The following is a 110728-nucleotide window of genomic DNA, read 5'->3' as shown; positions in this document are numbered from 1 at the left end:
ATCGAGTACCACTTCCTGCCGGACCTCATCGGGAACCTGCGGGCTTTCTCCAGACAGGAGGTGCGCTGTCTGGACTGCGGGGAGTCGTACCGGCGGATGCCCCTGACCGGCGACTGCCGGGAGTGTGGCGGCCGGGTGAACCTCACCGTCCACGAGGGGTCGGTCAACAAGTACATCGACACGGCCATCCGCGTCGCCGACGAGTTCGGGGCCAGAGACTACACGAAACAGCGCCTGAAGATTCTCGAGCGCTCCATCGAATCGGTCTTCGAGAACGACCACAACAAACAGTCGGGTATCGCCGACTTCATGTGACGCCGTCGGCGGTCTTGCACCACCGCAAGACGGACGTGTGACGGCCGTCCGATGGGTGTTTTTGCTGTGTGGGACCAACTAGCATCCATGCCGCCAAGCCACATGCAAGTGGTAACAAGCGACCCCGAGCGGAGCGGCGTCCCCGCCCGCATGGAACGGTTCGAAGTGACACTTTTGGAGTACCAAATCGCCGCGTTAGAGCAGGAACTGGACCGCGAACGACAGCGACGACAGGCGGTCGTTGACCGCTACGAGCAACTGTTGGCCGAACAGTAGCTATCGGACGGCCGCGCCGGTGACCTCGAAGCGCGCGCCGCCGTCCTCGCTCTCGCCCGCGGCGACCTCCCACCCGTGGGCCTGGGCGATAGTCTGGACGATGTACAGGCCGTAGCCCGTCCCGTCCGCGCTGTCGGTGTATCCCATGTCGAACACGTTCTCGCGCTCGGACTCGGGGATGCCCGGACCGTCGTCGGCGACGTAGAAGCCGTCGGCGAGGCGGCCGACGGTGACGGTCACGTGGTCGTCCTCTCCCGCCCCGTGCTCAACGGCGTTCCGGAACAGGTTCTCCAGCAGTTCGACCAGTCGGGAGTGGTCGGCCTCGATGGTCCCCACCGCCTCCGTCTCGACGGTGAGGCGGTCGTCGCTGATGGACCGCCGGGCGTCGGCGACAGCGTCCGCGACGTCCACGGCGGTCGTCTCGCCGACGGTCTGACCTCGTTTTGCGAGCGTGAGCAGTTCGTCAGTCAACTGCTCCATCCGTTCGAGCGCGTCGCCGATTTTCTCCAGATAGGCGTCTTGGGGGTCGTCGCGGGCGAGTTCGACGTAGGCGTCGGCGACGCTCAGCGGGTTGCGCAGGTCGTGGCTGACGATGCTGGCGAACTCCTCTAAGCGCTCGTTCTGGTGTTCGAGTTCGCGCTCGCGTTCCGCGCGGTCCAAGGCCGCCTCGACGTTGGCCGCGAGGATGTTCGCGAGGTCAACCGTGAACTCGTCGACCGTCTCGTCGCCGGTGGTGATGCCGAACACACCGTGGTCGCCGACGGGGAGGAGCGCCGCGACCGGATTGCTCGCCACGTCCCACTCGGCGACGGCCGCCGCGCCGTCCTCGACGACGAACAGCGACTCGCCGCGCTCGTAGGCCCGGGCGTACCACGCCGCGTAGCGGTCGTAGACGGACCCCCCCTCGGTGTCGACCGGGGCGAGGTCGCCGGTCGACTCGTCGACGAGAGCGACCTGCACGCGCGGCAGGGCCGGGATGTCCTTGGCGATGGCGACGGTCACCTCGCCGATTTCCGTGCGGTCGCCCGCCCGAACGAGGTCGCGACTGGCCTCGTGGACCGCCCGGACCATGTGCTCTTGGCGCTTCTCCTCGGTCACGTCGCGGGTCCCGCCGACGGTGCCGATGGGCGTCCCCGACCGGTCGTATCGGGGCGCTTTCGTCGTGTTGACCCAGCGACTCCGCCCCTCGGCGTCGACGTAGTGTTCGACCTTGTTGAGCATCGGGTCGCCCGAGGCCATAATCCGCTGTTCCTCCTCGTACAGGTCGTCGGCGAGGCCGTGGGGCATCAGTTCGTAGTCGGTCAGCCCGACCATCTCCGCGCGCTCGAACTCGTACTCGCTGGCGGTGACCCTGCTCGTGTCGACGAACCGCCCCACGTCGTCCTTGATGAATATCTGATGGGGGTACGACTCCAACAGCGAGTGCAGGAGCGTCGCGTCGGATTCGGCGTGGCGCTCGCTCCCCGCCGCCTGCCGGACCCGGCGGACGATGAGTTCCGTGCGCTTCGGGTCCATCGTCATCGCCGTCTCGCCGCCGTGGGCCAAGACGCGGTGTGTGAACAGTCGCGTCGTCGTGCTCATCGAGCCGATATCGTGGCCGTAGACGGCGACTCGACACGCCGGGAGGCGGTCCAACAGCGCGTCGAGTTGCTCGAAGCCATCGACGGCCGGGCGCGTCTCGGTCTTCGGGGCGTGCAGCAGGATACAGCAGTCCACGCCCGCCCCGACGGTCGCCGCTTCCTCGTGGACGCGCACGTCGATGGACTCGGCTCCTCGAAGGGCGGTGATGACGGGGTCCAGACGGCCGTCCGGGTCGACGCAGGCGACCGTCAGCGAATCGCCCTCGCCGTCGGCGCCGTCGCTCATCGGACCTCCAGCCCGGTTATCTCGAACCGGATGTGTTCGCCGTCCTCGTCGGCGGTCGAAACCTCCCAGCCGTACGCCTCGGCGATGGTCGAGACGATGTACTGTCCGTAGTGGGTCCAGTCGGCCGTATCCAGCGGTCGTGTCACCGGGGCCTCGTCGACCGTCGCGACCCCGTTCACTTGTTCGATAGTGATACCCGCGTCGATGTGGCCGACCCGGATGGTCGGCGCGTCGGCCGTCTGCTTGAGCAACACCGAGAAGAGGTTTTCGAGGAGTTCGCGGAGGCGGTCCTCGTCGGCGACGACCGTCCGCGGGTCGTCGAGTTCGAGGGTCGCCTCGCCGGTGTCGACCGCGCCCCAGGCCGCCCCCGCGAGCGCCGCGACGTCGACAGCGACGCGGTCGCCGGTAATCTCCCCCTGTCGGGCCAGCGTCAGCAGTTCGTCGACGAGGCGGTCCATCTGCCCCAGCGACGTGTAGATTCGCTCGACGTGTTCGGAGTGCTCCTCGAGCATGTCCGTCGCGCCAACCGCCACCTGCAACGGGTTGCGCAGGTCGTGGCTGACCATCGTCGTGAACGCTTCGAGGCGCTGGTTCTGCGTCTCAAGTTCGCGCTCGCGCTCCCGGAGTTGCCGTTCGCGCTCGGCACGGTCCAGCGAGGCTTCGACCGTCGCCGCCAACACGTTCGCCAAATCCAGCGTGAATTCGTCGAGGGAGTCCGCGGGACGCATCCCGAGCACCCCGTGGTCGCCGAGCGGTAACACGACGGCCTCGATGTCGTCGGCGTCACCGGCCTCGGTCCGGATTCTCCGCCCGTTCGGCCCGGTCGCGACGTACTGCGGATCGCCCGTCTCGACGGCCCGCCGGAACCAGTTGTCGTACGCCTCGAACACGTCCGGCATCTCGCGGGAGATGTCGGCCGGGCGGAGCGTCGTCCCGTCGTAAAGGACGAGTTCCACCGACGGGAGGATACCGATTTGCTCGACGATGTCTAAGGTCACCCGGCAGATGTCGGCCGTCGTCTCGGCCCGCATCAGGTCGCGGCTCCCCTCGTTGAGCGCGGCGACGAGTTGCTCGCGGCGGCGCAGACGGGTCACGTCGCGGGTCTCGCCGACGATACCGGTCACCTCACCCCCCTCGCCGTAGCGCGGGACCTTCGTCGAGGCCACCCAGCGGTCCTCGCCGTCCTCGATGAAGTGTTCGACGACGTTCACCTGCGGGTCGTCCGCCTCGCGGATGCGTTGCTCCTGTTCGTACAGCGCGTCCGCGAGGTCCGGGTGGAACAGTTCGTAGTCGGTCAGCCCGACTAGCTGGTCGCGAGAGTACCCCTGTGGCCGCGTCGTCTCCTGACTCCCGATAGCGATGCGCGAGAGGTCGTCCTTGACGAAGGCGTCCGCGGGGTAGTGCGCGAAGAAGTCCTCCAGCAGTTGCTCGGGGGGCCCGAAATCGTTCCCGAGGACGGCACAGCGAAAGCGCCGCGCCAACAGTTCCTCTCGCTCCGGCGGGACGTACACCGCGTCGGCCGCCCCCGCGTCGAGGGCGGCGACGGCCACGTCGGCCCCCGGAAATCCGACGGCGTAGAGGACGACCGGGACCGAGACGTGGTCGAGTGCCGTCTCGACGCCCGCGACACCGTCGACTGGCGGGTCCGTCGTCTCGTCGTGCGGAACAACGACGAAGTCGTACGCGTCTGTCGCCGTCGTCGCCAACGTCGCCGGGTCGTCGATGCGGGTTATCTCGAACCCGTGGTCAGAAAGCGGTGCGACGAGTTCACCGAGTCGGCCCCCACCGTCGGCGAACAGCGCTTCGATGTGCTGCTGTTCCTCCTGTCCCATGCCACCACTTCGTTACTCGACAGTGTGGAGCGCGAAAGATAACGATTCCCCTCGAACAATCGGGGAGAGTGCTCGACTACTCGTCGCCCAGAGCGACGTAGGTGGTCTCGATGATGCGGTCGTCGGCGTTCAGGCGGTCGAGCACCTCCGCGGTCGGTTGCTCGTCTAAGTTGTACACGGAGAGGGCCTCCCCGCCGATGGTCTCCCGACCGTTGAACATCCCCGCGATGTTGATGTCGGACTCGCCGAGGACGGTGCCGATGAAGCCGATGGTGCCGGGTTTGTCCTTGTTGCGGACGACGAGCATATGGCCGTGGGGGACCGCCTCGATGCGGTGGTCGTCGATGCGGACGATGCGGGACTCCTCGCCGCCGAACTGGGTCCCACAAACCGACACCGAGTCCTCGCCGTCGGAGACGGTGACGGTGATGAGGCTCTGGTAGTCCTCGGCGGAACTGGTCTTGGACTCGGTCACGTCGATGCCACGTTCTTTCGCGATTTGCGGGGCGTTGACGGCGTTGACCTGCAGGTCCGAGGGGGCGAAGACGCCTTCGAGGGCGCTTGCCGTGACGTACTCAACGTCCTCGTCGGCGATGTCACCGGCGTAGGTAACCTCGACGGTGGACATGTGGCCGTCGAACAGTTGGACGGCGATGCGACCGGCGGTACTCGCCAGTTCGAGGTACGGACGGACCTGCTCGAAGGTCGCGCGGTCCAGCGACGGCGCGTTCAGGGCGTTGGCGACCGGTTCGTTGTTGAACGCGGCGATAATCTGGTCGGCGGTGGAGGTGGCGACGTTCTCCTGTGCGGCCTCCGTCGACGCGCCGAGGTGGGGCGTGACGATGATGTCCTCGACACCCAGCAGCGGACTGTCGTCCGGAAGCGGTTCCTCGCCGAAGACGTCCAGCGCCGCGCCCTTGAGGACGCCGTCCTCGACGGCCTCCGCGAGGGCGGGTTCGTCGATGATGCCGCCGCGGGCGCAGTTGACGACGTAGCCGCCTTCGAGTTGGGCGAGTTCCTCCTCGCCGATCATGTTCTCCGTCTCGGGGGTCAGCGGTGTGTGGATGGTGACGAAGTCCGCTTTCTCCAGGCACTCGTCGAGTTCGTCGACCAGTTCCGCGCCGAACTGCTTGGCGCGCTCCTCGCTGATGTAGGGGTCGAACGTGACGATGTCCATCCCGAGGCTACCCAGACGCTTGGCGACCTCTTGGCCGACGCGGCCGAACCCGACCACACCGAGCGTCTTCTTGTTGACCTCGGTGCCGAGGAAGTCGCCCTTCGCCCACTCGCCCTCTTTGAGGCGGTCGTGGGCCTGCGGGATGGAGCGGGCGGTGGCGAAGGCCATCGCGACGCTGTGTTCGGCGGCGGCGCGGACGTTGCCCTCCGGGGCGTTGGCGACGATGACGCCGTGTTCGGTGGCGGCGTCGATGTCGATGTTGTCGACGCCGATACCGGCCCGGCCGACGATGACGAGTTCGGAGGCGGCGGTCAGCACCTCGTCGGTGACTTCCGTCCCCGAGCGGACGATGAGCGCGTTCGCGTCGGCGACGGCGTCCAAGAGCGCGTCGCCCTCGACGTCGTAGGCTGTCTCCACTTCGTGGCCTGCCTCGCGCAACCGGTCGAGGCCGGCGTCGGCGATGGGGTCCGTGACGAGTACCTTCATACCGGACCGAACTTACCGGGGCGGCATAACGCTTGTTTTCTTGCCGCGTACGGCCACGCGTGGGGAGTCCGCTCGCCGCCGAATTTCGATTGAAACAATTGGTGTAACTTCTCACAAAATATTAAAGGTCGCGTGCCGACCCGTCCGTATGACTGGCGGCGACACGTCACTCACCAGACGCCACCTTCTGCTCGCTGCGGCGCTGTCGGGACTCGCCGGATGTCCCGGCGGCGGGAGCGACTCCGCCTCGACCGGGACGGACCAATCGGCGGCGACTGCCACGACGACCGAGACTCAGACCGAGACGGGACCGACCGTGGCCGACGCCCCGCAGGCCGAGGTTCGCGGCGCACACGCCCCCGGGCCGCCCGTATTCACGAGCGTCGGCGAGTCCATCCGCGCCCCAGAGTTTTCGGGCGTCGAGAGCAACCTCGCCCCGCGGAACCCCGACCGCGAAGGGACCTACGCGTGGTCGGTCGCCGACGCTCCCGACGAGAGCGAGGCGGCGGTCGGCGACGGCGCGGCCGTCGAGTTCGAACCGGACGTAGCGGGCACGTACACGCTGGCACTGGACGCCCCCGACGGCACGCACGAGACGACTGTCCGGGCGTTCCCGCGGCAGACCGCGGGCGACCCCCGACCGACGCTGACGCTTTCGAGCGAGCAAGCAGACGATTCGATAGTGCTGACCGCGGATGCACGCGCGCCCGCGAGCAACGACGAGTCCGACGACGACCTCACGGTCGAGTTTCTGGTGGACGACCGGGACCGCGAGGCTATGGACGGGACGCTCGCCGTCGACGGCCACGAAGCGCGTCTCTCGGTGGAGAACCTGTCGGGGCCGGTTCGCGTCCACGCGGCGGCCGTCGGAGCGACCGGGCGGAGCGTCGCCGACACCCTCCGAATCGCGCCTGACGGGACGACCACCCACCCGACCGGCCCGCCCGCGTGGGCCGAGGACGCCGTCGTCTACGAGATATTCGTCCGGCGGTTCGGCGCGGACGTGGACTTCGACTTCCTCGAATCGACGGTCGACTACATCGACTCGATGGGGGCCGACGCAGTGTGGCTGACGCCGATTCTGGACGCTCACAGCCACCGCGACGAGACCCAACCCGGCGGGCCGCACGGCTACGACGTTATCGACTACTTCGAGACGGCCGACGCGCTGGGCAGTCGGGCACAGTTCGAGTCGTTCGTCGACGCCTGCCACGAGCGAGGCATCAAGGTCATCTTCGACCTCGTGGTGAACCACACCGCCCGCGAACACCCCTACTTCCAGTCCGCGACCGGCGGCGAGGACGCCCCGTTTCGGGACTGGTACCGCTGGGAGGGCGGCGACGCCCAGTACTACTTCGGATGGCGGGGCATCCCCATTCTGGACTTCGACAACCCCGCCGTTCGGTCGTGGGTCCTCGCCATCGCGGAGGAGTGGGCCGACGTGGTGGACGGCTTCCGCTGTGACGTGGCGTGGGGCCTGCCCCACAGTTTCTGGAAGGAGTTCCGTCAGCGAATCAAAGCCGAGCATCCCGACTTCCTCTTGCTGGCCGAGGCCGTCCCGTGGCAGGACGACTACGCCGACTTCGCCGAGAACGAATTCGGCCTCCACTACGCCGAGGGCCTCTTCGAGACGCTGGGTGCAATCGGTTCGGGGGAGGAGTCGGCGGACGCCCTCCGCGACGTGTGCGAGTGGCGGCGCGACGCGGGCTACCCCGACCACGTGAGCCTCCTGAACTACGTCGAGAACCACGACACCGACCGCTACCTCGCCGACGCGAGTCGGGCCGCCCAGATGGCCGCCGGGGCGGCGACCTTCACCCTCCCCGGCGCGCCGATGGTGTACTACGGACAGGAGACGGGGCTGACCGGGATGCGCGAGCGGATGAACTGGGAGCGGGCCGACGAGGACTTGCGCGCGTTCTACCGGAACCTCGCCGCGGTGCGTCACGACGAGCGAGCGCTCCAGTCGGACGCCGACGTGATTCCGCTCTCGGTCGCGCCCGGAAACGACCGCGTGACGGGCTACGCACGCGAAATGGAGGGGGAGCGCGTCCACGTCCTCCTGAACTTCGCCGAAGACGCCGTCGAGGTGGCTCAGCACCCCGCCGTCGAGCGAACGGACCGGGTGTCCGGAGACAGTGTGGGGACGACGGGCGGCGTCACCGTCGACTCGGTGGTCGTGCTCCGGGCCGACGGCTTGGCGGGTCGCGGGGAACGGGTGGCGACGTACGACGACCCGAGCGGAGACGCCGCCGCCCCCGACGGCGTTCCGGCGGCGGCCCTCGACCTGCGGGGCCTCGACGTGTACGAGACCGACGACGCCCACCAGTTCGTCTGGTCGTTCGCCGACCTCCCGGACGGCGGCGCGCACCAGCACCTTCAGCTATATTTGCGCGACCCCGACGCGGATGGCGGCACGACGGACACCCGCGACGGCATCGACGCCTCGCTGACCGAATCCGCTCAGTACCGGGCGATTCGGACCCCGGAGGATGCCGTCCTCGAACGGGCAGACGGCACACGACCGACCGACCTCGACACCCGAATCGTCGGCGACGAGATACGCCTGACCGTGCCGAGCGAGTATCTGCCCGCCGAATCGCGAGAACTCCGATTCACGGCCTTGGTGGCCGGGTACGATACTGACGCACCGGGCGAGGTTGCGCAGGTCGGCGGGTCGAACGTCGCGGATGTAGTCGTCGGCCCACTCACCGACGAATCTGCGGTGCGGTCCGGGTCCGGCGCGACACTCCCGTTGGTCTCGCTGTCGACCGGGGTCCGGAACCTGCGTCTGGATGCGGCCCCCGTGGCGACGTGGACGGACCCGACCGGCGACGACCACGGCCCCGGAAGCTACACCTATCCCGACTCCTCGCGATGGCCCGACGGGGCGCTGGACCTCACGCGGTTCGGCGTTTTCGCGGGAGAAGAGCGGTACCACTTCCAGTTCGGGTTCCGCGGCCCCGTCGAGACGAACCGGCGGGGGTCACGGAAACAACACGTGCAAGTGTACCTCCGGGACCCCGACGCCAGCGGGGGCGGAACCGCCGCCCGAGAGGGTATCGGGGCCGATATCGCCCCGACGTACCACTATCGAGTCGTCGCCAGCGGGACGACCACTGCGCTCGAAGCGACCGACGGTACCGTTCTCACCGAGGACGTGACCGTCGAGACTCGCGACGGCCTCGACGGCCTGTGGGTGTCCGTCCCGGCAGACGCTCTCGGTGACGTAGCGACGATGGAACTCGTTCCGCTGGTCGTGGGGAACTCCCTGACCGGTCCCGGCGGCGTGGCCGTAATCGAGGCCGAGCGGAGCGTCACCGACTTCGGCGGGCGCACCAGCGAGTTCCAGTCGAACGTCGTCGACCTGCTGACCCCAGCGGGCGTGACACAGTCCGAGGTGTTGGCCGCCGAGAGCGAGCGCCCGGCGGTTCCGCTCCTGTCCGTTGCGCGCGGTGGCGAGCGCGGAGAATAGCTCAGGGGAGCGCCGCGGCCGTCGCCGCGACGAAGCGGGCGGACGCTACGCGACGCGACTCTCGAAAATGGGTCGATTGTGGGTCGAAACGCACTGAGCCGGTTACCGCCACTCGGGAAGCGAGGCGGCCTCTACCAACGGGAGTGTCATATACGCGTCGTCCTGCGAAACATCTGCGATGATGAACGTGTCCGTCTGCCCCTCCTCTATCGAGGCCATGACTTCAACGTTCTCAGCAACCTCCGTTGGTGCAACCGTATCCGGCTCCATGCATGATAATATGTAACACCCACATATAAACGTAGCGGAATCCTCGGCTTACGCGCCGTTCGCTGTCAGCCATCTGTCTGACGAAACGGCCCCGATTATCAGAATATGGATTCGGAAGGGTCGATTCGGTTGCAACGCTGTCGCTCGGTTTCGATAGCGGTAAGCTTCTCATTCTCATCGTACGAACTTCTTTCACCGCAGATATCATACTCAATGTGAAAATTTCGATTCACGGAACTTTTGTAGGCAGTGGGTGTAACGCGGACCGTTGACTGGTGACGCGACGCTCGCCGCCGCGTCTGGGTCGACGACCCGCCCAAAGCCGCCGTCGAGAGCGGCGTCGGCCCCCGGATGTTAAGGACTTAGTATGTGCGGGGCGGAACTGTTGGCAGTATGAACGTCGCAGACGCCATGACGCCGCGCTCGGACGTTGTCACGGTCCAGATTCCGGGCACCCGTGACGACGTGCTGGAGTATCTCCAAGAGCGGGCGTTCTCGTCCGTCCCCGTCATCAAAGAGACCGACGACGGCGAGGAGTTCCGGGGGATCATCTCCCGGGAGTCCCTCATCGACCAACCTGACGAGGACCAACTCGCCTTGCTGGTCGAAGAAGTTCCGACCATAACCGCCGACGCCACCATCGAGGACGTGGCCACCCTCATGCTCTCAGAGGGTGACCGCCGCATCCCCGTCGTCGACGGCGACCTCGAAGGTATCATCACCGTCACCGACGTTGTCCGCGCCATCGCTAACGGGGCCGTCGACGGCGACGCCCTGGCCAACGACCTCGCGAGTAGCGAAGTCAACTGCATCTACGTCGAGACGCCGCTGACCGTCGCCGAACGCGAACTCTCCTACGCCGAAGTCCCCTACGGCGTCGTCTTGGACGACGACGGCGAGATGACCGGGATGCTCACCGAAGTCGACATCATCGAAGTCGCCCGCGTCGTCGAGGGCGAGGACGACACGGGCAACTCCATCGCCAACGAGGACGACGAGTGGGCCTGGGAGGGCATCAAGGCCGTCGGCGGCCGCTACATGCCCACCCGAAACGTCGAGATTCCGGTCGAACCCGTCCGCGAGTTCATGACGCCGGACCTCGTGACGGTGAACAAGCGCCGCACGGCCGAGGAAATCGCCCAGTTGATGCTCGAACACGACATCGAGCAGATTCCGCTGGTCGCGGGCGACGAACTCGTCGGCATCGTCCGTGACGTGGACTTACTCGAGGGCCTATGAGCGAGGGCGAGCGACTCACCGAACTCGCCAAGCGACGCGGCTTTTACTTCCCCGCCGCCGGTGCCTACGGCGGCGCGGCCGGGTTCTGGACCTACGGCCCGCAGGGCGCGGCGCTGAAGTCGAACGTCGAGGACGCGTGGCGCGACCGGTTCGTCCTCCGCGAGGGCCACCAGGAGATTTCGGCCCCAGACGTGATGCCCGAACCCGTCTTCGAGGCGTCGGGCCACCTCGACGGCTTCGACGACATGATTATCGAGTGCGGCGAATGCGGCGCGACCCACCGGGCCGACCACGTCGTCGAGGACAACACCGACATCGAGGAGGCCGAGTCCCTGCCCAACGAGGAGGTCATGGACCTCATCGCCGAGTACGACATCGAATGCCCCTCCTGTGGCGCGTCGCTCGCGGGCGAACCCGTCGACAACTTCAACCTGATGTTCGAGACGAACATCGGCCCGGGCAGTTCGTCGCCGGGCTATCTCCGCCCGGAGACGGCACAGGGCATCTTCGTGGAGTTCCCGCAACTCTCCGAGTACGCCCGCAACCAACTCCCGTTCGGCGTCGCCCAAATCGGGAAGGCCTACCGCAACGAGATTTCCCCGCGGAAGTCCCTCGTGCGCGTGCGCGAGTTCACACAGGCCGAACTGGAACACTTCGTCGACCCCGAGGAAGACGAACCGCCGCTCTCGGAAGTCGAAGACGTGACTCTGCCCCTCTATTCGGGCGAGAGTCAGCAGGCCGACGACGGCGGCGTCAGGGAGATGACCGTCGGCGACGCCGTCGCCGAGGAAGTCATCACGAGCGACTGGGTCGCCTACTACCTCGGCATCGCCAAGGGCTGGTACGAGCGAATCGGTATCGACATGGACCGGTTCCGCTTCCGTCAGCACCTCCCCGGCGAACTCGCCCACTACGCCTCCGATTGCTGGGACGCCGAGGCCGAAATCGACGGCGACTGGATAGAGATTACCGGATTCGCCTACCGGGGCGACTACGACCTGCAGAAACACGCCGAACACTCCGGCGAGGACTTCACCGTCTTCAAGCAGTACGACGAACCCGTGACGGTCGAGCGACCGACCGTCGACCCGGAGATGAGCTACCTCGGTCCCGAGTTCGGCGGCGACGCGCAGGCGGTGGCCGATGCACTCGAAGCACTGGCCGAACGAGACCCCAGCGCGTTCGAGAGTGAAGACGTGACCGTCAAAATCGACGGCGACGAGGTGACCGTCCCCGTAGAGCAGACGAACTTCAGTGTCGAGGAGGTCACCGAGAACGGCGAACACGTCCGTCCGCACGTCGTCGAACCCTCCTTCGGCGTCGGCCGCCTCATCTACACGGTGCTGGCCCACGCCTACACCGAGGACGAAGTCGACGGCGAGGCGCGCACGTATCTGGACCTCCCGGCCGAACAGGCCCCGACCACCGTCGGCGTCTTCCCGCTGATGGACAAGGACGGGATGGACGACTACGCCCGCGAAATCGCCGAGGCCCTGCGCTCTGCGGGTCACGCCGTCACCTACGACGACTCGGGCGCTATCGGCCGACGCTACCGTCGACAGGACGAAATCGGCACGCCGTACTGCGTCACGGTCGACTACGAGTCGCTGGAGGAAGACACCGTCACGCTCCGCGAACGGGACTCCACCGAACAGAAGCGCGTCTCCATCGACGGACTCGCAGAGACGGTCGACGCGCTCACCGACGGCGACCGAACCTTCGACGACCTGTAAGATGGCCGACGAGGTGGCGCGACGGCTCGTACACGTCTCCGGCGCGACGGTTCCCCTCGCGCACTTGCTCGCCCCCGACATCGTGAGTTGGCGTGTCGTGCAGGCGTTTCTGGCGGTCTGTCTCTTCATCGTCGTCGTACTGGAGTACATCCGCCTGTCGGTGGGCCTGGACTGGGCCATCTACGAGAGACTCACCCGCGAGTACGAACAGGACAACCCCGCGGGCTACGCCCTCTATATCGTCGGGATGGCGCTCGTGGCCGGGGCCGTCGGCCTCGACGGGGTAACCACCGCTATCGCCGTCCCCGCCATGCTGATGCTGGCTATCGGCGACCCCATCAGCGGCTTGCTCGGGTCCGCGGACGCGAGCAACGTCAAGCAGGCGTGGGTGTTGCTGGTGATGTTCGGCGTCTGCACCCTGCTCGCGGCCCCGTTCGTCCCCCCGCTGGCGGCGGTGCTCGGCGGTATCGGCGCGACGTTCGCCGACGGTGTCAAGCCGAGGCTCGCGGGCTACGTCGTCGACGACAACTTCTCGATTCCGGTCCTCGCCGCCGCCGCGATGTGGATGGGCCTCCTCCTGCCGACGCTCCTCGTCTAACGCTTTACTTTCACCGCGCTACCTGAACCCTTAACCGCCGAGGGGCACTACGCCACGCCAATGGCGACCACCGACGCCGAGGGCGGCGACCCGCTCGCCCACCCCCTGTTGGTCGACGGTTTCTTGGAGAACCGTCGGTATCAGGTCGAACTCGCCGACATCGCCGAGGGGGGCCACACGCTCGTCTGTCTCCCCACCGGTCTCGGGAAGACCACCGTCTCGCTGCTGGTGACCGCCCGCCGCCTCCACGACGCGGGCGGGAAGTCCCTCATGCTCGCGCCGACGAAACCGCTCGTCCAGCAACACGCCGAGTTCTACCGGGAGGCCCTGACCGTCCCCGACGACGAGATAGTGGTGTTCACCGGCGAGGTGCGCCCCGACGACCGGGCCGACCTCTGGAGCGACGCCCGCATCGTCATGGCGACGCCCCAAGTCGTCGAGAACGACCTCGTGGGTAACCGCATCGACCTCTCGGCGGTGACTCACTGCACCTTCGACGAGTGTCACCGCGCGACCGGCGACTACGCTTACAACTACATCGCCGACCGCTACCACGCCGACGCCGACAACCCCCTCGTAACCGGGATGAGCGCCTCGCCCGGCGACGACGAGGAGGCCATCCTCGAAGTCTGTGAGAACCTCGGACTGGGCGATGTGGCGGTGATGACCGAAGACGACGCCGACGTGGCCGAGTACACCCACGACACCAGCGTCGACTGGAAGCGCATCGACCTCCCCGAGGAAGTCGTCGAGATACGCGACGCCATCAACGAAGTCGTCTCGGACCGCCTCGGGAAACTGAAGGAACTCGGCGTCACGAACAAGACGTCGCCGGACCTCTCCGAGCGGGAGATTCAGGGGATGCAGGCCGAACTTCGGAAGTTGATGAACAACGACCAGAGCGAGGGGTACAAGGGGATGAGTTTCCTCGCCGAGATTCGAAAGCTCCGGACCGCCGTCACCTACGTCGAGACCCAGAGCGTCGAATCCGTCCGACGGTACTTCGAGCGCCTGAAGGAGGCCGCCCGCTCCTCGGGCGCGTCGAAGGCCGACCAGCGCCTCGTCAGCGAACCGAAGATTCGGCAGGCGATACGGACCGCCCGCGAATACGACGACCTGCACCCGAAGTTCCGCCGGACCCGAATGCTGCTCGCCGAGACGCTCGGCATCGAGAACGGCGAGCGAGTCATCGTCTTCACCGAGTCGCGAGACACTGCCGAGACGCTGGTCGACTTTCTCTCGAACCACTTCTCGACCCGGAAGTTCGTCGGGCAGAGCGACACCGACGGCAGCGAGGGGATGACGCAGACCGAACAACAGGACACCTTAGACCGCTTCCGCGCCGGGGAGTTCGAGGTGCTCGTCTCCACCTCCGTCGCCGAGGAGGGACTGGACGTACCGGAGGTCGACCTGGTCCTCTTCTACGAACCCGTGCCGACGGCGATTCGCGCCATCCAGCGCAAGGGCCGGACCGGCCGACAGGCCGAGGGCCGCGTCGTCGTCCTCTTGGCCGAGGACACCCGCGACGAGGCGTACTTCTGGAAGGCCCGCAACGACCAGAAGCGGATGAAACAGGAGCTACAGAACTTAAAGAGCGTCGCCGGGGACCTCGAAGCCCAGTTGAATCAGACCGGCTTGGGCGACTACGAGGACGCCGGAGGTGGGGATTCGCCCGAGGAAGGCGGCGACGGGTCCCCCGCTCCGGCGGAAACTGGGGTCGACAGGGATAACGGCGACGGCGGAACCGAGGCCGACGGACAGGCCGGACTCGACGCCTTCGCCGGGACGGACGTGGCTGCCGAGGAAGACGGGCACAGTGTCGACGAACTGGACGGCACCGTCGCGACGGCCCGCGCCGACGACGACGGCATCGAAATCGTCGCCGACCAGCGCGAACTCGACTCGACCATCGCCCGGGACCTCTCGACGCGCGAGGGCGTCGAGACGCGACTGGAGACGCTGGCCGTCGGCGACTACGTCCTCTCGGACCGCGTGGTCGTCGAGCGCAAGACCGTCGCGGACTTCCTGGACACGCTGACCGGCGGCGACCGCTCGATGTTCGAGCAGGTGGGCGACGCCACCCGCCACTACGCGCGGCCCGTCGTCGTCATCGAGGGCGAGGACCTCTACGGCGCGCGGAACGTCCACCACAAGGCCATCAACGGCGCGCTGGCCTCGCTGGCCGTCGACTTCGGCGCGAGCGTATTGCGAACGGCCGACGAGGGGGAGACGGCCGACCTCCTCGAAATGGTCGCCCAGCGCGAACAGGACGCGGGCGACCGCGAGGTGAGCGTCCACGGCGAGAAGCAGTCGAAGACGCTGGCCGAACAGCAGGAGTACGTCGTCTCCTCGGTGGCGGAGGTCGGCCCCGTGACCGCTCGGAGTCTGCTCGACCACTTCGGGACCGTCGAGGCAGTGATGACCGCCAACCACGAGGACCTACTGGAGGTGGAGGGCATCGGCGACGTGACCGCCGAGCGCATCCGCGACGTGGTCGGCGGCGACTACGAACCGTAGGCGTCAGCCACCTTCGTCCGGGCTTTAGTACACGAATAGGACGTTGAAACAGCTGTGTTGCTCAGTGGCGGTCTGGGGGAACCACGGGTGAGAACTCGTCGACCGAGAGCGACCGGTATTTCGAGTTCGAACGACACAACGTGAGCACGGGGTGTGAGACGCTTTCGGCGAGTGACATCGCCGCCGACCGCGACGTCGCCGACGAAGTCCGGGCCGATACCTGATTCAGAAGGAGACGGCGTCCAGCGCTTCTGCCGCTTCGCGTGCGGCGGCGAGGTGTTCGCGCGCCTCACGCGGGTCTTCGGCCGCCGCCGCCCGTTCCGCGAATCGCCGTGCCGTCGCCGCCAGCAACGACTCCGCTTCCCGACGGTCCGTCCGCACGTTCTCGTTCGACCCGGCGGCGGTTCGAGGTGAAACGCGGGGGTCGGAATCCGGCGACTGCTGGTCCGCATCGTGTCCCGCCGTCTCTTCACGACGCCGCGCGTCACCGTCGGCGGGTGTTCGAGCCGGTGCCGCCGCCCCACCGCGCGCCGCGCCCTGCCTTTCGTCTGGAGTCCGGTCGGGGTCCGCCGACGGGACTTCCTGTCGTGGCTGTCGGGCGGCGTCGGCCGCCGCCGGGTCGTTTCCGGCGGCGGGTTCGGCGTCCGCGGCAGTGTCAGCGGCAGGTTCAGCGGCCTCGTCGCCCGCGTTGGCGTCGACGGCCTCACCGTCGTCCACCTCGTCACCGCCGAACTGGATGCGCGCGTCGTTACTCGGATTCGCCATCTCGATGTGCTCGCCGGACTCGCCATCGCCCGCTTCCGCCCCGTCGCTCTCGGCACCCGACTCGGCGTCGTCTGCGTCGTCTTCCTCGGACTGGTCGCGAGAAATCGGCTTCTGACAGGTGGGGCAGAACTCCTGGCCGTCGTAGCGGAAGATGGGGTCGCCACAGTCCGAGCAGTGCGCGTTGGTCATGGTCGCGCCCTTCAACAGGAGTTCGCTCATCTGCTCTGTGGTCTCGCGGCGCTGTTCCTCTTTCTCGAACTTCTTCCGTAGCTTCTCGCGTTCGGCTTCCTTATCGAAATCGCTCATATCCGTATCGACGCCACGGAACTGAAAACAACTTTCGGCTGCACGAACGTCGACTCACGTCCACGAGAAGGGGGCTTTCGACACGTTTAACGTTGGCGCGGGTGGCGTTTCGAATGGTATGACAAAGGTAAGCGTAGTCGGTGCGGCCGGAACGGTCGGCGCCGCTGCTGGGTACAACATCGCGCTTCGCGACATCGCCGACGAAGTCGTCTTCGTCGACATCCCCGATAAGGAAGAAGACACCATCGGCCAGGCCGCCGACACCAACCACGGTATCGCCTACGACTCCAACACGACGGTCCGACAGGGCGGCTACGAGGACACCGCTGGCTCCGACGTGGTCGTCATCACGGCCGGTATTCCGCGCCAACCGGGCCAGACGCGTATCGACCTCGCGGGCGACAACGCGCCCATCATGGAGGACATCCAGTCCTCGCTCGACGAGCACAACGACGACTACATCTCGCTGACCACCTCGAACCCCGTCGACCTGCTCAACCGCCACCTCTACGAGGCGGGCGACCGCTCGCGCGAACAGGTCATCGGCTTCGGCGGCCGCCTCGACTCCGCGCGCTTCCGCTACGTCCTCGCAGAGCGCTTCGACTCGCCCGTTCAGAACGTCGAAGCGACCATCCTCGGCGAACACGGCGACGCGCAGGTCCCCGCCTTCTCGAAGGTCCGCGTCGACGGCACCGACCCCGAGTTCGACGCCGACGAGCGCGAAGAGATTCTCGGCGACCTGCAGGAGTCGGCGATGGACGTCATCGAGCGCAAGGGCGCGACCGAGTGGGGTCCGGCCCGCGGCGTCGCTCACATGGTCGAAGCCATCGTCCGCGACACGGGCGAAGTCCTCCCGGCCTCCGTCAAACTCGAGGGCGAGTTCGGCCACGAGGACACCGCCTTCGGCGTCCCGGTCCGCCTCGGTTCCGACGGCATCGAGGAGATCATCGAGTGGGACCTGGACGACTACGAGCAGGACTTGATGGCCGACGCGGCGGAGAAACTCTCCGACCAGTACGCCAAAATCGAATAACGGCTCGCGGTTCTCTCGATTGCGGTCTTTTCTCGCGGTCAGGCGCGCTCGGAACGTTCGTCGAACACGTCGCACTCGGCGCGGGACTCCTCGGCGATGTCGGCACCGAGCAGTGAGGCCCACTCCTCGAGGTGTGAGTTCGACGACGTGTGTTCTCGGTGGCCCATACGTGTGCGAATCATCTACACCGCGTTATATAACGATTGTGCCGGGCCGACCCGAAAAATAGCGGGCGACTACTCGCGAATCGTCTCGGGGACCTGAATGGAGTAGCGGCCGTCTTCTTGGAGTGCGACGATGTACTCCTCGCGGTCGTACAGTTCCATCAGGTTTAGTTCGTACTGCCCCGGTTCGAGCACCTTGATGGACTCGAACTGGTCGTTGAGTTCCTCGCGGAGTTCGCTCAGGTCCGGCCGGTCGGTCGTCTCGGTGTCGGACTCGATTGCGTCCGCTTTGCCTCCGACGGACTCGAAGCGGTGCTCGCCGTCGGCGTCGGCCTGCTCCTGTGGGTCCGGGAGTTCGTCAGGCGTGACCACGTCCGCACGGGCGCTGGCTTGGGCCGCGTCTTCGGTGTCGGCCGCGCGCGCGTCGACGGTACCGGCAGGGCCGGGGTCGCGTTCGTTTCGAGTGGAACCGTTCCCCTCAGCGCCGATGCCGGGGTTGTCGCGGCCGCCCCCGACGATGTCCCGTACCGTCGCCGCCGTCTTGCCGACGGTGCGCGCGACGCCGCCCTCGCCGCCCGGCGGTTCGGGCGGTTCTGGCGGTTCCGCGTCGGACTCAGGCGGGGTCGACGCGTCGACGCCGTCGGGTCGGAACTGGAACTTGTTGCCGCCACAGTCCGGGCATCCCGAGAGCATCTCCTTGGACCCGTCGTCGAACGCGCGGCCACAGTTCGTACACTGGTGGGGCATTATTTCCGGGAAACGAGCGCGCTGATGAGGGTTTCGTCCTTGTGAAGCGTCTCGATTTGGTTGGCCGGGCCGATGACCGTGAGCTTCTTCGTCGACTCCTTCCCCATGATTCGGTCGAGGATGCTCGCGTCGGCGGCCTCGGACTTGGGGTAGGTCTCAATCTCGATGCCGTTGAACTCGTCGGGGCTGATTTCGGTCATCGTCACCTCGATGAGTCGGGACTCCTCGTCTGGCGAGAGGCCCTCTTCGAGGATGACGATGTTGCCGTCGCGCACCCCGTCGAGGATGATGCGTATCTTCTCCATCGAGGCGAGGCCGTCCATCCGCTCGCCGCTGATGAGGTCTATCTGCACGCCGTCGTCGGGGTCTTTCACTTCTGCCATCTTGGTCACCCGAAGTACTCCGCGATTTTGTCGTAGACCTCGTCCATGTTGTCGCCCTCCAGCGCGGAGAGCGGGATGGTCTCGTGTTGTGGGTACGCGTTACGAATCCGCTGGACCGACGACTCCTCTAAGTCGATCTTGTTGGCGAGAATCAGCACCGGGAGGTCCTGACTCTCGATGATGCCGATGAGCATCGTGTTCACCTGCGTAAAGGGGTCCGTCGCCGAGTCGAGCACGTAGATGACGCCGTCGACGTCCTCGCGAAGCCAGTGCATCGCTTCCGCGACCCCTTCCGTGGCTTCCCGCGAGCGACGGACCGCGTCGTCTTTCTCCATGTCGTGCTCTAAGAACTCGGTGTAGTCGACTTTCGTCGTCACGCCCGGCGTGTCGACGATGTCGATGGTCACCTTCTTCCCGTCTCGCTCTATCTCGACGTCCTCCTTGCGACGCGCGCGTCGCGTCTCGTGTGGGACGTGGCTCTCCGGACCGACGGCGTCGCCGGTCCAGTCGCGTGCAATGCGATTGGCCAGCGTCGTCTTCCCCGCGTTCGGCGGCCCGTAGATGCCGATTCGCTTGGGGTCTTCCTCGGAGAACAGCGTCGATGCTGCCCGCGAAATGCTATCTTTGAGGTTTGTTAAGATTCCCATCCTATCCTCCTGCCGCCCGGACTCGGCGGTCTGGCGGCTTCTGCCCGTAGAAGATAGGCGAATTCACTTAAGGATACGTCAGACAATAGTTATTTTTTCGTCATTTCGAGACGAAGCGTTCCCGGTCCAGAGTCGGAAGTGTTAGTTCGACTCGAAGCCCTGGCGGGACGTACGGGAACCAGACAGAGGCTGGCAGGACATCAGTCAGTCGACTAATCGGAGAACGGGGATTGTCTCGGATAGGCCGCGGCGGGACGGACCGGAAACAGATGGGGTATGCCCCCCACCCCTTCGTTTCAGGTGGAACGGCCAAACGGCCTCCCCCGGATGCTGGATTTCGTGGGGAGACACGCCCATTTGGGAGGGGACGCAGCAACTACACTGGAGATTTCCGGGTAGTAGAGCCTTCTACAGCTAGTCTAGGACACTTATCTAGAACTAGAACTTTTCTTCTCTCTAGTGCGGATTTGGTTTTATACAATACGTATTAAATCTTTCCTAGACTAGACCAGACTATCCCAGACTGCTGACCCCCCTCCCACCCTCTTCAGTCGTTCCACCCGAAACGAGGGGGTGGGGGGGTCCAGTCGTGGCAGGGGTTCTTCTCCCATTCCTTCGGGTAGAATCCGTCGTATCACTCGCTAGCACCCTTCACACACCCTTCTCTCGTACTCCCTCGATTCTGACACCCGCCCCTGAGTTCGCGTGGAATCCCGACCAGAAACCAATTCCACTCGAGTATTTGCGGGAATCAGACTTTCTGTCCCGTAATTTCGAAATGACGATCCGTAGTCGCGGGGTCGGTTTCCACTCCACCGCGAACATCTAATCGTAATATTTATTATCTAATCAGCCACGGGTTCATGTGGTTCAACTGGACGCTCCAGAGAGTCGGCAATCCCTCCCACGGCGGCACGAACGGGGTTTTCAGGGGTTCTCTCTCGGTGCGTCCCTTCCTCTCCACCTGAAATTGGGGGGTTCACCTCTCGACTATGACCGACCCAAGCCACGACCCGAATTCGACGGACGACGCGTCGACCGACCGGTCGACACAGCACGAGTCGACGATGCCAGACCTCGACGACGTCGTCCTCGACAACCTCGACGCCGGGAGTGGCGACGACTCCGACGAGGCGTCGCGCGGACTGTTCGACGACTTGCTCGAAGGCGAGCCGATATTCGAGAACAAGGAGGTGCTTCGCCCCTCCTACACGCCGCACAAACTCCCCCACCGCGAGGAGCAGATAAACAACATGGCGACCATCCTCGTCACGGCGCTCCGGGGCGATACGCCGTCGAACATCCTCATCTACGGGAAGACTGGGACGGGCAAGACTGCGAGCGCGAAGTTCGTCAGCGAGGAACTGGAAACCACCTCCCAGAAGTACGAGGTCCCGTGTGAAGTCGAGTACATCAACTGCGAAGTGACGGACACCCAGTATCGGGTCCTCGCCCAACTCGCGAACAAGTTCATCAACAAGAACGTCGGGGTCATCGACGACCGAATCGACGAACTGGAGGCGCTGGAGTCTCGCGTGCGCGAGGACGCCAGCGAACTGGCCGACACGCAGTTCGACAGTCTCGCGGCCGTCGACGAGAAAATCGACTCGCTCGCCGAGGACAAGAAGGAGTTCGAGGAAGTCCCGATGACCGGATGGCCGACCGACCGGGTGTACTCCTCGTTTTTCGACGCCGTCGACTACCACGAACGCGTCGTGGTCATCATGCTCGACGAAATCGACAAACTCGTCGAGAAGTCCGGCGACGACACGCTGTACAACCTCTCGCGGATGAACTCCGAACTGGAGAACTCCCGTGTCTCCATCATGGGCATCTCCAACGACCTGAAGTTCACCGACTTTCTGGACCCCCGCGTCAAGTCCAGTCTCGGCGAGGAGGAAATCGTCTTCCCGCCGTACGACGCCAACCAGTTGCGGGACATCCTCCAGGCCCGTGCCAACGTCGCGTTCAAGGGCGACGCGCTCTCGGACGACGTCATCCCGCTGTGTGCGGCCTTCGCCGCGCAGGAACACGGGGACGCCCGCCGGGCGCTCGACCTCCTCCGGACGGCGGGGGAACTCGCCGAACGCGACCAGACCGATCAAGTCGAAGAGGACCACGTCCGGCAGGCCCAAGAGAAGATAGAACTCGACCGGGTCGTCGAAGTCGTCCGGACGCTCCCGACCCAGTCGAAAATCGTCCTGTTCGCCATCATCCTCTTAGAGAAAAACGGCGTGCGAAACATCAACACCGGCGAGGTGTTCAACATCTACAAGAACCTCTGTGAGGAGATAGACGCCGACGTCCTGACCCAGCGCCGAGTGACGGACCTCATCTCCGAGTTGGACATGCTCGGTATCGTCAACGCCGTCGTCGTCTCGAAGGGCCGGTACGGCCGGACCAAGGAGATTTCGCTGTCTGTTCCGACCGACGAGACGGAGGCGGTGTTGCTCTCTGACTCTCGACTCGGCGACATCGACGACGTGCAACCGTTCGTGCAGGCGCGCTTCGACAACTGATTAGCGCGCCGCGGCGGTCGCGTTCTGGGTAGCGTTGGTTACCGGCGTCCCGTTCTCTGTCACGCTCGCCGTCGCGGCCTGATTGTACCCGAGTCGAATCTCTCCGAGGAAGGGCACGCGCCACTCCGCCGTGCCGACGACCCACGACGGCTTGACGGGGTCGCTGATGGGGCTGACGCCCACTTGGTCGTAGCGGCCGTTGCTGTCGCCTTTCGTGATGAACCCGGCGTGCGGGGCCGGACAGTTCGTGAGTTGGGCGCAGTTGTCCGCGCCCCCGATGGCGCCTGGGTCGGCGCGGTCGTACCAGTCCTCGTCGGCCTCGACGTACAGCATCGCCCGGTGAATGATGGGCGTCGCCCGAGTGTTCCCGTCGGGCGCGTAGACGATGACGTCGCCGGGTTGTTCGAAGCGGACGTACCCGTCGCCGTCGTCGGCCGTAACGACACCGTACTGCGCATCCGGCCCCGGGAATCGGTGCTCTTCCATGACGAACACGAGGTCGCCCTTCTCGATGTGGGGGTCCATGCTCGGGCTTTCGATGGCGACGAGCGGCGGCCAGACGCCGCTGACCGTGAACAACAGGAGACCGACGAGCAAGACGGCACCGGCGCTCCCGACGATGTCGGTGACGTACACGAGCAAGTCGGGGCTGTCGTCGTCGCGCTCGTCGCTCGCCGACGGACGGTCCTCACCGGACATTCCTATCAACGATACTGGAAGCGCCCAAATCAACGTTCCGTTGTTCGATTTGCGCGCGCGGTCAGAGCGTCCGAAGCCGCAGCCAACCGAGACCACCCACTCGATACTCGGCGGTCCCGACGACCCACGACGGGCGGACGACGGTGCTCGTCGTCGTCGCTTGGTCGTACCGACCGTTGAAGTCCCCCTTCGTGACGAATCCCGCGTGGGGGGCCGGGCAGTTCCGCAAGGCCGCACAGTTTCCGGCGTCCCCGACGGCGTCGGGGTCGGCGCGGTCGTACCAGTTCTCGTCGGCCGCGACGTACAGCATCGCCCGGTGGATGACGGGCGTCCGTCCGGGGTCGCCGTCCGGCCGGAACACGATAACGTCACCCGCCCGACCGAACATCACGTACCCCGGGCCCCCGCCCGCTTCCGCCGTCACCACGCCGTGGCGCGCGTCGGGCCCCGGGAAGCGTTCGGCTTCCATGACGAACACGAGGTCCCCGGTTTCGACGTTCGGCGTCATGCTCGGACTTTCGACGGCGACCAGCGGCGGCCAGACGCCGCTGACCGCGAACAGCAAGAGGCCGACGACCACGACGGCGAGGACGCTCGTCGCGACATCGAGAACGTACACCCAGGGCGGCGGCCTCCGCTGGGGTCCCGACGCCGGGAGGGAGCGGTCGCCGTCTCGCTCGTCGGGGTCCATCTCAACCGCGGTTTGTGAGCATCGGGCAATCAATGTTGTGTCCGTCGGGGCGGGCCGTCGGCTGACCCGTCACGCCGTCCACCGGTCCGCTGGGTCCGCTATATTTTTGCCCGCCCGCGCGGAGTACCGAACGTGCCGCTTTCGACCCCGGCCCGTATCGTCGGTGAACTCGCCAGCCGCGGTTACAACGCCGAGCGCGCGGCGGTGACCAAACTGGCCGACGCGCCGGACCCCGAAACCGCGCTCGACCGTGCACTGGAAACGCTCCCCGAGGACGCGCTGAAGCTCACCGCGGACCACGTCGAGTCTGTCCTCGAACGGTCCAAATCGCGTGCCGACGCGAGGGGACGCCCACGCGGCGAGCGGGACGCTGACCCAGCGTCGACGGTCGCTTCCGACCCCTCTACTTCGAGTGGAACAGACGCCTCCCCATCGACAGACGTGGGTGGGGACGTTCCACCCGAAACGACGGGGTCTCGCTCCGTCGACCTCTCGAAACGCGCCATCGAAGTCGCCAACGACATGACCGGCCATTCGACGGGGACCGGCGAGTACCAGGACTTCGTGACGGTGTTTCGGGACCGCTACGAGAAACTCGCGAGCAAACTCCGCGGACGGGTGAACCACCGGCCGACCGACACCATCGAGAACATGGCTGGGGGCAGCGAGGCCGCGCTCATCGGCATGGTGTCGGACATCCGTTCGACCGCCAGCGGGCACTGGCTGGTCGAACTCGAAGACACGAACGGCACGTTCCCGTGTCTCGTGATGAAAGACCGGCCAATCGCCGATTTGGTCCAGCAACTCCTCTTGGACGAGGTCATCGCCGTCGACGGGACGCTGGCAGACGACGCGGGCATCCTGTTCGTCGACTCGCTGTACTTCCCCGACGTGCCCCGCACCCACTCGCCGTCGACGGCCGACCGCCACGTGCAGGCGGCGCTCATCTCGGACGTGCACGTCGGGAGCGACGAGTTCATGGCCGACGCCTGGCACCGCTTCGCCGACTGGCTTCACACCCCCGAGGCCGAACGCGTCGAGTACCTCCTCATCGCCGGGGACATGGTCGAGGGCGTCGGGGTGTACCCCGAACAGGACAAGGAACTCGACATCATCGACATCTACGAGCAGTACGAGGCGTTCTCGGAGTTCCTGAAGGAGGTGCCCGGCGACATGGAGATACGGATGATTCCGGGCAACCACGACGCCGTCCGCCTCGCGGAACCGCAACCGGGGTTCGACGAGGAGTTGCGCGACATCATGACGGCCCACGACGCGCAGGTCCACTCGAACCCGGCCCTGGTGACCGTCGAGGGCGTCACCATCCTCATGTACCACGGCGTCTCGCTGGACGAGGTCATCGCGGAACTCCCCGACGAGGAAGCCAGCTACGAGGAACCGCACAAGGCGATGTACCAGCTCCTGAAGAAACGCCACGTCGCCCCGCAGTACGGCGGCCACACCCGACTCGCCCCGGAGGACCGCGACTACCTCGTCATGGAGGAAGTCCCCGACGTGTTCCACACCGGCCACGTGCACAAACTCGGATGGGGGAAGTACCACAACGTCCTCGCGCTCAACTCCGGGTGTTGGCAGGCCCAGACCGACTTCCAGAAGTCCGTCAACATCGACCCCGACTCGGGATTCGCCCCGATTCTGGACTTGGACACGCTGGACATGACGGTCCGGAAGTTCGCCTGACGACCGTTTTCACCCGGGAGTTCGCGCTCGCCACTGGCGAGCGGTCTGCTGGCGGTCGGTCCGTGTTTTTCGGTCGTGTCTCTTCGACACCTCAACTACTCACCACTTCACCCCCTGTTTCCACTCGAACCCGTCGCCGTCTCGTCGACGTTCGGTCGCAGAATCTCCCTCAGACGGCGTCGACGCCGGTGAACTCGAAGCGAGCGCCGCCGTCCTCGCTCTCGGTGACGGCAACGTCCCAGCCGTGGGCCGTCGCGATTGTCTCGACGATACTGAGTCCGAAGCGACCGTCGTCCTCCATGTCGAACAGGCGCGGCCGTTCGTCTACCGGGATGCCCGGGCCGTCGTCGGCGACGTAGAAGCCGTCGGCGAGGGGGCCGACGGTGACCGTCACCGTGGCATCCGCGCGCGGGCGATTGCTCGTCGAACCGTGCTCGACACTGTTCCGAAACAGGTTCTCCAACAGTTGCTGGAGGCGGGTCTCGTCGGCCCGAATCGCCCCGAGTTCGTCGCGGACCGACAGCGTCGCGTCACCGGTTGCGCTCGTCGACCAGGCGGTGCGGGCGGCCCCGGACAGTTCGACCGGGTGCAGCGACCCGACGACCCGGCCGTCGCGGGCCAGCGACAGTATGTCTTCGACGAGGCGCTCCATTCTGTCGAGGGCCGTCTCCGCCGCTTCGAGATTGGAATCGGTCGCGCTGTCGTCGTCTCGGGCGAGTGCGAGCCGTCCCGACGCGACGTTGAGGGGGTTGCGCAGGTCGTGACTGACGACGCTTGCGAACTCGGCGAGGCGCTCGTTTTGCTCTTCGAGTCGGCGTTCGTAGCGGTTCCGTTCGGTCACTTCGCGGAAGGCGATGACCGACCCCGCGAACTCGCCGTCGTCCAGCGGCAGCAGCGCGAGGTACACGTCGAAATACCGGGTGTTTCCGTCGGGCGGTTCCACCGGTACGGCCTCCCGTCGAAGCGTCTGGGTGTCGTCGTCGGTAGAGAGCAGTCGACGGAGCGCGGTTTTGTACCAGTCGGTGATGTCGTCGGGGATGTACCCCGCCTCGACGAGGTCCAGATACGCCGTCCCGACGATGTCCTCGGGGGTGCGTCCGAAGACGGACGCGAAGGCGTCGTTGGCCCAGAGGAAGGTATCGTCGGCGTCTAAGACGTGGAGGCCGATGGGTGCGACTTCGATGATGGACTCCCTGAGTTCGAGTTCGGACTTGCGGGCCTCGCGCTCGGTCACGTCGCGGGAGTTGATGACGATGCCGCCGAGTTCCGGGTCGTCGATTCGGTTCCGACCGATGGACTCGAGCACCCGGTAACTGCCGTCCGCGGCCCGAAGCCGATAGGTCAGTCGCCGGGTCTCCTCGGCGTCATCCCGGAGCGCCGCGAAGAACGAGCGGACGGCGTCCCGGTCGTCGGGATGGACCCGCGTGATGGGGTCTGTTCCGGTCACCGCCTCGGGTTCGTACCCCAAGACGTCCGTGACGGCGTCGTTGATGTAGGAGATTCGACCCCTGGGGTCGTAGACGGCGATGATGTCGGAGGCGTACTCGACGAGTCGCTCGTGGTGGTTCCGAGTCGTCGCCACGGTGGCCTCGGCGACGGCGTCGCGAACGGCGGCCGCAACGTCCTCGCTCTCGTCGGCCACGACGTAGCGGTCGACGCCCACTTCGAGACAGCGAGCGGCGTCCCGCGGGTCGCCATCGTAGCCGAGAAGCACCGTCCCGACGGGGGTCGACGCCTCGAAGACCGGTTCGAGGACCGCGAACGGGTCGGGGACGTCGTCGGTGACGACGACGCAGTCGAGCGAGGCGGGGTCACGACTGCGGACCGTCTCGCGGGTGGTCGCTGTCCGGAGGCGAACCTCGTCGCTGGCCCGCAGGGACCGGCCGAGAGGGGTATCCGGTTCCGGGGCCACGAAGAGGAGTGTCGTCCCGGACGGCACGTTCATACGACAGGTGTCACGGTGGAGGAATATAATTCTTCGAGGGTCCCGGGCAGTCCGAGGTCGAAACCGCTCGGGAGAGCCGTGATATTCGCCGGTATCTCGGAGGAGTGGCGGCGTTCTCCGGCGGAGTTGGGGTTTAAGCCCTTCCCGGTAGATTTGCGGCCGTATGAGCGACGACCACGGTTTCGAGACAGACGCACTACACGTCGGACAGGAAGAACCGGACGCGGAGGCGCGGGCGCGCGCCCCGCCGATTTACCAGACCACCTCGTACGTCTTCGAGGACGCCGACGACGCGGCGGCCCAGTTCGCGCTGGAAAAGCCGGGTCACATCTACTCGCGGTTGATGAACCCCACCGTCGCCCAGTTACAGGAGCGACTGGCCGCACTGGAAGGCGGCGTCGGGGCCGTCGCCACCGCCTCGGGGATGGCGTCGTTGAACCTCGCCACCTTCCTGCTGGCGGACGTGGGCGACAACGTGGTCACCGCCTCCTCGCTGTACGGCGGGACCTACACCTACTACACCCACACCGCACCGCGCAACGGCGTCGAGACGCGCTTCGTCGACACGCTGGACTACGACGCCTACGAGGAGGCCATCGACGAGGACACCGCGTACGTCCACTGCGAGACCATCGGCAACCCCGCGCTGGTGACGCCGGACTTCGAGCGACTGGCAGACATCGCCCACGACAACGGCGTTCCCTTCTTCGTCGACAACACGTTCGCGACGCCGTACCTCTGTAACCCCATCGAGCACGGCGCGGACCTCGTCTGGAACTCCACGACGAAGTGGATTCACGGCCACGGCACGACCGTCGGCGGGATTCTGGTCGACGGGGGCTCGTTCCCGTGGGACGAGTACGCAGACAAATACCCCGAAATCGCGGGCGACAACCCCGCCTACCACGGCGTGAACTTCCGCGACCGGTTCGGGGACGCCGCGTTCACCTACGCCGCCATCGCCCGCGGCCTGCGCGACTTGGGGTGTCAGCAGTCGCCGTTCGACGCGTGGCAGACGATGCAGGGCTTGGAAACCCTCCCGACGCGGATGGACCGCCACTGCGAGAACGCGATGGCCGTCGCCGAACACCTAGACGACCACGACGAGGTGTCGTGGGTCACCTACCCCGGTCTGGAGGACCACGAGACCCACGAGAACGCGACGAAGTACCTCGACGGCGGGTACGGCGGCATGATTACGTTCGGTCTCGCGGACGGCTACGACGCCGCTCGCACCACCGTCGAATCGACCGAACTCGCCTCGCTGCTGGCGAACGTCGGCGACGCGAAGACGCTCATCATCCACCCGTCCTCGACGACTCACCAGCAACTCAGCGACGAGGAGAAAGCCGCCGCGGGCGTCACCGACGACATGGTCCGCCTCTCCGTCGGGACCGAGTCCGTCGACGACATCATCGCCGACCTCGACCAAGCCATCGCGCAGGCGACCGAGTAACGCCGCATCGATTTTCCGGGGTCCGGCCCGTCTCAGGGTACGCCACCCGTTTCCCGTTCGGCGAGAACAGCGGGCCACTCGACCGGATTCGGTTCTCATTCCCTGAGAACTGTACTTCCGCTTGAAGGCCTTTCCACGCCGACTACTACCTGTAGAGGAAACAAATCATGTCCACCGACACCCGACACCTCGACGTTGAACTGTTCGGCCGGGAGACCGACTTCGCGTACTCCGAGCACTGGATCGGCTACGCCATCCTTTCGCTTCGCGTCACGATGGGGTGGGTCCTGTTGCAGGGCGGCCTCACCAAACTCGTCACGTACCTCGACGCCACCGCCGAGAACAACTGGACGGCGGCGGGCTTCCTCGCCAACGCCATCCCCGAGGGCAACCCCTTCACCGGGTTGTTCGCCGCGATGGCCGGGAATCCGCTCGTCGACGTGCTCGTGATGTGGGGGCTCACCCTGACCGGCATCGGCCTCATCCTCGGCGCGTTCGTCCGCTGGAACGCGTTCTGGGGCGCCCTCATGATGATGATGTTCTGGGCGGCGAGCCTGCAGGGCGGTCTCATGGCCGGTCTCCCGCTGGCCCACGGCTGGGTCGTCGACGACCACGTCGTCTACGCGGCGCTCCTGTTCGGCCTCGGGGCCATCGGCGCTGGTCGCATCCTCGGCGTCGACAGCTACCTCGAAAAACTGGGCATCGTGCAGAACAACGCGTGGCTCCGCGTCATCCTCGGGTGACACACGGGCCCGCCGCCGCTCGCCGGTCCGGCGACGGCGGTTCCGCTCACGATTCGGATTTCAGTACACGGGGAGACAGATGGACACGACACTCCTGACGATGCTCGCGGTACTCACGAGCGCCGTGGTCCTCGTCCTCGGCGGCGTGATTACCCACCTCGCCTACCGGGCGGCCCGCCGAAACGGGTCCCGGGTGATGCGCCACTTCGCCGCCGGGTTCGGTCTCGTGACGCTCGGCCTCCTGTTGGGTGGCGGCGTCCACCAACTGCTCGGGTGGAGTTTCCTCGGCGGCGTCCTCCTCCAGCGGTCGGTGACGGCGCTCGGATTCGGCCTGCTCGTCTACTCGCTGTACGGGCACGGGGACACGGAGACGGCGCGGGCCTAGAGAATCCCCTTCTCCTCGAACAGGTCGGACAGTTCGGCCATCGTCGACACCGTCGTATCGCAGGCGGGTTCGACGGCCGGTTTCGGTTCGAACCCGACGGCCAGTCCCGCGACTTCCAGCATCGGCAGGTCGTTCGCGCCGTCGCCGACGGCGACGGTGTCGGCGCGGTCCTCGCCGAGGATGGCCGTCGCCACCTCCAGGGCGTCGTCTTTCGTCCCTTCGATGAGCGGCCCTTCGACCGCGCCGGTGAGTTTCCCGTCGGCGACGGGCAGGCGGTTGGCGACGATGGCGTCGACTTCGACCCCCTCGGCTTCGAGTGCGGCCTCGACGCCGCGTTCGAACCCGCCGGTGAGGATGATGACGTGAACGCCCGCCGCTCGCAGGGCGGCGATGACGTCGGCCGCGCCGGGGCGTAGTTCCACCTCGTCGAAAGCGGCTTGGGCCTGTTCGTCGGGCAGGTCCTCCAAGAGCGCACAGCGCTGGCGGAGGCTCTCGGCGTACTCGATTTCGTCGTTCATTGCTTGCTCCGTGATGTCGGCCATGTCCTCGGCGGTACCGTTCTGATTGCCCAGCAGGACGGTCATCTCGGAGTCCGAAAGGGTCCCGTCGAAGTCGAACGCGACTAGCATTGGCCGCTTGTTCTACGTGGGGGGTTTTCTAACCCACCTTTTCGGTCGGACAGTCGGTCGCTGCGCGTTCCCGGCGACCGCCACTCAGGCTTGGTCGGCCGGTCGCGACGGCCCAGCGCCGTCGGTGAGAACGAGGCCGACGTGCCGGAAGCCAGCACCGAGCAGGAACCCACAGAGCGCGAGGGGGACACCGATGGTGACGCCGAGGAAGGCGGCGTACGCGACGGCTTCGGGCAGGGAGACCACGCCCGTCCCGCCGTAGGTCTCGACCGTGGTGCCGTATCGCGTGAGCGCCGCGCCGAAGACGGGCGCGGTCACCAGCACGCTCGTCGGGAGGAGACCGGAGTTCACACCGGCGCTCACCGCACCGAGAGTCACGAGCGCCGCGGCGGCGAGAAAGACCCCGAGCGCGGGGTTCGTGCCGTCCCACGTCCCCGACACCAGTTCGACGAGGGTGCCGTAGCCGACGTTCGTGCCGACCCACCACGCCGACCCGAGCGCCAGCGGTACGGTGAGCAGGAGCACTAACAGCGAGAGCGAGAGGCGGCGACCGAACAGTGCGTCTCGGACCGGGCCGGTGACCAACTCCCGGATTGGCCCGGCGAACAGGCGACGGCCCCGGTCGAATCCGGTTCGGGCGGCCGACCGGAATCGCGCCGCGAGGGCGAGGAGGGCGTTCCACGCCCGCGCCGTCACCGTGCGGGCCACTGCGGCGACCCACGAGAGGGCGGCGACGGCGAGCGCGACGGCGGTCTCGAAGCTACTGCGGAGGGAGGACGATGGAGGGCGCATTGCGTGCTAAACATCTCAGTATGGATATTTTAAATTTACCGACAGTCACGTCGAGGGTCCCATCTCTGATGCCCGACCGTTCAGGGCTTCGGCGGCGGTCCGTCGTAGGCGTCCATGTCCTGATAGAAGTTCAACAGCGCGAACTTCAGTTTCTCCGGGCCGATGTCGACCATCTCGCGGCGTTCCTCCGGTGGGAACGAGCCACGGACAGCGTAGTCGCGCATCTCCATCTCGGCGCGTTCGGTGTAGCGCTGGTCCAGCAGGATGCGCGCACCGAAATCGTCGGGCGAGCGGACGACTCGGCCCAGCGCCTGTCTGGTCTTCCGAACGGTCGGAATCTCGACGGCGTAGCGCCACCCCGCCTCGTCGTCGTCCTCGTCGCCGAAGGCCGTGGCGTAAGCGTCCTGTACGGCCTCCATCCGGTCGTCCAGATGGGGATACGGGACACCGAGGACGACGACGGACCGGGCGTCGTCGCCGTCGTAGCTGACCCCCTCGCCCAGCGTGCCCCACAGCGACGTGAAGAGGACGCCGCCGTCGTCGTCGGTGAATGCCTCGCGGAGGTCACGGGCCTGCTTGCCGGGTTCGTCCAGATAGCGCGTCCCGCTGACCGCCACCATGTCGTGGTAGCGCTTCGCCTCGCTGTAGGAAGGGCAGAAGACGAGGGTGTTGCCCGGCGTGAAGCGGATGACGTCCTCCAAGGTGCGAGCGATGGTCCGCTGTGTCTCGGGGTCGTCCCGGGCGCTGGAAAAGAGCGCGGGGCCGTCGACGGCGTAGGTCCGCCGCCGGTCCTCCGAGAACTGGTTGCCGTAGGCCATCGTCACGGGGTCGTCCAGTCCCACCACGTCTTCGGTCACGTCGAACGGGCGGACGGTCGCGCTCATCAGGATGGCCGCGTGCAGGTCTTCGAACAGGTCGCTGGTCACTTGCTCGGGGATGCAGGTGTACAGTTCCGCGCGGCCGTACACCTCGTCGGTGCTCTCGTCGCGGCGGACGCTCACCACGGGGTACTGCCCGGCCTCGTCGGATTCCGCGAGCCACGACGAGAGGAACGCCGCCGCCTGCAGGGTCTGACACTCCTTGCGGGTGTCGAGTTCCCCCTCTTTGAACTGCTCTTCGTAGGCGGCGTCCAGTTCACGGCCGAGGTCCAGCGCTCGGTCGACTTCCTCGTGGAAACCTGGGCCGGTGTAGTGCTGGAAGAACGCGAGCGTCAGGTCGTCTTTCCGGTCGTCGTTGGCGACGGTCACGTCCTCCCAGTGGTCGTCGACGGCCTCTCGGTCACCGAACCCGAACGAGTCCTCGTACGTCTCCACGAGGGCGTCCCGGAACGTTTCGAGGACGTTCGCGGCCGACTCCGCACGGGCGTCCTCGCTCGTCTCCAACTCGTCTAACGCTTGGTCCAGCGTGTTCTCGGTGAGCGTGCGGCGGGCGTGGTCGCGGGCCGCCGACTCGACGTTGTGGGCCTCGTCGAAGACGGCGACCACGTCCTCGGGGTCCCGCCCCAGCCATCGGAAGAACTGCTCGCGGATGGTCGGGTCGAGTAAGTGGTGGTAGTTGCAGACGACCAAATCGACGCCGTCCATCCCCTCTTTGAGCAGTTCGTAGCCGCACATCCCCCGGTCGCCCGCGTACTCGTACACGTCGTCGGGCGTGCGCACGTCGTCGTACAGCCACGCGTAGAAGTCGGTGGTGTCGACGGTCAGGTTCCGGTAGTAGTGGTCGCAGGTCGACCGCTCGGTCTCCAGGTCTTCCAAGTCCTCCTGTAAGGTCCGCAGTTCGTCGACGACGGCGTTGCGGGCCTCCATCGCCTCGCTGCTGCCCGACTGGCCCGCTTCGAGCAGTTCCCCCTCGCGCTGTTCCAACTCGGCGATGTCCGTCTCCACGTCGACCAGTTCGCGGGTCGTATCCCGCAGGGCCTGACACTCCTCGTAGTCCACGTCGATGTGACACATCGACCCCTTCCCGCGGAAGACGACTGCGCGGAGGCGCTCGTGGTCGGTGATAGCGCGGGCGTCCTCGACGAACTGGCGCATCTGCTGATGGACGTTGGTGGTGATGACCACCGTCTTGTTCGTCTCGCGGGCGTGTTCCAGCGCCGGGACGAGCGAGGCCAGCGTCTTGCCGGTCCCGCAGGCCCCCTCGAACAGCACGTCTCGGCCCTCGTCTAGGGCCTCGTAGATGGTCGCCATCGCCTCGCGCTGGTGGTCGTACGGCTCGTCGTACGGGAAAAAGCGGAGGTAGCCGTCGTCGGTCGTCGCCACGGGGAGTGATTGGCCGTTCTCGGGCAAAAGGGTTCGGCCCAGCAGGTACTTCCACGCGGGGTCCGTCTATGGGAGTATGTGGCGTCCGGTCCTCGTCGTCGCCGTCGTCGCCCTCGCGGGGTGCACTGGACTGCTCGCCAGCGGCGACACCGCCACCTCCCGGAAGGCGGTAACTCCGGCCCCGGTTCCGGAGACGACCGAACCGGCCGTCGACCTCCCGTACGCCGACGGAAACGTCGACCTCGACCGGATTCTCGACCGGCACGCGGCGGTGCTGGCCGACCGGAACTTCCACCGCCACGTCGAGCGCGAAGGGCCGCAGAACACCCACGACGTGTGGGTGGACCGGGAGGGCGGTGTCGTCCGCGTCCGGCAGACGTTCGGGCCGCTGAACGAGGGCGTGGTCGTCGCCGACGGGGTGGAGTACCGGAACGTGCGTGACGACCCGGACACCGACTACGTCCGGGCCGAGAGCGACGGACGGGTCCCGTACGTCTCCTCGCTATCGGGGGCGAGCGTCATCCGGGGGATTCTGACGGCCGAGGGGTACGACCGCCTCGGAACGGTCAGGCGGGGCGGCCGGACGCTCGCCGTCGTGGGGTCGAACGACACGGACATCCCCATCAGCGGCGCGGACCCCGACCAGACCGTCGCCGTCCGGTCGCGTCTCTACGTCGACCGGCAAGGGGTCGTCCGGTACGTCGACCACTGGGAGCGGCGTAGCGACGGGTCGACGATGGTGTTCGTGATGTCGGTCAGGACGGGAATCGTCCGCGTCCCCGTGCCGTGGTGGGCCGACGACGTGGGTATCTACGAGGAGAGCGTCTCGGGTTCGATGTAGACAGTGCGGATGTCGCCGTTCGCGTCCTTCAGCCGCGACTCGATGGCGGTGATGATATCGTCTATCTCGGTGGTGTCTAAGCCCGTATCGAAGGCCACGTCGGCAGAGACGATGACCTCGTTGGGACCGAAGTAGACGGTCCGGAAGTCGACGATTTCGGTGACGTTGTCGTCGGCGCGGATGATGTCACGGAGTCGCTGGCCCTCGTCGGCCGGCAGGCTCTCGCCCAGCAAGAGACGCTTGTTCTCCCACGCCAGCGCCAAGGCGAAGCCCATCAGCATGATACCGATGAGGACGGCGGAAATCTGGTCGAAAAAGGGGTTGCCGGTCTGCTGTTCGAGAAAGAGGCCGACCAAGGCGATGACGATACCGGCCAGCGCGATGGTGTCCTCGGTCAGCGCCGTGAGCGTCGTCACGTCGCTGGTCTTGCGGAACGCCTCCCGATAGCTCCCCCAGTCGTTGCGGTCCATCTGTCGTTGCATCTCCGCGCGGGCTTTCACGAGCGCCCACGTCTCGAAGGCGAACGCGCCCAGCAGGACGGTGTAGTTGACCCACAGCGGGTCGAGCCACGCCGGGGGCGTGAAACTGATGAACAGGAACTCCACCGCACCGCCCGCGGCCTCGCTGCCGTGCCCGCCCGCGGTGAGTTGCGAGTAGCCGTGTTTCAGACTCTCCCATCCGGCGATGCCGAACAGGAACACCGAGACGAGGAAACTGTAGAAGAACTGCGCCTTCCCGTAGCCGAAGGGGTGCTGCCGGTCGGCGTCGCGGCCGGAAAACCGGATGCCGATGAGGAGGAACACCTGATTGCCGGTGTCGGAGATGCTGTGGTACGTCTCCGACAGCATCGCGGCGCTCCCGGTCAGCAGGAACCCGAAGAACTTCAGCACCGCGATGGCGCCGTTGGCGACGAGGGCGGCCATGACGACTGATTTACTGCCTGCCATACGCTCCCGTCACGAGGCTGGGGGAAAGTGGTTCTGGATTTACGTGCGGACCCCGAACGCCCGGTATGCTCACCGTCATCTCCGACACGCACGGGACCGACGACCACCGGCTGGATGGGCACACCCTCGACGCGGTCAGGGACGCCGACCACGTGGTCCACGCTGGAGATTTCATCACCGAGACGGTTCTCGACGCTGTCGCCGCCGAAGCGACCGAACTCACCGCCGTCTACGGCAACAACGACCCGCCTGCCCTCCGAGAGCGACTCACCGACGCCGCGACGCTCACCTACGACGGGGTTCGACTACTCGTCGTCCACGGGCACGAACACACGGCGACGGCGCTGGGACTGCTCGCGCGACAGGAGGGCGCGGACGTGGTCGTCGTCGGTCACTCGCACCGGCCGGAAATCACGGACCTCGACGGCCGACCGCTCGTCAATCCGGGGAGTTACGCGGACCCCCGTCGCTACCGACCGGCCCACGCGGAACTCACGGTCGAGGGACCGAATCTGCGCGTCCGACTGCGCTCGCCAGCGGGTGAGACCTTCGAGGAGAGAACGATACAGCGATAGGCTGGTGGAGATAGACCAGCCCCCTTGGTCACCGGAAGATGCCAGTTGGGAGTGTCTGTCTGTGGGTCGTCGCGCGCCGAGCGGTACGGCGCGTGTCAACTGTTGGCACGAGTAGATAATGGGCTTACTGGTGAGTGAAAGGTTCGTTTGACACTTACCGGCGGACGTACCACGTGGCCGCGAGCATCGCCAGGACGAACGCGCCGCCAGCGAAGAAAGCGAGGCCGGGCGAGAGCACCGCGGCGGCGTCGGCCCCGCCCTGCGCGGCGGCGTCGACGACTCCCACCGCCGTCTCCGTCCCGCCGCCGTCGGCTATCGTCCCGTTCTCGATGTAGAAACTGGGGTCCGAGCCGCCGGTGTCCGCGCTCCCGCTTCGGACCGTCGGCCCGCCGAAGAGCATCGCGAGACCGTTGCCGAACGCCTGCTGGACGAACAGACTGGCCAGTGCGACCACCGCGAGGCCGCCGAGGAGGTTCGACAGCGCCGCCCGCAGACCGGAGGTCTCCTGTTCGTCACCGGCACAGATGACCAACGGCTGGTTCGCTGGCGCGAACACGTCCATCTCCCGACCCTTCTCGGAGTAGGCGGTGTCGACGACTTCGACAGCACCGGCTTTGCGGAGCTTTTTCAAGTGGTACTGTGCGTTCTGGAGCGAGGTGTCGACGCGGTCGGCGAGTTCCGCCGGTGGCGCGGGTTCGCGGTTGAGTGCCGCCAGTAACTCGCGGGCCGTCTCCGAGGAGAGCGCCGACAACACGTCGTCCGCGTCCTCGCTATCGACCCCGATGACTCGGGGTTCTGCGTCGGGCACTGCCGGGTCCCGAGAAGGCAGCAACGACATACCTACGAGTATGTACTATGGGATTATGAGTGTTCCCCAAGCTACGATAGACGTTACACATATCGCTCAAATACGGATTTTACTCTTCGAAATCGCCTGTTTTGGGCCTGCTACGGCAGGGTGGCGAAACCTCTTTGTCTCGCCGGGGGGAACGCCCCGCTATGATTGGTTCGCTCGCCCTCGTGCTCCAACTCGGTGGTCTCGAGATGAACAACCTGTTCATCTACCTCCTCCTCGCCGCGGTGCTCGCCTTCTTCTTTTTCATGTACCTGATGGTCCGACGCACCCTGCTGGGGTTCAAAGAAGGGTTCCAAGAGAGCAAGAAGGAGTAGCCGTCGGCGAAAGTGGTTTGGGGCCGTCGACAGAGTTTGCTCTATGGACCCGCGTATCCGCGAACACGCAGAAGTCATCGTCGACCACTCCATCGACCTGAGCGAGGGCGACGACATCGTCATCGACGCCCACCCCGTCTCCGAGGACCTCGTCGTCGCGCTCCACGAACTGGCCGCCGACCGCGGCGCGAACCCCCTCGTCGTCCAGGAACGCCTCGGCGAGCGCTATCAGCGCGCGTTCCTCCGCAACCGCGAGGAGTTCGAGACGCCCGGCCACCTCGAAGCGCTGTACGAGGCGATGGACGCCTACATCGCCATCCGCGGCAGCGCCAACGTCACCGAGACCAGCGACGTCGACCCCGAGACGACCGCCGCGTTCCAGCAGGCCCAGCAACCGCTCCTCTCGGAACGCCTCTCGAAGACGTGGTGTCTCACCCAGTACCCCGCACCCGCGAACGCCCAACTCGCCCAGATGTCCACCGAGGGCTACGAGAACTTCGTCTGGGACGCCGTGAACAAGGACTGGGACGCCGTGCGAGAACACCAGTCCCAGATGGTCGACATCCTCGACCCGGCCGACGAGGTGCGCATCGTCTCGGGCGACACCACGGACGTGACCATGTCAATCGCCGGGAACCCGACGCTGAACGACTACGGCGAGAAGAACCTTCCCGGCGGCGAGGTGTTCACCGCACCCGTCGCCGACAGCGTGGAGGGCGAGGTGCTGTTCGACAAACCGCTGTATCACCAGGGCCGCGAGGTCACCGACGTGTTCCTCCGCTTCGAGAACGGCGAGGTCGTCGACCACAGCGCCGGAAAGAACGAGGCCCTGCTGACGGAGGTCTTAGAGACCGACGAGGGCGCGAGTCGCCTCGGCGAACTCGGCATCGGCATGAACCGCGACATCGACCGCTTCACGTACAACATGCTGTTCGACGAGAAGATGGGCGACACCGTCCACATGGCGGTCGGCCGCGCCTACGAGGACACCGTCGGCGACGAGAACGAGCGCAACGAGTCGGCCGTCCACGTCGACATGATAGTCGACATGAGCGAGGACAGCTACATCGAAGTGGACGGCGAAGTGGTCCAGCGGGACGGGACGTTCGTGTTCGAGGAATAGCGAGGCGCCGAACGAGGGCCTCGAAGACGGGCAGGGGACGGTGCGGGAGGTGGCGACGGCTTCGAGGCGGAGCGACAGCGCGTAGCAGTTCGTCTCGAACCCCATGGAACGGGGACGCGTCCATCGAACCGTCGTCGACCGGACCGTGAAAAAACGGTCGCCACCCACGTCAGGACCGCTCGTTCCGTTCTGTCGCCCCGGAGCGGACAGGAAGCTTATGTCGCCCGCTCGGGTAGGTTGGGGTATGAGCGATCAACCCTCCCTGCTGGTCCGCGCGGTGTGGTTCCTCCTCGTTGGCTGGTGGCTGACCGGCCTGTGGCTCTCGGTGGCGTGGCTCTTGAACGTCACCATCATCGGCATCCCGCTTGGAATCAAGATGATAAACAAGGTGCCGCTGGTCCTCTCGTTGAAGCGTCGGGACCCCCTCGTCGAGGAAGACGGCGGCACACAGCACTCCCTGCTGATACGGGCGGTGTGGTTCCTGCTGGTCGGCTGGTGGGCCAGCGGCATCTGGATGGGCGTCGCCTACACGCTGACGCTGACCATCGTCGGCATCCCCCTCGCAATCTGGATGTACAACCAACTCCCCTACGTCGTCTCGCTGTACAACTACTGACGGCGAAGGATTCTCGTCGCTCCAGCCCCATGTGAAGGTATGGCACTCAGCCAGCTGGAGCTGGCTCTCAGGGTCGCTTTGGGGCTGTTCGTCATCGTCGCGCCGACGCTGCTGTTCCTGGCCCTCTGGCGCGGCCTGGAAGCGATGCGGGACGACGAACTCATCGAGCGCGCCCAACAGCGCGCACAGCGGATGGAGGGCTCGGGGTCGGAGTGGCGACTCGACGCGACGGCGGTCACGGCGGCGGTGACCGGCGACGACCCGGTTCCCGAGGGAACGGTCGCCTGTCCCAGTTGCGGGGTGCGCAACCGCTCGGACGTGACCTACTGCCAGCAGTGTCTCAACAAACTCGGGGGCGGCTGACTAGTCCCGGCGCGACTCGTCCTCGACGGAGAGAAGCAGGGTCGGCGACGCCCGCTCGACCGTACAGTCGCTCCCGCGCTCGATGGCGTAGGTCCGCGATTCGGTCGCGTTGACGTCGACGGGGATGCTCGCCTCGACGGCGAACGACCGGGTCGTCCCACCGGCGATGGTACTCGGGCGCTCGTAGCTCGGGAACTCGTAGGCCACCCACACGTCGTTGTGGGGCACGTCCTCGACGCCGACGAGACACCCGCGTAACTGCGGGAACGACAGTGCCCGCGTGAACACGAAGTCGTTCGTGGCGGTCAGCGTCCCGACCGGCAGTTGCCGCTCGACGTATCCGCCCGGCGGCCCGTCGCCCGCGGGGTCGACGGTCACCGAGGACTCCGTCTGGAGGTCGTAGGTCACGTCGCCACCGAGGGCGTCGGCCCCGACCAACACGGTGCTGAGGAGGAGCAGAGCGACGACGACGGCGGTAGCCGTCCGCCCGGAAATTTCCAGATTTCGCTCGCGCAGAAGGTATCCCAGCGTGACGAACAGGCCCGCCGAGATGGCGAGTAACATGAATATTCGACTCTCGTCGGGGGCGTACCGCAGGACGACGTAGCCCACGAAGACGACGTACGCTACTCCGGCGAGTGCGAACGACACCACGTCCAACACGTCCCGGTCGACGCTGACGCCGCCGAGGAAGAACACGACGAAGGCGACGAACAGCAGGACAGCTTTCACCGTAATCGAGAGGCCGAACACCACGTCGCGGACGAAGTACACCAGCGCGGCCGCGGCGAAGACCACGCCCAGCGCGTACAGCAGTTTGCCGCTGTCGATGTCGAAGTTCATGGAGGGCTTCGCGTCGGTCCACTCGTCGAACGGACATGAATCCCGGTGCCCGCCACCTCTATGGTCGCCACGCTCCACGTAGCGGCCATGACCGACGTGGGACTGGCCGAGGCCGCCGACCCCGACGAGGCGTTCGCTGCCCTCTCGAACGGGACTCGGGTCGACATCCTCAGAGCGCTGTCGGAGGCCGACGACCACACGGCGACGTTCTCCGAGTTGCGCGACGCCGTCGTCGTCGGCCTCCTGACCGCCCCGCTCGCTATCGCCGCGGCGCTCGCAGTCGTCGCCCTCGCCGTCGGCAGTCTCGCCCGACCGGGACGCACGGCGCTGTCGTCCCGTCTGCGAGACGGTCTGGTGGCCGACCGGTCGGAGGCGACGGAGACAACGCCGCCAGCGCAGGGGTCACGCTAATCCGACTGGGTCACTCCTCGCTGACGACGACTCGCCCGGGTTCCGCCATGTACGGGTGGCCGTACCCACAGTAGACCGTACACGCGAAGCCGAACGACCCCGCGGTGTCGACGACGAAGCCGAGTTCTGCGGGCACCGTCGAATGATGCCACAGGTACGTCGTCGGCGCGAGCGTGCCGAACGCGGGTCCCCAGCAGCCGCCACCCCCGCTCCCGGGGCCGTACATCCCGCCGCCTCCCTGTCCGGAACCGGGGCCGTACGGACCAGACGGCCCGCCGTGGGGGCCGTGATGCCCGGCCCACGAGCCCTGCGGCCCCTGTCTGGGACCCTGCCCCGGGCCGCCCTGCCCCGGGCCGCCCTGTCCCGGCCCGCCGGGGCGCAGAAACTCGTCGGACACGAGCGCGAGGCTGTGGTCCGGATAGGCCGCTTCGGCGGCCTCGTGTAGCGTTTCGAGCGACGTGCCTTGCGGCGTCGGAATCGACTGCTCGTTTCGCCGCGCTCGCTCCGCCGAGTCAGGGATGCCGTTTCGGACTGCCTGCGGAAGCGCCGCGACGGCGTCGTCGGCCTCGACGCTGAACAGCGTGAGGCGCAGTTCGTCACCGTTCGTCAGCGATAGCTGGTCCCGTTCGGTCCCGTCGGCGTCCAGCACGAAGTATCCCCAGTGATACGACCCGACGAACGCTCGCACCGTCTCCCCGGTGGTCGACTCCGCTTGGTCGTCTTCGGTTCCGGTTTCGGTGGGCGATTGCTGGTTCGCCTGCCCGGTAGTCCCGGCTTGCCCCGACGACGACAGGCCCGTACACCCGGCTATCGGGACGCCAGCAGCGAGTAGCAGTACCTCTCGACGCGAGACTCCCGGTGCGTGGGTCACCATACAGACGGCTCGAACGGGCGACGGATTGCTATGTTCTGCATACGTTCGCCAGTCCGCTACGCACTCGGTTCGTGTACTCCTCGGTCACATCCAGTTCGCTAGTCACCCGCCGACCGACCGGACGCCGCCACATGGGACTACGCTCGCGGGATTCAGTCGTCGGCCGTGACGCGTCCACCACTCGTCCCGCCAGACAGCGGCGTCCGCTCGACCACCGTCCGCATCCCACCTTTTTCCGCGTCACCCTTCCTCGTGAGCCGACAGCTCACTGCGGGAGGGCTCCTCGAAAAATCTGGACCAAAAAACCCGCTCGCTTTGCTCGCGGGATTCAGTCGTCGGCCGTGACGCGTCCACCACTCGTCCCGCCAGACAGCGGCGTCCGCTCGACCACCGTCCCGTCGTAGGTCGGGTACTGCTCGACGAGTTCGCCCTTGGGTACGTCGCCCTCCTCGACCATCTCCTCTAAGAGCCACCACGCCAGTTCGACGTGGTCGGACTTGACCGCGTAGAACTCCTCGGGGACGCCGAGTTCGACGAGTCGCTCCTCGCCGACCCACGCCTTCCCGTAGACGAGCGTGCCGTCCTCGGTCACGTCGTCGAACTCCCGGCGGATGTTGCGGGCCATCCGCTTCAGGCGCGAGCGGTGCTGGGCGGCGTCCTTGAACACGCTCGTACAGAAGTACACCTTCTCGTGGTCGCCCATCCGTTCGAGGATGTCGTGGGAGCCTTCGACGGCGCTCATGTGGTCCTCTTTGAGTTCGAAGCCCTCCTCCTGCATCCGGCGGTAGTTCCCGTCGGACATCTCGAACTCGTTGATGTTACAGAAGTCGGCCGCGCCTTCGTCCAAGAACTCCAGAAACTCCTCCTCGGCGCGAATGCCCGGAATCTCGAAGGCGGGGGTCAGCCCCTCCTCGCGGGCGATGTAGAGGATGTCCTCCCACTCCGTGCCGTGGAGGTCACCCCACAGCTCCAGCGGCGGGTGGAACCGAATCTCGTCGAGTCCGGCCTCGCTGAGCCGTCGCATGTTCTCGCGGCCGCCGGTGATACCGGTGTAGAGGTGCGTGTGGTGGTCCTCGCCGAACTCGTCTTTCAGCAGTTCCAGATAGTGACAGGTCCGGTCTAAGGCCTCCTGTGGTTCGCCGCCCGTGATGGACGTGCCGAGCGCGCTCATCCGTTTGGCCTCCTCGATGACGTCCGAATCGGACTCGACGGGGCGCTCGTTGGCGTACATCTGGGTGACGTTCTTGCGGTTCTCTCCGAGGGGACAGTAGAAGCAGTCTCGCTGGTCGCAGTAGCCGTAGACGAACAGCACCATCTTGCCGCCCTTGGCGCACTGTTCGCAGCCCTCGGAAATCATCGTGTACGGCTAGAATCGCGTCCAGCGGGAAAAAGCGTGCGCATCACACCGGCCGTGGTGTGTGTCGGCATGGACTGGGACAGGCCCCGTTCCTTATTTCGTCTCCGCTCTCACTCCCTGCCATGTCCGACGCTGGCCGCCGTCGCGGCCTCGCTATCGTCCTCGCCGTCGTCTTCCTCGACTTGCTGGGGTTCGGTATCGTCATCCCCATCCTCCCGTTCTACACGCGGTCGTTTCCCGGCGGGACCGAGTTCGTCATCGGCCTGCTGGCGGCCTCGTACTCGGCGATGCAGTTCGTCTTCGCGCCGCTGTTGGGGTCGCTCTCGGACCGGGCGGGCCGACGCCCCGTCCTCGTCCTCTCGCTCTGTGGGTCCGTCCTCGCGTGGACCGTCTTCGGCCTGGCCGACGCGCTCTGGGTGCTGTTCGCCTCGCGGATGCTCGCGGGCGCGATGGGCGGGAACCTCTCGACGGCCCAGGCGTACGTCGCGGACGTGACGCCGCCGGAGCGCCGGGCCGCCGCGCTCGGATTCGTCGGCGCGGCGTTCGGGCTCGGTTTCATCTTCGGGCCGGGTCTCGGGGCCGTCCTCTCGTTCGACGCCACCGTCGCCGCCGTCGACGCGGCGCTCCCGGCGGCCGTCCCGATAACGCGCTTCTCGCTCCCGAGTTTCGCCGCCGCGTTCGCCAGCCTCTGTGGCGTCGTCGTGGCGCTCCTCTTTCTCCCGGAATCCCGGACCGTCGGCCCTGCGGAGACGGCGACCGACCGCCCCTCGGCGACGGCGCAACTGCTGGCCGCCGTCCGCGCGCCGGGCCTGCGGGAACTGCTCGGCGCGTTCTTCCTCGTCTCCTTCGCGTTCTCCGGCGTCCAGATAATGTTCATCCCCTACGTCGCGGACATCTACGGCTACACGGCCGCCCAGAGCGCGCTCCTGTTGACCTATATCGGTGTCCTCGCCGTCCTCACGCAAGGAATCCTCGTCGGTCGGTTGACCGCGCGCTACGCGCCGATACCGCTCTCGCTCGCCGGGACCGCCCTGCTCGTCCTCAGTGTGGGCCTGCTCCCGTTCTCGAAGTCCCTCGGAGCGCTGTTTCCGGACCTCACCGCCGTCGCCCCGTTCCTGACGAGCGACCTGCTGGGGTTGCTGGCCGTCCTGACCCTGCTCCCGGTCGGCAACGGCGTCCTCTCGGTGACGCTGACGGCGCTCGTCTCCCAGCGCGCCAGCGCCGACGTGCAGGGGAGCGCCTTCGGCATCACGCAGGGAGCGGGAAGCCTCGCCCGCACGGTCGGTCCGCCGGTGATGGGCGGCCTCTACGCCGTCGTCGGCTACTGGTCGCCGTTCGTCGTCGGCAGTCTCCTGTTGCTCCCGGTCGCCGCCCTCGTCGCCCGCCTCGGCCCGACGGAGGACCCACCGGAACCGCGCCCGGCGGACCCGGGCCACGTCAGATAGATGGCTCGAGGGAACACGTATCCCGTTTCTCGGAGCGGACGGCGCCGCCCCCGAATCAGAGATTTCCCGGGGACGGCGAGGCCCGAAGACAGTTAAACGCCGCTGGCGTACCGTCAGCCAATGCTGCTGGTGCTGTGTGTGGACCTGGACGACGACCTCGGCCGCAAGACCGACGTGCAGACGCCGGTCATCGGCCGGGAGAACGTCGTCGACGCCGCCGTCGCCCTCGCGCAGGCCGACCCGGAGGACTCCGACGTGAACGTCCTCTTCGAGGGGGTCCACATCGCCGACGCCATCGACGACGAACCCGTGGAAGTCGCCGCCGTCACCGGCGTCGACGCGGGCGACGTGGCCGCCAACCGCGCCGTCGGCGAGGAGGTCGACACCGTGCTGGCGTCGCTGACCGCCAGCGAGGACGTGCGCGCGCTGGTCGTCACCGACGGCGCACAGGACGAGTCCGTCGTCCCGGTCATCCGCTCGCGCATCCGCATCGACGGGGTCCGCCGCGTCGTCGTCCGGCAGGCCCAAGACTTGGAGTCGATGTACTACACCATCAAACAGGTGCTCGACGACCCCGAGACGCGGGGGACGCTCCTCGTTCCGCTCGGGATTCTGTTGCTCATCTACCCGCTGACCATCGCCGTCGATTCGCTCGGTCTGCCCGGGTCGGCACTGGGCATCATCTCCGGCCTCTTGGGGCTGTACGTCCTCGCTCGGGGCCTCGGGGCCGAACAACTCCTCGACGAGGCCGCCGACAGCGTCACCTCGAGCCTGTACGCCGGACGCGTGACCATCATCACCTACGTCGTCGCCGCCGCCCTCCTCGCCATCGGCGGCGTCAGCGGCGTCGCCACGCTCGAAGCCCAGCCGACCCCCCGCTCGCCCGTCGAAGTGATGGCCGCGCTCGTCTACGGGGCGGTCCAGTGGTTCGCCGCGGCGGGCATCACCTCTAGTCTGGGTCGCGTCACCGACGAGTACCTGCAAGACACCTTCGAGTGGCGCTACCTCAACGCCCCCTTCTACGTCCTCGCTATCGGCGGCGTCCTCCACGGCCTGAGCGCGTTCTTCCTCGGCCTCCAGAGCCTGGAGTACCTCGCCGTCATTCTCACCGGCGGGACTCTGCTCGGACTCGCCAGCACCCTCGCGTTCGCCGTCGCCGAGTCCCGACTGGAGACCGCCGAACGGCACAACCAAGGCCCCGGCGGCCCCTCCTCGGAGTGATGTACGTCTCCCGCGCCGTCGAGAGCATCCGCGCCGACCCGATGGACGGCGAATCCGTCGCCCTCGCGTTGACCACCGCCGACGACGCCGACACCGAGGCCGTCGCCGCCGCCGTCGCGGACGCCGGCGGGACCGTCGAGCGCTACCTCCAGTTCGACGACCTCGCTATCTCGGTTCCCCACGACCGCGTCGACGCCGTCTGCGCCATCGACGGCCTGACCGCCGTCGAGACCACCGACGCCATCGCCATCACCACCGCCGACGCCACCGACGAGGACGTCGCGTTCGACGGCTAATCCATTCCACACGGCTTTTGAGAGTGCCCGCCGACCTACGGGTGAGGGCACGTAGCTCAGTCCGGATAGAGCGTCGGACTTCTAATCCGACGGTCGTGGGTTCGAATCCCACCGTGCCCGTGACGCCGTCGGGCGTTCTCGTGTCCCCTCCTTACTCCGTCAGTCGGCGGACGTTCTGTGCCACCTCGTCCATGGTGGCGGCCTGTTGCTCGTTGGCGGCGGCGATTTGCTCGACTTCGGCGGCGACGGTGTCGGCCTGGGCGACGAGTTCGTCGAGCATGCTGGCGACTTCCTCGGTGCTGGCGGCTTGGTCGTCGGTGGCTTCGGAGACTTCCCGAATCCCGGTGGCCGTCTCTTCGACGGCGCTGGCGATGTCGTCCAGCAGTTGCATGGCCTCGCCGACGCGTTCGAAGCCACGTTCGATTTGTCTCGTGGTCTCGGCCAGACTGTCGACGGTGTCCTCGGTGTCGGCCTCGATGGCGGCCACGAGCGCCTCTATCTCTTGGGCGCGCTCTTTCGATTCTCCGGCGAGGCTCTTGACCTCGTCTGCGACGACGGCGAACCCGGACCCGGCCTCACCGGCGCGGGCGGCCTCGATGGAGGCGTTCAGCGCGAGGATGTTGGTCTGCTCGGCGATGTCGTTGATGACTTCCACGACGGCGTCGATTTCGCCGACTCTGTCTTGGAGTTCGTCCACGTCGTCGGCCACGCCGTCGACGGCGTCGCCCACGTCGTCCATGACGGCCATCGCCTCGTCGGCGGCGTCTTGGCCGTCTTCGGCGAGGCTTTGGGCGTCCTCGCTGTTGCGCTCGACTTCGGAGGCGCTGGCGGCCACCTCCTCGACGGTGGCGCTCATGTTCGAGACTTCGCTGGCGATGGACTGGACGCGTTTGGACTGCTCGGTGGTCAGGTCGGCGATTTGCTGGGAGGAGTCGGCGACGCTGTCGGCCGAGCGGCGGAGTTCGGTCATCGGCGCTTCGAGGTCCGACTCGACTTCGGCGGCCAACCGTTCCCGGCGGTCGACCTCCGCGGACAACTGCTGGCTGTAGGAGTGGATGTAGGTGTCCGCGACCACCTGCATGTCGAGGTTGATGATGCGCAGGACCGCGCTGATGTCCGCACGGAGGTCCGCGAGTTCCTCGTCGACGGCCGTCTGGACCGCGTCGAGGGTCTCGTCGCCGTCTGCCGTCGCGTCGGCCGCGACACCACCGTCGGTGGCCGCCCCGTTCAGCGCCGTCGCCACGCGGTCGTGGATGCGGTCGCTCGCCCGGTCGGTCAACAGCGGGAGGACGAGGTCGTAGTACACCCCGTACTGGCCGATGTAGTGTTTCATCGGCATGTCGAGGACGTCGTGGAGTTTGCCGATACGGGCGCGGTTCCGGAAGTACTCCTCGCCGTACTCGCCGCCGGCGAGCGTCGCGAAGTACGCCTCTTGGGTCTGTTTGAGCGCGTCGACGGCCTTCGGCGACCGACCGAGTACCTCGACGGTCTGGTCGTACTGCGTGAGGTTCTCGTAGAAGCGGTCGCCTATCTCCTCGGCGTTGGCTTCGAACAGTGTTCGGAGTCCGTCGAGTCTGGCTACGTCGTCCTCGTCGAAGTCGACGAAGTCCTTGCGCCACGCTATCTCCGCGCGGTCGAGGCCGATATCGGTGAGCAACGCGTCAGGGTCGACGCGGTCGTTCAAGCCACCCTGTCCGAACACCTCCGCGTACGATGTCATAACTGTGAGATACATATTCGAATACTTATACTCACACCCCGTCTATCAGCGGTGATACCGTCGTGTCCGGCCACCCGACAGGAGGGCTATGCGACTCCGCGTGTCGCGCCTGTCGTCGCCCACTACCGGCCGTACGGAGGCCCGACTACCGCGGCCGTCGCGGACGCGGGGTCGCCCTCGCCCCGGTCCGCCACAGCACCCGCCCCAGTCGCACCCAGACGCCGAGTAGACACGCCCAGAGGCCTGCGAGGGTGAGCATCGCCGCCGCTCCGCCGACTCGTTCGCTCTCCACGGGGAGGCCGCTGAAGTCTGGCAGGCCGGATACCGGGTCGGCCGCACCTCCGGTCGTCGCGTTGCGCTGGCGGTCGTGGCCGCCCGCGTCCAGCGACGCCACGTACGCTGTGTCGGTCGGCACCGGCGGTGCGGGACCGGTGACGGCCGCTCGGACGAACGCGTCCACGTCCTCCCCCGCGACCGCCGAGACGGCGTCGGCGAACGTATCGAGTGTGACGGGTTCGTCGGCGCGTTCGAGGCGGGCCAGCACGTCGACGAAGGTGGCGTTGCCGTCGGTCACCTGCCACAGGCGGGCGTCGATGGCGGCGACGACCCGGGTTCCCTTGTCGTACTGCACGTCGGGGCTCGGCCACCGCTCGGGGCGGGTCAGGTCGACGTTCTCGTACCGGTCGGTGGTGACCCGGTTGCGGTACTGGCCAGTGTCGATGTAGCCCTGCTGGAGCGTCCAGCGGGCCGCGTAGTAGTCGGCGCTCCCCTCGTCGAGCCACCGCATCTCGGCGGTCGTCCGGTAGGTCTGTCGGGTGTGGTAGTACTCGTGGACCCAGACGTTCGTCGGCGTCGCGACGGGTTCGCCCGCGTTGACCATCACGACGGGTTCGCCGTTGGCCGGGGTATAGCCGCCGGGCGCGAGGGAGTTCGGCGCGGCGAATATCGTCACGCGGTCGTCGTCGGGACCGAGGCGACTCGCTCGCTGTGCGCTGGCTACCGTGTCGAGAATCCGCGTCCGATTGGCTCGAAGCGACGCCGCCTCGGGGACGACCACGCGGACGGTCCCGTCCCGCGTCTCGCGGCTGAAACTGTCGTAGGGGCCGAGATACGCGGCTGTCGACCCGGCGACACCGGACTGTCCGGGTGCGACGACCATGCGCTCGGTCCACTTCGGGTCCGTGCCGCGCTGCCAGCGCCACCGGGCGTGAAGCGCGACCTCCCGCCGGGCGAGAAGCGACCACTCGTCCGTGTCGGCCGTTCGCTGGCCGTACGCCGTTCGCAGGCCGACCGGGACGACGTAGGTGAGTTCGGCCGTCTCCCCCTCCGTCTCCGAATCCCACTGCCAACGGGGCTCCGTCGGGCGGAAGCCGTCGGCATCTTGCACCGAGGCGTTGTTCGGCAGGCGAACCGAGAGGTCGGTCACCTGTTCCGGCACGTCGACGACGGCGGTGACTTCCACGACGCCGGTCCGCTCGGGGAGTCGGTCGACGACGTAGCGCACCTCGATGTCGGCCTCGGCGGTCCCGTCGTCGGTGGTCTGTCCGGCGGCGCCCGCCGTCGACGCACTGACGAGGACTGCGAGGCAGAGTACCACCACCGAGAGGCGGGCGTCCATGATAGTTGGGACCTCGGAAGTAGCCGATGAGTTGTCATTTCATCGCTAATAATATGCGCCGCCAAACCGGCGGTTTCCGTCGCCTACCGCGGGTTCAGCGCGGTCGCAAGCGTTTTGCTGGCGGCCGAGGTAGGCGTCAGTATGCCTGACTGTCCGCTCGCCGACGAGTGTCCCAGTTTCACCGAACGCATCGAGGGGATGGGGTGTACGCACTACGGCGACCGCGGCGGCGCGGAGTGGTGTAACCACTACAGCCAGCCGATTTCGGACTTGAAGAGCCAACCGGTGAAAATCGGGCAGGAGGTGGAAGTCGAAGTCGACGACATCCACGAGAGCGGCGCGGGCGTCGGCCGCACGGAAGACGGCTTTATCGTGATGGTCGACGGCGTCCTCCCACCCGCGAAATCGCTCGTCAAAATCACGAAAGTCCGGTCGAACCACGCCCGCGCCGACGAACTCGAACGACTCGAACGCGACGAGGACGACGCGGACGACGACAGCGACGCGGCCGACGCCGACGACGGCGAGGCCGAAGACGACGCGGACGACAACCGACGACTCGGTAGCCGCGACAACTTCTGGGGCAGTTAGGGCCGCGCTTTTGTAGCAGACGGCCGTCGGCGTCGGTATGGACCTCGAACTCGACGGGAACGTGGCACTGTGTACCGCGGCGACGAGCGGACTCGGACTGGCGAGCGCCGAGCGACTGGCCCGCGAGGGGGCCGACGTGGCCGTCTGCGGGACGACGCCCGCCCACGTCGACGGCGCCCGCGAGCGACTGGACGCGGCCGGTGAGGGCGACGTACTCGCGGTCGAAGCGGACATCACCGACCGCGACGAGGTGGAAGCGTTCGTCGAGGAGACGGTCGCGGAACTCGGCGGCCTCGACCACGTGGTCACCAGTGCGGGCGGCCCCGCACCCGGGTCCTTCCTCGACACCACCGAACGGGAGTGGTACGGTGCCTACGACGTACTGGTGATGAGCGTCGTCTGGACCACGCGGTTCGCGTACCCGTACCTGCGCGACTCCGAGGCCGGGACCGTCGTCAACATCACCTCCCGGTCGGTCCGGGAGGTCATCGACGACCTCGTGCTGTCGAACGCCGTCCGGCGGGCGGTCATCGGCCTGATGAAGACACAGGCCCGCGAGTTCGCGCCCGAAGTCCGGGTCAACGCGGTGCTCCCGGGCGCACACGAGACGCCGCGCATCGAGGAACTGGTCGACGCCGCCGTCGAACGCGGCGAGTACGACTCCTACGAGGCGGGCATCGAATCGTGGTCGGACGCGCCGCTGGGACGCGTCGGCCAACCCGAAGAACTCGGCGACGTGGTCGCCTTCCTCTCGTCGGCGCGGTCGTCGTACGTCACCGGGACGGCGCTCCCGGTCGACGGCGGGTCGATGCGAAGTTAACCCCCGGGCGGTTGGAATCGGTCGCGACTCGACCCGCCACCGGCGGCGAGTTGCCACACTAAGACGCCCAGCGAGACCAGGGCGAGGGCCGCCGTCGCGATGTAGCCCACGCTCCCGACTTCGTACAGTTGCTCGGGAAAGAGTGCGGCCAGCACAAGCAGGCCAACGGCCGAGAACCCGACGAGCAGCGGAAGGACCGTCAGCCAGAACTGCCGGGCTATCCCGTCCATACCCCTTCGGTCGGCGGCGGCCGTAATTACCCTTTCCCCGTCGGGATGGCGACCGACGTTCCAGCTGAAATATACCTTTCGCGGCTCGGAGTGTCGCCGATTCGGGAACGCGATGCGGCTGTCTACGGGACACATTCGCATATGGCGGCGGAAAACGACCGTCTCGGCCCCGGTCGGACGTGGTGTGTATCGTGCCGTGGTCATCACTCACACCCCTCTATTTCATCTGCAACGGCGCGGGACAACTCACCACGTCTCGATAGTTTCATCGCGGATGTCCTCGACGCACCCCTGACAGTCAGGGTGGTCGGGGTCGAAACAGTCGGGTCGAGAGGCTGGGTCCAGCGAGACGGCCCGGTACTCGGCGTGGCGGCGACAGACGATCCGCGCCCGTCCGTCTTCGTCGCGCGGGAGGCCCGCCAGCGCGGCCCGCTTGCCGTCGCTGTAGGCCCGTTTGGCTTCCGACAGTTGGTCGCCGACCGAGCGGAGCGCTCCCTCGATAAACCGCCCGAGTCGGTCGCCTCGGTCGTCGCCGTCGCTCATGTCCGCCCCTAACGGGCGACGGCAAATCAATCTTCTCGCGAGCGTTCGGCGACTGTCCCGCCGTCGACTGGCGACAGCACCCGCCCGGCGGTCGGTAGCATCGGATTACCGCGGTATCAACGCGTGCGGGCGGCGGTAAGGCACTTTTTCGACCACTCGCGGTCCGGCGACGGTCCGAGCGTTCCGGTTCACTTTCACCGCGGTGGGGGAGGGTTTATAGACGAAGGGGACCAACCGTCGATTGTCTCCCATCGAAAAACAGGCGGAGACAGTGAAAGCACATGAGCGAGACAGATTTGCGTACCCACGCCGAAGAGATACACGAGCAGTTTTCCGACCAGTTAGACCTCACGGTCGACGACGTCGAGGAGCGCCTCGAAACGCTGGTCGACGAATACAAGGTCCCCCTCACCGAGGCGCGCCGGAGCGTCACCAACACGTACCTCGACGAGGCGGGCATGGACCGCGACCAGTTGAGCGGCGGTGGCGGCAACGAACAGGTGACGGTCTCGGACGTCGACGCCCCCGAGGAGTGGGTCGACATGCGCGTCACCGTCGTCGAACTGTGGGACCCGCGCGCCGATGCCGTCGCGCAGGTCGGACTGCTCGGCGACGAGACGGGCACCATCAAGTTCACCAAGTGGTCGAAGTCCGACCTCCCCGAACTCGAGGAGGGGAAGTCCTACGCCCTGCGCAACGTCGTCACCGACGAGTATCAGGGCCGGTTCTCGGTAAAACTCAACCGGACGACGACCATCGAGGAACTCGACGAGGAGATAGAGGTCGGCGACGACAGCGTCGAAGTCGAGGGCGCACTCGTCGACATCCAGTCCGGGTCGGGCCTCATCAAACGGTGTCCCGAAGACGACTGCACGCGCGTCCTCCAGAACGGCCGCTGTAGCGAACACGGCGAGGTCGAAGGCGAGTTCGACCTCCGCATCAAGGGCGTTCTCGACGACGGCGAGGAAGTCATCGAGGTCATCTTCGACGAGGAAGCCACCGAGCAGTTGACCGGCATCTCCCTCGAAGAGGCCAAGGAGATGGCGATGGACGCCCTCGATACGACGGTGGTCGCCGACGAGATGCGCAAGGACATCCTCGGCCGCTACTACAGGGTGACCGGGCCGACGTTCGGCCGGTACGTCCTCGCGGACGAACAGGAGCGACTGACCGGGACAGTGGACGCGGACGAACTACTCATCAAAGCGAGGTCGATATAAATGGCGAGCACCCCCACCCGCGAAGTCGCCCAGCGCGTCTTCGCCCGCGAGTTCAACGATGCGAGTTACACGTTCCAGGAATCGGACGACGAGCGCGCACCGCGCTACGCCCTCCTGCCGACGGGCGAACGCGCAAACCGCGTGTTCCTCGTCGGGACGCTGACCGAGACGGAGGACGTCGGCGAGGACAGCGAGTACTGGCAGGGGCGGGTCGTCGACCCCAACGGCGACACGTTCTTCATGTACGCCGGGCAGTACCAGCCCGACGCCGCCTCGATGCTGCGCGAACTGGAGCCACCGGCGTACGTCGCCGTCGTCGGCAAACCGCGCACCTACGAGACCGAGGAGGGCGACGTGAACGTCTCCATCCGACCGGAGTCCATCTCGAAGGTGGACGAGGCCACCCGGGACCGCTGGGTCGCCGAGACGGCCGAGCGCACCCTCGACCGCATCCGTCGATTCACCGAATCGGACCCGGAGGACCCGGCGACGAACGAGTACGTCGCGATGGCCTACGAGCACTACGGTGACGACGTCGAGCGGTACAAACAGGGCGTCCTCGGCGCGTTAGAGAGTCTGCAAGACGAGCAGGCCGAAGCCAGCGCCTGAGTAGGCGCGTCCGGTTCGATTTTCGCGGTCACGTCTCCAGCAGTTCGACCAGCGTGCCCTCCGGGTCCCGGACGAACAGAATTCGCGTGCCGCTCTCGGTGGTCTGTGGCGCGGCCAGCGTCTCCACGTCGTCGGGTAGCCCTTCGTAGACGGCGTCCAAGTCCTCGACTTCGAGGCCCAGATGGGTCGCTCCCGGTCGGTTCAGGTCGCTCTCGGCGACGGCGTCGCCCTCGGGCGCGTACTCGACGAGTTCGATTCGCGCGCCGCCCGCGTCCAGATGGGCGAAGTCGGCGCTCGCGCCGTCGACGCCGACGCCGGTGGCGAAGGCCTCGCCGCCGACGGCGAAGCGAGACAGCACGTCGAGTCCGAGCACGTCGCGGTAGAACTCGACGGCCCGTTCGAGGTCGCTGACGGTGACGGCGTAGTGATGTGCGGTCGCGTCCATATCGGTGACCGGGGCGGGGCGGGCTAAACGGCTTCGCTCTCCGAACGGGTTTCTTTCGCCCGTCGAGAGCGCGTGCTAGCGTCTGACGAAGTAATAAATACGAGGAGCGATGAATGTGACACACGCATGGGGAACAAAAACAAGACCATCTCCTTCCGCGTCAGCGAAGACAAGTTCGAGACGCTTCGCGAAATCGCGGAGGAGCGCGACATCTCCCTCTCCGCGGTCTTCCGCGACTACGTCGACACGCTGGTGGCCCACGACGGGCAGGTGACCGTCGCGCCGGACCACGAACTGGAGGCGGCGACCAAGGAGTCCAGCAGCGAAAGCTTCCCGCCGAAAGTCGAAGTGCCCAAGAGCTTCGTCCGGGAGCACGAACGCCTCGAACTCGAAGCCGAGCACCTCCGCGAGCAACTGGAAGAACACAAGCGCTACGTGACGAAACTACGCCAGCAACTCGACGAGATGGACCAAGACGAGGTCATCCACCTCGAGGACTTAGACGAAGGCGAGGAAGAGGACGCCTCCTACCGCATCGGTAGTTTCGACGACCTGTAGGTTCTACATCAGGCGGTTTCGCCGCCGCTGAACTTCTTCTGCCACGTCGTCCCGGCCGTCCACGTCGGCCAGCGTCTCGACTGCTTCCAGCGTTCGGACCGAGTTGTCGAGGAAGGAGAGCACGTCGCCGGGGTAGGCGTACAGCATGTACTCGTCGGTCATCACGTCCACGATGGCGTCCGGGCCGAGGCCCTGTTCGCGCAGTTCCAGCAGGTACGCGACGAACTTCCGCTCGGGACAGCCACAGTGCGGGGCGGCCTGACAGTCACAGTCCATGAAGTCCTCCGCGAAGTCCAGCACCCGCTCGCGGGAGGCGTCGTCGAGTTTCGCCAGCCCCTCGCCCTGAAAGAGGATGTCGAGCGTCGCGCCCTTGAACGCGCCTTTCGGGAAACTCGTCTCCAACTGGGAGGCGAGTTGGCGGTGGTTCTTGACGTATATCTTGTCCGTGATGGCCACGCGTGCTAGCGGAGAGGGGCTTGGGCGTCTAAAACGTCTCGGAACGGCGACACCCACCGCCCGTCTCACCCCGTCGCTCGAACCTCGGGGAAGTACCGGCCGTGGAAGTCGAACGGCAGTCGATGCGGGAGGTCGATTCGGGCGCGCGTCTCCAACGTCGCTCCGTCGAGGACGAGCAGTCGGGAGGCGTCGGCGTCGAGTCCCACGGTCACCACGACGCCGTCGTCCTCGCCGTCCCCGTCGGGGTCGGGGACGAATATCGGTTCGCCGAAGTAGTCCGCGCCGTCGCGGTGGGTGGTCACGTCGCCCGACTCCACGTCGACTTTCCGGACGCCGCGCGCCCACTCGGTGACTGGCTGGTCCATCGCCATCGCGTAGACGTAGCGGTGAGAGCGACACCACCGGTCGGGCGAGACGGTCGGCAGCGCGATACCGTCGTCGGCGAGCGTCCGACGGTCCGTCGAGGCGACGCCGTCGCTGGCGGCCGGGTCGAGGGTGACGGTGACCCGCTCCAGTTTGGCGGCGAGCGTCCCAAAATCGCCGTCTCGTAGCCGGTCGAGATACAGCGAGTCGATGCTGGTCGCGTCGGGGACCGTTTCGAGGTCGAAGACGACTTCGGACCCACCGGCTCGCTCGAAGGCGTTGACGTGGTGGAAGCCGAACATCGGGTCCATGGTCGGCGTCGCGAGCGTTCGGCCGGTGGTGCGGTCGACGACGACGATACGAGTCCCGCGCTCGGGTTCCCACTCGAACTGCTCGATGAAGGGTGGCTGTCGCCCCGGTCTGAGTAGTCGGCGGGGGTCGAGTCGGAGCGGGAATTCGGTCAGGACGACGTAGCGCGGCGTCAACGCGAAACTGTGCATGTACGCGGGTTTCTCGGTCGGGACGCTCCCGACGTGCGTTCGCTCCTCGGGGCCGTCCATCGCGTAGACGTGATACCGACTCGGCCGCCCGAACTCGGTGGCGACGTTGACCAGCGTCCCGGTCGCTGGGTCCCGTTTCAGGTGGGCACAGGTGAGGTGGCCCGTAGGCGCGTCGTCGTCGTACTGGACGTGGCCCGTCGTCGCCAGCGTCACCGGGTCGAGTTCGACCCAGCGGGGCGACTCCGTGAGCGCGAGAAAGCGGTCGCCGACGCGCTCGACGACGATGTTGGTGTTGTCGTAGGGCCGCGAGAGGAACGTGGCGAGTCGGGAGCGCAGCGTCGTCTCGCCCGTCGCGAACCCGCCGTCGAACTCGCCGCTGCGGGCCGCCTCGTAGGCCTCGGTGCGCAGGAAGCGATTGCGGTAGTGGACGCGCTCCCGGCGGGGGTCGAACGTGAACCGGGTCACCATCGCCAGCCCGTCGAACCAGTGGTCGACTGCACTCCCCTCGGGAAAGGAAAAGGCCCCCGGCCCGTTCCGAACGAGACTGCCGGTCAACCACGGCGGGAGCGTGCCGTCGACCGACAGCGACGCGCTCGTCTCCTCGTGCAGCGAGTGAAAGCCCGGATGCTCGGCCATAGCTATCGAAGGGGCCACACGACCTAATCGGTGCTGGGCTCGACCCCCGCGGTAGCTTCGTTCCTGCGGCGACGCTCACCGGTCAATCTCGGCGACCAACTGCCACGGCGAAAATCGGGACGGTCGACAGCTATTTGTGACACACTCTCATGGTTCTGGGTGAATCGCTATGCAACCGTGCCACAACTGTCAGGCGGTCATCGACGAGTACTACTTGGACAAACAACTCGAACCCCTGCGTGAACTCACAGTCGACGAATTCAACCTCTGTGTCGACTGTACGACCATCGTCCCCGATGCGTGTAGCGAGTGCGACGGCGCGGTCTACGTCCCCCGGAACGAATCGCGGACCCCCGACTACTGTCCGGCGTGTCGGGCCGACCACATCGACCAGACGGGGACCGACCCCGGGTGGCATATCGACACCGCCGCCAACTGAATACGACGGTCTCTCGCCATCGGCCACCGAGGGACCTCGTTCGTACTGTTTTCAACAGTTTATCTGGTGGGTAGCCCGGCGGCGTTCTCGGCCGCCGCGGTCGACCAGCGGTTTCAGAGGACCGAAAGTACGAGGAGAGCGCCACCCGCGACGGCGGCCACCACCCCGACGCCTCTCGACAGGCGCTCACCCAACCCGACTATGCGTTCGACCGAGAGTACGACCGTGATGACGGCCATCCAGAGGACGTTCATCGACCCGACGACGACCATCAACGCGAACAACGCCCAACAACAGCCGATACAGAAGACGCTAAATCGGGCACTCATCCGTGCGGCCCCCCGAACGCCCGGCCGGTGGTACTCCATCAGGAATCCGAGCGGCGTTCGACAGTGTTTCAGACACTGGTTCTTGTACGGAGAGAGCTGGTACGCCGCCAGGAGGACGAGCGTCCCGCCGAACAGCAGTCCCGTCTGCTCGCGGGCGACTGTGGCGAGTGGGACCACGGCGTTGACGACGAGCGGGACGACGCCGGTGACCCCCCACACGAGTGCATACGTGCCCATGAACGCGCCCACCCGTGCCGCCGTCCCCGCACGCGAGACTCCGTCGAGCGTCTTGTAGTACATCCCGAACAACGGCACGGACGACGGGTACATCATGGCGACCATCATCACCGTCCACATGAACAGGTACAGGACGACGCCCCAGAGTCCGTTCGACAGCGCCATCGCTTCCGGCGCACCGGGGGCGGACATCTGCATCCCGCTCCCCCCACCGGGCATCGGGAGCAACCGCGCCACGACGACCACCCAGGCGGCCAGCGCGATACCGTAGGTGACGAGCGCGACTATCGGGACGGTCTGCCAGCCGATGCGACCCCGACTCACTCCCGTACCCGGAGTGTCCATATCCATCGCGCGACGCTCAGGCGTTCGCCAGTTCGAAGTCCCCGAGGTAGGCGTTGTTGCCGGAGACGTCCCACGAGAACGCGTCGTCGTAGGAGACGGTCGCGGTCGTCGACTTTCCGGTCTGGACGACGCCATCTGCCGTGAGCGGGTGGGGGGAAATCGTCCCCACCTCGTCGTTGAACCCGGCCGCGCCGCCCGCCGTCATGGAGACCACGTCTCCAATCTCGACGCTGAAGTCCGTGCCGTCCCGCTCGAAATCGATGGGCGCGACCGCGACGTCGGCCGACTGGACGTGCGTATCGGCGACGGCCGCCCAGATGCCGCCGGCCCGCCCCATGTAGACGTCCTCAATCGCGGCTCGCTGTGCCTCGTCGGCGGCCTCGTCGACGAAGAGGACGACGTCCCACCCGGTTTCGGGCGCGAACATGACGCCTTCCTCGGTCGAGATGAGCATGCCGACGGACAGGTCGCTTAGGTCGACGTCTCCGTAGTGACCGTCCCGGATGTGCCACGCCAGCGAGACGGTACAGATGTCGTCGTTCGGTGCCTCCATCCAGACACACTGGCAAGCGACGTCACAGTTGCAGGCCTCTACGTAGTCGCCTCGGAGCGCCCATTCTTCTGGCATGCGTTGCCTGCGTCCCGTGCGTACTTTGTTATGCGTTCACAGTCCGCCAGTAGCGGTCCCTACTCGGCCGACACAGGCCGATGGGCGGCGCGGGTGGGTTCTCGGGCGTGTGTCCGGCGCGTTGGCTTCGGACGGACTGACAGGTCGCTATGGATACACATACCGACCGCTCTGACTCTGAATGGGAGGACTACCCTCCCGACCGAATGAGGAGCGGACTCGCTGTTCAGTATCTGTATTGCATACTGAAACTTTTCGTGCGCGACGTGCTTCACAGGCTTCGTGGGAAGACGTGACTGCGATGGTGGATACGGTCAGGAATCAGCCTGTTCTGACGCCCGCTGGCGCGTTCACGGCGGTCGTGTTCGGAACGCGTTTCGGCCGTTTCCGGCCTCGACGAGGGTCCATATGCGAACGTCTCACTCGGTCCAGAACGCCGATTCGTAACGTATTTCTGTGCCAGCGGGATACGTTTGAATGCCTCAACGAGCGTGTCCGGGTTGGGGTAGTGGTATCCTTTGGCCTTGTGGTGGCCAAGACGTGGGTTCAATTCCCGCACCCGGACTTTCCTTACTTTAACCCACGAGCGCTTGCACTATGGTTCGATGACCCACCCGACGCGCAACACACGTGCTGTCTCTCTGCTCACGGCTCTCCGGGTGTGTCGAGGCCGTCGGCGGCCTCGATGTGTTCTCGCAGGCGCTTGACGAACCGCGTCGCGGGTGCGCCGTCGACGACGTCGTGGTCGAACGTCACCGTGAGGTCGAGCAGTTCCCGGGTCCTCAGTTCCCCGTCGACGACTCTCGGTTGCTCGCTGATGCCACCGACGGTCAACTGCAGCGTGTAGTTCGTCGGGCTGATTACCCACCCGCCGCCGCCGCCGAACATCCCGACGGAGGTGACGGCGACGGTCCCGGCCATGGCTTTCCAGCGCTCGGGAAACCACTGTGGGAGCCGCCAGACGAGCCGTCGAACGAACCCCGGGAGTCGAAAGCCCAACTCGGCCAGCGGTGAGAGATTCGCGGGGTCACGGGTGGCCTGTGCCGCCCGAATCTCGTCGTGAATCGACCGGACGGAGCGCTCGTTGGCTCCTCGAATCACGTGCGGCACGCCCATTCGCTCGCCGCGGACCGTCGTCTCGACGAGGACGTTGACGTCGACGGCTTCGAACACGTGGACGCGACCACGCCAATCGCGATACGCGTTGAGGTGAGGGTGCTCCTCGAGGGCGCGGGCCAGACAACACACGAGAAACGCGGTGAACGACAAGGATTCGCCCGTCTCCGCTTCGATGGCCTCGATTCGCCGTCGCGCCTCGGTCACGTCGACTTCGAGGAGACCGTGGACGTTGCTCCGCCGACCCGCCGTTCGCATGTAATCGACCGTCCCCCGGCGTCGGGCAGGGAACGGTTCGATTCGGTCACCTCGGTCGCTCATACGATTCCTTCGTCGAGGAGCGCCATACCTGTTGTCGAACGTGAACGTTCGCGCACGTTCAGCCGTCGGCGAAGACCGTCGATTGACAGGTAGCGGAGTCGTTGGAGTGAGAGTATCCGGGCTACGAGACGGCCGCCGACACAGCAGGAAGGGCGGTCGAAACTGGGGCCGAGCGCACGCGCGGAGGCGAGGCGAACGAGTGACGGACGGCGTCGCGGGCGTTCGGGCCTACGGTTCCGGTCGCAGCGTGCGCGACTCGGACCCGCCCAGCGACCCGTACTCGCTGCTGGACTTAATGATGGAGAGGGCGGTCATGATGTCCGACCGGGTGAGGAGACCGAGGAACTCGCCGTCGGGGTCGGTGACGACCAGTCGGCCGACCGAGTTCTGCTGGAGTCTCGTGAGCGCGTCCATCACGTCCGTCTCGGGCGCGACGGTGTAGAGGTCGGTGGTCATCACGTCGCCGACGGTGTAGGCGTCGCGTTCGACTTCGCGGACCGCGCGGGCGTCCTCCAAGGTAACGAGGCCGACGACTTCGCCGCCTTGCTCGACGGGGTAGCCGGTGTGGCGCTCTTCGAACATCGTCTGGATGAGTTCTCGCACCGACATCCGGGTCGTGACCGACGTGACGTGACTCGCGGGGGTCATCACGTCCTCGACGGTGACGCCCTCGAACGCGGCGGCCATCGCCGTCTGTCGCGACTCGCCCTCCGCGCCGATGTAGATGAAGAAGGCGAGTCCCGCGAGGAAGATGTTCCCGGCGACGAACAGGCCGAACAGGCCGAGCAAGACGGCGAATATCTTCCCGACTTCGGCGGCGATTTTCGTCGCCTGCGCGAACGGGCGGGTACGGGCGAGGAGCGCCCGGAGGACCCGACCGCCGTCCATCGGGAAGCCCGGAAGCATGTTGAACACGGCGAGCGCGAGGTTCATCAGCGCGAGGTAGGCGAGGACGAACCGGCCCGCTTCGAGGACCGTCGACTGGGTGGCCGGGAGAACGACGAACGCGACGTACGCGAGGATACCGAGCGCGACGCTGACGGCGGGTCCGGCGACAGCGATGGCGAGTTCCTGCTTCCAGTCCTCGGGCGTCTCGGTCAACTGGGCGATACCGCCGAACAACCACAGGGTGATGGAGTCGATGGGATAGCCGTAGCGAATCGCCACGAGCGAATGACCCAGTTCGTGCAACACGACTCCCGAAAAGAGGCCGACGGCGGCGACGACGCCGAGCACCCAGACGAGGTTCCCGTCGGTCAACACCGCCGGGTCGAGGCCCGCGCCGAACGAGTCGTTCAGCAACTCGGCGGTCTGGCCGACCTGGGTCCCGATAATCCACGCGAACAGGGGCAAGACCAGCAGGAAGGTCAGGTCGAGTTGGATGGGGATGCCGAAGGCGCTCCCGATGCGGAACCGACGCATACCGAACTGTTGTCGGTCGAACGACTTAAACGCGCTGTGGCGGACGGACCCGGCCCGCGCCGTGTCGAGTGACTGAAGTAGGTCCCGCGTCGTACGTACAGGCGTGTCTCAGCAGGCCGCGAAGGTGGATACGCTGTTCCTTCACGAACACGGGGAAGACGCCCGTGTGGTCGCCCAACGCGACGGGGAACGACTGTTCCACGGGGTGCTCGAACTGAAGGAGACGAACGCGGGGCCGCGGCCCCGACGCCTCCGCATTAGAGGCGGGTCCGGCGAGGACCTCCGTTCGCCCGACCAGTTCGTCGAACTCGCCCGCCGCGCGGCCCGCATCCGCATCTCCGAACAGACGACGCCGCGGGTTCGCGACCGCTTCCGCGAGATGCTCGACGGCTACCAACTCGACGCGAAAGTCGTCCGAACCTGCCGATACTGCGCGTCGGCGGGCCGCTACTCCCCCATCACGGGCGAGACGGCCATCGAGGCAGACGGCGAGAGCATCTGTCCGGACTGCGCTCGCGAGGAACTCGACCGAGAACTCGCCTTCGAGGGCAACATCACCGGTGACGCTCGAAAGCGACTCGAAGAACTCCTGTTGGAAGTGCAGGACTTGGACCGAATCACGAACCTCCTGTCGGGCCAACTGGACCCGGACCTGACGAAGTTCGACGAGATATCGGCCACCGTCGAGGACGTCGACCCCGTTCGCGTGGATTCGCTGGGCCTCCACCCGGGCATCCAGCAACACCTCGAATCCCGGTTCGACACCCTGCTTCCGGTCCAGAGCCTCGCCGTCGAACACGGCGCGACCGACGGCCGGGACCAACTCGTCGTCTCCGCGACGGCGACGGGAAAGACGCTCATCGGGGAGATGGCGGGCTTGGACCGCGTGCTGAACGGCCAGGGGAAGATGCTGTTTCTCGTCCCCCTGGTGGCGCTGGCGAACCAGAAGTACGAGTCCTTCCAGGAGCGCTACGGCGACATGGTGGACGTGTCCCTGCGCGTGGGCGCGAGTCGTATCGCCGACGAGGGCGGCCGCTTCGACCCCGACGCCGACATCATCGTCGGCACCTACGAGGGTATCGACCACGCGCTTCGGACCGGGAAGGACCTCGGGAACGTCGGCACCGTCGTCATCGACGAGGTCCACACCCTCGGGGAGGACGAACGCGGCCACCGACTCGACGGCCTCATCTCGCGGCTGAAGTACTACTGTGAGGAGGGGACGACGGCGGCCTCCCGGCACGACGGGGGGAAACAGGCCGACAGCGACACCCAGTGGATATACCTCTCGGCGACGGTCGGTAACCCCAGCCAACTGGCCAAGCGGTTGCGGGCGACGCTGGTGGAGTTCGAGGAGCGCCCGGTCCCCATCGAACGACACGTCACCTTCGCCGACGGCCGCGAGAAGATAGATACGGAGAAGAAACTCGTCAAGCGCGCGTTCGACACGAAATCGAGCAAGGGGTATCGCGGGCAGACCATCATCTTCACCAACTCGCGGCGGCGCTGTCACCAGATTTCCCGAAAGCTCCAGTACAGTTCCGCGCCGTATCACGCCGGACTGGACAACCGCAAGCGAAAGCAGGTCGAACGACAGTTCGCCGACCAGGAACTCGCGGCGGTGGTGACGACGGCGGCGCTCGCGGCGGGGGTGGACTTCCCCGCCTCGCAGGTCATCTTCGACTCGCTGGCGATGGGTATCGAGTGGCTCACCGTCCAGGAGTTCAGTCAGATGCTCGGGCGGGCCGGACGGCCGGACTACCACGACAAGGGGACGGTGTACGTCCTCGTCGAACCCGATTGCTCGTACCACAACAGCATGGAGATGACCGAGGACGAGGTGGCGTTCAAACTCCTCAAAGGGGAGATGGAACCGGTCATGACCCGCTACGACGAGGGCGCGGCCGTCGAGGAGACGCTGGCGAACGTGACCGTCGCGGGCAAGCACGCGAAACGCCTCAACGACCGGATGGTCGGCGAAGTGCCGACCAAACACGCCCTCGGCAAACTGCTGGAGTTCGAGTTCATCGACGGCCTCTCGCCGACGCCGCTGGGTCGGGCCGTGACCCGGCACTTCCTCGCGCCCGACGAGGCGTTCCAGTTGCTCGACGGCATCCGGAAGGGACTGGACCCCTACGACATCGTCGCCGAGATGGAACTGCGCGAGGAGCACTAGGGGCGTACCTTCTTGTAGGCAGGCCGTCTTGCCGTGTCTATGGGCCTGTTCGACAGCATCCGCCGTGCGGTCGGCGGCGACGACGAGTCGGCAGGGGCGGGGGAATCGTCGACGGGGACCGACGACGCGGCACACGATTCGGGGGGCGAGAGCGCCGTGGCGCGCATCGACGTCACGGCACTGGACGCCGAGGCGTTCCGAACGCGGGCGGCGGACGCGGCGAGCGACGCCGACCCGCTGGACTTCTCGCGGGCGTCGTTGGAACGCCTCGATACAGCCATCGCCGACCGCGACGACTGGGTGGAGGAGTCGCCCGCCGACGAGGACGGCTACTCGCCGAAGACCGTCCAGTTCGGGAGCTACTTCGGCGAGACGCTGGTCCGGGTGTACGACGGCGAGTGGACGACTGAGGGGGGATGGGTCGTCACCGTCGAGGGCGTCGACGACTCGGTCACCGTGTCCGTCTTCGAGGTGGCCGCTCGCTCTATCGGCGGCGACCCGGTGTTCAGCGCCGTCGCCGCCCGGTTGGACGACGAACTCACGCTCCCCGCCGAGGACGTGGCACTCATCGACGACGGTGACGACGGCGACACCGACCCCGGCGTCGAGTTCGAAGATTTGACCGAATCCGAGGAACGAATCCCCCCGGCCCCACTGAAGACCGACGAGGCGGCAGACACTGCGGGCGACGACCCGAACGACCCCGACGCGGACGACGCCGACTCGGGTGGCGACGGGTCCCCGACGGCGTTGGAACCGACGGCCGCCGTTGCGGACAGTAGCCACCCGGAAGCGGCGCACGAGGTGGGTGAACTGGAAGGGACGGCGGTAACTGAGGCCGACCCCGCAGAGATGCCCATCTTCGAGTCGAAACCGGACCCGGAAACGATTCCTGTCTTCGAGTCGAAACCGGACCCCGCGACGATGCCCGTCTTCGAGTCCGAAGCGGCGGCGAGTTCGCGCGCCGAGGCCCCGGCGGAGACCGCCGACGGTCTCGAACCGACCGACGGGGAGACGACTGAGCAGCGCGAGGAAACCGGGCGCGAAGCGACCGATTCGGAAGCGGTCGCGGCGGACGAGGCGGCGACGGCCGACGACGGTGAGGGAACCGAAGGCACCACGGCTGCTGAGTCCGACGCTGTGGCAGCCGATGCGGAGGGCGAGGGGGTGCCCCTGGACAGGGATGCCGGGCAAGCGGCGGCCGATACCGACGACAGGGCCGACGAAGCCCCTACTGAGACGACGGCGGCCGACACCGCCGCGGCGAGTGATGTGGGTGAGAACGAACTCGAAGCGGCGGCGAGTACCGACGAGACTGCGGCCGACGAGCGTGGGGAGACGCGCGGCGACGAATCCGGCGCGACGCCGTCTCCCGAGACGCCGAGTGAGAAATCCGAGACCGACCCGTCGGCAGCGACCGACGCGGCGGAACCGGAACCCCCCGCCGAGACCGAATCGAAGGTGGAATCGGACGGGGAGCGCGAGTCGGAACCGGACCCGGCGGAGACGCCCTCGGAGACGGCCGATTCCGCGGCCGACCCGCACACCGACGGACGGGACGCCGATTCAGCGGCCGAGACAGCCCGCGACGCCGACGCTGACACCGAGACTTCGTCGTCGCCCGCGACCGACGAGAGCGGGCCCCAGGGTGTCCGCGCGGAGTACGCCGAGACGGCCGACGACTTCGCCGCCTTCTGGACCGAACACGACCTCGACTACACGCCGGAGTCACTCGCCCGGTTGGACGCCCTCGTCGGGAGCGAGTGGGACGACGACCGCTTCGCGGACGCCGTTTTCGGGAGCGAGGAGACGTTCGACGACCGAGCCTTTACGAGCGTCACGACGGAACTCGGGAGCTACTTCGGCGAGGTGCTGGTCCGCGAGGTGGACGGCGCGTGGACCGACGAGACGGACCACGAGGCGGCCGTCGTCGTCGACGGACCCTCGGGGCCGCTCGCCGTCCCGGTGTTTCAGGTCGCGACGAACTCGCTCCGAACCGTCCCGGTGTTCGCGCGGAGCTACGAGGCGCTGTTGGCGGACCTCGGACGCGAGCCGAACGCCGAATAACGGCCAATCCGCAACCTTTTGGACCTCCCTGCCGGACTCCTCGATGTGTCGTTGCCCCCCGTCACGCCAGCCATGGCGTTCGTGTTCGCGCTGGTTCTCGTCGCGCTCGTGCTGTTCGCCACGGAGGCGCTCCCGGTCGACGTGACCGCTATCGGCGTGATGGTCGCCCTGTTGCTGGTCGAACCGACAACGATGGGCCTCGCCGAGGCGGGCCTGCTCGCCGAACCGCTGTACGTCCTCCACCAGCCCGGTGACGGCGTCTCGCCGCTGACCCGCGGGCTGTCCGGGTTCGCCTCGACGGCGACCATCACCGTGCTGGCGATGTTCATCCTCTCGGACGGCGTCCAGCGGACGGGTATCGTCCAGATTCTCGGCGCGAAACTCGCCGCGCTCACCGGCGACAGCGAGTCGAGACAACTCGGCGCGACGGTCGGGTTGGTCGCGCCGATTTCGGGATTCATCAACAACACCGCCGCCGTCGCCATCCTCCTCCCGATGGTGACAGATATCGCACACGAGGGCAAGATTTCGCCATCGAAACTCCTCCTCCCGCTCTCCTACGCCTCGATGTTCGGCGGCATGCTCACGCTCATCGGCACGTCGACGAACATCCTGGCCTCGCAACTGTCGGCGGAACTGCTCGGCCACCCCTTCGGGATGTTCGAGTTCACGCAGTTGGGGGTCGTCGTCGCCGCCGTCGGCACCCTCTACCTGCTGACCGTGGGCCGGTGGCTCGTCCCCGAGCGCATCCCGGCCCGCGAAGACCTCACCGAAGAGTTCGAGATGGCCGAGTACCTCACCGAGGTGGTCGTCCGCGAGGACTCGCCCATCATCGGGCAGACGGTTCGGGAAGCGCTGGCCGAGACGGAGTTCGACGTCGACGTCATCCAACTGGTCCGCGGGGACCGTACCTTCCTCGAACCGCTGGACCCGAAGTCGATTCAGGCGGGGGACGTGTTCGCGGTCCGGACCGACCGGGACACGCTGGTCGACTTACTCGACGCCGAGGGGTTGGACCTCATCCCCGAAGTCGAGGTCGACGACGCGGAACTGGAGAGCGCGAGCGAACAACAGAACCTCGTCGAACTCGTCGTCGCCCCCGGGTCCGCCCTCGTCGGCGAGACGCTGGTGACCGCGAACTTCCGCCAGCGCTACGACGCGACGGTGCTGGCGCTCCGGCGCGGCCGCGAACTGTTCCGTCAACGGATGGACCGCGTCCGCCTGAAAGTCGGCGACACCCTGCTGGTGCAGGCCACCGCCGACAGCATCGAACGGCTGAACCGCAACCGCAACTTCATCGTCGCCCAAGAGGTCGAACGGCCGGACTACCGCCGCTCGAAGATTCCCGTCGCCGTGGGCATCGTCGCCGCCGTCGTCGGCGTCGCCGCCCTCACGCCCGTCCACATCGTCGCCTCGGCGCTCGCCGGGGCGGTGTTGATGGTGCTGACCGGGTGTCTCCGCCCGCAGGAACTGTACGACGCCGTCCAGTGGGACGTCATCTTCCTGCTGGCGGGCGTCATTCCCCTCGGCGTCGCCTTACAGGAGACCGGCGGCGCGGACCTGCTCGCGGACCTGTTCGTGATGGCCGCGCCCGGTCTGCCCGCCGTCGTCGCTCTGGGCCTGATGTACGTCGTCACCGCCCTCCTGACGAACGTCATCTCGAACAACGCCTCCGTGGTGCTGATGATTCCGGTCGCCGTCGAGGCCGCCCAGCAACTGAACGCCAACGCCTTCGCGTTCGTCCTCGCCGTGACCTTCGCCGCCTCGACGGCCTTCATGACGCCTGTCGGCTACCAGACGAACCTCATCGTCTACGGTCCCGGCGGCTACCGGTTCAGCGACTACATCCGGGCCGGTGCGCCCCTACAGGCCATCTTCGCCGTCGTGACGACGCTCGGCATCGCCTTCTTCTGGGGCCTCGCTCCCACGTGACAGGGAGCGAGCGCAACGAAACCCTTTACTCCGTGACGAGACGAGAAACAGATGCGGGACCATGGGTTAGTGGTATACTCCGAGCCTTGGGTGCTCGTGACCCCGGTTCGAATCCGGGTGGTCCCATTTCTGTCCGACGAACGGACGTGAGACGGCAGAAATTGATAGCGACCGGTTCGAATCCTGGAAGACGAGCGACGCGACTCTTCCTCCGGTTCGAATCCGGGTGGTCCCATTCCACTTTTTTCATCGTCGGGTGCGCTTCGCGCACCACTCTCTGCTCACGGGCGCTTGCGCCCGTTCGCATGGTTTGCGGGACCTTCGGTCCCGCTCGACTCGAAAAACGTGGTCTTGCTGAGCGAAGCGAAGCAAGGCTCGTCAGAGCGTCGCTCTGACGGCGGCGAAAAAGGCCGAACTCGCGGCGATGCCGCGAGTTCGGTACAGAGTCGCTTTCCGCGACCGCACACCGCTCCATCTTCACGAACTCCCGCTTGCCTCTGACAACCCCGCTCCCCCGAACCTTCTTGCTCCAGACGCGTGTCTCCTCGGGTATGACCGAGTACACCGACGCCGAGTGGCTCCGGAACCGGATGCAGACGATACTGGACTTCTACTACCCGGCCTGCGTCGACGAGGAACACGGCGGGTTCGTCGCGCAACTCGACGCCGACACCGGCGACGTGTACGACCCTGACAGCAAACACCTGGTCGCCGCCGCCCGCTTCACCCGGAACTTCGCGCTGGCGAGCGAGGTGCTCGGCGAGGTGAAGTGGCGCGAGGCGGCCGAGCGCGGCGTCGAGTTCCTCCACAAGCGCTTCCGGGACGCCGAGCGCGGCGGGTATCACTGGCTGTTGGAGGGGACGACGCCAGTGGAGTCTCGCCGAATCTGCTACGGCCACGCGTTCGTCGTCCTCGCGTACGCTCGCGCGGCCGACGCTGGCGTCTCGAACGCCGGGAAGTACCTCGACGAGACGTGGGCGCTCATGGACGACCGCTTCTTCGAGGCGGACCAAGGACTGTATCGGAGCGCCTTCGACGCCGACTGGGCCGAGGCCGAACCGTACCGCGGGCAGAACGCCAACATGCACGCCTGCGAGGCGGCGCTGGTCGCCTACGAGGTGACGAACGAACAGCACTACCTCGACCGGGCGGAGACGGTGGCCGACCGCCTCTGTCGGGACCTCTCGACCGACGACGGGCGCATCTGGGAGCACTACGCCGCGGACTGGACGCCCGATTTCGACTACAACCGCGACGACCCCGCCCATCAGTTCCGTCCGTGGGGGTATCAGCCGGGTCACCACATCGAGTGGGCGAAACTCCTCTCGATTCTCGACCGCCACCTCGACAAGCCGTGGCCGGGCAAGCGCGCCCCGGACCTGTTCGAGACGGCGCTGGACGGGTGGGACGACGAGCGCGGCGGCTTCTACTACTCGCTCGACGAGGACGACGAACCCGTGGTCGACGACAAGTACAGTTGGGAAGTCGCGGAGGCCATCGGCGCGGCGGCGGCGCTGGCCGAACGCACCGGCGACGACTGGTACGGCGAGTGGTACGACCGCTTCTGGGAGTACGCGCTGGAGACGATGGTCGCGCCTACCGGCGGGTGGTACGAGCGTGTCTCCCCCGAGAACGACCCGTACCCGGCGGGCGACGGCCCGGAAGTCGAACCCGGCTACCACCCTATCGGCGCGTGTTACGAGAGCCTCAGAAGCGTCGGGGAGTGAGCCATACCCACCCCTTCGCTTCGGAGCCCACGGGGCTCCCGTCTCGTGGTTTCTGACCGGGGCCAACCACTTCCACCACCCTTTGCGAACCTCCCGTAGCCACCTTTTTCGGCCTCGGGTGTGCTCGTTTCACTCGCACACCGCTCGTTGAAAAACGTGGGCGAAAAAGGCGAGTGCTCACTCCGCTCGCACTCGTCCAACACCCCTTCGGTTCGGAGTCGAGGCCTTCGCAGTCTCTCGATTCACTTCACGCTCGGACCACTTCCACTACCCTTTGCGAACCTTCTTAGGCCAGTGGGCGTAACCTCTGTGCACTCAGATGGCGACCGCCGAGAACACCGAACTCATCGACCGCTTCGAGGAGTTCTACCGCAACTACTACCGAAACGAAATCGGTGAACTCGCCCAGAAATACCCCAACGACCAGAAGTCGCTGTACGTCGACTGGCAGGACCTCTATCGCTTCGACCCCGACCTCGCCGACGACTACCGCACCAAGCCCGAACAACTGCAAGAGTACGCCGAGGAGGCCCTCCGCCTGTACGACCTCCCCGTCGACGTTTCGCTCGGGCAGGCCCACGTCCGGATGCAGAACCTCCCGGACGCGGAGGATATCCGGAACATCCGCCACGAACACCACGGCAACCTCATCGCCGTCCAGGGCATCGTCCGCAAGGCGACGGACGTTCGGCCGAAGGTCGTCGAAGCGGCCTTCGAGTGCCAGCGCTGTGGGACGCTGACCCGCATCCCCCAGACCGCTGGCGACTTTCAGGAACCCCACGAGTGTCAGGGCTGTGAACGACAGGGCCCCTTCCGCCTGAACACCGACCAGTCGCAGTTCATCGACGCCCAGAAGATTCGGGTGCAGGAGTCGCCCGAGGGACTGCGCGGCGGCGAGACGCCCCAGTCCATCGACATCAACGTCGAGGACGACATCACTGGGACGGTCACCGCGGGCGACCACGTCCGCGCGACGGGTATCCTCAAACTCGACCAGCAGGGCTCGGACCAGGACAAGTCCCCGATGTTCGACATCTACATGGACGGCGTCAGCATCGTCATCGAGGACGAGCAGTTCGAGGACATGGAGATTACCGACGCCGACAAGAAGGAAATCGTCGAACTCTCCAACGAACCCGACATCTACGAGAAGATGGTCGGGGCCATCGCGCCCTCCATCTACGGCTACGAGAAGGAGAAACTCGCGATGATGATCCAGTTGTTCTCGGGCGTGACGAAGGAACTTCCCGACGGGTCGCGCATCCGCGGCGACCTGCACATGTTGCTCATCGGTGACCCGGGGACCGGGAAGAGCCAGATGCTGTCCTACATCCAAAATATCGCGCCGCGCTCCGTCTACACCTCCGGGAAGGGGTCCTCCAGCGCGGGGCTTACCGCCGCCGCCGTCCGCGACGACTTCGGCGACGGTCAGCAGTGGACCTTAGAAGCCGGTGCGCTGGTGCTTGCCGACCAAGGTATCGCCGCCATCGACGAACTCGACAAGATGTCCGCAGAAGACCGCAGCGCGATGCACGAAGCGTTAGAACAGCAACGCATCAGCGTCTCGAAGGCCGGTATCAACGCGACGCTCAAGTCCCGCTGTTCGCTGCTGGGCGCGGCGAACCCGAAGTACGGCCGGTTCGACCAGTACGAACCCATCGGCGAGCAGATAGACCTCGAACCGGCGCTCATCTCGCGGTTCGACCTCATCTTCACCGTCACGGACCAACCCGACGAGGAGTCCGACCGCAATCTCGCTGAACACATCATCCAGACGAACTACGCGGGCGAACTCCACACCCATCGCGTCCAAAACCCCACCTCGAACTTCAGCGAGGAGGAAGTCGACACGGTCACCGAGGAAGTCGCGCCGACCATCGAACCGGAACTCCTGCGGAAGTACGTCGCCTACGCGAAGCGAAACTGCTTCCCGACGATGACCGAGGAGGCCAAAGAGGTCATCGAGGACTTCTACGTCGACCTCCGGGTGAAGGGGCAGGACGAGGACGCGCCCGTGCCGGTCACCGCCCGGAAACTCGAAGCGCTGGTCCGGTTGGCGGAGGCGTCGGCGCGCATCCGTCTCTCGGACAGTGTCGACGAGTCCGACGCCGAACGGGCCGTCGACATCGCCCGCTACTGCATGGAGCAAATCGGTGTCGACCCCGAGACGGGGGAGTTCGACGCCGACGTGGTCGAGACGGGCACCTCCAAGAGCCAGCGCGACCGCATCCAGAACATCCGCGGCATCATCGCGGACATCGAGAACGAGTACGACGAGGGCGCGCCCATCGACGTGGTGGTCGAACGTGCCGAGGAGGTCGGCATCGACGAGTCGAAAGCCGAACACGAGATAGAGAAGTTGAAACAGAAGGGCGAGGTGTACGAACCGCGCACCGACCATCTCCGGACCACGTAGATGGACCGCATCTCCGCGCTCCGGAACGTCGAGGAAGCGCTGGCCGCCTTCGAGGACGGCGAGTGCTCGCTCGCGGACCTCGAAGCGGACGTTCGCGGCGTGCTACGCACCTACGCCGCCGACTTCGAAGGGGAGTTGCAGGCCTATCGGGCCAGCGGCGACGGGCCGAGCGACGGCCTCGTCGTCCTCGCGCCGTCCGAACCCGAAGCGAGGGCGCGCGTCGAGTCCCTGGTCGAGGACCCCGGGCGGTTCAGCGTCTCGACTGTCGAGCGATGACGCTCGGGCCGTGCCTGCACCGGCGGTGCGTCGCCGATGTGTGACCTGCCGCCCGGACTCGGCGACGCCGGAACCGTGTTGGTGGCCGCGCCGTCGATGAGCGGCGAGGGCGGCGGCGGGCGCATCTGCACGGCGTTGTTGCGACGCGCACCGGCCGACGCGACGGTGCTGTGGGTGACGTACACTCGGTCGGTCACGACCTGTCTCGCGGACGCTGGCTCGGCGGTGCCGACCGATGGCGAGGCGTCGCTCCGGGTCATCACCGTCGGCGATACCGGGTCCGGGACGGCCACCGCTCCCGAGGGTATCGAAACGGACACCGTCGCCACGCCGGCGGACCTGACGGGACTCGGCGTGACGCTCAGCCAGCGAATCGCAACGGCCGATACCGTCGTCTGCTGTTTCGACTCGTTGACTGCCCTGCTCCAGTACGTCGACCACGAGAGGGTGTACGCCTTCCTCCACGCCGTGACGCGCCAACTGTACCGGACCGGGGGGCGCGCGCACTTTCACGTCGACCCGACGGCGCACGACCGTCGGACCGTCGACGCCCTGACCCCGCTGTTCGACGCCGTCGCGGAGCAACGCGACACCGACCTGGCGGTTCGGACACGGGGTTTGTTGCGACAGAAATAGCGTAAATTTTTACGACGAGGCGGCGGACGTTCGAGTGTGCTGTTGCTCGTCACGTACTCGCGGTCGGCCCGTCGCGACCTGCGGAACGTCTGCCGAGCGCACGAGGAGTGTGTGGTCCGGCGGTTCGGGCACGCGGCGCTGCTCGCGGCGACGGAGTTCGCCGCGTTTCAGGCGCTCCGCCTCCACGAGAAACACGGTCTCGACGTCCAACTGGAGCGCGTCCGGCCGTTCGAGCCGTCGGACGCGCCCGACCACGTTCGCACGGCCGCCAGCGCCTACGAGGAGCGCGACTGCCCGTCGACGCCGTACGCCCAGTTCGCGGCGGGCCGGGACCTGCCCGCCCCCGGGCAGATGCGGGGGACCGACCTGTGAGCGTGCGAATCACCGCTGACAGTGTGGTTCGGGAGGGGCGCGTCGTGGACCTCCGAGACACGGACATCGACGGCGGGGTCGTCGTGGCGGCGGTGTCCGGCGAGGAGTCACCTCTCAGTGTCGAGTCCCCGCGTCCGACGGCGGTGTACGACTACTGCGGACACGTCCGTCCCGGAATGGGGCTTCAGACCCGAACGGCACTCGCCGCGGCCGCCCGGTCCCGAGGGGTAGCGACGCCGGTAGACGACGACATCGCGGACCTACACGACGAACTCGCGTCGTTCGACTCGACGCCGCCGACGCTCCCGCCGCTGCGGTCACCTGCGGGGGACGCGACAGTCGCGGACCACCGAGAAGTCGCCGCGACCGAGCGGGGCCGACTGGTGGCGCGCGAGACGGTGGGGGCCGACACCGACGAGGCGCGTACGGCGGTCCGTGAGGCGACCCGTCGCCTCGCCGAACGAGAGACGGAACGACGGGCCGCCACGCAGAGCAGACGCCGACGACGGGAGGTCGCCCGGGCCTACCGCGACCGGATGGCCGAACGGCGCCGGGTGGCCGACAGGCTGGAAAACCGCCGTCGCGAGGCCCGAGACTGGTTGGTCGAGGCGTTCGCGGACCGGTTCGAAACGGCGCTGGCGGCCGTCCCGGGCACGACGCCGACCGACCCGTTCGAGGCGTCGCCGGTTCCGGCGGCGCTGGCCGTTCTCCGAATCGCTCACACGGCGGCCCCAGTCGTCGTCGAGGTGGACAGATTCGAGACCCCACGGGCGGCCGCCGACGCTCTCGACGCGCCCGTCGTCCGGTGCTGAGGTTTACAAGCGAACGCGCGGCCACGCCCTCGCATGGCGACACTCGACTGGACGACCGACCGTCGCGACGGCGTGACGCTCGTCGAACTCACCGTGGGGGGCCTTTCCGCCCCGTCGCGGGTGACGATTCGGAATCGACTCGACGGCCCGGTGTGGCCGCCGCGCCGCGAGGGGATGGCGACCGCTGGCTGGACCGACCGCGGGTTCGAGGCGGTACTCGACGCGGAGACGCACGCGCTTGGCTACGCGACCCCGGCGGCCCCGGCCGACCCGCCCGCGGAACTGGTCGCCGTCGAATCCGTTCCCGACGACCCGGCCGAGGAGCGCCTGTCGACGCCCGCGGACGTGATTCGGTGCCTCGGTGACCCGTCGCCGCCCCCCGACGCCGTTCCGGTCGAAGGGGCGGCGGCGCAGCCGAGGAAATCCGATTCGGTGACCAGCGAACAGACCGACTCTCTCGCCCCAGAAGCCGGAAAGGCGACGGTTCCCGACGAGGTGGACCGCTGGCTGGAGACGATTGCGCGCCGAGTCGACAGCGCGGAGTCGCTCGCCGCCGCCGAGTCGCTGTCGGCGGCGACGGCGGCGGTCCGTGCCGAGGGCGGACTGGCGTCTGTCGACCGACTCGCGTCGACGGCCGCCGCGGACGAACGACGGCTCAGAGAACTGTCCCGCCGGGCCGAGTCGCTGGCAGACCGGCGAAGCGAGGCCGAAGTTCCGACCGAGACGCTGGCACGACTCGCATGATCGTGGCCGTCACCGGTGGCAAAGGCGGCGTCGGGAAATCGACCGTCGCGTACAATTTGGCGGCGGAACTGGACGGTCTCGTCGTCGACGGCGACCTCGCGATGGCGGACCTTCCGTCCCGGCGCGGCCCGGACCTCCACGACGTGTTGGCCGGACGAGCGGCGCCACACGAAGCGGTCTCCGAGGGACCGGTGCGGATGGTCGCCTGCGGCCGCACGCTCGCTGGTGCGCGGGCCGCCGACCCGACGGCGCTCGCGGAGACGCTCGAAACGCTGGCCCGGACGCACCGCTGGGTCGTCGTCGACTCGCCCGCCGGACTCCACGCGGACGTGGGTCTGCCGCTGGCCGTCGCCGACGCGGCGATACTGGTGACGACCCACGCGCCCGCGGCGCTCGCCGACGCGCTCAGGGTCCGCGAACTCGCTCGCGAACTGGACGCCGGGCTCTGTCGGGTCGTCTGCAACCGCGTCGGGCCAGATACCGCGACGGGAGCGCTCGCCGAGCGCTTCGGCGCGCCGGTCGTTCCGGTCCCCGAGAGCGAGTCGCTCGCGGCGGCACAGCGACACGGCCAGCCACTCCGACAGACGGCTCCCGACGCACCGGCGAGAAGCGCGTTCGAGACGGTCGCCGAAGCCGTCTATTCCTGTTCCCGCAGGTCGGTGTAGGTCCCGCGGAGCGTCACCGGCGTCACGTCGGCCACGTCGGCCGCCTCGGCTTGCGTCAGGTCGCGGCCGCGTTCTTGCGCGGCGGTGTAGAGGCACGCCGCCGCGACGCCAGCGGGGTTCCGTCCACCGACGACGTTTCGTTCCCGGGCTTCCGTGACGAGCTGTTCCGCGCGCTCGCGTATCTCGTCCGGGAGGTCGAGTTCCGTCGCGAAACGGGGGACGTACGACCGCGGGTCGATAGGCCCCGTCGGCAGGCCGAGGTCGCGGTTGAGCGCGTCGTAGGCGGCCCGCAACTCCGCCGGATCGGCGCGGGCGGCCCGACACAACTCCTCGACGGTTCGGGCGACGCCGTCGGTCCGGCAGGTGGCGTACACCGCCGCGGCGGCGAACCCCTCCAGCGACCGCCCTTGCAGCAGGTCCGCGTTCTGTGCCGACTCGAACAGCACGCACGCGCGGTCCCGAATCGCGTTCGAGAGGCCGAGTGCCCCGATGATGCGGCGAATCTCGGTGAAGGCGTATATCTTGTTCCGGTCGCGCTTCGAACTGACCTGCGCCCGGCGGTGTTCCCGGCGGAGGCGAGCCATCTGTCGCCGCTTTCGGCCCTTGAGTCTGGTCGACCGGCCGATTTCGGTCGAGAGGCCGCGGTCGTGCCGCGACCGGGTCAGCGGCGCGCCGGTGCGTGCCCGCTCGGTGTCGTCGTCTTCGAAGCTCCGCCACTCGGGGCCGCGGTCCAGCGCGTCCTCGCCGACGACCAGGCCACAGCGGTCACAGACCGTCTCGGTTCCGTCCCGTTTCAGCGACCCGTCACACTCGGGGCAACCCGTCGATGTTGCAACGCTCATTGTAGTTCGACCTACGCCCGCTGGGTGGGTTAAAAAAGCGATGCTCACCCGGGTTTCGAGCCGGTTTTCGGGGATTCTACCTACCGGTAACCGGTAGGTTCAGCGGCGGTAGCGTGCCGAGCCAGAGGTATTAAATTGCAGGACAGAATAATTGGGATTAATGGGGTTGTCTGACATCGCGGCGGGCATCGAGGTGACCGCCGAGCAGTGTGACCGCGGGGTGGCGACGGTAGACGGCACGGACGAGGCACTGGCGGACCGCCTCGAACCGTTCGCGGACGACCTGCCGTGTTCGGCCGCCGAGGCGGCGACGGTCGTCGAGGCGTACGCCGCCGGGAGCGCCGTCGACGCCTGCGGGCACGCCGCGTCGGTTCCGCCCGTCACCGCCGCGAAGGCCCTGCACCTCCTGGGCGAACAGGTGTCACCGGTCGGGCCACGGGGTCGGGACATCGTCGCTGACTGGTTGGCTGGCGACCTCGCACGGCGAACGGCGATGGAACTGGTCGGCATCGGCGAGCAGACGTTCGCGCTCGCGGCGTACGTCGAGAGCCACGACCCGCTTCCGGCGGCCCGGGACGCTATCGACGGTGCGCTCGCGCCGTCGGACACGGACCCGTTGGCCGAGGCGCGCAGCGACGTGCCGGACCTGTTGTGACGCTTCGACAGATGTACACTTAACACGTCTCGCCGCGAATCCGCGGCTATGTCGGCATCGGAACTGGCGGACGCAGTCGCAGACGCGCTTGCGGCGGACGGCGACGCGTTCCGTCGCCGGGCCACCGAGGAAGCGCGTCGTCTCAAAGCGGAGATTCAGTCGGGGACGTTCGACAACACCGAGGCGCTGGTCGGGATGGAACTGGAGTTGTACGCCGTCGACGACCAGACCGACGCGCTGCGCCGCGTCCCGCGGCAGTTGCTCGAACTCATCGGTTTCGAGGCGGAACTGGGCCTGCACAACGCCGAGATGCAGACGAGTCCGCAACCGCTGAACTCACACGGGTTGGTCGCCCAGCGAAACGAACTGAAAGCCTCGCTGCTCCCGGCCCAACAGCGACTCGAACGGGAGGGAATCCGACTCGTGGCCGACGGGATGTGGACCGTCCCGCCCAACGGCGAAACCGCGAGGGACTACCTCTGTGACGCCGTCGAGCAGGACGGCGTCTGGATAGCGGCGAACATGTCCGACGCGGTCCGGTACCACACGATGGCCAACACGGACTACCCCTCGGCGTTCGAACTCGACGCGCCCCACGTCTCCCTGGAGGCGACGACGGTGATGCCCGAGTCGCTCATCACCTCCATCCAGCCACACTACCAGATTCCGCACGCGCCGGACCTGCCCGAGTACTTCAGCTACGCGCTCCGCATCGCCGGACCGGTCCTCGCACTCGGGGTCAACGCCCCGTTCTTCCCGCCGGACCTCTACGACGACGCGCCGGACGCAGACATCGTCGCCGACGCCCACATGGAGAACCGCGTGGGCGTCTTCGAGTCCGTGCTGAACCCGCCCGAAGACGACCCGACGCCGCCGAAGGTGTGTTTCCCGCCGGACTTCGACACCGTCGAGGACGCCGTCGACGACATCGTCGCCGACGACACCATCGTCCCGACCGACCTCCAGTCCGGGACGCGCTTCGACGACGACTTCGTCCATTTCCGGCACAAACACGGCTCGTACTGGCGGTGGGTCCGACCCGTGTTCGAGGGGGCGACGCGGTCGGCGGCCAACGCTCGCATCGAGTTCCGCCCGCTCCCGGCCCAACCGACCGTCGACGACGCCATCGCCTTCGAGGCGCTGTTCGCCGGACTGATGGAGACGCTCCCGCGCTTGGAACACCCGGTACAGTCGCTGGAGTGGGAGACGGCCAAAGAGAACTTCTACGCCGCGACGCGCGAGGGGCTTCGCGCAGACATGGAGTGGATAACCGTCGACGGCGCGACGACGACGGCCACCGACGAACTGTACGGCGAACTGTTCGAACTCGCGCGCGAGGGATTAGAACAGCGCGGCCTCTCGGCGGAGGAGGCTCACCAGTACATCCGCCCGCTCCGCGAACGGGTCGACCGACGGCGCACGCCCGCGCGCTGGAAACACGACTACGTCCGCCGTCGGGTCGAGGAGCGAGTCCCCCTCGGCGAGGCGATTTGGGGGATGCAGTCGACGTACATCCACCGCCAGCGCGAGACGATGCTCGACGGGAGTTTCGTCGACTGGCTGGAGTAGCTACACGGCCGACTCGACGTAGGCGACGGCCGCTTCTGGGCTATCGACGTGTTCGATACCGTCGGCCTCGACGGCGTGTGTCCCGAGTCCGGCGATTGGGCGGTCCATGTCCAAGGCGTGGCCGAGTTCCGAGAGCGTGCCCGGACCGCCGTCGACGGCGACGACCGCCGCGCCGTTCATGACCACGAGGACGTTCCTGGCGTTGCCGAGTCCGGTCGCGATGACCGTCTCGACGTAGTCGTTCGCGGCCGCTCGCTGCTCGCCCGGGACGATGCCGATCGTGTGGCCGCCCGCGTCGCTCGCGCCCTCGCAAGCGGCCTCCATGACGCCGCCCAAGCCGCCACAGACGACGGTGTGCCCCGCTCTCGCGAGTACTCTCCCGACCGTGCGTGCCTGTCGGTACTGTTCGTCGGTCACTGTCGACCCGCCGATGACGGAGACGCGCATGACACCGGGTTCGGCGGCCAGCGAAAAAAGGTATCGCGCGTTTCAGAGTTGGTCGAGCCAGTCCTGCGCGCGGGACTCCGTGGTCTCGGCGAGGTCGGCCAGTTCGGCGGCGTCGTACTCGGCGAGGTCGGCGACCGTCTCGACCCCGGCCGCGTGCAGGCGGTCGGCGTAGGTCGGGCCGATACCGTTGACGGTCTCCACGTCGGCGGCCTCGGCGTCGCTCTCCTCGGGCGCGTCGGCGTCGGTTTCGTCGACCGCGTCGGCGACGTTTTCGACGGCCTCGGCGGCGGCTTCAGCGGGGTCGTCGCTCTCGTCGGGCGACTCGACTTCGATGTCGACCTCGGAGTTGTTGCGGTCGCTGTACCACTGGGCGACTTCGGGCCACAGTTCCGCGTGGGTCGAGGAGGACACGGACAGGCCGATGTGGCCGGTTGAGAACTCGATGGTCGTCGTGTCCTCACTCGGGATGACCTCGTTGAACGGCTTGGAGGCCTCCGGCGGGATGAGGTGGTCGTACTCGCCCATCAACTGGAGGACGGGCATGTCGAGGTTCGCTAAGTCGACGTGTTCGCCGCCCAGTTCGAGTTCGTTGTTGTACAGTTTGTTGTCCTGATAGACGTCTTCGAGGAACTGGACGTAGGCCTCACCGGCCACGTCGATGCCGTCGCCGAGCCACTTCTCCATCCGGCCGAAGTTCTCGACGAAGCCCTCGTTCTCCAAGTTCTCCGCGAGGCGGATGTACTTCGAGACGTAGTTGTCGACGGGGTCCATCAGCGCGAAGCCGATGTCGAGCATCTCCGCGGGGACGTTGCCGAACGTCTCGGTCACGTCTTCGGGCGAGTAGTACTCGTCGGAGCCCCACTCTTCGAGGACGCCGCCGGTGTGGTCGAAACAGAGGCCCGCGGCCATCAGGCCGAGGGCGTTGACCTTCTCCTTGTGGAGCGCGGTGTACATCACCGACATGGTGCCGCCCATGCAGTAGCCGAGGATGTTGATGGCGTCCTGTCCGGAGCGCTCGCGGACCACGTCGACGCAGTTGTCGATGTAGCGGTTGACGTAGTCTTCGAGCGTCAGGTGCTGGTCCAGCCGCGAGGGCTCGTTCCAGTCGATGAGGTACACGTCGTGGCCCGCCTCCAGCAGACGGCGCACGACGGAGCGCTCTTTCTGCAGGTCGAGGATGTACGGCCGGTTGATGAGGGCGTAGACGATGAGGATGGGGACCGCTTCCTTGTCCTCCTCGGCGACTTCGATACCGGCGGCTTCGGCGTCGTAGTGGAGCAGTTCGAGTTTGTTCTCCTCGTAGACGACGTCCGAGGGCGTCTGGCCCACTTCGACGGACTCCATGAGTTCGAGGCGCTCGTCGGCGACCTGACTCGTCTCGGCGGCCTCGGACATCGCTTCGAGGGTCTTGGTCTGCCAGTCGAGCGCGGCCGCGAACGGGTTGTAATCACTGGACATGACTTACTCCTCGAGGTGGTCGAGGATGCGGTCGAGTTTCTCCTCGACGGCGTGTTGTCGGCGCTCGACTTCGACGAGTCGCTCGGCGACTTCGTCCATGTCGTTGCGGGTCGGGAAGCCCATCTGCGCGATGGCGTCCTGGTTCAGTTCGTCGGCCTCCTGTTGCATCTCCATCATCGACTCGACCAACTGCCCGTTGGCGGCCGCGAAGGCCGATGTGCCCATCACGTGCTTGAACGCCTCGTTAGCCGACTGGAGCCAGATGTCGCGGAACTCCGCCGGGTCGACGTCCTCGCCGTGTGCGGCGTCGGCCGAGCGCTCGACCATCTGTTCGGCGGCGTCTATCCACTCCTCGTACGCGCGGTTGTAGCCTTGCAGGCCCTCGGAGAGTTCGTCCTCCTTCGGGAAGGAGTCCTCGACGGCGTCGGCCCACGACTCGACGAAGGCCGCTTGGGCCTTCATGTTCTGTTCCATCGAGTCGGCAACCGCGTCGTTCATCTGTTCGACCATCTCTGCCCATTCGTCTTGCATCTGGTTCGTATCGCTCATTGGTGTACTAGTAACTCGCGCTGTTGCGCACAAAAAACGGCTGGTTCGTTACGCCTCGACGGCGTCGGCGGCCTGCGCCTGGACTTCTTCGACCTGGGTCTGAATCTCTTCGACCTGCTCTTGGACCTCTTCGAGCTGGTCACCGAACTGCTCGGCGACTTCGACGGACTGGGATTCCAGTTCCTCGTGGGCTTCGACGAGCATCTCGACCTGCTCGCTCACGGCGGCGACGTAGTCGTCGGCCATCTCGTCGTAGGCTTCGGCGCCTTCGAGGAGTTCGGACTCGACGTTGTCGAACGCTTCGGCGTGGTTCTCGAGCAGGAAGTCGTACTGCTCGTCGACGGCCGTTCGAATCTCCTCGAGCGTGCCAGCGACGCCGGGGACGGTGGTCTCGATGGCGTCGAGGTAGCTGTGGAACGCCGTCTTCGAGAGCTCGACACCGCGGCGCTGGGCCGACTCCTGCGTGTCGAGGCTGTCGATGACGGCTTCGTTGATGTTCTGCTGGAAGGCGACGCTCTGTTCGAGGGCCTTCTGGCTCTGTTCGATTGTCGCGCGCTGCATCTCGAATGCGGTCGTGACGGGGGTGGTGTAGTCTACCATTGTTGTATTACTCTTTGTTGGATTTGACCGGGAGGACGACGGTCTGAACGATATCGCCTTCTTCGATTCCGAGCGCTTCACGCTCGGCGTCGGGGATGCTGATGCGTCCGCCGCTCTGGACGCGCGTCTTGAACGTCGCCATCTGACTCATGGCACCGAGCTGATTCATATCGAAGCTCGGCATGCCGCCGCTGGCGAACAACTGCTTCATCAGCTGCTGTTGCTGCTCCATCGCGTTCTCGCTCGCCTGCTGCATCCCCTTGAACATCGGGGGCCACATCAGTCCGTCCTCCTCTTCGGCCATCTGTACATCCACCTACACTGTTCAACGACTTAAAACTTCCGTTCGTTACCATCTGATACCATTCAATGGTATCGTGTGGTTCGGGGCGGGAGCGGGCAGTTTCCCTTCGCCTGCCCCGAAATCGCCCGAGTCATCGAACCGTCATTTCCCCGTTGCCGGGCGGTAGAAGCCGTCTCGGGGCCGAGAAACTCGATATAACACCAAGGTTTAATAGCCGGACCGCTAAATACCAGACATCAATGAGTTCCGAATCGCCACGGAATCCGCTTCTCGATACGTGGACCGAGACGTCCTCACACATGTTCAACAGCGTCGTCGCCGCGAACCGGGCGGCGTTCGCCGCGTTCGGGGTCCAACAGGACGAGGAGACATCGTCCCCGGCGGAGCGAATCGAACCCGACGAGGACCTGCCCGAGTGGCACGTCACAATCTCCGAGGACCACCCCGACCGCCTCGGCGTCGGTGACCGCATCGAGTTCACGAAGACCATCTCCGAGAACGATATCCGGCAGTTCGCCGCCGCCAGCGGCGACACGAACCCGCTCCACTTAGACGAGGAGTTCGCGGAGCAGACCCGATTCCGTGGCCGCATCGCACACGGGACACTGGTCGGGAGCCTCATCAGCGCCGCACTCGCGCGCCTTCCGGGACTCACAATCTACCTCTCGCAGGACTTGGAGTTCCACAACCCGGTCCGCATCGACGACCGACTCACCGCCGAATGTGAAATCGTCGAGGACCTGGGCGACGCCCAGTATCGTCTCACCACGCGCGTACGCACAGAGGAAGACGTCGTCATCGACGGCGAAGCCGTCGTCCTCATCGACGACCTGCCGAACTAACAGAACGACCGAACGAGGCGATTGAATCGCTCCGGACGCTCCCGTGGCGGACAGTGACCGCAGTTTTCCAAAATCTCCAACTGGCTATCGGCGAGTGTCGACGCCGCGCGCTTCGACCACGACCGGGGCAACAGCGGGTCGTCGTTGCCGTGGACCAGTAGCGTCGGGGCCGCTATCTCCCCGAGACGGCCGGAGTAGTCCGTCTCGAATCCGGTCCGCTGGAACTCGCTGCGCTGCCAGCGACGCATCGCACGGACGGTCCGTCGGTCGACGACCGCGTCCACGTCGTCGACCAGTTGCTGTGGCGGTTCCGAGGCTCCCATGCTTCGCAGTCCGGTCCTGATGGCGGGTTTCGAGGCGCTCACGCCTTGCCAGAGCATGTTCCCGAGCACCGGGGTCTGGAAGACGCCGCTCGCGGCGGTCCGCCAGTAGGCGTCGGCCCCGAGGCCGTAACTGTCGACGAGGACCAGGCGTTCGACACCACCGCGGTCGAGGGCGTGGCCGAGCGCCAGCGCACCGCCCATCGAGAGGCCCGCTATCGCCGGTTCGGTGACCGAGACGGCGTCGAGGAAGGCCTCGAGGGCGTCGAGGTAGTAGTCGGTCGTGTACGCCCGGTCTGGTTTGTCGCTCTCGCCGTGACCCGGCAAATCCGGCGCGTAGACGGTCCGCTTCTCCGCCAAGGCCGGGAGCGCGTACCGCCACGACACCGTCGCGGCGTCCAGTCCGATACCGTGCAGAAACACCATCGGCGGCCCCTCGCCGCCGGTTCGGTAGTGCAGATCTACGTCGTCGCCGTCGACCGTCACTTCGACGCGCTCCGACGATATCTCGGCAGTCATCGCCCGCCTCTCAGTGTTGGAGTCTGATGAGTGTACTGGTCGTCACTCCCGACGCTCGCCGTCGGTACCATCGCCGTCGGATATATTTCTCTCGTAGGCACCTTCGGCTTCGAGCCGTCCGCGGGCCCGGACGACCGACGGCGTTCGACACCGTCCCGGTTTCCCCGCGACCTGCGGAATCGTGCAGTTGTTACAGCGCTCACAGAGGGCGTCGTGGCCGGTCAGCAGACGGGTCCCGAGGCGCGGTTCCGCGTAGAACGGCCGGGCCATCCCGACCAGGTTTGCCGCGCCGTCCTCGCCCAGATAACGGTCGCAGTGCGCTCGCGTCTTCAGTCCGCCCTCCAGCAGGACGGGCACGTCGACGCGGTTCCGGACGGCCCGACAGAAATCGGCGTTCCAGCCGGGTTCGTGGTCGAATCGCCGGGCTTGCATCCGGTTCAGGAGTTCGACCGCACGCGCCCGCAACCGGCCGCCGAATACGGCGGCGTACGCCGACTGAAGGTCGCTCGCCGCCCACGCGCGGTCGGGGAAGGCGCCGCGGACGATACTCATGTCCCAGAACGTCGAGACTTCGACCGGAACGAGCGCGTCGTACCCGACCTCGTCGAGTCGCGCGGCGATGCGGACGCCGTCGGCGAACGAAAGATGCCTACGAACGAATCCAGGGGCGACAGTCTCCGCGGGAACCTTCGTCACGAGCGGTACGTCTCCGGCGTACTCTCGAATCGCGTCGTGAATCGCTTCGAGGAAGCGAACGCCGCCGCTGCCGGGCGGGTCCGTCGGCCCGTCGCCGAACTCGTCGTCCCGGCGGTTGTAGAACGGCGAGAGGAACTGCTGTATCAGGCTCATGTTGGCCGCAGAGAGGTGGATGCCGTCGTATCCGGCGTCGACGGCGTACCCCGCACACCGACCGAACTGCTCTGCGAGGTCGTACACCTCGTCTGTGGAGAGGACGCGCGGCGACAGCGAGACGAGTCCCGCACGGTCCAGCGCCCGCAACTGCCACGGCGGGCGCGAGACGGCCAGTTGGCGCTCCTCGGGGTTTCGCTGTCGGTACTCGGCGTGCCACGTCGACATGCTCCGAAGTCCCCCGTGGGCGAGTTGGATGAATACCTTACCTTCGTGTGCATGAATTGCCTCGGTCACGCGTTCGAGTCCGGCGACGAACGCGGGGTCGTGGACGCGCGTCATGTTCGGGGCGGCACACCCGCCCTCGGGCGTGACGATGCTGGCGCCTTGAAAGACGAGGCCGACGCCGGACTCGGCGGTCGGTTCGAGTTCGTCGGCGAGAATATCTGCCGTCCGCTCGTCGGTTCCCGCACACTCCAGTACCGGCGCGCGATAGAGTCGGTTCGGCACCTCGACGCCGCCGATTGATACGGGGTCGGTGAGGTCGGTCACGGTCGCGTCGGGCGCGGGCACTCGGGAACCGGTCCGGTCATGGGTAGAGTTGGCACGCCACCGCAAAAGGCCCGTCGCTCTCGCCTACTTCTCGACGGGCAGTAACGCCACCCGTTCGCGGACGGCGTCGGCCAGCGTCCCCTCGGTCGCGTCGAGTTCGGTGTCGGTCACCGAGAAGAACGACCGGACGCGCTCTGGGTCGTACTCACCGAGCGTCTCGGCGGGGCTGAGCAGGTCGCGGAGGGCGGCGGCGGCCGCGGCCTCGTCTCCCCCGACGACCACGGCGACGACCGGACAGTCGCCCTCGCCGACGCCCATCGTCAGCGCGCGGTTGATCTGGCGGCGACCGGCCGCGTACAGCAGAATTTCGACGCCGAAGTCCTCGGCGATGGTGTCGTCCCGGTCGCGCGCCCGCCGAGCGAGTTCGACGGCCCGTTCGAGGTGCGCCCGGTCGACGACGTAGCGGGCGTCGAACGCCTGTACCGTCGCGCCGTGTCGTTCGCCGAGGTCGTCGAGGTGGGCGACGAAATCGGGCACGTCCGCGATGTCCGCGCGGCCTTCGACCACCCGCATCAGAAGTCCCCCAGACTGGCTTGGTCGTCGCCCGCGTCGTCTTCGGCCCCGTCCCGCGGGTCGTCGTCGGCCACGTCGACGTCGGGGTCCGGTTCGACGCCCTCCATCGAGGGGTCGCGGTGCCCGGCGTTTTCGAGGACGTTCTCGGCGGTCTTCCGGCGGCCGCGGAGCGCCGCCAACACGACGGGCTTGGCCGCGTCGCGCAGTTCCGCGCGGTCGGTGATGCCCGCCTCGTACAGGCGGCGGGCGCGCTTTCGGCCGACGCCGCGGACCCCGGCGAGGTCGACCAGTTCCTCCCGCACCCCGTGTTCGACGCGGATGCGGGCCTCGCTGACGGCGCGGGCGGCCCCCGAATCGACTTCGCTCGCCAGCGACTCCGCGGCCCCGAGCAACCACTCGGCTGTCTCGACTTTCCCGCGGATGTCGCCCGGACCGACGCCGTAGCGCTCGGTAATCGTCTCCTCGTCGACCTCCTCGGCCCAGTCTTCGAGCAGTCGCGCGGTCTTCAGCGCCGAGAGCCAGTCCTCGAATCGTTCGTCCTCGAACTCGGAGGGGGTCGGTCCGAGCAGTTCGTCCTCGCGTTCGTACAGTTCCATCTCGTACTCCTCGCGGTCGCCCGAGCGGAGGTACAACTGGTACATGTCCGGCGTGCGCGAGACGAGGTGATAGAGGCCGAGCGCCGAGATGTCGTCGGGGTCCGCGTCGCCGTCGGCGCTCTCTGCCTGTTGCTCGGCCAGTTCGCTCGCGGTGGTGAAGCCGCCCCCCGTCTGCTCCGTCGCGTCTGCGCCTGCGGCGGTCGCCGACCGCTGCCAGTCCCGCAGGCCGTCGATGATTTCCGCGGCGCTCATCGGGTCGAGGTAGAGGCTGGAGACGGTGTGGCCCAGCGAGGTGGCGTCGAGTTCGCCGCCGTCGATTTCCAGAAAGCCGTTCCGTTCGAGGTACGTCAGCATATTGTCGACGACACGCTCCAGTCGGCCGGTCTCGTCGGTCTGACTCGCGTACAGCGTCTCTTCGAGGAACTCCAGCAGGCCGGACCGCGACCGGGCGAACCCGGAGGCGACGGTGGCGAGGATGTGGGTCCGCATCGCCGGTTCGGCGGCGAGTTTCGACCGGACCGGTTCGGGGTCGGCCCAGACGTACCGCTCGAACAGTTCGTCGAGTTCGTCGTGGCTGTTGGCGACGAGGACGGCCTCGCCGTAGGGGTCCAATCCCGGTCGTCCGGCCCGCCCCATCATCTGGTGGACTTCGAGGACGGAGAGGGGTTGCATCCCGCCGGCAGTGCCGTCGTAGCGCCGCCAGTCGCGGACGACGACGCGGCGCGAGGGGGTGTTGACCCCGGCGGCCAGCGTCGGCGTCGCGCAGACGACTTTCACCAGACGGTCACGGAAAGCCTCCTCGACGAGTTCGCGGTGGCCTCGCGCCAGTCCGGCGTGGTGGAACGCCGCGCCGTCGGCGACGGCGTCGGCGAGGTCGTCGCTCGTCTCCGTGTCGCTCACGTCCCGAATCTCGTCGGCCACGTCCGCCAGTTGCGCCCGTTCCTCGCCCGTGAGGTGCGGGCGAACCGTGCTTCCGAGGCGGCCCGCGGCGGCCTCGGCGTTCCGGCGCGAGTTGACGAACACGAGCGTCGACCCGTCGTCGCCCAGCGTATCGCGGACGACGGCGGCGGTCGGTTTCTCGTTGTTCTGGACCGCGAGGCGTCGCTGTTCGCCATCCTCTAAGTGGAGGGCCTGCCCGTAGTGGACCCCCTTTCGCAACTCGATGGGTCGCCAGTCCGAATCGACGAGTTCGGCGTCCAGCCACGCCGCCAGTTCCCCGGCGTTGCCGATGGTCGCCGACAGCGCCACCGTCTGGAGGTCCGGGTTGAGACGGCGGAGTTTCGCCAGCGTCACTTCGAGCGTCGGCCCGCGGTTTCCGTCGTCGACGAGGTGGACCTCGTCGCTGACGACGCAGGTCAGGTCTTCGAGCCACGGCGCGTCGTTGCGCACCAGCGAGTCGACCTTCTCGCTCGTGGCGACGATGATGTCCGTATCGCCCAGCCACCCGCCGTCGGACTCGTAGTTCCCGGTCGAGACGCCCACGTCGAGGCCGTACTGCTCGAACTGCTCGAACTCGGCCTGCTTCTCGCTGGCCAGCGCCCGCAGGGGGACGATGTAGAGGGCTTTTCCGCCGCGGGCGACGGCAGATAGCATCGCTAACTCGGCCACGAGCGTCTTGCCGCTGGCGGTGGGGATGGCCGCGACGAGGTTCTGGCCCTCGGTGACCCCCACGTCGACGGCTTCGGCCTGTGGCGGATACAGTTCTTCGATGCCGTCAGCGCGTAGGTGGTCGGGCAGCCAATCGGGCACGCCCGGCAGGTCCGCAACGTCCATTACGCCCCCCGTTGGCACCCGCCCGGATTTAAACTGTCGGCACGGCCCAAACTGCTATGTCCCGTCAATCGTAACCGGGGGGCATGGGTGACGAGGTAGGTGGGGCCACCGACCGTCGGAGTCAGCGCGCGCGGTCCGACGAGGCGGTCCGTGTGCTCCTGGTCGACGACGAACCGGACATCGCGGACGTGACGTCGCTACACCTCGAAAAGCGGCGCGACCGGTTCGACGTGACAGTCGTCGAGAGCGGGGCCGAGGCGCTGGAAACCGTTGCCGAGGACGACGTGGACTGCGTGGTCAGCGACTACGAGATGCCCGGCATGGACGGGTTGGCGCTGCTCCGGTCGGTGCAGGACGCCGACCCGACGATTCCGTTCATCCTCTACACCGGACGCGGGAGCGAGGAGATAGCCAGCGACGCCATCTCTGCTGGCGTCACCGACTACCTCCAGAAGCGGACGACCAGCGAGCAGTACGACGTGCTCGCGAACCGCATCGACAACGCCGTCGCTCGTCGTCGCTCGGAGCAGGCCCGCGAGGAGACGGAACTCCGGTATCGGACGCTGGTCGAGGCGTCCCCGCACGCGATTCTCGTCCACTACGGCGAGGACGTGGTGTACGCGAATCAGCGCACGGTCGAACTCCTCGGCGTCGACGCCCCGACGGACATCTACCGGGCCGACGCGCTGATCTACGTCCACCCCGACGACCGCGAGCGCGTCGGTGCCCGGATGGCTGAGGCAGTCTCGGGTCAGGGCGACACCGGGTGGCTGAGTTGGCGACTTGTCCGGCGGGACGGCGAGCAACGCCGGGTCGAGAGTCGCGGGACGCCGGTCGTCTACGACGGCAATCCCGCGGCGCAGGTCGTCATCAGGGACGTGACCGACCAGTACCGACGCGAACGCCGACTGGAAGCGCTCAACGAGGCGACCCGCGACCTGTTGACCGCGGATTCGAGGACGGCCGTCGCCCGAACTGCGGTGGGTGTCGTCTCGGACGTCTTGGACGAACCGCTCGCCGCCGTCTTCGACTACGTCGACGGCGAACTCCGCACGCTCGTGGCCACGGAGGCGGCGACCGACCGAGTCGCCATCTCCCGCGAGGCGACCCAATCGGTCAGGCTCGGCCCCGAAACCGTCGAGATGACGGCGTTTCGGGAGGGGAATCCACGGGTCGTCGACGACTACGCGACCCGTGACGACTCGCCAACCGACGCCTTCGAGACGGTGTTCCTCTTTCCGCTCGGCGACCACGGCCTCCTGTCGGTGGCGTCGGTCGAACCCGACGCCTTCGACGGCAGTGACCGGGACCTCTTGGAAATCGTCGGCCAGTCGGTCGTCGCCGCGTTCGACCGCCTCACCGAGGCGTGAGCCAGTGACCGGGGGAGGGGAACGCCTTTGCCCGTCAGCGGCCAAGGGCGGATATGCACATCGAATACGACCGCGACACGTGTATCGGGATGTTCCAGTGTGTCGCGGAGTGGGACGCGTTCGAGCGAGACGAGGACGCCGGGAAGGCGGTCCTCACGGACAGCGAGGAGGAAGACGGCGTGTTCGTCCGGGAGATTCCCGAGGACGCCGAGTTCGACGCGAAGTTCGCCGCGCGGGCCTGTCCCGTCGAGGCCATCGCCGTCTACGACGACGACGGCGAGCAGTTGATCCCCTGACGGTCCGAAACTGTCAGGGCCGTCGCGTCAAGACTACGGGTAGATGGTTCGCCGCCTCCTCAGCAGATTCGTCCGTGGCGTCCCCGCCGTCCTGGCCCGCGCCGGCCTCGTCGACCGGGAGAAGGCCACCGAAGCGACGGACCTCGCCGCGCCGGTGATGGTCACGGGCGGCCTGCGCATCCTCCTCCGACTCGCGGACTTCCTGATGGTCGGTATCGCGCTGGGCGACGCCGCCATCGCGGGGCTGGAACTCGGCTTTCAGTACTACTTCGTCGGTTTCGGCCTCTCACTCGCCGTCTCCTCCGGGACCATCAGCGTCGTCTCCCGGTTGCAGGGGAGCGGCCAGCCCCGTCGAGCGAACGTCGCGGTCAAGCAGTCGCTGTGGCTCGCCTTGCTCATCTCCGCGCCCCTCACTGCGGTCTCGTGGCTCTATCCCGAGTTCTTGGTCGGGGTTCTCGCCGACGACCCGACCACCGTCGACTTCGGGGCGACGTACCTCTCCATCGTGATGCTGTCGATGGCCCCGCGCTTCTGGAGCATGGTCGCCTCGCGGGCGCTGGCGGGTAGCGCGGACACCCGGACGCCGATGTACGTCCGCCTCCTGACCCTGCCGACGAACGTCGTCCTCAACGCCGTCCTCATCTTCGGCCTCGGGCCGTTCCCTCGACTCGACATCGCGGGGGCGGCCATCGGCACGGCCGTCGCGAACACGCTCGCGGCGACCATCTTCTTCGCGTTGCTCGTCTCCGGGCGCTACGCCGTCCGCCTCCCGCTTCGGGGCCCGCAGTTCGACCTCGAACTCCTGACCGAAATCGTCCGCGTGGCCCTGCCACTGTCCGGGATGCGCCTGCTCCAGACCTTTGCCCGCTTCCCGTTCCTGTTCGTCCTCGGGGTGCTGGGGACGCCGACGCTGGCCGCCTACGCCATCGGTCGGCGGGTGATGCTACTGGCGCTGATGCCCGCGTGGGGGTACGCGACGGCCGCCTCGACGCTCGTGGGTCAGCACCTCGGGTCCGGCGACGAGGACTCGGCGACGGAGTACGGCTGGCAGACCCTCCGGGTGGCGCTCGCCGTCCAGTTGGCTATCGCCGCCGTCATCGTCACGTTCGCCCGTCCCATCGTCTCGCTGTTCGGCACCGAGTATCCCGGCCTCGCCGCGCAGTTCGTCAGGGTGTTCGGCCTCATCGTCGCCGGGTTCTCCGTCTCCCGGACGATGCGGGGCAGTCTCCGCGGCGCGGGCGACACCCGCTGGCCGCTCTACGGCACGGTTCTGGGCGGCTATTGCTTCCGCCTCCCCGTGGCGATGCTCGCACTCCCGACCTCGGCCGTCGTCACCGTCCCGCTGGTCGGGGCCACCCTCTCGCCGGGGCTCGGCCTCGGCCTCCCGGCCATCTTCGTCGCGCTCGTCGGGGACTTCTACCTGAAGGCGGCGGTCAACACCGGTCGCTTCTGGACCGGGAAGTGGCGCGACGTGGCCCGACGGTCGGCCGTCGGTTCGGCCGACGACTGAGGCCCCGCGTTCTCAGTCCCGCGCTACGACCGCCTCGGCTTCTACCTCCACCACGGCCCCGTCGGCCGCCAACCCCGACACTTCGACCATCGTCGCCGCGGGCCGCACGTCCCCGAACACCTCCTCGTGTGCGCGGCCGACCGCTTCCTGCTGGCGCATGTCGGTGACGTACAGTCGGGTCGCCACCACGTCGGCGGCGCTGGCGTCCAGTTCGTCGAGTGCGTCGGTGACGATGCCTAGCGCGTGCCGGGTCTGTTCGTACGGCTTCCCGGGCGTGACCACCGCGCCGTCGTCGTCGATGGCGATAGTCCCCGCGACGCGGACGGTGTTCCCGGCGCGTATCGCCCGCGAGTACCCGACTTGCCGTTCCCACTCGGTCCCCGTCGAAACGTGTCGTCTGTCCATACGGAACCGGTGTCCGGCAAGCACGTAGTCGTTTCTCAAGGTTTAATGCCGGGCCTGCGATACCCAGTGACATGAGCACGGCAACGAAACTCGTCCTCGGGACAATCGCTGTATCCGCACTGCTGTCGGTCGCCATCGTCGCGAACCTGATTCTGTTCTCGGCGTAGATGTTCACCGAGCGCTCGCTCTCGGGAGAGCTACCAGCGGTCCGCGACGCCTACGCGCCCGATGCGCTCGTGTTGAACTGCGCTCGGGACTTCGAGACGCTGGACCCGGCCGTCGCCGAGGAACTCCTCCTCGTGACCGATAGCGTCGACCCAGTCTCGTACGACCCGTCGTGGGTCCCCGAGAACGCGCCGTCGGAACTCCGGCGGTTCGCGGGCGGCGACCTGACCATCGGGATGCCCGGCGACGGCGGCGTGGCGTGGACCCACCAGACCGACCCGCCCTGCGTGTTCGTCAAACCGCGGCTGGAGACCTCTCCCGAGGCGTTCGTGGACTTTCTCGTCGCCGAAGCCCTGGTCGAGGTGAGTCTGGACGAACCCGAACACTTCCTCGGGTTCTTCGGCGAGCGCTACCCGGAGTTCGCGAGCGTCACCGACACGCGACTCGACGCCGCCGGGACGTACCAACTCGCGGCGGCGCTGTACGACGCGTACCTGGGTCGCCAGACTCGCGCGGTGTTCCGGACGTGGGCCGACGACTACCCCGACCTGTCCGACGCGTGGGTCGACGCCGGAGAACGGCTGACACCCCGGCTCTCGGACCTCCCCGGCGAACTCGCGCGCGGTCAGACCGACTTCGCGGCCGCCGCGGAACTGGCCTGTAGCGGCGTCAAACACGGTCTGGACCTGCCCGCACCGTTCGCGGCGCTCGATACGGCGGCGTACCACGAGTACGGCGCGGACTACGCGATTCGATGGGCCGAGAAGACGTTCGAGCGACTGGAGTGAGAGTCGGCCCGAAGTTGGGAGAGAGTTGTCAGCGAATCTGGGACAACCCGGCGCAGACTCGACCCGAACTTCGAAAAACGGCTTTTTAGCGTCCGTTCGTCGTCGTCGATGGGAGTCACCCTCCCGTGCTACCTATGGACGAACCAACACCGACCAGACGAACCGTTCTCCGCGCCGGGGCGGCCCTCGCGGTGGCCGCGACGGGCGTGAGCGTCGCCGGGGCGGCGGCCGCACAGAACGGCAACGGGCGCGAGTTCGGCCGCGTCTACGCCAACGGCGAGTTGTGGCGGACGACCGTCGTCCGCGTCTTAGACGAGCGACCCGACCCCGAAGACAGACTGTACTTCCTCCACGACGGCCAGCAGGCCATCGTCGCCAACGGCGACGTGAGCGACGACCAACTGTCGCCGTTCGTCTCCGAATCGGCACCCGGTGACCGGGACTGGAACGGCGGCAAGTGGGTCACCTACAGCGCCGAAGTGACGGATGTCGACGCGTTCAACGACGACGCGCCGGTCGCGAGCGACGAGGACGTACTGGACGCCGACTACATCGACACCGAGGAAGGGACGACGGATTTCGGCCCGCCCGAGTACTTCATCTGCCCGCTGACCGGCCGGGCCTGAGCGGCGTCGTCGGTCCCCCGCCGTTTCGGCCCACCGACCCACCGCTTCGCTGCGTGCGGCGACGCCGCCTACAACCGTTCGAGGACGGCGTCGGCGTCGTAGTTCAGCGTCAACTCCCGCGACCGGCCGCGCCCCTCGACTTCGGTGTAGTCGGCGTCGATGATGCCCAACTGGTCGAGTTTGTTGATTATCTCGGAGTAGCGGGTGTACCCAAGTCCGGTCGTCTCGTTGAACACCTCGTAGATGTCGCCCGCGCGCTTGCCGTCGTGGTCGGCGATGACCTCGACGAGCGCCGCTTCGGAGTCCGACAGTTCCCGTAACCGTCGCGAGAGGTGGACGTACTTCGACTTGTCGTAGGCCGCCTCCACGTCCTGTACCTCGACAGACCGCGAGGCGCGCATCTCGGCGTTCATCCCGGCCCGCCGCAGGAGGTCGATGCCGACCCGGAGGTCACCGCCCTGCTCCTCGGTCAGTTCGGCCACCCGGTCCAAGACGGCGGGGCCGACGACGCCCTCGACGAAGCCGCGTTCGACGCGTTCGTCGAGGATGTCGACGATTTCGGCCTGCCCGTACTTGTTGAAGTACACTTCCTCGGGGCGAAACACCGACTGCACTCGCGTATCGAGGGCGTCGATGACGTCCAAGTCGAGGTCCGACGAGATGCAGATGACACCGATTTTCGCCCCGGAGTGGGCCTCGTGGGCGCGCAACAGCGAGTACAGCGTGTCGCTGGCCTCGGACTCGTAGAAGAGGTAGTTCACGTCGTCTAACGCGACGACCAGCACCTCGTCTTCCTCGACGAGTTTGTCCGTAATCTGCGAGAAGAGCTTCTTGAAGGAGATGCCCGAGGACGGGGGTTCGTACTCGAAAATCTCGGCGAACAGCCGCGAGAAGACGGCGTAGCGCGTCGAGTCGACCTGACAGTTGACCCGCACCGCGCGCACGTCCGTCTGGGCGGTCAGTTCGTCGAACAGAATCTGCGTCGAAGTGGTCTTGCCCGTCCCGGGCGGCCCGCGCGCGATGACGTTCAGCGGGCGGGACCCGCGGACGGCGGGGCGAAGCGAGTACTTCAGCGTCTCCATCTGCGTCTCTCGGTGTTTGAACGTCTCGGGGAGCCAGTCGATTTCGAAGACGTGTTCCTCCCGAAACACCGACTCGTCCCACCCGAGCATCCCCTCCTCGGGGTCGTCGCTCATCACTTTCACCGAGCTTCCCGGACCACTTAACCATTTGCCACGCCGAGCGAAACGGCGGCGCTGCCGTCCCGAGCCGTCCCGTCTGGCGGTCACTCGTCGAATTTCGCCAACAGTCCCGCGTAGAAGCCGCCGTCGGTCCCGTCGTCCTCGCCGTCGCCGTCGGCCAGTTTCTCGACGATGAGTTCCGGCGTCGACCGGGCGAGTTTCCCTTTCACGGGCGAGCGGTTCACCCGCAGTTCGCCGTCTTCTAAGCCCACCGCCTCGATGCCGTCGATACGGACTTCGGTGGCGGCGGCCGCGCGGATGTCCCGCGCGAGGTGGGAGACGAAGACGGCCGTCGCCTGCCGGTCGCCCAGCGCTTCGAGGATGCCCGCCATAATCTTCGCGCTCGCGCCGGGTTCGGTGATGGACTCCAGTTCGTCGACGAGCACCATCACCGGCCGGTCGGCCGTAATCTCGGTGACGAGGTCCCCGAACTCCCGCAGGGTGGCCTCGAACGCGCCCGCGTCCAGCGTCCCCTGGGTCTTGGCGTGGTAGTGCAGTTCCGCGACGCGGCCGACGCGAGCGGACTCGGCGGGGACGGGCAGGCCCATGTGGGCAAGCGTCGTCACCAGCGCCACCAGGTCGAGGGTCGACGTCTTCCCGCCGCTGTTGACCCCGGAGAGGACCGTGACGCCGGAGACGCGGTAGTCGACCGGTTCGACCGCTTCGAAGGACACGTCGAGCAGGGGCGAGCGCCCGCCAGCGATTTCGAACCCCTCGTCGTCGGTCACGTCGGGCATCGTGCAGTCGAAGTCCGCGGCGAAGCGAGCGACGGCCAGTTCCACGTCCAGTTCCAGCGCGTCGGCGACCAACCGCTCGGCGTCGGTCCGCATCTCGGCGAGGTCGTCGGCCAGCGCGCGCTTCTGTCTGGTCGCGCGGCGGTCCCGCGCGGCGGTCAGTTCCTCCCGGAGGCGACTCACCACGTCCTCCTGTCGTTCGACCGGATAGGTCGGGTCGTCCGGGAACGCTCGGCGCGCCATCGCCTCCGTATCGCGCAACTGGAGGGCGTCGACGAGGTGGTCCCGCGCCCGTTCGACGGCGGCGGCGTACTCGTCGGCCAGTTCGCGGTCCAACAGCGAGTCGACGCCCGCGCCGCGTTCGACCAGTGAGAGGAGGTCGGTCCCCTCGATGGTCACGTCCCGTTCCTCGATGGCCTCTCGTAGGTGGTCGTTGGCGACGCTCTCGGCGGTAGCGGCCGCGGCGTCCAAATCGTCGACGGCCGTCCCGAGGCGGTTCAACTCCTCGTCGCCCCGGACCTCGCCGTCCTCGCCCAGTCTGTCGAGGGCCGCCGTGAGCGCGTCGAGGTCACAGGGCGCGTCGAGGCCCGCCACTCGGTGTACCTCCGCGGCGGCGCGAATCCGGTCGCGGTTGCGCGCGAAGAAGGTGAGGACGCGTTCGGGGACGACCGAGGCCGGTTCGTCGAGCGCGTCGGGTTCGACCCGCACGTCTCCCTCGACGTCGACCCCCGCGAACGCCTCGTCCAGCGCGACCACTGTCGAGTACGAGCGGGCGAGTTCGGCCAGTTGGCGGGCGTCGTCGACGACTTCGACGCTCACCTCGGGGATAGCGTCTTGGGCCTTCGCGTACCGCTCGGCGTCGCTCGTCGCGAGACAGCGGTCCCGGACCCGTACGTCTGCGGGGTCCGCGAGCGGTTCGACGTGTTCGAGCGCCTCGGCGACGGCGGGGTCGGGGTCCCGGGCCATCGCTCGCTCGGCGAACGCGCGGACCTCCTCGATACGGCTCTGGACGCCGCTCGGGTACAGCGTTTCCAGTCGCTTGGCGGCGTAGTCGGTGACCGTGCGTTCCTGCAGGAGGCCGAGCGCGTCGCGGAAAATCTCGCGGGCGCGCGGCGTCGCGGCGAATCCGCCGGGGTCGTCGTGGTCGGCCCGTATCGCCCCCCGGGCGATGCGGGCGGCCCGCCCCTCGCTGATGCCCGGTGCCCGGGCGAGCGTGGCGACGTCTCCCTCGCTGAGCGCTCGTTCCGGGTCGTCCAGTTCGCGCAGCGCGGCGGCCGTCTTCGCCCCGACGCCCGGCACCGATTCCAGTTCCATCTGTCGCCTCATTCGACGCCGACGAGAAAAAACCCGTTGTCGGTGACAGCGCGTCGCTCCACGCGACAGACCGCGCGAGTAGGGTCGTTGTATTCTCCAGTCGAAACATTACCACCTGTTGAGTGAAAATCCTTTTATATTTACAACGCAGTGTCAGAGTAGGCATGCGCGAAGTGAAATTACAAGCACACTCGAACACAACGGGGAGCGTCGCGTCGAAGGTCATCGACGCGGTCTGTTCGAGGACGGGGACATCGGCGACGGATCTGCCGCCGCTGTACGAGACAATCGACACCGATGCGCTGAACGAACTCTTCGCCGACCGACACACCAGCGGTCGGGTAACGTTCGACTACGCCGGACACGTCGTGACCGTCCGTGGCGACCAGACGGTCGAAGTCTCGGCGCGAACCGAGCACCGCTGAATCGCGGTCCCTTCGACGGACCGCGACGGACCGCGACGGACCGCGACGGCTAGATGCAGAAAACATATGTCTGCGTTGCCCGCCCTAGGCGATAGATGGCGACAGACGCCGCCGACGCCCGCGGCCCGGTTCGCACCTTCGCGGAGGACTACGGCCTGCTGGTGGTGGCGGGCTTGTTCGCCCTCCTCGGCGTCGCGGGCATCGCGCTGTACGTCTTCGGCGATACGGCCTACGCCGAGGCGCTCTTGCGCCGCTACGGCTTAGTCGCGCTCTTCTTCGTCTTCGTGCTGGAGGGGGCGATGTTGCTCTACTTCGCGCCGAGCGAAGCGCTCGTCCCGGCCGCGGTGGCCGTCCTCGCGCGCACCACCGGCGGGTACGATTTCCCCGCCGTGGCCGCTATCCTCGCCGTCGCCGTCGCGGGGGCGACGCTGGGGCAGACGGCGCTCTTCCTGCTGGCGAAACGCGGCGGCCGCGAGTGGTTGCTCGACCGACCGTGGTTTCGAGTGGAGGAGGGTCGGATGGACCGCTTCGGCGCGATGTTCGACCGCTACGGTCTGCTGGCCGTGCCGCTCAGCAACACACTCCTGTTCACGCGAGGGATGCTGACCGTCCCCGCGGGCGTGGCGGGCATGACGACCCGGCGGTTCGCGGCGCTGTCGGCGCTCGGCACGCTCTCGTTCGAGATTCTGCTGGCGGGCGCGGCGATGGGCGTCCTCGAACTACTCTAGTCTATCGTCTCGATGCGTTCCCGAAGCCACGCGGCGGCGGCGATGACGGTTTCGGGGTCGTCGCCGGTCACCTTCACCCGCCCCGGTGTGTCGCCCTTTCGGGGGTAACTGCCGACGGCGACGCCGAACTGCTCGCGGGCCTCGACGATGGTGCTCACGACGGCCCCTTCCGGCGCGGGGGTGTGAATCGTCTCAGTCGTCCGGTCGCCGCCGAAGTCCTCGGCGACGGTGGCGAACATCGCCTTCAGTTCCTCGGGGATGCCCGGCATGACGTAGACGCCGTCGAGGACACAACCGGCGGCGAAGCTCTCGTCGGTCAGCAGGGGGTCGGCCCCCTCGGGGACCGCCGCCCACGCGTCCAAGTCGAGGTCCATCTCGTAGCGGTCGACCACCTCGGGGTTGTTCTCGGCGAACCGGTCGGCCTTCGCTTCGAGGTGGGCGCGCACGTCGTCGGGGACGACCAGTTCGCGGTCGAAGGCCTGCGCGACGGCGGCTTTCGTCACGTCGTCGGGCGTCCCGCCGATGCCGCCGGTCACGACGACGGCGTCGAACGCCGCGTGGTACCGCGAGACGGCATCGGCGATGACCGCCTCGTCGTCGGGCACGGTGAGGATGCGCGTGACCGTCGCGCCCGCGTCGGTCAACTGCTGGGCCAGCCACGTCGCGTTCGTGTTCTCCGTATCGCCCGCCAGCAACTCGTCGCCGACGGTGAGCAACGCTACGTCCATACGGGGAACTGGCGGTCGAGCGGTGTAAGGGTTCGCTCGGTCAGGCCGACCCGCCGACCGCCTCGGCCAGCAGTTCGGTCAGGCCGACGATTTCGACGTCGTCCTCGTAGCCGCCGGTTTTGCGGCCGTCCTCGTACATCGTCATGCACATCGGGCAGGCGACGACGAATTTCTCGATTTCGGCCCCGGCGTCGGTGTCTTCGATGGCCTCGCGCAGGCGCTCCTCGCTGGGTTTTGACTCTTCTTCGAAGTCCATCCAGAGGCCGCCCCCGCCGCCGCCACAGCAGAAGGAGTCCCGGCGGTTGCGCGGCATCTCGTGGCGGTCACACCCCGTGGCGTCGACGAGTGCGCGCGGCGCGTCGAACACGTCGTTGTACCGCCCGAGGTGACACGGGTCGTGGTAGGTGACGGTGTAGTCGAGTTCGTTCCCCGAGAGGCCGAGCGCGCCCGATTCGGCGAGGTCGGCGACGACTTCGGTGTAGTGGAACACGTCGGCCTCGTCCCACTCGCAGGCGTCGAACTCGGGGTACTCGTTGCGGAAGGTGTTGAACGAGTGGGGGTCGGTCGTCACGATGGCCTCGAACTCACACGACTGGATGGCGGCGGCGTTGTCCTCGACGAGCATCTCGTAGAGGCCCTCCTCGCCGACCCGGCGCACGTCGTTGCCGTCGGTTTGCTCGTCCTCGTAGAGGATGCCATAGGATGCGTCGGCGGCCTCGAAGACGCGAGCGAGGGCTCTTGCCACCCGCTTGTTCCGCTCGTCGTAACTCGGGTAGTCGCCGACGTACCAGAGGTACTCCACCGACTGGTCGCGGGCGTCGGGCACCTCGAAGTCCAGTTGTTCGGTCCAGTCGGGGCGCTTGCGCTCGGGGTCGCCGAAGGTGTTGCCGTGCTGGAACGCGTTCATCATCGCGTCCTGCACGTGGTCGTCCATCTCGCCGGACTCCGTGAGCCGTCGGTTCATCTCGGTGAACTGGGTCACGTGTTCGATGTCGACGGGGCAGGCGTCCATGCAGGCCATACAGGACATGCAGGACTCCATCGTGTGTGCGTCGATGACCGAGGTCCCGCCGTCGGCGATGATGGGGACCGTCTCGCCGCCCGCATCCACCTCTTCCCGGTAGCGTTTCAGGTCCAGAATCACGTCCCGCGGGTCCAGCGGCCGCCCCGATTCCGTCGCCGGACAGACCGCCGAACAGCGGCCGCACTTCGTGCAGGCGTCGTGGTCCAGCAACTGCTTCCACGAGAAGTCGTCTATCTCGCTCGGACCGATGTCCTCCGGGGCGGCGTCTTCGGGCACGCCCGGCAGTCTGACGCCCGCCTTCTCGTCGCGCGTCACGACGTTGGCGAACGAGGAGAGCATGTGGAACGGCTTGGCGTACGGTATCCACGCGACGAACCACAGCGCCAGCAGCGAGTGACTCCACCAGACGAACGGGTAGGCGCTGGCGGCCAGTTGCGGCGTCACGCCCGCGGCCACCAGCACGTCTTTCACGAACCACCCGACGAAACTCACCGTCTCGAAGGACACGTCCCGCACCGTCGACGTGCCGAGAATCCGGACGCCCTCGGTGAGGTAGCCGCCGACGCCCAGCAGGAAGAGCGCCCCCAGAAACAGGCCGTCCTCGCGGGAGGTGTGACGGCCGTGGAGTCTGTCGAGACGGCGCCCGTACCGACGCCACAGGGCGACGCCGACGCCGACGACGAACAGCAGTCCCATCGCGTCCATCACGAACGAGTACGAGAGGTAGAATCGCCCGACGAAGAACGAGTCGCCGGTCAGCGGGCGGTAGAGGTCCATGTCGACGCCGAGAATCGTCGTCCCGATGAGCAGGGTCAGAAAACCCCAGACGACGAAGGCGTGCATCACCCCGGCCACCGCGTCGCGGTCCAGTTGCTTGCGGTTCGAGAGGGCGAGTCGCGCCGCCGTCAGCGTCCGGTCGGGCAGGTTGTCGAGGCGGTCGAACGGGTCGTCGCTCCCGCGGGCGTACCGACGCACACGACCGTAGACGCCGTACAGAAAGACGAGGATAGCCAGCGCGGCGAGGTAGTAGAAGACGGCTTTCCCCACGTCGCCGATGCGCCAGAACGTCGGCCGCGTGGTCGTCTGCAGCGCGAGTGACATACCGTACCACGGGTGGCGATACCACTTCAACGTTCGTGCGACCCGCCGCAGTGTCCGAGAACTCTTTCGTCGTTGGAAGTTCTCTCGGTTACCCAACAGCTATATACTACAGCGACGAAAGATACTGGTCCGATGGACGAGAAGACAGAACAGCTCCGCGACATCTTCATGGACGTCTCCGAAGACGGGGCGGTGACGGAGTCGCAGGCGGCGGGGCGGGGGTCGCTGACCGACGTGGACGAGTCGGCCATCGACGACCGACTGGCGGACGTGGTCGCCCGGATGCGCGAGCGGTACGCCTTCCGGACGGACCTCGACGACGCGGCGCTGGTGACGGTCGTGCGGGCGTTCTACGAGGGACAGGACGACGCGGCCATCGCCGACGACCTCGCCGTCGACGCGGAGACGGTCGAGACGGCCCGCTTCGACTTACACCTCCTCCGTGAATCGGACGACGGCGACGCCGACTTCGACATCGCGGCGTTCCGTCGGCGGACCGTCGCGGGCGCGACGACCGCCGAATTGGCCGCGGAGTTCGACCTCGACGAGGCCGCCGCCGCCGACTACCGGCGGGTCGTCGAGGCCCAGGCCGCGGCCCGCCGGGTGAGCCACCGGTTCCAGAGCGAGTTCGAGGACGTGCTCACGGACGCCGGACTCTCGACCCGGATGACCGCCGCCGTCCGCGAGAACGGTCTCGAAGAGGCGACCGAAGACATCGACTCGCTGGATTCGGACGCCGACATCTCGATGTAGGGTGTCGCGCCGAACGTTTTTGAACGGAGAGGGGGCCAGCGAGGGCCATGGCCGACCACACCTTCCGCGAACTGGAAACCGCGGCCTACTGCCCGCGAAAGCTCTACTACCGCCGCCGGGACGGCCCGCCGGACGTGCCCGACGACGTCGAGTCGATTCGCTCGCTCGCCTTCGACTACGAGCGGCTGCTGACCGACGACGCGGCGCTGTTAGCGGCCCCGATAGAGACTGCTCCCGCGACCGTCCGCGAGCGGTTGCGGGCCGCCCGCGACCGACTCGACTGCTGGGCCGACATCGTCGACCCGAGCGCCCGTGCGGTCTACCTCTCGGGGAAAGACGCCAGCGGCGTCGCGCACAAACTGCTCGACACCGACGAGGGGCCGCGCCCCTCGCTCGCGTTCGCCGGGAAGCCGCCCGAACAGGGCGTCTGGGAGCCACAGACCGTTCGACTGGTGGCCGCCGCGAAGGCCCTCTCGTGGGAACGAGAGCGGGCGGTCGACCGGGCATACGCGGAGTACCCTGCCCACGGCGTCGTCCGAGAAATCGCGGTGAACGCGCGACGGACCGGCGTGTACCGCCGGGCGCTCCGAACCGCGGCGAGCGTCGACGGCCCGGCCGCGCGGGTGGACTCGGACGCGAAGTGTGCGCCCTGTGAGTACCGCGAGAACTGCGGCGTCAGGACCCGGTCGTTGCGCTCACTCCTGTGAATCGAGCCACGCCGCCACCTCGTCCGCACGAGCGCCCCGCCGATGGATGGTTCCGGCGGAGACGTCCACCACGGTAGAGCCAGTCCCGCCCGTCTCGCCACCGTCCAGCACCACGGCGGCGCGGTCCCGTATCTCGTCGAGGTCATCGACCGTGCGGGCGCTGGGGTTGCCCGAGACGTTCGCGCTGGTGGCCGTCAGCGGTGCGATTTCCCGGAGGAGGGCGAGCGCGACCGGGTGGTCGGGGACGCGGACGCCGACCCGGTCCCGTCCGGCGGTCAGCGCGTCGGGCACCGCCTCGCGTTTCTCGACCACGACGGTGACCGGTCCGGGGAGGAACTCGCGCATGAACCGCTCCTCGCGCTCGCTCGAGCGGGTGTAGTCGAGCGCCGTCTCCACGTCCGGCACGGCGAGCGAGACGGGTTTGTCCCGACTCCGTCCCTTCGCCTCGAAGACGCGTTCGACGGCCGCGGCGTCGGTCGCGTCGGCCGCCAGTCCGTACACCGTCTCCGTCGGATACACCACGAGGTCGCCCCGTCGAATCGCGTCGGTCGCCGCGGCGATAGCGTCGTCGCTCACAGTTGCGCTTCGACGGTGTCGTAGTCCGGGAAGTCCGGCCACTCGTCGGCGACCCACGCGTACTGGACGGTCCGGTCGCCATCGAGGACGAACACCGACGGTCGGGGTTCTGCGATGCCGGTCATCCCGTCCAGTTCCATCGCGATGCCGTACTGCTCGGCGACGCCGTTACCGGGGTCCGAGTACACGCGATAGTCGCCCTCGATGTCCCGTTCTTCGAGGAGGTCCTTGTGTGCGTAGGGCGTCGAAATGGACAGGCCGACCACGGTGGCGTCTTCGTGCCACGCGCGGTCCCGAATCTCGTTCCAGATGTACGTCGCCGGGAACGCACCGTCCATCGGGTGGAAGACGAGAACGACGGGGTCGTCGCTCTCGGCACACACCTCCGAGAGGGACACGTCCTCCCAGAACTCGTCGTTGACCAGCGGTCGCGTGAAATCGGGGACCGTCTCGCCCGCCTCCGGGTGGTCGGCGGCGTTCAACTCGACCACGTCGAAGTCGAGGTCCATCAGGCGACACCCCCGTCGTCCGCGTCGCGTTCGCCGTTGCCGTACGTCCGCTCTATGTACTCGACGATGTTGGCGCTCTCGCTCATCGTGATGCCGGTGTTCTCATCGACGATGGCCGGGACGGTCCGCTTGCCCGACAGTCGTTTGACCACGTCTCGCTCCGAGTGCATCGGCTCGACGAATCGCGAGCGGTAGTCGAGGCCGTGTTCGCGGAGCGCTCGAACGACCCGCTCACAGAACGGGCACGCCTGTAGCCGGTACAGTGTGATGGCTGGCTCGCTCATACGGCCGTCTGTACGCGTAAGACGCTGGTAAGGGCTTCGGAGGGGACCATGACAAGCCTTAATCCCGGGGGATTACAACTTCGACCGTTGATGGCCTTGGACCCACCCGCGACGCTCGTGCCGTCCGTAGCGATGCTACAGACTATCGAGGTCGTCGGCGTCGCAATCCCGCAGAGTGCCGTGTTGTTCGGTGGTATCGCCACTATCGTACTTCTTATCGTGCTGTCGGCGTTCTTCTCGTCTTCGGAAATCGCGATGTTCTCGCTTCCGGCCCACCGGACCGAGGCGCTGGTCGAGGACGGCGTGCCGGGCGCGAAGACGCTCAAAGCGCTCAAGGGCGACCCGCACCGTCTGCTGGTCACCATTCTCGTCGGCAACAACCTCGTCAACATCGCCATGTCCTCCATCGCGACGGGACTGCTCGCGATGTACCTCACGCAGGGGCAGGCCGTCGCCGTCGCCACGTTCGGCATCACCGCCGTCGTGTTGCTGTTCGGCGAGAGCGCGCCCAAGAGCTACGCCGTCGAGAACACCGAGTCGTGGGCGCTGACCATCGCGCGGCCGCTGAAGTTCGCCGAGAAGGTCCTGCTCCCGCTCATCCTCCTGTTCGACTACTTGACGCGCGTGGTCAACAAGATAACCGGCGGCCGCTCGGCCATCGAGACGTCCTACGTCACCCGCGAGGAGATTCAGGACATCATCGAGACGGGCGAACGCGAGGGCGTCTTAGACGAGGAGGAGCGGGAGATGCTCCAGCGCACCCTCCGGTTCAACGACACCATCGCCAAGGAGGTCATGACCCCGCGCCTCGACATGACCGCCGTCGCCAAAGACGACTCCGTGCGCGAGGCCTTAGAGACGTGCATCCAGAGCGGGCACGCCCGCCTGCCGGTGTACGAGGGGAGTCTGGACAACGTCATCGGCGTCGTCCACATCCGCGATCTGGTCCGGGACCTGAACTACGGCGAGGCCATCCCGGAGTCCATCGTCTTGGAGGACCTCATCGAACCGACCCTCCACGTCCCCGAGTCGAAGAACGTCGACGACCTGCTGACCGAGATGCGCGCCGAGCGCCTCCACATGGTCATCGTCATCGACGAGTTCGGGACCACCGAGGGGCTGGTGACGATGGAAGACCTCACCGAGGAAATCGTCGGCGAGATTCTCGAAGGCGAGGAAGAGGAGCCGATAGAATACGTCGACGACGACACCGTGACGGTCAAAGGCGAGGTCAACATCGAGGAGGTCAACGAGGCGCTGGACCTCGAACTCCCCGAGGGCGAGGAGTTCGAGACCATCGCCGGGTTCATCTTCAACCGCGCGGGCCGCCTCGTCGAGGAGGGCGAGACCATCACCTACGAGGGCGTCGAGATTCGGGTCGAGCAAGTCGAGAACACCCGCATCATGAAAGCCCGCGTCGTCAAACTCAATCCGGACGGCGAGAGCGAGGCCGAGGGCGTCGAGTCCGACACCGAAGAGGTCCAACCGGAGTGATTACATCACCGCGTCGACGGCGACGAACACGCCGTAACTGAGCGCGAACGCCAGCGCGAGCGACCCGACCCACGCGAGTACCGTCTTCACCATCTTCTCGCGACTCACTTCCCCGCCGCCAGCGGCCGCGCCGGACCCGACGATGGCCGAGACGATTATCTCGTTGAACGAGACGGGGATGCCGAAGAAGACGGCCGTCTGAGCGATGACGAAACTCGGGATGAGCGCGGCGATGGAGCGGCGCGGCCCCAGCGAGGAGTAGTCCTGCGACAGCGCCTTTATCATCCGGGGCGCGCCGGTCCACGACCCGAGGAGCAGGCCCAATCCACCGAACAGCAGGACGCCCGTGATGGGGATGCCCGCCGTCGGTCCGTCGCCCAGAAGCGGGAGGAGCGGTCCCAGCGCGAGGCCGACCTGGCTCCCCCCGGCGGAGAACGCGACGAGTCCGCCCAGCACCAGCAGGAAGTGCCGTTGCCCGGCGTCGGGGTCGGCGCGGATGTCCCGATACAGCAGGCCGCCACCGAGGGTGGCGACGAGGAGCGTCGTCGCCGCGATGGTCGGGAGCGTCGGCGTCCCGAGCGATTGGGCGACGGCGCCCGCGACGGACGCCTGCTGTGACCCGGGGGCCAGGAGGACGAACCGGACGTTCGCAAGCAGCGCCGCGACCAGTCCGCCGAGGACGGGGACCACCACTCGCTCGGGGACCGACTCGTGGCGCAGGAGCCACGCCGTCGCGAAGGCGATGCCACCGCCGACGAACGGCACCGCCACCCACAGCGTGACGATTTCGAGGTACTTCGCCGTCGCCGGTTGCCCGCCCATCGCCAGTCCGACGCCGACGACGGCCCCGGTGACGGTGAACGCCGTCGCGATTGGATAGCCGGTGAAGATACCGACGGCGACGAGGACGGCGGCGGTGACCAGCGCGATGATGGCGGCGATAGCCGAAAGCCCGCCGCCCGCCGGAAAGAGGACGAGGCTACCGCCGACGGTTTCGGTGACGTTCGCGCCCTGTAACACCGCACCGGCGAGGCCGAGCAGGCCGACGAAAAAGCCCGCGCGCATCACGGAAATCGCATTCGCCCCGACCGCGGGCGCGAAGGGTGTTGACCCCGAGGACCCCGCGCCGATAGCCCAGGCCATGAACAGACTCGCCGCTGCGGCGACGACCAACGTCGCCAGCACACTCGTCGCTACCATCTACCCCGGCGTTTGCCCTTCCCACCAATGAGGCTACCGCTCGCCGCGTCGCGGGCGGACGCCGAAACGGGGTCCTGCCCATGGCCGGTGCGCGGTGGCTCTCGGCGCTCGTGCGGCCATCGTGCCCAACATGTTGGGCACAGTCTGAACGCTGCCACTGACGTACCGCAACGTATGGCTCGAACCGACCACACGCCGGACGAACGGCCCGCCCGAACGGGCGTGCAACGTGCTCTCTACTCGCTGGTCGCCCTCTCGATGGTGCTCGGCGCGGCCCATCACGTCGACCACGTGGTCAGAGGGAACCACGTCGGCTGGCCGATAACGGGGCAGGTGAACCCCTTCACGTACAGTCTCGTCGTCTATCCGGTCGTCGCTATCGGACTCGTCCTGACGCTGTCTGGCCGCGCCGGGAACCGGTACTGGGCCGCCTTTTTCGCGCTCAGTACGGCGATGCTCGCCTACTTCCACGTCAGCCCGTGGGCCGTCGAACCGCCCCGCGACGTGATACTGCCGTACGCCGACCCGGCGGTCGGCTACGCCGCGTTCGCAATCTTGCTCGCGCTCATCGCGTCGGTCATCGTCGGGTCGGCGTACGCGACCCTGCGCTGGTACCGGGGGACGGCATGAGGCATGGCCCGACGGCCGACGACTGGGGCGGCCCGGCGCGACGTTTATCGACCGACGGGTCCAACGGAGGACCGAGATGGTGGGTCGACGACGCCGACGGCCGCCGCGGGAGGGGTCGCGTTGATACGCGCTCGCTTCCGACTGGCGCTCCGGTCGGATATCTGGGCCGCGACGGTGTCGACGGCGTTCCCGGACGCGACGCTTCGACTGCTCACGGGCGTCCCGATGGGCGACCGGGCGCTGGAACTGGGGGAGGTTCGCGCGGCCGACGCCGAGGCCGTCGTCGACGCCATCGACGCCCACCCAGACATCTCCGAGTACCGGACGCTGTGGGCGGACGACCGGCGCGCCATCGGCCAGTACGAGGCCGTCGAACAGGGCCTCTACGAGTTCCTCTGGGCCTCGTCGCTCCCGCCGGAGTTCCCCATCGTCGTCGAGGACGGCGTCATGGAGTTCGACCTGACGGCGACCCGCGCGCAGTTCGAGGCGTTCGGCGACGCACTCGACGCCGACGACCACGACTACGAACTGCTGTCTGTCGTCCACGCCGCCGAGGGCCGGGACCCGCTCACGACGCGCCAGCGCGAGTGCGTCACCGCGGCCCTCCGTCGGGGCTACTTCGAGGTCCCGCGCCGATGTACCCTCGCGGACGTCGCCGCCGACCTCGGCGTCGACACGTCGACGGCCAGCGAGACCATCCGCCGAGCCACCGGCCGCGTGATGGAGCAGTTCCTGCTGGGCGACGACTCCCTGTGAGGCGGTGCGGGCCACCGACGACGGGCGGCGGTCGCTCGTGACCGCGTCGTTCCCGTGGCGACGTTCGACTCATCGGGCGGCACACCTCCTGCTTGCCCTCGCGTTGGGCGCGTTCCTCTACTCACCGCTCCGCACGGTGCCGACGGCCGTGCTGGCGGTTCAGGCCGTCGGCTTCCCGCTGCTGGCGCTCTCCGGTCTGCTCCTGTGGCGAGGGCCGCGGCTCAGACGGTGGTACCGCGACCGGTCGTAGACGGCGCTCGCACGGCGGCGAGCTTAGTTCGTCTTCGCCTCTCGGGCGCCAAACCGATGCAGGCGACACGAGCGTCGCCTTAGTTCGTTTTGGCGTCCGTCTCCTCCCCCGGTTCGACCGCATCGACACCCTCAGCGGCCTCGACGTGGTCGGTCGCTTTCTCGGTGTCGACGTGCCAGCGCTCGACCGACTTGTCGTAGTCGGCCAGTTGGTTCGAGACGCGCATCTTCAGGTCGTCGTCGTTGACGTTCACCTCGAAGACGTACTCGGGCCGGTCCTCCGTCCCGGTGCGCTGGAGGTTCGCGCTGACGAGTTCGTTGTCGAAGTAGTACGGCGCGATTTGGGTCATCACGTTCTTGTAGACGGCGTCCTCGACTTTCCGGAGCGCCTTCCGACCGACGGAGTCGGCCGCGCGGGCGACGTAATCGACCGATTCGCCCCACTTGTCGATGGCCTCGTCGGGTTCGTCCAGATTCTCGTAGGACTCGCTCAACTTCTCGCCCGCTTTCTGGAGGTCCTCGTCGGGATCTTTGCCCGCCTGTTCTCCCTTCCCCTCGTCGACGCTGGCTTGCTCTGCGGTCTTCTCGTTGACGTCCTCGTCGAGTCGTTCGTGGCTCTTGGGTCGCCACTCGTCGAACTCGTCTAAGGCCGCCTCGTCGATGTCCGCGTCGATGTCGGAGTCGGCAAACAGGTCTTTCAGCGCCTGCGTGATTCGTTCGCCGTGCTCGACGGCGTCGACCCACCCGCCTCGTGTCTTGAAACCGGAAACGCTCTCTTCGATATCTGCCATGATAGAACGGAACTAGCGACGATAGTCTCGTATCGTGCTTGACAAGACCCTTCTCGCTCTGGCCGATTAAGCGTTTCTGCCGAGCGGCGGCGGCCACTTATCCGTCTCGCCCACGTACGTGACGGCGACATGCCATCCGCACTGTTCGTCGTCAGCGAGCACGGCTACTGGGGCGAGGAATGTATCGAACCGCTGACCACGCTCACGGACGCGGGCGTCGACATCACCGTCGCGACGCCGTCGGGCGACCCGCCGGTCGTCGACGAGCGGTCGGTCGACCCCGAGGAGGTCGGCGAGGAGACGGCGGCGCACGTGATGGACGTTCACGAGAACGACGAGCGACTCAACGACCCGACACCCATCGCGCGAGTCGACGCCGCCGACTACGACGCCGTCGTCTTCCCTGGCGGCCACGGCACGGAGTGGGACGTGAACCAGGACAGCGACGCCCGCCGACTCCTCCGCGATGCCGTCGAAGGTGAGCACGGCAAGGCGCTCGTCGTCTGCCACGCCGTCGGGATTCTCGCCTTCACCCGCGACGGCGACGGGGACTTCCTCGTCTCCGGCCGGTCTGTCACCGGGTTCCCGAACGCGTGGGAGGAGGGAATCGTCGACGAGAACGACCTGATGCCCGACGGGCGCAAACTCCCCTACTGGGTCGAAGACGAGGTGAAAGCCGCCGGTGCCGACTGGGACGCCGAACTCGACGCGGACACGAGCGTCACCGTCGACGGTGACCTTATAACTGCACGCGGGCCGCCGTCGTCGTCGGCCGCCGCCCGAACGCTCCTCGAGGAACTGGGCGTCGAAAGCCCGGCTTAAGCAAACGGGAACGTCGCCGTCTCTCGGTTTTCTCACCGTCTGGTACTGCTGCCGTCTCCCCGTTTTAGCCACTGCCTCTCCGTGTAACGAGTGCATAGCTTAGTGCGTTCCCGGTGACAGTTGTTTGACGTATGTCAGAAAAATCCACGCGGCGGCGGTTCCTTCGCGGTGCTGGCTTGGCCGGTGCGGTCGCGCTCGCCGGATGCGGCGGCGGCGACGGCGGCGACGGTGGCGACGGCGGCGACGGCGGGGCCGAGACCGAGACGACCGCCGGCGGCGACGGTGGCGACGGCGGCGACACCGAGACGACCGAGAGCGGCGACGGGGGGAGCGGCGATACGCGCCTCTCGTGGCACGCTGGCGGGACCGGCGGGACGTACTTCCCGCTCTCGAACGAGTTCAAAGCCGTCGTCGAGGACAACACGGAGTTTACCCTCAACGTCCAGTCCACGGGGGCGAGCGTCGAGAACGTCGGGAACTTGGCGAGCGGCGATGCCGACTTCGCGCTCATCCAGAACGACGTCGCGTACTTCGCGAAGAACGGGACCGGTATCGAGGCGTTCCAAGGCAACGCCATCGAGAACCTGATGGGCGTGGCGACGCTGTACCCCGAAACCATCACCGTCGTGACGCTGGCAAACACCGGCATCACGCAACTGTCGGACCTCGCGGGGGCCACCATCAACACCGGTGACCTCGGGTCCGGGACGCAGGTCAACGCCAACCAGATTCTTGAGGCGGTCGGCATCACCGACTTCACCGAACAGAACGCCTCGTTCTCGCAGGCGGCCGACCAGTTGCGAAACGGGGACATCGACGCGGCGTTCGTCGTCGGCGGGTGGCCCGTCGGCGCTATCGAGGACCTCGCCAACACGAACGACCTCGTCATCGTCCCCATCCGAGGGGACAACCGCGAGGCGGTCAAGGAGGCGGCGTCGTGGTTCGCCGACGACACCATCCCGGGAGGGACGTACACCGGCGTCGGCCAAGCCGTCGAGACGGTCGCCGTCCAGGCGATGATCGCGACCAACGCCGAGCAACCCGAGGCGACGGTCGAGACGGTCACGGCGGCCATCTTCGACAACGTGGACCAACTCACCATCAAGACGGACTTCATCAGCAGGGACTCGGCACAGGACGGGATGTCCATCGAACTGCACCCCGGTGCGGCGGCGTACTTCGACGCCTAAGCCGCCGTGGTGTCGCCCGTCGCGCTCGCACACCGACCGACGCTCGCCCCGTGACATGAGTCGCTACGCCGTCGCACTGGCCGTCATCGCGGTGCTCGCACTCGGTACGGCCTCGGCAGTCCCGACACAGCGAGTCCTCGTCGTCGAGGACACCGAGACGGGCGAGACGTATCTCCAGACCCCGGTCGAGAACGGGACGACCGTGGCCTTGGAGTACACCCACAGCGTCGAGAAGACTCGCGTCTACGACGGCTACACCGTCCGCGGCGACCGACTCGTCATGACTCGGATGGAGTTCGAGTCCTACGGGTGGGGACTGCCCAGCGGCGCGAACGTCACACGCGAGAACGGGACGCTCGTCTACGACCCGCCGGGTTCGTACGCCCGCGTGACCGTCGCTCCCGGGTCGGTGGCCGGCCACCGCCTGCACGTCGGGACGGAGACGTACGACTTGGTCGCACTCTCGGACGAACGGGCGGTCGACCTCCACCTCGCCCGCCGCCCGGCGCTCGCGACCATCACCGACCAACTCGAATCATGACCACGACGAACCCAGCCGACGACCCCGAGGAACCGGCCACGGAGGAGACGATTAGCGACGAAGAGGTCGACGAAGTCCTCCAAGAGATAGAGCGAAAGCGGTCGCTTCGGTGGCCCGCGACGCTCGCCGTCGCCGTCGTCGGCATCGCCTTCTCGCTGTTCCAGATGTGGCTCGCGGCGAAGGGGTTCGTCCTCGCCATCGAACTGCCCGGCGTGGGCGAGATTCAGTTCGCGGCGCTCCAACTGCTCCAGATAAACGCCATCCACGTCACCTTCGGCCTCGTCCTCGCCTTCCTGCTGTACCCCGGGACGACCGGTGACGGGCCGATTTCCCGGCGGTGTATCGCGCTGGCCGACCGCCTCGACGAGCGACTCGGGGCCGACCACCCCGTCTCGCGGGCGGTCCACGCCGTCGGGGGCGTCCTCGCGTGGTTGTTCCTCGACCCGGAGTTCGAGCGCGTGACGCCGTTCGACGTGGTGCTGATGATAATCGCGGGCCTGTCGGCGGCGTACTTCATCACGGAGTTCAACGAGATTCAGAACATGCGGGTGTTCGGCCTCGAGTCCGGCCGCCCGATACAGGAGGTGTTCACCTTCCTCGAACCCATCGCCGGGGTACTGGG

At 67.0% G+C, this 110728-nt stretch carries 112 protein-coding genes and 3 tRNA genes (2 of these 115 running past the window's edge); 64 read left to right on the top strand and 51 right to left on the bottom strand.

The annotated features are described in order from the left end of the window. Both polC and NJQ44_RS00860 read left to right on the top strand, forming a co-directional pair. A protein-coding gene (gene polC, locus NJQ44_RS00865) for a DNA polymerase II large subunit (RefSeq protein ID WP_254272795.1) crosses the window boundary here: on the top strand, window positions 1-315 show its 3' end. The gene continues 4794 nt to the left of window position 1, outside the view; the window shows 315 of its 5109 coding nt (coding positions 4795-5109); its start codon lies beyond the left edge, outside the window; it ends in the stop codon at window positions 313-315. A gap of 87 nt (window positions 316-402) precedes the next feature. Next, on the top strand, window positions 403-591 hold the full coding sequence (locus NJQ44_RS00860) for a hypothetical protein (protein WP_254272794.1): 189 nt from the start codon (window positions 403-405) through the stop codon (window positions 589-591). Here the strand turns inward: NJQ44_RS00860 and NJQ44_RS00855 are convergent, their stop codons facing one another. The 3 genes from NJQ44_RS00855 to serA all read right to left on the bottom strand — a co-directional run bounded on the left by NJQ44_RS00855 (window position 592) and on the right by serA (window position 5952). Beyond that, complete coding sequence (locus NJQ44_RS00855; protein WP_254272793.1) at window positions 592-2457, bottom strand: PAS domain-containing sensor histidine kinase; 1866 nt, start codon at window positions 2455-2457, stop codon at window positions 592-594. Further along, window positions 2454-4289 (bottom strand): PAS domain-containing sensor histidine kinase, encoded by a 1836-nt coding sequence (locus NJQ44_RS00850; RefSeq protein WP_254272792.1) that lies wholly within the window; start codon window positions 4287-4289, stop codon window positions 2454-2456. Before NJQ44_RS00850 ends, NJQ44_RS00855 begins: the two co-directional genes overlap by 4 nt. Before the next feature lie 76 nt (window positions 4290-4365). Then, complete coding sequence (serA, locus tag NJQ44_RS00845; RefSeq protein ID WP_254272791.1) at window positions 4366-5952, bottom strand: phosphoglycerate dehydrogenase; 1587 nt, start codon at window positions 5950-5952, stop codon at window positions 4366-4368. 148 nt (window positions 5953-6100) lie between these two features. On the opposite strand from serA, the gene NJQ44_RS00840 reads away from it, so the two are divergent. Then, entirely contained in the window at window positions 6101-9427 is a 3327-nt protein-coding gene (locus NJQ44_RS00840) for a glucodextranase DOMON-like domain-containing protein (RefSeq protein ID WP_254272790.1), read from the top strand. A 102-nt stretch (window positions 9428-9529) separates the two neighbouring features. On the opposite strand, the gene NJQ44_RS00835 is transcribed toward NJQ44_RS00840, so the two are convergent. Then, window positions 9530-9697 (bottom strand): DUF7556 family protein, encoded by a 168-nt coding sequence (locus NJQ44_RS00835; protein WP_254272789.1) that lies wholly within the window; start codon window positions 9695-9697, stop codon window positions 9530-9532. Between the two features lie 393 nt (window positions 9698-10090). On the opposite strand from NJQ44_RS00835, the gene NJQ44_RS00830 reads away from it, so the two are divergent. The 4 genes from NJQ44_RS00830 to NJQ44_RS00815 are packed head-to-tail and all read left to right on the top strand — an operon-like array spanning window position 10091 to window position 15784. Beyond that, window positions 10091-10936, top strand: a complete 846-nt coding sequence (locus NJQ44_RS00830) for a CBS domain-containing protein (RefSeq protein WP_254272788.1) — start codon at window positions 10091-10093, stop codon at window positions 10934-10936. Continuing rightward, window positions 10933-12669: a glycine--tRNA ligase gene (gene glyS, locus NJQ44_RS00825; RefSeq protein ID WP_254272787.1), complete on the top strand. Its 1737-nt coding sequence runs from the start codon at window positions 10933-10935 to the stop codon at window positions 12667-12669. The genes NJQ44_RS00830 and glyS overlap by 4 nt, the downstream gene beginning before the upstream one ends. A gap of 1 nt (window position 12670) precedes the next feature. Further along, complete coding sequence (locus NJQ44_RS00820; RefSeq protein WP_254272786.1) at window positions 12671-13267, top strand: diacylglycerol/polyprenol kinase family protein; 597 nt, start codon at window positions 12671-12673, stop codon at window positions 13265-13267. A 60-nt stretch (window positions 13268-13327) separates the two neighbouring features. Then, complete coding sequence (locus NJQ44_RS00815; RefSeq protein ID WP_254272785.1) at window positions 13328-15784, top strand: DEAD/DEAH box helicase; 2457 nt, start codon at window positions 13328-13330, stop codon at window positions 15782-15784. A 225-nt stretch (window positions 15785-16009) separates the two neighbouring features. Here the strand turns inward: NJQ44_RS00815 and NJQ44_RS00810 are convergent, their stop codons facing one another. After that, window positions 16010-16855 carry an Sjogren's syndrome/scleroderma autoantigen 1 family protein gene (locus NJQ44_RS00810; protein WP_254272784.1) on the bottom strand — a complete coding sequence of 282 codons (846 nt, stop codon included), beginning with the start codon at window positions 16853-16855 and terminating at the stop codon, window positions 16010-16012. Between the two features lie 118 nt (window positions 16856-16973). Here NJQ44_RS00810 and mdh point away from each other — a divergent pair, with 118 nt between their 5' ends. Beyond that, window positions 16974-17888, top strand: coding sequence for a malate dehydrogenase (mdh, locus tag NJQ44_RS00805; RefSeq protein WP_254272783.1), 915 nt, complete (start codon window positions 16974-16976; stop codon window positions 17886-17888). Window positions 17889-17926: 38 nt separating this feature from the next. Here mdh and NJQ44_RS00800 read toward each other — a convergent pair whose 3' ends face one another. From NJQ44_RS00800 to NJQ44_RS00785, 4 genes are read right to left on the bottom strand one after another with little or no spacing between them, the layout of a single operon-like run. After that, complete coding sequence (locus tag NJQ44_RS00800; RefSeq protein ID WP_254272782.1) at window positions 17927-18070, bottom strand: hypothetical protein; 144 nt, start codon at window positions 18068-18070, stop codon at window positions 17927-17929. Window positions 18071-18124: 54 nt separating this feature from the next. Next, on the bottom strand, window positions 18125-18799 hold the full coding sequence (locus NJQ44_RS00795) for a Zn-ribbon domain-containing protein (protein WP_254272781.1): 675 nt from the start codon (window positions 18797-18799) through the stop codon (window positions 18125-18127). Continuing rightward, entirely contained in the window at window positions 18799-19182 is a 384-nt protein-coding gene (locus NJQ44_RS00790) for a DUF2073 domain-containing protein (protein ID WP_254272780.1), read from the bottom strand. Before NJQ44_RS00790 ends, NJQ44_RS00795 begins: the two co-directional genes overlap by 1 nt. 5 nt (window positions 19183-19187) lie before the next feature. After that, the gene (locus NJQ44_RS00785; RefSeq protein WP_254272779.1) at window positions 19188-19829 is read right to left on the bottom strand and encodes an Era-like GTP-binding protein; all 642 of its coding nucleotides are present in this window, start codon (window positions 19827-19829) and stop codon (window positions 19188-19190) included. Window positions 19830-20821: 992 nt separating this feature from the next. Between NJQ44_RS00785 and NJQ44_RS00780 the strand changes: the two genes are divergently transcribed. Beyond that, on the top strand, window positions 20822-22348 hold the full coding sequence (locus NJQ44_RS00780; protein ID WP_348533067.1) for a Cdc6/Cdc18 family protein: 1527 nt from the start codon (window positions 20822-20824) through the stop codon (window positions 22346-22348). On the opposite strand, the gene NJQ44_RS00775 is transcribed toward NJQ44_RS00780, so the two are convergent. Together NJQ44_RS00775 and NJQ44_RS00770 are read right to left on the bottom strand one after the other, a co-directional pair. Further along, complete coding sequence (locus NJQ44_RS00775) at window positions 22349-23047, bottom strand: S26 family signal peptidase (RefSeq protein ID WP_254272778.1); 699 nt, start codon at window positions 23045-23047, stop codon at window positions 22349-22351. A 61-nt stretch (window positions 23048-23108) separates the two neighbouring features. Beyond that, window positions 23109-23738: a S26 family signal peptidase gene (locus NJQ44_RS00770; RefSeq protein ID WP_254272777.1), complete on the bottom strand. Its 630-nt coding sequence runs from the start codon at window positions 23736-23738 to the stop codon at window positions 23109-23111. A 132-nt stretch (window positions 23739-23870) separates the two neighbouring features. On the opposite strand from NJQ44_RS00770, the gene NJQ44_RS00765 reads away from it, so the two are divergent. Further along, window positions 23871-25439, top strand: coding sequence for a DNA-directed DNA polymerase II small subunit (locus NJQ44_RS00765; RefSeq protein WP_254272776.1), 1569 nt, complete (start codon window positions 23871-23873; stop codon window positions 25437-25439). Window positions 25440-25608: 169 nt separating this feature from the next. On the opposite strand, the gene NJQ44_RS00760 is transcribed toward NJQ44_RS00765, so the two are convergent. After that, window positions 25609-27384, bottom strand: coding sequence for a PAS domain-containing sensor histidine kinase (locus tag NJQ44_RS00760; RefSeq protein ID WP_254272775.1), 1776 nt, complete (start codon window positions 27382-27384; stop codon window positions 25609-25611). A 163-nt stretch (window positions 27385-27547) separates the two neighbouring features. On the opposite strand from NJQ44_RS00760, the gene NJQ44_RS00755 reads away from it, so the two are divergent. The 3 genes from NJQ44_RS00755 (at window position 27548) to NJQ44_RS00745 (ending at window position 29968) form a co-directional block, all read left to right on the top strand. Further along, window positions 27548-28840 (top strand): O-acetylhomoserine aminocarboxypropyltransferase/cysteine synthase family protein, encoded by a 1293-nt coding sequence (locus tag NJQ44_RS00755; RefSeq protein WP_254272774.1) that lies wholly within the window; start codon window positions 27548-27550, stop codon window positions 28838-28840. 167 nt (window positions 28841-29007) lie between these two features. Then, window positions 29008-29583, top strand: a complete 576-nt coding sequence (locus NJQ44_RS00750) for a DoxX family membrane protein (protein ID WP_254272773.1) — start codon at window positions 29008-29010, stop codon at window positions 29581-29583. 79 nt (window positions 29584-29662) lie between these two features. Continuing rightward, window positions 29663-29968: a DUF7521 family protein gene (locus NJQ44_RS00745; RefSeq protein ID WP_254272772.1), complete on the top strand. Its 306-nt coding sequence runs from the start codon at window positions 29663-29665 to the stop codon at window positions 29966-29968. On the opposite strand, the gene serB is transcribed toward NJQ44_RS00745, so the two are convergent. The 3 genes from serB to NJQ44_RS00730 form a co-directional block, all read right to left on the bottom strand. After that, window positions 29965-30597, bottom strand: a complete 633-nt coding sequence (gene serB, locus NJQ44_RS00740) for a phosphoserine phosphatase SerB (protein WP_254272771.1) — start codon at window positions 30595-30597, stop codon at window positions 29965-29967. The genes NJQ44_RS00745 and serB overlap by 4 nt on opposite strands. An 84-nt stretch (window positions 30598-30681) precedes the next feature. Then, window positions 30682-31389, bottom strand: a complete 708-nt coding sequence (locus NJQ44_RS00735) for a DUF8071 domain-containing protein (RefSeq protein ID WP_254272770.1) — start codon at window positions 31387-31389, stop codon at window positions 30682-30684. Between the two features lie 80 nt (window positions 31390-31469). Then, the gene (locus tag NJQ44_RS00730) at window positions 31470-33650 is read right to left on the bottom strand and encodes an ATP-dependent DNA helicase (RefSeq protein WP_254272769.1); all 2181 of its coding nucleotides are present in this window, start codon (window positions 33648-33650) and stop codon (window positions 31470-31472) included. Window positions 33651-33726: 76 nt separating this feature from the next. Between NJQ44_RS00730 and NJQ44_RS00725 the strand changes: the two genes are divergently transcribed. Then, on the top strand, window positions 33727-34491 hold the full coding sequence (locus NJQ44_RS00725) for a hypothetical protein (RefSeq protein WP_254272768.1): 765 nt from the start codon (window positions 33727-33729) through the stop codon (window positions 34489-34491). Here the strand turns inward: NJQ44_RS00725 and NJQ44_RS00720 are convergent. Beyond that, complete coding sequence (locus NJQ44_RS00720) at window positions 34461-35438, bottom strand: cation diffusion facilitator family transporter (protein WP_254272767.1); 978 nt, start codon at window positions 35436-35438, stop codon at window positions 34461-34463. The two genes, NJQ44_RS00725 and NJQ44_RS00720, sit on opposite strands and share 31 nt — an antisense overlap. 65 nt (window positions 35439-35503) lie before the next feature. On the opposite strand from NJQ44_RS00720, the gene NJQ44_RS00715 reads away from it, so the two are divergent. Continuing rightward, complete coding sequence (locus NJQ44_RS00715) at window positions 35504-36013, top strand: metallophosphoesterase (RefSeq protein ID WP_254272766.1); 510 nt, start codon at window positions 35504-35506, stop codon at window positions 36011-36013. A 154-nt stretch (window positions 36014-36167) separates the two neighbouring features. Here the strand turns inward: NJQ44_RS00715 and NJQ44_RS00710 are convergent, their stop codons facing one another. Continuing rightward, window positions 36168-36851, bottom strand: coding sequence for an ArsR/SmtB family transcription factor (locus NJQ44_RS00710; RefSeq protein ID WP_254272765.1), 684 nt, complete (start codon window positions 36849-36851; stop codon window positions 36168-36170). Between the two features lie 161 nt (window positions 36852-37012). Between NJQ44_RS00710 and NJQ44_RS00705 the strand changes: the two genes are divergently transcribed. The 4 genes from NJQ44_RS00705 to NJQ44_RS00690 all read left to right on the top strand — a co-directional run bounded on the left by NJQ44_RS00705 (window position 37013) and on the right by NJQ44_RS00690 (window position 39285). Then, the gene (locus NJQ44_RS00705) at window positions 37013-37183 is read left to right on the top strand and encodes a DUF7859 family protein (RefSeq protein WP_254272764.1); all 171 of its coding nucleotides are present in this window, start codon (window positions 37013-37015) and stop codon (window positions 37181-37183) included. Between the two features lie 43 nt (window positions 37184-37226). Continuing rightward, complete coding sequence (locus tag NJQ44_RS00700; RefSeq protein ID WP_254272763.1) at window positions 37227-38306, top strand: aminopeptidase; 1080 nt, start codon at window positions 37227-37229, stop codon at window positions 38304-38306. A 244-nt stretch (window positions 38307-38550) separates the two neighbouring features. Further along, complete coding sequence (locus tag NJQ44_RS00695; protein WP_254272762.1) at window positions 38551-38922, top strand: YccF domain-containing protein; 372 nt, start codon at window positions 38551-38553, stop codon at window positions 38920-38922. A 39-nt stretch (window positions 38923-38961) separates the two neighbouring features. Next, on the top strand, window positions 38962-39285 hold the full coding sequence (locus NJQ44_RS00690) for a DUF7577 domain-containing protein (RefSeq protein ID WP_254272761.1): 324 nt from the start codon (window positions 38962-38964) through the stop codon (window positions 39283-39285). Here the strand turns inward: NJQ44_RS00690 and NJQ44_RS00685 are convergent, their stop codons facing one another. Continuing rightward, entirely contained in the window at window positions 39286-40128 is an 843-nt protein-coding gene (locus NJQ44_RS00685; RefSeq protein WP_254272760.1) for a DUF1109 domain-containing protein, read from the bottom strand. 45 nt (window positions 40129-40173) lie between these two features. Between NJQ44_RS00685 and NJQ44_RS00680 the strand changes: the two genes are divergently transcribed. Further along, a complete protein-coding gene (locus tag NJQ44_RS00680) occupies window positions 40174-40539 on the top strand; it encodes a DUF7347 domain-containing protein (RefSeq protein ID WP_254272759.1) in 366 nt (121 codons plus the stop codon). Between the two features lie 10 nt (window positions 40540-40549). Here NJQ44_RS00680 and NJQ44_RS00675 read toward each other — a convergent pair whose 3' ends face one another. After that, window positions 40550-41413, bottom strand: a complete 864-nt coding sequence (locus NJQ44_RS00675) for a cupredoxin domain-containing protein (protein ID WP_254272758.1) — start codon at window positions 41411-41413, stop codon at window positions 40550-40552. A 328-nt stretch (window positions 41414-41741) separates the two neighbouring features. Next, a complete protein-coding gene (locus NJQ44_RS00670; protein ID WP_254272757.1) occupies window positions 41742-42770 on the bottom strand; it encodes a radical SAM protein in 1029 nt (342 codons plus the stop codon). 122 nt (window positions 42771-42892) lie between these two features. Between NJQ44_RS00670 and NJQ44_RS00665 the strand changes: the two genes are divergently transcribed. From NJQ44_RS00665 to NJQ44_RS00650, 4 genes are all read left to right on the top strand, one after another. Then, complete coding sequence (locus tag NJQ44_RS00665) at window positions 42893-44215, top strand: MFS transporter (RefSeq protein WP_254272756.1); 1323 nt, start codon at window positions 42893-42895, stop codon at window positions 44213-44215. A gap of 120 nt (window positions 44216-44335) precedes the next feature. Beyond that, the gene (locus NJQ44_RS00660) at window positions 44336-45436 is read left to right on the top strand and encodes a DUF373 family protein (protein WP_254272755.1); all 1101 of its coding nucleotides are present in this window, start codon (window positions 44336-44338) and stop codon (window positions 45434-45436) included. Then, window positions 45436-45732, top strand: a complete 297-nt coding sequence (locus tag NJQ44_RS00655; RefSeq protein ID WP_254272754.1) for a hypothetical protein — start codon at window positions 45436-45438, stop codon at window positions 45730-45732. The genes NJQ44_RS00660 and NJQ44_RS00655 overlap by 1 nt, the downstream gene beginning before the upstream one ends. 45 nt (window positions 45733-45777) lie before the next feature. Then, window positions 45778-45852: transfer RNA gene (locus tag NJQ44_RS00650), tRNA-Arg, on the top strand. Window positions 45853-45883: 31 nt separating this feature from the next. Here the strand turns inward: NJQ44_RS00650 and NJQ44_RS00645 are convergent. Both NJQ44_RS00645 and NJQ44_RS00640 read right to left on the bottom strand, forming a co-directional pair. Continuing rightward, window positions 45884-47452 (bottom strand): globin-coupled sensor protein, encoded by a 1569-nt coding sequence (locus NJQ44_RS00645; protein WP_254272753.1) that lies wholly within the window; start codon window positions 47450-47452, stop codon window positions 45884-45886. A gap of 145 nt (window positions 47453-47597) precedes the next feature. Beyond that, the gene (locus tag NJQ44_RS00640) at window positions 47598-49070 is read right to left on the bottom strand and encodes a M61 metallopeptidase family protein (RefSeq protein WP_254272752.1); all 1473 of its coding nucleotides are present in this window, start codon (window positions 49068-49070) and stop codon (window positions 47598-47600) included. Window positions 49071-49211: 141 nt separating this feature from the next. On the opposite strand from NJQ44_RS00640, the gene NJQ44_RS00635 reads away from it, so the two are divergent. After that, window positions 49212-49661 carry a TRAM domain-containing protein gene (locus NJQ44_RS00635; RefSeq protein ID WP_254272019.1) on the top strand — a complete coding sequence of 150 codons (450 nt, stop codon included), beginning with the start codon at window positions 49212-49214 and terminating at the stop codon, window positions 49659-49661. 37 nt (window positions 49662-49698) lie between these two features. Continuing rightward, the gene (locus tag NJQ44_RS00630; protein WP_254272751.1) at window positions 49699-50481 is read left to right on the top strand and encodes an SDR family oxidoreductase; all 783 of its coding nucleotides are present in this window, start codon (window positions 49699-49701) and stop codon (window positions 50479-50481) included. On the opposite strand, the gene NJQ44_RS00625 is transcribed toward NJQ44_RS00630, so the two are convergent. Both NJQ44_RS00625 and NJQ44_RS00620 read right to left on the bottom strand, forming a co-directional pair. Then, window positions 50478-50711: a hypothetical protein gene (locus NJQ44_RS00625; RefSeq protein WP_254272750.1), complete on the bottom strand. Its 234-nt coding sequence runs from the start codon at window positions 50709-50711 to the stop codon at window positions 50478-50480. The genes NJQ44_RS00630 and NJQ44_RS00625 overlap by 4 nt on opposite strands. Before the next feature lie 246 nt (window positions 50712-50957). Continuing rightward, a complete protein-coding gene (locus tag NJQ44_RS00620; protein WP_254272749.1) occupies window positions 50958-51254 on the bottom strand; it encodes a DUF7091 family protein in 297 nt (98 codons plus the stop codon). A gap of 281 nt (window positions 51255-51535) precedes the next feature. Between NJQ44_RS00620 and NJQ44_RS00615 the strand changes: the two genes are divergently transcribed. Further along, complete coding sequence (locus NJQ44_RS00615) at window positions 51536-52474, top strand: replication factor A (protein ID WP_254272748.1); 939 nt, start codon at window positions 51536-51538, stop codon at window positions 52472-52474. Further along, a complete protein-coding gene (locus NJQ44_RS00610) occupies window positions 52475-53083 on the top strand; it encodes an RPA family protein (protein ID WP_254272747.1) in 609 nt (202 codons plus the stop codon). A 28-nt stretch (window positions 53084-53111) separates the two neighbouring features. On the opposite strand, the gene NJQ44_RS00605 is transcribed toward NJQ44_RS00610, so the two are convergent. Next, the gene (locus NJQ44_RS00605; RefSeq protein WP_254272746.1) at window positions 53112-53528 is read right to left on the bottom strand and encodes a VOC family protein; all 417 of its coding nucleotides are present in this window, start codon (window positions 53526-53528) and stop codon (window positions 53112-53114) included. A gap of 126 nt (window positions 53529-53654) precedes the next feature. On the opposite strand from NJQ44_RS00605, the gene NJQ44_RS00600 reads away from it, so the two are divergent. Then, a complete protein-coding gene (locus NJQ44_RS00600; protein WP_254272745.1) occupies window positions 53655-54086 on the top strand; it encodes a DUF8146 domain-containing protein in 432 nt (143 codons plus the stop codon). A gap of 3 nt (window positions 54087-54089) precedes the next feature. Here the strand turns inward: NJQ44_RS00600 and NJQ44_RS00595 are convergent, their stop codons facing one another. Both NJQ44_RS00595 and NJQ44_RS00590 read right to left on the bottom strand, forming a co-directional pair. Continuing rightward, window positions 54090-54542, bottom strand: coding sequence for a DUF5814 domain-containing protein (locus NJQ44_RS00595; RefSeq protein WP_254272744.1), 453 nt, complete (start codon window positions 54540-54542; stop codon window positions 54090-54092). A gap of 65 nt (window positions 54543-54607) precedes the next feature. Continuing rightward, complete coding sequence (locus tag NJQ44_RS00590) at window positions 54608-56041, bottom strand: carotenoid oxygenase family protein (protein WP_254272743.1); 1434 nt, start codon at window positions 56039-56041, stop codon at window positions 54608-54610. A 169-nt stretch (window positions 56042-56210) separates the two neighbouring features. On the opposite strand from NJQ44_RS00590, the gene NJQ44_RS00585 reads away from it, so the two are divergent. Next, window positions 56211-56480, top strand: coding sequence for a DUF7571 family protein (locus NJQ44_RS00585; protein WP_254272742.1), 270 nt, complete (start codon window positions 56211-56213; stop codon window positions 56478-56480). 113 nt (window positions 56481-56593) lie between these two features. Here NJQ44_RS00585 and NJQ44_RS00580 read toward each other — a convergent pair whose 3' ends face one another. Beyond that, complete coding sequence (locus tag NJQ44_RS00580) at window positions 56594-57391, bottom strand: DUF2182 domain-containing protein (RefSeq protein WP_431357796.1); 798 nt, start codon at window positions 57389-57391, stop codon at window positions 56594-56596. A gap of 16 nt (window positions 57392-57407) precedes the next feature. Further along, window positions 57408-58019: a DUF1326 domain-containing protein gene (locus NJQ44_RS00575; RefSeq protein ID WP_254272740.1), complete on the bottom strand. Its 612-nt coding sequence runs from the start codon at window positions 58017-58019 to the stop codon at window positions 57408-57410. Window positions 58020-58513: 494 nt separating this feature from the next. Between NJQ44_RS00575 and NJQ44_RS00570 the strand changes: the two genes are divergently transcribed. Further along, a tRNA-His gene (locus tag NJQ44_RS00570) sits at window positions 58514-58584 on the top strand. Between the two features lie 80 nt (window positions 58585-58664). Here NJQ44_RS00570 and NJQ44_RS00565 read toward each other — a convergent pair. Together NJQ44_RS00565 and NJQ44_RS00560 are read right to left on the bottom strand one after the other, a co-directional pair. After that, complete coding sequence (locus NJQ44_RS00565; protein WP_254272739.1) at window positions 58665-59456, bottom strand: 2-oxo acid dehydrogenase subunit E2; 792 nt, start codon at window positions 59454-59456, stop codon at window positions 58665-58667. A gap of 228 nt (window positions 59457-59684) precedes the next feature. Then, window positions 59685-60878, bottom strand: a complete 1194-nt coding sequence (locus NJQ44_RS00560; protein WP_254272738.1) for a site-2 protease family protein — start codon at window positions 60876-60878, stop codon at window positions 59685-59687. 103 nt (window positions 60879-60981) lie between these two features. On the opposite strand from NJQ44_RS00560, the gene NJQ44_RS00555 reads away from it, so the two are divergent. The 12 genes from NJQ44_RS00555 to NJQ44_RS00500 all read left to right on the top strand — a co-directional run bounded on the left by NJQ44_RS00555 (window position 60982) and on the right by NJQ44_RS00500 (window position 74701). Then, window positions 60982-63054, top strand: a complete 2073-nt coding sequence (locus NJQ44_RS00555; protein WP_254272737.1) for a DEAD/DEAH box helicase — start codon at window positions 60982-60984, stop codon at window positions 63052-63054. 39 nt (window positions 63055-63093) lie between these two features. Next, window positions 63094-65121 carry an MSCRAMM family adhesin gene (locus NJQ44_RS00550; RefSeq protein WP_254272736.1) on the top strand — a complete coding sequence of 676 codons (2028 nt, stop codon included), beginning with the start codon at window positions 63094-63096 and terminating at the stop codon, window positions 65119-65121. 72 nt (window positions 65122-65193) lie between these two features. Further along, window positions 65194-67053 (top strand): SLC13 family permease, encoded by a 1860-nt coding sequence (locus NJQ44_RS00545; RefSeq protein ID WP_254274357.1) that lies wholly within the window; start codon window positions 65194-65196, stop codon window positions 67051-67053. 55 nt (window positions 67054-67108) lie between these two features. After that, window positions 67109-67179, top strand: a tRNA-Pro gene (locus NJQ44_RS00540). A gap of 425 nt (window positions 67180-67604) precedes the next feature. Further along, on the top strand, window positions 67605-68780 hold the full coding sequence (locus NJQ44_RS00535) for an AGE family epimerase/isomerase (RefSeq protein WP_254272735.1): 1176 nt from the start codon (window positions 67605-67607) through the stop codon (window positions 68778-68780). A 319-nt stretch (window positions 68781-69099) separates the two neighbouring features. Then, on the top strand, window positions 69100-71196 hold the full coding sequence (locus tag NJQ44_RS00530) for a minichromosome maintenance protein MCM (RefSeq protein ID WP_254272734.1): 2097 nt from the start codon (window positions 69100-69102) through the stop codon (window positions 71194-71196). Then, window positions 71197-71472: a DUF7854 family protein gene (locus tag NJQ44_RS00525; protein WP_254272733.1), complete on the top strand. Its 276-nt coding sequence runs from the start codon at window positions 71197-71199 to the stop codon at window positions 71470-71472. Between the two features lie 36 nt (window positions 71473-71508). Next, window positions 71509-72108, top strand: a complete 600-nt coding sequence (locus NJQ44_RS00520) for a DUF7504 family protein (RefSeq protein WP_254272732.1) — start codon at window positions 71509-71511, stop codon at window positions 72106-72108. A gap of 36 nt (window positions 72109-72144) precedes the next feature. Then, complete coding sequence (locus tag NJQ44_RS00515) at window positions 72145-72480, top strand: DUF7855 family protein (RefSeq protein ID WP_254272731.1); 336 nt, start codon at window positions 72145-72147, stop codon at window positions 72478-72480. A gap of 44 nt (window positions 72481-72524) precedes the next feature. After that, window positions 72525-73292 (top strand): DUF7856 family protein, encoded by a 768-nt coding sequence (locus NJQ44_RS00510; RefSeq protein WP_254272730.1) that lies wholly within the window; start codon window positions 72525-72527, stop codon window positions 73290-73292. Between the two features lie 33 nt (window positions 73293-73325). Then, a complete protein-coding gene (locus NJQ44_RS00505) occupies window positions 73326-74036 on the top strand; it encodes a DUF7857 domain-containing protein (RefSeq protein ID WP_254272729.1) in 711 nt (236 codons plus the stop codon). After that, entirely contained in the window at window positions 74033-74701 is a 669-nt protein-coding gene (locus NJQ44_RS00500) for a MinD/ParA family ATP-binding protein (RefSeq protein WP_254272728.1), read from the top strand. The genes NJQ44_RS00505 and NJQ44_RS00500 overlap by 4 nt, the downstream gene beginning before the upstream one ends. Here the strand turns inward: NJQ44_RS00500 and NJQ44_RS00495 are convergent. Continuing rightward, a complete protein-coding gene (locus NJQ44_RS00495) occupies window positions 74674-75543 on the bottom strand; it encodes a transcription initiation factor IIB (protein ID WP_254272727.1) in 870 nt (289 codons plus the stop codon). The two genes, NJQ44_RS00500 and NJQ44_RS00495, sit on opposite strands and share 28 nt — an antisense overlap. Before the next feature lie 160 nt (window positions 75544-75703). On the opposite strand from NJQ44_RS00495, the gene NJQ44_RS00490 reads away from it, so the two are divergent. Then, on the top strand, window positions 75704-76198 hold the full coding sequence (locus NJQ44_RS00490; RefSeq protein ID WP_254272726.1) for a DUF7858 family protein: 495 nt from the start codon (window positions 75704-75706) through the stop codon (window positions 76196-76198). A gap of 48 nt (window positions 76199-76246) precedes the next feature. Beyond that, the gene (locus NJQ44_RS00485; protein ID WP_254272725.1) at window positions 76247-77767 is read left to right on the top strand and encodes a glutamate-cysteine ligase family protein; all 1521 of its coding nucleotides are present in this window, start codon (window positions 76247-76249) and stop codon (window positions 77765-77767) included. Here the strand turns inward: NJQ44_RS00485 and NJQ44_RS00480 are convergent, their stop codons facing one another. From NJQ44_RS00480 to NJQ44_RS00460, 5 genes are read right to left on the bottom strand one after another with little or no spacing between them, the layout of a single operon-like run. Further along, on the bottom strand, window positions 77768-78214 hold the full coding sequence (locus NJQ44_RS00480) for a TIGR00725 family protein (RefSeq protein WP_254272724.1): 447 nt from the start codon (window positions 78212-78214) through the stop codon (window positions 77768-77770). A gap of 42 nt (window positions 78215-78256) precedes the next feature. After that, window positions 78257-79672 (bottom strand): poly(3-hydroxyalkanoate) polymerase subunit PhaC, encoded by a 1416-nt coding sequence (gene phaC, locus NJQ44_RS00475; RefSeq protein ID WP_254272723.1) that lies wholly within the window; start codon window positions 79670-79672, stop codon window positions 78257-78259. A gap of 3 nt (window positions 79673-79675) precedes the next feature. Continuing rightward, the gene (locus NJQ44_RS00470; protein WP_254272722.1) at window positions 79676-80221 is read right to left on the bottom strand and encodes a poly(R)-hydroxyalkanoic acid synthase subunit PhaE; all 546 of its coding nucleotides are present in this window, start codon (window positions 80219-80221) and stop codon (window positions 79676-79678) included. A gap of 48 nt (window positions 80222-80269) precedes the next feature. Next, window positions 80270-80821, bottom strand: a complete 552-nt coding sequence (locus NJQ44_RS00465) for a hypothetical protein (RefSeq protein WP_254272721.1) — start codon at window positions 80819-80821, stop codon at window positions 80270-80272. A gap of 7 nt (window positions 80822-80828) precedes the next feature. After that, window positions 80829-81125, bottom strand: a complete 297-nt coding sequence (locus NJQ44_RS00460; protein WP_254272720.1) for an AbrB/MazE/SpoVT family DNA-binding domain-containing protein — start codon at window positions 81123-81125, stop codon at window positions 80829-80831. A 299-nt stretch (window positions 81126-81424) separates the two neighbouring features. On the opposite strand from NJQ44_RS00460, the gene NJQ44_RS00455 reads away from it, so the two are divergent. Beyond that, window positions 81425-81967 carry a MaoC family dehydratase gene (locus NJQ44_RS00455; RefSeq protein WP_254274356.1) on the top strand — a complete coding sequence of 181 codons (543 nt, stop codon included), beginning with the start codon at window positions 81425-81427 and terminating at the stop codon, window positions 81965-81967. Here the strand turns inward: NJQ44_RS00455 and NJQ44_RS00450 are convergent. From NJQ44_RS00450 to NJQ44_RS00435, 4 genes are all read right to left on the bottom strand, one after another. Then, complete coding sequence (locus tag NJQ44_RS00450) at window positions 81964-82806, bottom strand: alpha/beta fold hydrolase (RefSeq protein WP_254272719.1); 843 nt, start codon at window positions 82804-82806, stop codon at window positions 81964-81966. The two genes, NJQ44_RS00455 and NJQ44_RS00450, sit on opposite strands and share 4 nt — an antisense overlap. Before the next feature lie 42 nt (window positions 82807-82848). Next, window positions 82849-84207, bottom strand: coding sequence for an oxidoreductase (locus NJQ44_RS00445; RefSeq protein WP_254274355.1), 1359 nt, complete (start codon window positions 84205-84207; stop codon window positions 82849-82851). An 84-nt stretch (window positions 84208-84291) separates the two neighbouring features. Next, a complete protein-coding gene (cgi121, locus tag NJQ44_RS00440) occupies window positions 84292-84780 on the bottom strand; it encodes a KEOPS complex subunit Cgi121 (RefSeq protein WP_254272718.1) in 489 nt (162 codons plus the stop codon). Beyond that, window positions 84780-87149 carry an ATP-dependent DNA helicase gene (locus NJQ44_RS00435; RefSeq protein ID WP_254272717.1) on the bottom strand — a complete coding sequence of 790 codons (2370 nt, stop codon included), beginning with the start codon at window positions 87147-87149 and terminating at the stop codon, window positions 84780-84782. The genes cgi121 and NJQ44_RS00435 overlap by 1 nt, the downstream gene beginning before the upstream one ends. 83 nt (window positions 87150-87232) lie before the next feature. Between NJQ44_RS00435 and NJQ44_RS00430 the strand changes: the two genes are divergently transcribed. Genes NJQ44_RS00430 through NJQ44_RS00420 form a run of 3 tightly spaced genes read left to right on the top strand, consistent with a single transcriptional unit; the run spans window position 87233 to window position 90325 of the window. After that, the gene (locus tag NJQ44_RS00430) at window positions 87233-88519 is read left to right on the top strand and encodes a response regulator (protein WP_254272716.1); all 1287 of its coding nucleotides are present in this window, start codon (window positions 87233-87235) and stop codon (window positions 88517-88519) included. A 53-nt stretch (window positions 88520-88572) separates the two neighbouring features. Continuing rightward, a complete protein-coding gene (locus tag NJQ44_RS00425) occupies window positions 88573-88815 on the top strand; it encodes a ferredoxin (RefSeq protein ID WP_254272715.1) in 243 nt (80 codons plus the stop codon). A 43-nt stretch (window positions 88816-88858) separates the two neighbouring features. Next, entirely contained in the window at window positions 88859-90325 is a 1467-nt protein-coding gene (locus tag NJQ44_RS00420) for an MATE family efflux transporter (protein ID WP_254272714.1), read from the top strand. A 12-nt stretch (window positions 90326-90337) separates the two neighbouring features. Here NJQ44_RS00420 and NJQ44_RS00415 read toward each other — a convergent pair whose 3' ends face one another. After that, entirely contained in the window at window positions 90338-90730 is a 393-nt protein-coding gene (locus tag NJQ44_RS00415) for a RidA family protein (RefSeq protein WP_254272713.1), read from the bottom strand. 71 nt (window positions 90731-90801) lie between these two features. Between NJQ44_RS00415 and NJQ44_RS19525 the strand changes: the two genes are divergently transcribed. The 3 genes from NJQ44_RS19525 (at window position 90802) to NJQ44_RS00405 (ending at window position 92309) form a co-directional block, all read left to right on the top strand. Continuing rightward, window positions 90802-90897 carry a hypothetical protein gene (locus NJQ44_RS19525; protein ID WP_431357779.1) on the top strand — a complete coding sequence of 32 codons (96 nt, stop codon included), beginning with the start codon at window positions 90802-90804 and terminating at the stop codon, window positions 90895-90897. Beyond that, window positions 90898-91683 carry a DUF7089 family protein gene (locus NJQ44_RS00410; protein ID WP_254272712.1) on the top strand — a complete coding sequence of 262 codons (786 nt, stop codon included), beginning with the start codon at window positions 90898-90900 and terminating at the stop codon, window positions 91681-91683. A gap of 134 nt (window positions 91684-91817) precedes the next feature. After that, entirely contained in the window at window positions 91818-92309 is a 492-nt protein-coding gene (locus NJQ44_RS00405; protein ID WP_254272711.1) for a hypothetical protein, read from the top strand. A 68-nt stretch (window positions 92310-92377) separates the two neighbouring features. On the opposite strand, the gene NJQ44_RS00400 is transcribed toward NJQ44_RS00405, so the two are convergent. Together NJQ44_RS00400 and NJQ44_RS00395 are read right to left on the bottom strand one after the other, a co-directional pair. Beyond that, window positions 92378-93505, bottom strand: a complete 1128-nt coding sequence (locus NJQ44_RS00400; RefSeq protein WP_254272710.1) for an ORC1-type DNA replication protein — start codon at window positions 93503-93505, stop codon at window positions 92378-92380. Between the two features lie 89 nt (window positions 93506-93594). Continuing rightward, window positions 93595-95598: a helix-hairpin-helix domain-containing protein gene (locus NJQ44_RS00395; protein WP_254272709.1), complete on the bottom strand. Its 2004-nt coding sequence runs from the start codon at window positions 95596-95598 to the stop codon at window positions 93595-93597. Between the two features lie 164 nt (window positions 95599-95762). Between NJQ44_RS00395 and ddfA the strand changes: the two genes are divergently transcribed. Both ddfA and NJQ44_RS00385 read left to right on the top strand, forming a co-directional pair. After that, window positions 95763-96023: a DdfA family disk-determining factor gene (ddfA, locus tag NJQ44_RS00390; RefSeq protein ID WP_254272708.1), complete on the top strand. Its 261-nt coding sequence runs from the start codon at window positions 95763-95765 to the stop codon at window positions 96021-96023. A gap of 95 nt (window positions 96024-96118) precedes the next feature. Further along, window positions 96119-96751: a DedA family protein gene (locus tag NJQ44_RS00385; protein ID WP_254272707.1), complete on the top strand. Its 633-nt coding sequence runs from the start codon at window positions 96119-96121 to the stop codon at window positions 96749-96751. Here NJQ44_RS00385 and NJQ44_RS00380 read toward each other — a convergent pair. Continuing rightward, a complete protein-coding gene (locus NJQ44_RS00380; RefSeq protein WP_254272706.1) occupies window positions 96748-97479 on the bottom strand; it encodes a competence/damage-inducible protein A in 732 nt (243 codons plus the stop codon). The genes NJQ44_RS00385 and NJQ44_RS00380 overlap by 4 nt on opposite strands. 40 nt (window positions 97480-97519) lie before the next feature. Further along, window positions 97520-99604 carry a (Fe-S)-binding protein gene (locus tag NJQ44_RS00375; RefSeq protein WP_254272705.1) on the bottom strand — a complete coding sequence of 695 codons (2085 nt, stop codon included), beginning with the start codon at window positions 99602-99604 and terminating at the stop codon, window positions 97520-97522. Between the two features lie 132 nt (window positions 99605-99736). Between NJQ44_RS00375 and NJQ44_RS00370 the strand changes: the two genes are divergently transcribed. Further along, complete coding sequence (locus NJQ44_RS00370; protein ID WP_254272704.1) at window positions 99737-100357, top strand: conditioned medium-induced protein 4; 621 nt, start codon at window positions 99737-99739, stop codon at window positions 100355-100357. A gap of 47 nt (window positions 100358-100404) precedes the next feature. Continuing rightward, window positions 100405-101064 (top strand): CRISPR-associated protein Cas4, encoded by a 660-nt coding sequence (locus NJQ44_RS00365; RefSeq protein WP_254272703.1) that lies wholly within the window; start codon window positions 100405-100407, stop codon window positions 101062-101064. Here NJQ44_RS00365 and NJQ44_RS00360 read toward each other — a convergent pair. From NJQ44_RS00360 to NJQ44_RS00350, 3 genes are read right to left on the bottom strand one after another with little or no spacing between them, the layout of a single operon-like run. Then, window positions 101053-101640 carry an L-threonylcarbamoyladenylate synthase gene (locus NJQ44_RS00360; protein ID WP_254272702.1) on the bottom strand — a complete coding sequence of 196 codons (588 nt, stop codon included), beginning with the start codon at window positions 101638-101640 and terminating at the stop codon, window positions 101053-101055. The genes NJQ44_RS00365 and NJQ44_RS00360 overlap by 12 nt on opposite strands. Then, window positions 101637-102149, bottom strand: a complete 513-nt coding sequence (locus NJQ44_RS00355; protein WP_254272701.1) for a redoxin domain-containing protein — start codon at window positions 102147-102149, stop codon at window positions 101637-101639. The genes NJQ44_RS00360 and NJQ44_RS00355 overlap by 4 nt, the downstream gene beginning before the upstream one ends. Continuing rightward, window positions 102149-102433: a glutathione S-transferase N-terminal domain-containing protein gene (locus NJQ44_RS00350; protein WP_254272700.1), complete on the bottom strand. Its 285-nt coding sequence runs from the start codon at window positions 102431-102433 to the stop codon at window positions 102149-102151. The genes NJQ44_RS00355 and NJQ44_RS00350 overlap by 1 nt, the downstream gene beginning before the upstream one ends. A 90-nt stretch (window positions 102434-102523) precedes the next feature. Here NJQ44_RS00350 and NJQ44_RS00345 point away from each other — a divergent pair, with 90 nt between their 5' ends. Then, window positions 102524-103927, top strand: coding sequence for a hemolysin family protein (locus NJQ44_RS00345; RefSeq protein WP_254272699.1), 1404 nt, complete (start codon window positions 102524-102526; stop codon window positions 103925-103927). Here the strand turns inward: NJQ44_RS00345 and NJQ44_RS00340 are convergent, their stop codons facing one another. Beyond that, window positions 103928-105127 (bottom strand): inorganic phosphate transporter, encoded by a 1200-nt coding sequence (locus tag NJQ44_RS00340; RefSeq protein ID WP_254272698.1) that lies wholly within the window; start codon window positions 105125-105127, stop codon window positions 103928-103930. It abuts the gene before it with no gap. 174 nt (window positions 105128-105301) lie between these two features. Between NJQ44_RS00340 and NJQ44_RS00335 the strand changes: the two genes are divergently transcribed. Genes NJQ44_RS00335 through NJQ44_RS00325 form a run of 3 tightly spaced genes read left to right on the top strand, consistent with a single transcriptional unit; the run spans window position 105302 to window position 106763 of the window. After that, entirely contained in the window at window positions 105302-105757 is a 456-nt protein-coding gene (locus NJQ44_RS00335; RefSeq protein WP_254272697.1) for a hypothetical protein, read from the top strand. Window positions 105758-105760: 3 nt separating this feature from the next. Continuing rightward, window positions 105761-106513, top strand: a complete 753-nt coding sequence (locus NJQ44_RS00330) for a helix-turn-helix domain-containing protein (protein WP_254272696.1) — start codon at window positions 105761-105763, stop codon at window positions 106511-106513. A 4-nt stretch (window positions 106514-106517) separates the two neighbouring features. Then, window positions 106518-106763 carry a hypothetical protein gene (locus NJQ44_RS00325; protein WP_254272695.1) on the top strand — a complete coding sequence of 82 codons (246 nt, stop codon included), beginning with the start codon at window positions 106518-106520 and terminating at the stop codon, window positions 106761-106763. Between the two features lie 79 nt (window positions 106764-106842). Here NJQ44_RS00325 and NJQ44_RS00320 read toward each other — a convergent pair whose 3' ends face one another. Next, window positions 106843-107553, bottom strand: a complete 711-nt coding sequence (locus tag NJQ44_RS00320) for a DUF5828 family protein (RefSeq protein WP_254272694.1) — start codon at window positions 107551-107553, stop codon at window positions 106843-106845. 129 nt (window positions 107554-107682) lie between these two features. Between NJQ44_RS00320 and NJQ44_RS00315 the strand changes: the two genes are divergently transcribed. The 4 genes from NJQ44_RS00315 to NJQ44_RS00300 all read left to right on the top strand — a co-directional run. Further along, on the top strand, window positions 107683-108375 hold the full coding sequence (locus tag NJQ44_RS00315; protein WP_254272693.1) for a type 1 glutamine amidotransferase domain-containing protein: 693 nt from the start codon (window positions 107683-107685) through the stop codon (window positions 108373-108375). A 131-nt stretch (window positions 108376-108506) separates the two neighbouring features. Next, window positions 108507-109565, top strand: coding sequence for a TAXI family TRAP transporter solute-binding subunit (locus NJQ44_RS00310; protein WP_254272692.1), 1059 nt, complete (start codon window positions 108507-108509; stop codon window positions 109563-109565). A gap of 55 nt (window positions 109566-109620) precedes the next feature. Beyond that, complete coding sequence (locus NJQ44_RS00305; protein WP_254272691.1) at window positions 109621-110106, top strand: DUF1850 domain-containing protein; 486 nt, start codon at window positions 109621-109623, stop codon at window positions 110104-110106. Continuing rightward, on the top strand, window positions 110103-110728 hold the start of the coding sequence (locus NJQ44_RS00300; protein ID WP_254272690.1) for a TRAP transporter permease. 2104 nt of this gene lie beyond the right edge of the window; 626 of the gene's 2730 nt are visible here — the first part of the coding sequence; the start codon lies at window positions 110103-110105; its stop codon lies beyond the right edge, outside the window. The genes NJQ44_RS00305 and NJQ44_RS00300 overlap by 4 nt, the downstream gene beginning before the upstream one ends.

The organism is Haloarcula marina (genome assembly GCF_024218775.1).
Taxonomy (GTDB): domain Archaea; phylum Halobacteriota; class Halobacteria; order Halobacteriales; family Haloarculaceae; genus Haloarcula; species Haloarcula marina.
This window is presented reverse-complemented; position numbering and strand designations above follow the sequence as displayed.

Bases quoted from the DNA above. Each gene is read 5' to 3' on its own strand.
- NJQ44_RS00860 (WP_254272794.1), top strand. From the start codon at position 403: ATGCCGCCAAGCCACATGCAAGTGGTAACAAGCGACCCCGAGCGGAGC.
- NJQ44_RS00855 (WP_254272793.1), bottom strand. From the start codon at position 2,457: ATGAGCGACGGCGCCGACGGCGAGGGCGATTCGCTGACGGTCGCCTGC.
- NJQ44_RS00850 (WP_254272792.1), bottom strand. From the start codon at position 4,289: ATGGGACAGGAGGAACAGCAGCACATCGAAGCGCTGTTCGCCGACGGT.
- serA (WP_254272791.1), bottom strand. From the start codon at position 5,952: ATGAAGGTACTCGTCACGGACCCCATCGCCGACGCCGGCCTCGACCGG.
- NJQ44_RS00840 (WP_254272790.1), top strand. From the start codon at position 6,101: ATGACTGGCGGCGACACGTCACTCACCAGACGCCACCTTCTGCTCGCT.
- NJQ44_RS00835 (WP_254272789.1), bottom strand. From the start codon at position 9,697: ATGGAGCCGGATACGGTTGCACCAACGGAGGTTGCTGAGAACGTTGAA.
- NJQ44_RS00830 (WP_254272788.1), top strand. From the start codon at position 10,091: ATGAACGTCGCAGACGCCATGACGCCGCGCTCGGACGTTGTCACGGTC.
- glyS (WP_254272787.1), top strand. From the start codon at position 10,933: ATGAGCGAGGGCGAGCGACTCACCGAACTCGCCAAGCGACGCGGCTTT.
- NJQ44_RS00820 (WP_254272786.1), top strand. From the start codon at position 12,671: ATGGCCGACGAGGTGGCGCGACGGCTCGTACACGTCTCCGGCGCGACG.
- NJQ44_RS00815 (WP_254272785.1), top strand. From the start codon at position 13,328: ATGGCGACCACCGACGCCGAGGGCGGCGACCCGCTCGCCCACCCCCTG.
- NJQ44_RS00810 (WP_254272784.1), bottom strand. From the start codon at position 16,855: ATGAGCGATTTCGATAAGGAAGCCGAACGCGAGAAGCTACGGAAGAAG.
- mdh (WP_254272783.1), top strand. From the start codon at position 16,974: ATGACAAAGGTAAGCGTAGTCGGTGCGGCCGGAACGGTCGGCGCCGCT.
- NJQ44_RS00800 (WP_254272782.1), bottom strand. From the start codon at position 18,070: ATGATTCGCACACGTATGGGCCACCGAGAACACACGTCGTCGAACTCA.
- NJQ44_RS00795 (WP_254272781.1), bottom strand. From the start codon at position 18,799: ATGCCCCACCAGTGTACGAACTGTGGCCGCGCGTTCGACGACGGGTCC.
- NJQ44_RS00790 (WP_254272780.1), bottom strand. From the start codon at position 19,182: ATGGCAGAAGTGAAAGACCCCGACGACGGCGTGCAGATAGACCTCATC.
- NJQ44_RS00785 (WP_254272779.1), bottom strand. From the start codon at position 19,829: ATGGGAATCTTAACAAACCTCAAAGATAGCATTTCGCGGGCAGCATCG.
- NJQ44_RS00780 (WP_348533067.1), top strand. From the start codon at position 20,822: ATGACCGACCCAAGCCACGACCCGAATTCGACGGACGACGCGTCGACC.
- NJQ44_RS00775 (WP_254272778.1), bottom strand. From the start codon at position 23,047: ATGTCCGGTGAGGACCGTCCGTCGGCGAGCGACGAGCGCGACGACGAC.
- NJQ44_RS00770 (WP_254272777.1), bottom strand. From the start codon at position 23,738: ATGGACCCCGACGAGCGAGACGGCGACCGCTCCCTCCCGGCGTCGGGA.
- NJQ44_RS00760 (WP_254272775.1), bottom strand. From the start codon at position 27,384: ATGAACGTGCCGTCCGGGACGACACTCCTCTTCGTGGCCCCGGAACCG.
- NJQ44_RS00755 (WP_254272774.1), top strand. From the start codon at position 27,548: ATGAGCGACGACCACGGTTTCGAGACAGACGCACTACACGTCGGACAG.
- NJQ44_RS00750 (WP_254272773.1), top strand. From the start codon at position 29,008: ATGTCCACCGACACCCGACACCTCGACGTTGAACTGTTCGGCCGGGAG.
- NJQ44_RS00745 (WP_254272772.1), top strand. From the start codon at position 29,663: ATGGACACGACACTCCTGACGATGCTCGCGGTACTCACGAGCGCCGTG.
- serB (WP_254272771.1), bottom strand. From the start codon at position 30,597: ATGCTAGTCGCGTTCGACTTCGACGGGACCCTTTCGGACTCCGAGATG.
- NJQ44_RS00735 (WP_254272770.1), bottom strand. From the start codon at position 31,389: ATGCGCCCTCCATCGTCCTCCCTCCGCAGTAGCTTCGAGACCGCCGTC.
- NJQ44_RS00725 (WP_254272768.1), top strand. From the start codon at position 33,727: ATGTGGCGTCCGGTCCTCGTCGTCGCCGTCGTCGCCCTCGCGGGGTGC.
- NJQ44_RS00720 (WP_254272767.1), bottom strand. From the start codon at position 35,438: ATGGCAGGCAGTAAATCAGTCGTCATGGCCGCCCTCGTCGCCAACGGC.
- NJQ44_RS00715 (WP_254272766.1), top strand. From the start codon at position 35,504: ATGCTCACCGTCATCTCCGACACGCACGGGACCGACGACCACCGGCTG.
- NJQ44_RS00710 (WP_254272765.1), bottom strand. From the start codon at position 36,851: ATGTCGTTGCTGCCTTCTCGGGACCCGGCAGTGCCCGACGCAGAACCC.
- NJQ44_RS00705 (WP_254272764.1), top strand. From the start codon at position 37,013: ATGATTGGTTCGCTCGCCCTCGTGCTCCAACTCGGTGGTCTCGAGATG.
- NJQ44_RS00700 (WP_254272763.1), top strand. From the start codon at position 37,227: ATGGACCCGCGTATCCGCGAACACGCAGAAGTCATCGTCGACCACTCC.
- NJQ44_RS00695 (WP_254272762.1), top strand. From the start codon at position 38,551: ATGAGCGATCAACCCTCCCTGCTGGTCCGCGCGGTGTGGTTCCTCCTC.
- NJQ44_RS00690 (WP_254272761.1), top strand. From the start codon at position 38,962: ATGGCACTCAGCCAGCTGGAGCTGGCTCTCAGGGTCGCTTTGGGGCTG.
- NJQ44_RS00685 (WP_254272760.1), bottom strand. From the start codon at position 40,128: ATGAACTTCGACATCGACAGCGGCAAACTGCTGTACGCGCTGGGCGTG.
- NJQ44_RS00675 (WP_254272758.1), bottom strand. From the start codon at position 41,413: ATGGTGACCCACGCACCGGGAGTCTCGCGTCGAGAGGTACTGCTACTC.
- NJQ44_RS00670 (WP_254272757.1), bottom strand. From the start codon at position 42,770: ATGATTTCCGAGGGCTGCGAACAGTGCGCCAAGGGCGGCAAGATGGTG.
- NJQ44_RS00665 (WP_254272756.1), top strand. From the start codon at position 42,893: ATGTCCGACGCTGGCCGCCGTCGCGGCCTCGCTATCGTCCTCGCCGTC.
- NJQ44_RS00660 (WP_254272755.1), top strand. From the start codon at position 44,336: ATGCTGCTGGTGCTGTGTGTGGACCTGGACGACGACCTCGGCCGCAAG.
- NJQ44_RS00655 (WP_254272754.1), top strand. From the start codon at position 45,436: ATGTACGTCTCCCGCGCCGTCGAGAGCATCCGCGCCGACCCGATGGAC.
- NJQ44_RS00645 (WP_254272753.1), bottom strand. From the start codon at position 47,452: ATGACATCGTACGCGGAGGTGTTCGGACAGGGTGGCTTGAACGACCGC.
- NJQ44_RS00640 (WP_254272752.1), bottom strand. From the start codon at position 49,070: ATGGACGCCCGCCTCTCGGTGGTGGTACTCTGCCTCGCAGTCCTCGTC.
- NJQ44_RS00635 (WP_254272019.1), top strand. From the start codon at position 49,212: ATGCCTGACTGTCCGCTCGCCGACGAGTGTCCCAGTTTCACCGAACGC.
- NJQ44_RS00630 (WP_254272751.1), top strand. From the start codon at position 49,699: ATGGACCTCGAACTCGACGGGAACGTGGCACTGTGTACCGCGGCGACG.
- NJQ44_RS00625 (WP_254272750.1), bottom strand. From the start codon at position 50,711: ATGGACGGGATAGCCCGGCAGTTCTGGCTGACGGTCCTTCCGCTGCTC.
- NJQ44_RS00620 (WP_254272749.1), bottom strand. From the start codon at position 51,254: ATGAGCGACGGCGACGACCGAGGCGACCGACTCGGGCGGTTTATCGAG.
- NJQ44_RS00615 (WP_254272748.1), top strand. From the start codon at position 51,536: ATGAGCGAGACAGATTTGCGTACCCACGCCGAAGAGATACACGAGCAG.
- NJQ44_RS00610 (WP_254272747.1), top strand. From the start codon at position 52,475: ATGGCGAGCACCCCCACCCGCGAAGTCGCCCAGCGCGTCTTCGCCCGC.
- NJQ44_RS00605 (WP_254272746.1), bottom strand. From the start codon at position 53,528: ATGGACGCGACCGCACATCACTACGCCGTCACCGTCAGCGACCTCGAA.
- NJQ44_RS00600 (WP_254272745.1), top strand. From the start codon at position 53,655: ATGGGGAACAAAAACAAGACCATCTCCTTCCGCGTCAGCGAAGACAAG.
- NJQ44_RS00590 (WP_254272743.1), bottom strand. From the start codon at position 56,041: ATGGCCGAGCATCCGGGCTTTCACTCGCTGCACGAGGAGACGAGCGCG.
- NJQ44_RS00585 (WP_254272742.1), top strand. From the start codon at position 56,211: ATGCAACCGTGCCACAACTGTCAGGCGGTCATCGACGAGTACTACTTG.
- NJQ44_RS00580 (WP_431357796.1), bottom strand. From the start codon at position 57,391: ATGGACACTCCGGGTACGGGAGTGAGTCGGGGTCGCATCGGCTGGCAG.
- NJQ44_RS00575 (WP_254272740.1), bottom strand. From the start codon at position 58,019: ATGCCAGAAGAATGGGCGCTCCGAGGCGACTACGTAGAGGCCTGCAAC.
- NJQ44_RS00565 (WP_254272739.1), bottom strand. From the start codon at position 59,456: ATGAGCGACCGAGGTGACCGAATCGAACCGTTCCCTGCCCGACGCCGG.
- NJQ44_RS00560 (WP_254272738.1), bottom strand. From the start codon at position 60,878: ATGCGTCGGTTCCGCATCGGGAGCGCCTTCGGCATCCCCATCCAACTC.
- NJQ44_RS00550 (WP_254272736.1), top strand. From the start codon at position 63,094: ATGGGCCTGTTCGACAGCATCCGCCGTGCGGTCGGCGGCGACGACGAG.
- NJQ44_RS00545 (WP_254274357.1), top strand. From the start codon at position 65,194: ATGGCGTTCGTGTTCGCGCTGGTTCTCGTCGCGCTCGTGCTGTTCGCC.
- NJQ44_RS00535 (WP_254272735.1), top strand. From the start codon at position 67,605: ATGACCGAGTACACCGACGCCGAGTGGCTCCGGAACCGGATGCAGACG.
- NJQ44_RS00530 (WP_254272734.1), top strand. From the start codon at position 69,100: ATGGCGACCGCCGAGAACACCGAACTCATCGACCGCTTCGAGGAGTTC.
- NJQ44_RS00525 (WP_254272733.1), top strand. From the start codon at position 71,197: ATGGACCGCATCTCCGCGCTCCGGAACGTCGAGGAAGCGCTGGCCGCC.
- NJQ44_RS00520 (WP_254272732.1), top strand. From the start codon at position 71,509: ATGTGTGACCTGCCGCCCGGACTCGGCGACGCCGGAACCGTGTTGGTG.
- NJQ44_RS00505 (WP_254272729.1), top strand. From the start codon at position 73,326: ATGGCGACACTCGACTGGACGACCGACCGTCGCGACGGCGTGACGCTC.
- NJQ44_RS00500 (WP_254272728.1), top strand. From the start codon at position 74,033: ATGATCGTGGCCGTCACCGGTGGCAAAGGCGGCGTCGGGAAATCGACC.
- NJQ44_RS00495 (WP_254272727.1), bottom strand. From the start codon at position 75,543: ATGAGCGTTGCAACATCGACGGGTTGCCCCGAGTGTGACGGGTCGCTG.
- NJQ44_RS00490 (WP_254272726.1), top strand. From the start codon at position 75,704: ATGGGGTTGTCTGACATCGCGGCGGGCATCGAGGTGACCGCCGAGCAG.
- NJQ44_RS00485 (WP_254272725.1), top strand. From the start codon at position 76,247: ATGTCGGCATCGGAACTGGCGGACGCAGTCGCAGACGCGCTTGCGGCG.
- NJQ44_RS00480 (WP_254272724.1), bottom strand. From the start codon at position 78,214: ATGCGCGTCTCCGTCATCGGCGGGTCGACAGTGACCGACGAACAGTAC.
- phaC (WP_254272723.1), bottom strand. From the start codon at position 79,672: ATGTCCAGTGATTACAACCCGTTCGCGGCCGCGCTCGACTGGCAGACC.
- NJQ44_RS00470 (WP_254272722.1), bottom strand. From the start codon at position 80,221: ATGAGCGATACGAACCAGATGCAAGACGAATGGGCAGAGATGGTCGAA.
- NJQ44_RS00465 (WP_254272721.1), bottom strand. From the start codon at position 80,821: ATGGTAGACTACACCACCCCCGTCACGACCGCATTCGAGATGCAGCGC.
- NJQ44_RS00460 (WP_254272720.1), bottom strand. From the start codon at position 81,125: ATGGCCGAAGAGGAGGACGGACTGATGTGGCCCCCGATGTTCAAGGGG.
- NJQ44_RS00455 (WP_254274356.1), top strand. From the start codon at position 81,425: ATGTTCAACAGCGTCGTCGCCGCGAACCGGGCGGCGTTCGCCGCGTTC.
- NJQ44_RS00450 (WP_254272719.1), bottom strand. From the start codon at position 82,806: ATGACTGCCGAGATATCGTCGGAGCGCGTCGAAGTGACGGTCGACGGC.
- cgi121 (WP_254272718.1), bottom strand. From the start codon at position 84,780: ATGCGGGTGGTCGAAGGCCGCGCGGACATCGCGGACGTGCCCGATTTC.
- NJQ44_RS00435 (WP_254272717.1), bottom strand. From the start codon at position 87,149: ATGGACGTTGCGGACCTGCCGGGCGTGCCCGATTGGCTGCCCGACCAC.
- NJQ44_RS00430 (WP_254272716.1), top strand. From the start codon at position 87,233: ATGGGTGACGAGGTAGGTGGGGCCACCGACCGTCGGAGTCAGCGCGCG.
- NJQ44_RS00425 (WP_254272715.1), top strand. From the start codon at position 88,573: ATGCACATCGAATACGACCGCGACACGTGTATCGGGATGTTCCAGTGT.
- NJQ44_RS00420 (WP_254272714.1), top strand. From the start codon at position 88,859: ATGGTTCGCCGCCTCCTCAGCAGATTCGTCCGTGGCGTCCCCGCCGTC.
- NJQ44_RS00415 (WP_254272713.1), bottom strand. From the start codon at position 90,730: ATGGACAGACGACACGTTTCGACGGGGACCGAGTGGGAACGGCAAGTC.
- NJQ44_RS19525 (WP_431357779.1), top strand. From the start codon at position 90,802: ATGAGCACGGCAACGAAACTCGTCCTCGGGACAATCGCTGTATCCGCA.
- NJQ44_RS00410 (WP_254272712.1), top strand. From the start codon at position 90,898: ATGTTCACCGAGCGCTCGCTCTCGGGAGAGCTACCAGCGGTCCGCGAC.
- NJQ44_RS00405 (WP_254272711.1), top strand. From the start codon at position 91,818: ATGGACGAACCAACACCGACCAGACGAACCGTTCTCCGCGCCGGGGCG.
- NJQ44_RS00400 (WP_254272710.1), bottom strand. From the start codon at position 93,505: ATGAGCGACGACCCCGAGGAGGGGATGCTCGGGTGGGACGAGTCGGTG.
- NJQ44_RS00395 (WP_254272709.1), bottom strand. From the start codon at position 95,598: ATGGAACTGGAATCGGTGCCGGGCGTCGGGGCGAAGACGGCCGCCGCG.
- ddfA (WP_254272708.1), top strand. From the start codon at position 95,763: ATGCGCGAAGTGAAATTACAAGCACACTCGAACACAACGGGGAGCGTC.
- NJQ44_RS00385 (WP_254272707.1), top strand. From the start codon at position 96,119: ATGGCGACAGACGCCGCCGACGCCCGCGGCCCGGTTCGCACCTTCGCG.
- NJQ44_RS00380 (WP_254272706.1), bottom strand. From the start codon at position 97,479: ATGGACGTAGCGTTGCTCACCGTCGGCGACGAGTTGCTGGCGGGCGAT.
- NJQ44_RS00375 (WP_254272705.1), bottom strand. From the start codon at position 99,604: ATGTCACTCGCGCTGCAGACGACCACGCGGCCGACGTTCTGGCGCATC.
- NJQ44_RS00370 (WP_254272704.1), top strand. From the start codon at position 99,737: ATGGACGAGAAGACAGAACAGCTCCGCGACATCTTCATGGACGTCTCC.
- NJQ44_RS00365 (WP_254272703.1), top strand. From the start codon at position 100,405: ATGGCCGACCACACCTTCCGCGAACTGGAAACCGCGGCCTACTGCCCG.
- NJQ44_RS00355 (WP_254272701.1), bottom strand. From the start codon at position 102,149: ATGGACCTCGACTTCGACGTGGTCGAGTTGAACGCCGCCGACCACCCG.
- NJQ44_RS00350 (WP_254272700.1), bottom strand. From the start codon at position 102,433: ATGAGCGAGCCAGCCATCACACTGTACCGGCTACAGGCGTGCCCGTTC.
- NJQ44_RS00345 (WP_254272699.1), top strand. From the start codon at position 102,524: ATGGCCTTGGACCCACCCGCGACGCTCGTGCCGTCCGTAGCGATGCTA.
- NJQ44_RS00340 (WP_254272698.1), bottom strand. From the start codon at position 105,127: ATGGTAGCGACGAGTGTGCTGGCGACGTTGGTCGTCGCCGCAGCGGCG.
- NJQ44_RS00335 (WP_254272697.1), top strand. From the start codon at position 105,302: ATGGCTCGAACCGACCACACGCCGGACGAACGGCCCGCCCGAACGGGC.
- NJQ44_RS00330 (WP_254272696.1), top strand. From the start codon at position 105,761: ATGGCCCGACGGCCGACGACTGGGGCGGCCCGGCGCGACGTTTATCGA.
- NJQ44_RS00320 (WP_254272694.1), bottom strand. From the start codon at position 107,553: ATGGCAGATATCGAAGAGAGCGTTTCCGGTTTCAAGACACGAGGCGGG.
- NJQ44_RS00315 (WP_254272693.1), top strand. From the start codon at position 107,683: ATGCCATCCGCACTGTTCGTCGTCAGCGAGCACGGCTACTGGGGCGAG.
- NJQ44_RS00310 (WP_254272692.1), top strand. From the start codon at position 108,507: ATGTCAGAAAAATCCACGCGGCGGCGGTTCCTTCGCGGTGCTGGCTTG.
- NJQ44_RS00305 (WP_254272691.1), top strand. From the start codon at position 109,621: ATGAGTCGCTACGCCGTCGCACTGGCCGTCATCGCGGTGCTCGCACTC.